This is a genomic window from Paenarthrobacter sp. NPDC092416, assembly GCF_044755025.1.
In the GTDB taxonomy this organism is placed as follows: domain Bacteria; phylum Actinomycetota; class Actinomycetes; order Actinomycetales; family Micrococcaceae; genus Arthrobacter.
Genome location: NZ_JBIVQG010000014.1, coordinates 1 through 113,791, shown reverse-complemented (window position 1 = coordinate 113,791; position 113,791 = coordinate 1). Strand labels below are relative to the sequence as shown.

The following is a 113,791-nucleotide window of genomic DNA, read 5'->3' as shown; positions in this document are numbered from 1 at the left end:
GGGCCATCAACGGAACGCTGAGCTGGGCTGTGAGGTAAGCCGCAAGGAACCACAGTGGCATGCCAGCGCCCGTTGCCATCAATTGGATCACTTGCGGATCGACACCGAGCAGCAGTGCGGCCCAGAGGCCTGCCCACATGAAAGCAAGCAGGACCATGGCCGGGCGAACCAGGCGCAGTAGCCTGAGCTGGGCGAAGTCGAAGCCGTTTCCGCCACGGGCTTTGAGGCGCCGCCATGACTGCAATCCTGTAATGCCTCCAAGCACAAAGAACAGCGGAACAATCATGAGTACCCAGACAACCGGCACGAACCAGCCCTGCTCCATAAGGGTATTTTCAGTTGCGACTTTCCCATCGCGTTGAAGCACAGGGCTGACCATCATGCAGTGCGCCGCGACCACCAGCAGCAGGCAGAAGAAACGGACAAGGTCCATCACGGAATCCCGCTGCACGGCCGTTCCCTGGCCGGCGGTTGTGTGCAGTTGCCTTGGACCTGCCACGGCTCTCCCTACAAATCTGCTGAGTCTGCCTGCTGACTCCATTGTCCGCCCGCGCTGCATTCAAACACAGTGGTGGCACGCGGAAACGGAACCGGGTCGCGCGGTCCCGGCTCCGTTTGAGGGACGCCTACATGAAGGCTGGCTGGGACAGCAGCCGGTCCCGCTGTTCCAGGTCCATGGCTGCCGCGCAGGCCGCTGCGGCCAGGCCGAAGGCGCTGTCAAGGACTGCCTTGTCCGCGCCCGCCGAAGCACCAAAGGCAGCAAACTCCGCGGTATGGTGGGCGGCCCCGCGAACCTCGTATCCGACCACCGGGTGGATGGATGGCACTACTTGCGAGACGTTGCCCATGTCCGTTGAGGCCACCGGATCAGCATTGAAGGCAACATCCCTCCCCTTGGCGCGCATCGCATCCTGGTAGGCCTGCGACAGGAACGCATCCTGGCGCAGTTCTGCATAATCGTTTCCCGTGGGGGTCACTTGCAGGGTGCAGCCGCTGGCGTGGGCACCGGCTTCGAGGCAGCGCCTCACCTTGTCCTGGATGACCCGCAGGTTTTCAAAGCTGGGCGCCCTCATTTCGACACTCGCCCGGGCACGCTCGGGGATGACGTTCACTGCACTTCCGCCTTCGGTCACGATCAGCGAAACAATCGATCCGACCGGCAGCTGCTGTCGCGCCAACGCAATGGCTGTCTGCGCGACTACCAACGCATCCAGGGCGTTAACCCCCTCGGCCGGAGCAGCCGCCGCATGTGCAGGCCGGCCCTCAAACAGCACATCCCACATGCACATGGCCAATGACGAGCCACCTACAACATCTGATGCGCCTGCATGGGCCATCATGGCCAGCGAGACGTCGTCCAGAAACCCTTCGTCGATGAGGTCCACCTTGCCGCCGGTGGTCTCTTCGGCGGGTGTGCCGAGGACCTTGACGGTGATTCCCAGGTCCGTCGCCACTGCCGCCAATGCCAGTGCGGCACCCACCGCGCTGGCGGCGTTCACGTTGTGCCCACAGGCATGGCCGATGTCCGGCAACGCGTCGTATTCAACACAGAGCGCCACCACGAGTTCGCCGTTGCCGTAGGTTGCGCTGAAGGCAGTGGACTGCTGCGGCTGGGGGCCATCGAAGCTGAAGCCCGCCGAGCGGAGGACCTTGCTGACCCTTTTGACGGCGCGGAATTCCTGGCCGCCCAGTTCGGGGTCCGCGTGAATGGCATGGCTCAGGTCCAGCAATTCCCGCGTCCAGCGCCGCACTGCGCTGTCCAGCGTGGCGTGGATGTCCCCTTGGGATACGCGTACGACGGCGGGCCCTCTGGTCCCGCTGGTCAGTCCGGTCCTCATGCCGTCACTTCCGCGGGCTGCCGCTTCGGGTAGCCGGCGCTGGCGGCCGCCGCGATTAGTGCGGCAACGGCCAAGGCTCCCCAGATGGTGAACAATCCTGTTTCGGTGATGCGACCGGATTCCACAGAGGCGGATGACAGGAGTTTGACCACGGCCGCTCCCACGGCGATTCCTACGGACAATGCGAGCTCGTTGAGCCCGGCTGCGGTGGAGGTCTCTTCCACGGGGACACCCTCAACAGACAGTGACCGCGTTCCGGCCTGGTACATCCCCAAGCTCAGGTTGAACAGGGCAAAACCGGTGCAGTAACCGGCAAAGGAACCGTGGGCGAGCATCATTACCAGGAAACCGCCGGCCAGGAGCAACCCGGCAAATACCAGCGTGGCACGCTCGCCGAAAAGCTTGAGCGCACGCGCCGTCATCAGCGATGAGACCAGCGACAACACTGAGGCCAGGGCAAGGACTATGGCTATCATCAGCGGGCTCAGGCCGAATCCGTAGCCGGACTTCTCCGGGTTTGAGTGCAGGAAGATTCCGTTCGTGCCGAAGTAGCTGATCGAGGCGAAGCCAAAGAAGAACGTAGCAACCGAGATCGAGCGGATCCGCGGGTTGGCGAGCATCCGCAGGTCCATGAACCGCTTACCAGCGGCCGAGCCATAATCGCGTTTTGCCCAGTACCCCAGCAGGGCAAGGCCTGCCACGCCGGCCACGAGTGTGCGGACGTCGAACCAACCCCATTCAGGCCCCATGGAGAGTGCAACAACAAAGCCGATCAGACCCAGCGAACAGGCCAGAAGCGGCCGAAGGGCGATGCCCTCACGGGTGGGGACCCCGGCGTCGGGCAGTACAAAAGAACAGACCAAGGCCACTACCGCGAACGGAACCGCAACCCAGAAACCAAGGGTGGGATCGGTGACACCAACAATGCCGGCCAGCAGTCCCCCGGCGCCAACCATGATCATCAGCATGCCGATCATGACGCTCACTCCAGTGCGTGTATGGGCGGGGCTGGAGACGCGCAGGATGCCCATCATGAGCGGGATGAAACCCACCACGCACGTCAGCATGACCACGCCCAGGGTCACGGTCCACAACGATGGCCACAGTGCCATTTGCAGCACGCCAAGCGTCACAACACCAGTGGACCAGCGCAGAACCAGCCTGTAACCGTAGCTGTCGCCGAGCCTCGAAATGATCGGTGTGAGGACGGCGAAGCTGACATTGGAGATGAGGAAGATGCCGTTGATGGTGGGGTCGTCGATCTGGAAGACCGGGCCCAAGGCAGGCAGGATCGGGTTCAGGTACCCCTGGGTGACGCCGCTGAGAGATTCAATCAGTGCCATTGCCAGGATCATGCCTGCAATGGTCCTGCGCGTGGTGGCTGCCATCGCGGGAGGTGCTGTGTTGCTTGCCATGTGCTTCCTTGGGTGTTGTGCCGGTGGACTTCGGCGGATTCGCCGCTGGTGATGCGAGTCACAACGTTAGATCCGTCGTTTACACTGATGGGAATATTGTTCAAAACCCACTTGAGGCCGCTCATTTTGAAAGAAACAGCCATAATTTCCGAGTTGGACCTTGAAATCGTCAATGCCCTCCAGATCAATCCACGGGCCGAATGGAGCCGGGTTGCGGATGCGCTGGGGCTCTCCGGCCCCACCGTGGCGCGGCGCTGGCAGGCCCTGGCCGAGAGCCGGCTCGCATGGATAACGCCGTCGCCTGGACAGCGATATCTGAGCACCGGCTGGTCCGCCTTCATCCAGATGTCATCCGTTCCGGGCCAAAGCGAAGCCCTCATCCGGAAGTTGTGCGAGGAACCCGCATTCGGGACCGTATCCATGGTGACAGGGCCTCACGACATCTTCGTGGACTGCTTTGCATCGAGCCACGACGAGCTCATGGACATCGTCACGGGTTCCTTTCCGAAGCTCCCGGGCGTAACGCATCGCGAGGTTGTCTTCGTTACCAAGCTGTACCGGCAGGCCTCCGAGTGGCGCAGCGGAACGTTGGAACCGGCTCGCGCGCGGCTAGTTTCCACCGAATCCAAGCCGCTGCCGGCAGGGTTCTCCCCTGATCCGCTGGACGCTGCGTTGTTGGAGGAACTCGCCAAGGACGGCCGGGCCAGTTGGGCTGACCTGGGTGCCGTTTGTGGCGTTTCACCGCAAACCGCACGACGTCGGGTGGAGCGCTTCCTGGCCTCGGGTTACGTAACGCTGAGGTGCGACGCCTCCACCGCCGCCAACAGGGGGCTTCGGGAAGTGACGCTCATGCTCAACGTCCCCGCGCAGTACGTTGACGATGCAGGCCGCTTCTTCGCAGCCCAGACCAGCTGCCGGCTCACGGCGCAGGTCCTCGGCGCGCACAACCTGGTGGTCACCCTTTGGGTGCGGGACTATTTGGAAGCCCAGGCCTTCGAGCGGGAACTGGCGGAGCGGGCGCCGGGCAGTTCGGTGATCTCGCGCCAAGCGGTAGTCCGGACCTACAAGCGACTGGGCCACGTCCTCGACGAAGCCGGGCGCAGTCTTCACGTGGTGCCGCTGCCCTTGTGGAGGGAAACCTTGAACGAGGCCGGGACCGACTAGGCGCTGGCGGAGATTTCAGTAGACGCCCACGCAGCTTGGGGCTCGTAGGCGGTAATCGATAGCTCCGTTTTCTTGAGAAGCATCGCCAGTTGCTGGATCTCCTCAGGCGACAACCCGGCCAACATGGTGCGCTGCGTTTCCAGATGCTTCGAAATAACCTCGTCGATCAGCTCTTTGCCACGCTGAGTCATCTGGGCATAGACGACGCGGCGGTCCTCTCGCGACCGGACACGCTCAATGAGCTTCTGCTCTTCCATTCTGTCCAGCCTGAAGGTGATGCCACCGGTGGTCAGCATGGAGGAACTAGCCAACTCACCAGCCGTCTTCCGGTGCGGCGGGCCGGAGCGGCGCAGGTTGGCCAGCACATCGAACGATGCCAGCGTGAGCCCGTACTCCTCGTAATTCACGTCCAGCACGGCGCGCTGCTGGGCAACCACGCGCTGCAATCGCCCAAAAATACCGATGGTACTGGGGTCAAGGTCAGGCCGTTCGCGGCGCCAGTCCTGGATGACGGATTCAACGACGTCGGATTCAGCGTCTGGTGACATGGGGACCATCAGTATCCTCCTCGCTCGGTCTAAGCATCTTAACACTGGGTTTCCCAGCATGTTGGCCTCATCGGCTGTATTTCGCGCGAAATCCTTGTGGGCGCGCCAGCATTACCTTAGTATTGAGATAGTTAGGGTCGAGGGAATAAGTACCACTCCCACACGGCTCTACGCGCCCGCCACCAACAATCCGAAGTGAGGTCCAATCATGAGTAAAGCCATCGATGCAACGACAGCTGAACTCGAGGAGCTGATCGATTCGTCCATCGCCTCCCTTGAGAGTCGCATTGTCGATTTCGATACGCTCAAGTTCCAAACCAAGATGGGGGAAAAGTTCAGGCGCGGCCAAGTCCGTTACATAGGATCAGGGGCCACCGGCGACCACTCGGACGACAACAACATCCTTCAGGCAGAACACTTCACGTTCTCCAACATGGTGCTGCCCGCTGGTTGCGTAGGCCCCGAGCACACCCACCCGGACGTCGAAGAGGTCTTCTTTGTCCTCGAAGGACGGGTCGAGTTCAGCGTCCATGACGTAGAAGACGGCAACAAGATGGCAAGCCGCGAATTGGGCTACCGGGACTTGATCCGGGTTCCGGCCGGAGTTCCCAGGAGTTTGCGCACCATCGGTGACCAGGACGCCATCATCTGTGTGATCATCGGGGCCAAAAAGCCCGAGATTCCGTTCTATCCGCCCACGTCGGAGATGCATGGCGTGACGCGCTAGAGAGCTTCATCAGGGAACCCGGGTACCGACCGACATGGGCGGTACCCGGGTTTCGTGCTTCCACCCGCCCGTATGACGTTAGGCAGTCCCGCTCAAGAGAATGGCAGCCTGCTTCCGGGCGTCTGCATCATGGATCCGGCGAATCCGGGCCACGCCAAGATCGTGCTGATACAGATGCTCATCCTTGTCCGCGTCCGAGGCCAGCGCTTCCAACAATTCGCGGTCCTGCTCCAGGACAGCCCAGTGCTTCTCCTCAAGGGTGGTCTTGTACATGAAGCGCCAGACATCACGCTCCCAGTCCGATACAGTCCGGGTTCGCCAGTGGAAGACGGCCGAAGTGTTTGCATCAATGGGCGTTGACATTCCGACAATGCCGAAGGGCCCTCCAGGACCTGCCGAATCGGCGTAGGGGATTTCCAAGTCCACGTAATCCATGGATTCACGGCAGAATTCGACCCAGTCGAAGTTCTTGCCACGCTGGTCGGTCTTCTCAAAGAAGAAGCCACGATCGGTTTCGCGGATGCGGAAGCGGGCACTGGTATCACCGCCAGACATCGAGTGCGATTCACGGTGCAGGAACGCGCCATGCATCGGGTCAAGGACGTTGTCCATGTAGAAGCGCCACGGACTGTTCCATTCGGCGTAATTCGAAAACCAGGAAACCTCGGTGTTGGCCAGGCGATCGGGAAGTTTAAACGCCGTGACCTCTGAATCTTCGGTCAGCGGCACGAAGGCAAAAATCGTGTCTGCCTCTTCGGTGACGGCAAGCGAGGCCGTGACAGTCTTGCCCTCCAAAGCACAGCCGGGCATGCCCGGAACCGACACGACCGTACCGTGGCCGTCCACCTGAACGCCGTGGTACTTACAGGCCACGCGGTCACCCAGGTGTTGGCCCACGGATAGTGGGGCGCTGCGGTGCGGGCAGCGGTCTTCAAGCATTCGTATTTGACCCGTGGCATCGCGGAACAACAGCCAGTCCACGCCCAGCCGCTTGACTTTGACCATGTCCCCGGTGCGGACAAATCGGGAAGGGTAGATAGGGTACCAGCGGTCACGCAGCCCCATCGCCGCGAGTTCCGCCGCATCGAGCTGTCGGCGTGTACCCACCACGTATTTCTTCTTGCTCCTGCCGGCAGCCTTCGTTCCTGCCTCAGGTGTAGTTCCTGTCATGGCCTACTCTCCCAGTCGTCGCATCTCGGCCCGGAACCGGCGCTCATCCCACGGCTGGCCATCCGGGGCGTTCAGGCCCAGTGTGTTCAGACCGGTGATGATGGCCGGAAGCTCGTGGGTTCCGCTGGCAAAGATTTCCGTCAGCGCCCCGGCCAGCTTCTGCTCATAAGGACGGGGTGGACCCACTCGAGACTGGTTTGCTTCGAGATACTGCTCAGGCATTGGCTTCCTCCTGTGGTGAGCCGACGGCATGCAGGCCTTCGGCGATGTTCATGAATGACGTGGCCCACTCATTGAATGAGTCTGGTCGGGTGCGGTGTGCTGGCGCGTCGGCGTTGTCGAGGATGACGAAAACACCGTTGGCTATGCCGCCGGCAATGCTCTGAGGCTTCGAGATGTCGGTGTCGCTCCGCGGCGCCGCGGCGATAACGAGCGATGGCGCCCGCACCCGTCGGAGCATGTTTGCGTATCCGTCAACGGTGGTGTCCACTTCCGGATCGCCAAGGATGATGCTCTTGACCTGGTCGGGATGGGTGGCAGCCAGCACGATCGCGCCGTACGCTGCCGCGCCTGTCGCCACAATGTGCGCTGGCCCCGACGCGGACTCACGCAGCGCCAAGGAAGCTGCGTCCACCCACATCTCCAACTGGCCGCTAACGCCAGCGACGTCCATTGCCAGGCTGATGCGGGGTTCCCACACACGCGCCCCCAGGGCCTCTACCTGACGGGCAAACCACTCGTCGGCTCCTGCCCCGCCATGCAGGCACACCAGATCATGCTGTGGCATGACATCCCCGGGTTCGCGTCCGGGGGACGCGTCAATTCCCCTACTCGAATTCATCTACTCCCTGTTCCACTTTTCGTCCCGGAATATGCGTTGGGGGCACAAATGTTCCCGGCACGGGATCAAGTGCCGCGACATCGACCTCGATGAGTGCAGGCCCTCGAACCGCAAGGGCATCGGCCAAGGCCTGATCAAACGTCCCGGGACCGCGAACCCGCCAGAAGGGCAGTTGCAACGACTGTGCCACCAAGTCAAAGTCTGGCGTGTACAGGTTGACGCCGGCCTCGGCAAAGCCGTTGGCCTTCTGCATGTTTCGCAGCACGCCGTAGCCCGCATCATTGAAGACCAGCACCACGCACCACACTCCTGAGCCCCTCAGGGATGCCAGTTCACCCAAGTGGACAGCCAAGCCGCCGTCCCCGACCATAACCAGCGTGGGAACGTTGGGGCGGGCAATGGAGGCGCCAATGCCCATCGCCAGACCTTGGCCTATGCCGCCTCCGAGCGGGAAGATGTTGGTTTCTTGGGAGTACATTTCGAGCAGGCGGTTGCCCCACTGGCTGGAAGGAATGGTGACATCGCGTGCGATAACGGACTCCCGGTCCAGTCGCCGTCGAATGCTGTTGCAGATTTCGGCATAACCACCGATGTACTCGGTCAGCGCTGCCCGCACGCCCAGCCGCACGGCCCGGACCTGGTCTGCCCATCCGGGGTCCACGGAGTGGGTGGTCAGCTGGTTGCCGATCGCTTCCAAGATGGTACGGGAGTCTCCAACCAGGCCCAGATCGGCCGGATAGACCCGGCCCACGGTTGCTGGGTCCACATCCAACTGGATGTGCGGGGTGGGTAACTTGAGTGCGTAGTGCTGCGTCTCATTGGAACGGAAGTGCGTTCCAATGCTCAACAGCAGATCTGACTCCCGGATCAGCCGGGCGGCGCCCGGGCTGGAGGCGAAGTTGCCGATCACAAGATCGTCATCCTCCGGGACAACGCCGCGTCCGGAGTTGCTGGTCAGCAAGCCGGCACCCAGACGGTGCAGCAGATACGAAAGTCCACCTTCCGCGCCGGCGGCACCGCCGCCGGCCCATATCAGCGGTCTCTTGGCACGCGAAAGGAGCCGTACCGACTTCGCCACAAGATCAGCGTCAAATCCGGGCAGGGGCTTGACTTGCGAGTAGATCGGACGCTGGTCCGCCGGCAGCGCCAAGTACTGCAGATCCGTGGGCCATTCGATGCTGGCGGGTGAGTGTGGAACTGAAGACAGGTGTGCGATTGCCTCCTCCAGATCGGCCTCCACATCTTTGGCATTGAATATGGTCCGCGCGTAGCCGGAAACTGCGTGGAGCATCTGGAGTTGGCGCGGCACCTCATGGATCACGCCCCGGGAGCCACCCATGAATTCGCTGTCGATTTGGCCGGTCACGTGCAGCACCCGGCTTCCCGCGGTGAGCGCCTCGATCATGGATCCGGCGGCATTGCCGGCTCCCGTGCCGGTGCTGGTGAGGGCAAGGCCGATTTTGCCCGAAGCACGGGCATAGGCGTCGGCGGCATTGACCGCCGCCGCCTCATGACGGACAGCAACAAAATTCAACTCGCGGTCCACGGCTTGGACGAGTGGCAGATTGTGGATGCTGATGACCCCGAAGGCGGTGTCCATGCCGTGCCTGCGCATGACGCGAACCAGAATGTCACCACCCGTTGGCTGCCTAGACATACCTGCCTACTCCCCCGCCGACGTCGATGGAAGCGCCGGTCGTGTAACCGCTCAGTGGCGACAACAGGCTGACGATATGGAAAGCCACTTCCTCGGCGGTGCCGAACCGGCCAAGTTTGATGCCGCGGTCCCTGGCGATTTCCGCACTCCAAGCCTCGTAGTCCAGCTCCGTGGCGGCGTTTTCGAAGCGCCTGCGCCACTGGCCTGTATCCACCAGCCCCAGCAGGACAGAGTTCACGCGGGTGCCATCTACGGCCAGTTCCTCCGCAATGGAATGAGTGAGATTCAGCAGTCCGGCACGGGCAGCAGAGGTAGCGGCCAAGCGCAGCTCCGGCTGCCGGGACAGGATAGCGTTCACATTGACTACCGAGCCATGTGCTGATGCAGCCAGCGCAGACCTTGCGGAACGGACCATGTTCAAAACGCCAAAGATCTTCAGGTTGAATTCGTCCATGAACTGTTGGTCGGTGGTTTCCTGGAGAGTGGCCATCAAGGAGCGACCAGCGTTGCAGACGAGCCCGTCAACAGCACCAAAGCTGTTCAGCGTGCCGGCGATGAACCTGTCGGTCGCCTGCTGGTCAGTGACGTCACAGGACGCCAGGTAGATCGAGCGTTTGTCAGCCCAAGCAAATTCATCGAAGGCGGCTGCCAGCCGGTCAGCATCGCGGGCGCAGGCTGCAACGCGGGCGCCTTCGCGGAGCAGGTAGCGGGCGGTGGCAAGTCCGACGCCGGAGCTCGCCCCGGTAATAACGACGGCGCGGTCCTTCAATTGCAGGTCCATGCGGGCCTCTCCCTCTTCAGTCGCATCGCTGTTCAGTGCCCCATGACAAAGCCGCCGTCAACCACGATGGTCTGGCCCGTGATGAACGCTGCGGCATCGGAAATCAGGAATTCGACAACACCGGAGACGTCCCCGGGCTCCTGGTCCCGGGCCAGCGCCCGGTTGTCCGCATAGAGCCTGTAGCGGGAGGCAGGTACTGACTCTGTGGCTTCCACACGGGTTAAGCCCGGCGCCACGGCGTTGACTCGAATTCCGGATGCGCCGGCATCGCGGGCCATGCTACGGGTCATTGCCAGAACCGCGCCCTTTGACCCGACGTAGTGGACAAGCCGCGGCGAACCGTAGAGGGCCGCATCGGATGCGATGTTGACGATCGAACCAGCCTGCTTTTGCGCCATTTGGGGATAGAGGTGTTTGCTGACGAGCCAGGTTCCGAATGCATTGACAGTCATCACCTGTTTGAAGAAGTCTTCGTCCAGTTCCCAGAACGTGTCTCCACCCACACCGTTGGCCATGGCGGCATTATTGACCAGCGCATCCGCGCCGCCGAGCATCTCGACCGCACGCGCGAGTGCCGCGACAGAGGCGCTGTCCGCAATATCGGTGACAACCGCCGTCGCGTCAAACCCCCGCCCCCGAAGCGTTGCAGCGGCGTTGTGGGCCAAGTCCGCATTCTTCTCGGCAATGACGACGCGGTCCCCGCAGGTTGCGAGCCGTTCGGCTATATCGAAGCCAAGTCCCCGGCCGGATCCAGTCACTACCACCAGGCGTGTCATGCGATTCTCTTCCAGGCGTCTAGGCACCGATTTTTTCTGAGGCAGAGGGTACCGGCACCGTGAAGTAGTCATCACGTCCGGGCACTACGAGCGACCGGTAGCCACTGTCCGGAATGCCGGCCATGGCGCCGCGGACTGCTGCGGTGGGCGGACCGGCGATCCCCCACTGATCGGACAGCTCCGGAGTCCTCTCCCACGTGCGGCAGAGCCAACTATCCTCGTCTACCTGGGCCACTTCCGAGGTGTACTCACAGACCAGCCCGGCAGGGTCGGTGAAGTAGGAGAAGGTGTTGTCGCCGGGACCGTGCCGGCCTGGACCCCATTGCGGAGCGATGTTGTGCCGCTTCAGGTTCCCGATGCCTCGCATGAAATGATCGATGCTCTGCATTTCGTAGGCAACGTGATTCACCGATGTCCACGGGGCCTGGTTGAACGCGATGACATGGTGCTCGCGGTTGCATCGGAGGAAGGCCATTTGATGCTCCGACCAGTCGGAGATCCGCATTCCCAGCACTTGCGTGTAGAAGGCCGTGGCGCGGTCAATATCAATGGTATTGAGCACCACATGGGCGATCTTGCGCGGAATGGCGCGTCGGCCGGCAGGCTCCTGGCTGACAACGGCATGGACGTTGGCCGACAATTCCACCAACCGGCCCTCCGGGTCGACGAGCTGCAGGCCGTAGCCGCCGGCAGCATCGTCCAAGGGGCCGGGTTCGCGGAAGAGCGGAATCCCCAATGCGACAAGGCTGCTTGCAGCACGATCCACATCCTGCGGAGTCGCGACGGCGAAGGAGACGCCGCCGAGGGCATTGTGCTCGCCCTTTTCCAGCTTCAGGATGTGGTGCTCCGAGCCGGTCCCACGGAGCCAGAACCTGTCCGTGTCTTCCTCCACAGTGGAAAGCCCCCAGACTTCCTGGTAGAAGTCCTTCGTTGGCAGGGAGTCGGGGACCTTCAGGGATACGGAGCGCAGTGATCGCAGATTACAGACTGGCTCAGATGCAAAGTAGTTCATGGGAAGAACCTTTAGTCGGGTGGTGGCTCGGATGGTGGATGTCCTAGAGATCCAAAATCAGTTCCGCGGACTTGCAGCGTGAGACGCAGACGAACATTGATTTATTCTCCGTCCGCTCGGCCGGGGTGAGCAGGAAGTCGCGGTGCTCAACTTCGCCCTTGATGACACGGGTTTCGCAGGTTCCGCATATGCCTTCGGCGCATGAGCTGGGGACGTCCACGCCGGCGTCGTTCAGGGCATCCAGCACGGACACATCCGGCGCCACCGGGATCCGCTGGCCGGTGCTCTGGCAAATGACGTCGAACCCGGCATTGGCCTGCTCTGGTCCCGGGAGAACGTCCGGCGCCTTGAACCGCTCGATCCTCAGCTGTGACTCGTCGTTCATAGCGCGCGCCACGGCTTGCATAAGCGTCTCTGGACCGCAGGCATAAACCAGCGCCTGGGCGGGCAACGCGCCGACTGCAGCGGCAAGGTCCGCGTAATTTCCCTGCGCTTCATCGCGGGCGTGGATAGTGATCCTGTCCTGAGGGAGCGTGGCGATTTCGGACAAGAAGGCCATGGTGGACCGGGACCGTCCTGTGTACAGAAGGGACCAGTCGGCACCGGCGGCCTGCAGGCGCCGCACCATGGAGATAATTGGCGTGATGCCGATTCCGCCTGCCACCAGCGCGTACTGTTCGGCGTCGTCGAGCGTGAAGTTGTTGCGCGGGCCCTCCACCTTGATGAGCGCTCCAACCGGCAACTGGTCATGGATCAACTTGCTGCCACCACGGGAATCGGACGTGCGCAGGACGGCCACGGTCCAGCTTGTGGAGTCTTCGGGGGCTGAACACAGTGAGTATTCGCGGGTCAGGCCATTGGGCAGGTGCAGGCTCAGGTGGGCTCCGGGAAGCCACTGCGGGAGCGCCTCACCGCCAGGGTCAACAAAAGTAACGCTGGCTATGCCGTCAGCTTCCCAGGTCTTTTGCTGAACCCTGAGATGACGCACCGCCGTCTCGATGGTTCCCTGCCCATTCTGGCGCCCCGGGCTGGCGACGGGTGGCGCAACGTCCGCATGCCCCAGATCGTCAGGGGCCAGCGGGCCACGGTTCTGAATCTCGACACTCATCAGGACTCAATGACGCCGGTGCGCGATTGCTTCGATTTCCACTGTTGCCCCATAGGGCAATGCGGCGACCTCAACAAAGGAGCGCGCCGGGCGGGGATCGTCGAAAAGCAACTCGTATTGGCTGTTCGCCTCATCCCGCAACGTCACGTCCGTCACGAAGTAGGTGGTTTTGATGACGTCCCGCAGGGTCATGCCGACCGTCCCAAGACGCTCCGAGAGCCGCGCCACTGCGGCTTCCAGAGCTTCCATGCGACCGGCCACAGCAGTACCGCTTTCGTCCACCGACAATGCGCCGGAAACAAAGCCAAATCCCCCGGCCGCGTAGGCGGGGCTGTAGGGGTGAGCGCTCATTTACTTACCTTTCGACGTGCAAATTTTGGATGGCGACTGGACCGGTTACTGCCGGCAGCCTTGGGAAGGGGTACGCCTGAAGGATCGACGGAAGGAGTCAACGCAAGATTCGCGCTCCAAGATCTACCCTCAATCGAGGCGCTAACGCCGCTACGCCGCGGTGCGCTCCCCGACCTGCCGTCCGTACTCATCTTCAGCTTCCGTCCAACTCGTTCAATGACTTACGCATCCGCTGCGAGCTGGTTCTCGGCCCGGCTTCCGGTCAGCATTGTGATCTACGCCATAGTCAAAGAATATCAGTAATAAGATGCTTTAGGTCAAGACTTTTATTCTGCTGGGCTTCGGCCGCCGCCGGGGTTACCGTCGCAGCCCGCCAGCTTGTGCCCGACGGGAAAACGGACGTCTTACGTGCAGATCACGTCGCGGCTGCGTGCGAGTGGCTGACGGCGGGCAGGCTCCCCCGGCAATGCACTTCGGTGGATGGGATCAGTAGTTTGGCTCAGAGGCAGGCCCGAGGACCGCCCCTTGGCAGCGATCACCTCCGACATGATCGAAACCGCCGTTTCCGCGGCTGTCCCAGCCGAAAGATCCAATCCAATCGGGGATCGGAGCGATGCCAAGGTATCGGCGGTATGGCCCAAGCTCATGAGCCTGTCCCGGCGGTCACGGGCCGTTCGGCGCGAGCCCATGGCGCCTATGTAGTCGAATCCGTGCCTCAGCGCGACATCGAGGACCGGAATATCGAACTTGGCATCATGCGTCAGCACGCAGATGACGGAATCCCGGGCAAGTTTTCCTTGGGCGATTTCCTGCCGCAGGTAACGGTCGGGCTGATCAACCACAATCTCGTGCGCGGCAGGGATCCGTTGGGCTGTCGCAAAGACAGCCCGGGCATCGCAGACAGTGACGTGAAAGCCAAGAAATGACCCTAGATGGGCGAGGGAGGCGGAGAAATCGATGGCCCCGAAGATCACCAACCGTCGGGGTGGGCGGTAGACATCGATCAGCAGCGACACGAACGCTTCGGTATCGGTCGACGGCAGGGTCACCGGCAGCGTAGTTTCTGAAGCAATGGCTTTCTGCACCGCGTCCCTGGCGGCGCCCACACTGGCCGGCGAAACGACCCCGCCGTCGAACAGCTTGCTGACGTCCGCATCCTGCAGCACGAGTTCCGATCGGCCAACAAGGTCAGGTGGTCCGTCGAAAACAGTGACCATGGCGCACGGCAAATTTTCTCTCAAGGCCTGCTGCAGTGCGACGAAATCCGGGCACGAGGCCGGTGCGTACGGTTGGATGAAAATCTCAATAGTGCCACCGCACGTCAGTCCGATGCTCAGACCGTCGTCGTCTGTAATGCCAAAGCGATGGAGCTCGGGCACGCCGGTGGCCAGGACGTCGGCCGCAGACTCCAGCACACTTGCCTCTACGCACCCACCCGAAACAGAACCGGTGGGCGTGCCGTCGTCACTGATCACCATGGACGTTCCCACAGCCCGCGGCGCAGAGCCTTCTGTGCGGACCACGGTAGCCAATGCCATCCGGTGGTCGCCCTGCATCGCCTGTTCCAGCACCTCCATGACGTCCCGCATTCCCGTCAGCCCTGCTGCTTGCGGTCTTGCGCGGCGCACAGAGCGTTGTAGACACGTTCCGGCGTCATCGGCAATGTAGTGAGCTGGGCCCCGGTAGCGTCGGCGATGGCTTGGGCAATCGCCGGAGCAATCGGCAGCATGCCACCCTCGCCCATGCCTTTGGCCCCGAACGGCCCCGCGCCATGGCCCTGCTCCTGGGTAATGGAGGAAAACCTCCGTGGGAGGTCCTCGGCCAGCGGCACACGATAAAGGAGCGCCTCACCGTTCAGCAGCTCACCGCCGTCGTACCGCAATTCCTCAAAGAGGGCTTGCGCCAGTCCGAAGACCGCCGCCCCCTCATCTTGACCGCGGCAGCCCAGCTTGTTCACCACCTTGCCGGCGTCACCGCTGACCACCAGCTGCAACAGCTCCACTTTTCCGGTTTCCGGGTCGACGGCCACTTCGGCGGCGGCCCAGCCAATCTCCCAGAACACGCATGGTGCCTCCAGCGGTGCACGGGGAGAGGAACGGACCTTGAAGTATCCGTCAGCTGTGAACTCGAAACCCGTTCCGCCAAAACTGTGCATGACAAGCGGCGAAAGCTCATGGATTCTGTCGTCAGCGTCAATGATTTGCCAGTTGACCAGGCGGATCGATTCGCGGTCCACCTCCAAGTGCTCGGCTGCGAAATCCAACACGGAAGACCTGACGCGTTCTGCGGCCTGGAGGACTGCCTGTCCCATGACTGCGACGCCGGAGGACGCATTCGTCCCCTGGTCAAACGGGGTGTTGTCGGTATCAATCGGCGCATACCTCACCCGCTGCGGATCACAGGCAAGCACCTCCGCGACAATTTGGCAGAGGGCCGAGTGTCCTCCTTGTCCCATCTCCGTCAGCCCGCAATTCAGAACAACATCACCCTTGGCAGTCACCTTGACCCGCGCTTGAGCGGGTTTGTTGACTCCCCCGCCATCTTTCAGGCCGATCGCAACACCCATGCCGCGGTTACCGGAACGGTCGCGGTTCCGGTAACCGATTGCATCCGCTACGAGATTCAGGCCCAGTTTGAGGTCCGAATCGATGGGCGTTTCCCCGGGAACGAAATCCTCGCCCAGCTCCTTCATGTTCTTAAGACGAAGCTCAAACGGATCCAAGCCCAGCCGATCGGCAATAAGGTCCACTTGACGCTCGCTGGCCCAGGTAGCCTGGGTTGCGCCGAAACCACGGAATGCACCGGCCGGCACCGTGTTGGTGATGACCGATTGACAGACTGAATCGATCCGTTTCCAACGGTAGGCTCCCGGCATCCGGTATCCAGCCTTTTCGGCAACGAGTGGGCTGGCGTCCGCATAAGCGCCGCCGTTGAGCAGCACGCGTGACTGGCGCGCGACAAACTCCCCGTCTGCCTTCACCCCGGACTTCACCGTGAGGATGGCGTCATGCTGGCTCAATGTCAGGAATACTTCCTCTGTTGCCATGCTGTAGCGAACCGGTCGACCACCGGACAGTTGTGAGAGCCGAATGGCAATCGCTTCGGTTTTGGGACCATTCTTGGCGCCAAACCCCCCGCCCAACAGCGGCACGTTCACGCGGATGCGGTTCTCAGCCAGTCCGAAAATCCTCGCCAGTTCCTGGCGCATCGGGAACGGACTTTGCGTGGAGGTCCACACCTCGATTTCCTCGGCCGTGGCCTCGGCAACTGTCGCAAACGGCTCCAGGTGCATGTGATTCATACGGGAGAAGGTAAAAGTGTCCTCGAAAATGTGGTCGCATTCGGACCAGATACTTTCCGGTCCCGTTTGGTATCGGAATTCATAGCTCACATTGTGGCCACTGAGAGCCGCCCCCGAGGCACCATCGCCGTAGCTGGGGAAGGCCGCGAACGGCGCTTCGGGAAATATCAGCGGAGCAGACGGATCCATTGCTGTTTGTGGGTCGAAGACAGCCCGGAGTGGTTCGTAGGTGACTCGAATCAGATCCAAAGCTGCGAAGGCCGTGCGTTCATCCACGGCTGCGACCGCCGCGACGACGTCGCCGACGTAGCGGACCGCGTCGGTAGCCACAATTGGTTGATCTTTGACGAATGTTCCGTAGTAGTTCAGTCCCTGAATATCGTCGCGCGTGACGACGGCGGCGACTCCTTTGAGCGATCGCGCCGCCGACGCATCGATGGACAGGATCCGGGCGTGCGCATGCGGGCTGCGCAACACCTTGGCATGGAGCATTCCAGGCCTTTCGATGTCCACGGTGTAGACGGCGCGGCCGGTGACTTTTGCTGTGGCGTCGAGCCTGGGGAGGTTGCGTCCAACGATCGGTTCATCAGCGATTGCGTCGGGGGTGGACGGACTGACGGCTTGGGTCATCGGGACTCCTCACCAGGCTGCTCGTCCCGGGTCAATTCGGCTGCACGTTCCACGGATTCCAGAATCATCTCGTAGCCCGTACACCGGCAGGTGTTCGAACTTATCCATTCGCGGATCTCTTCCCGGCCCGGCTGCGGGTTGACCCTCAGCAGCCCCGTGGTCAGCATCAGCATGCCGGACGTGCAAAAGCCACATTGGAAGCCTCCGCACTCCCGGAATGCGCGCTGCTGGGCGCTCAGTGTGCCGTCTTGTGCGGCCAAACCCTCAACTGTTTCAACGCGGGTGCCATCAATATCGAAAGCAAACGTAGAGCAGGCCGCTACGGGAAGGTCATCCACCAGCACGGTGCAAGCGCCGCAGACGCTCCGCTCACATGAACTGCGAACGCCGCGTTTACCGAAGCTGTTTCGGAGCAGGTCCAGGACCGTGGTGCTCGTCGGGACCGCACGTTTTTCCAAGGTTCCGTTCAGCTCAAATTCAAGGTCAACAGTGAACTGTTCTTCGCCGGCGGCTCGGGGGTTTCGTGACTCGAGGCTCATGGTCGGGTCCTCATTTCTGTTGATTTCCGGCCGCACTGACAAGGAGGCGACGGCTGAGTACGCCTACCAAGTGGCGCCTGTAGTGGAGGGTTCCTGTGAAATCTCCGGCACTGTCCGGGAGCTGGGCCGCGAGCGCAGCGCCCACGGAGTCTGCATCCAACTCGGCAAGGGTAGCTACCTTGGCAGTGTGAGACAGCACGAAGGGCTGCCGATATTCACTCCCGCAGACAGCTGTGATGACGAGGCCCGACTCAGGATGCTCACGGACGGCGAGCGCCACGGTGGTCAGCGGGCGCATGGAGCGCTCGTAGCCGAACGACAGCAGGTTGCCGGTGTCTACGGTCGCAGCGGTCAGAATGCCGGGAATCGCGGCGTCGGAATCCCACAGGGATGGCACGGACAGTGTCGCGACGTGATCACTGCCCTGGAAAAGCATCTGCGCATTCAGAGACGAGAGAATGATGGGTAGCTCGTACCGGAAGCGGCGTGCCAGGAGGTTGCCCCCGAGAGTACCGCGGTAGCGGATTCGAACGGTGGCGATTGACCCCCAGGCCGCTGCCAGCGCGGGCAGTGACGAACGGATTTCAGGGCTCGTGCTGCCGCCGTGGTGCGTAACCATGGAGCCGATTCGCAAGACCCCGTCCTCGTGGGAGACGAAGCGCAGTTCCTCGACGTGCTGCAGGGAGATCAGGACTTCCGGTTCACACCCCTCGCGAAACTGAGCCACAAGATCCGAGCAGCCTGCAGCAATCACGGCCTCCGGATGCTGATGAGTGAGAGCCACCGCTTCCGCCAAGGATGTTGGCCGATACAGGGCAAATGGTGGCAGGGCGGACTGGTTCTGGGCGATCAGCCCTGCCCCCAATTTTTGGGCACGCAATAGTCGGCCTTTCCTTCGCTGTGACTGGTCGCGGAGTCCGCTGCACGGGCCGTGCCATGGAAACGAACCCGTTCAGCTCTCCCGCTAATCAACACAAAGTGTCTGAATCCTAAGTTTCATGAGTGTGTCATGCACCGGCCCCACCCGAACAGCATGCTGGGCGACCACAGTCTGGCCGCCCAGCATGCGCCGGATCAGGCATTAGGCCGGACGGTCGCCCCTGAGCGTCACACGGTGCATGAGCCTGTAGTGCGGGTGGTAGTCGCCCACAGCATAGTGTTGCGTCGATCGGTTATCCCAGATCACCAGGGAGTTCGGCTCCCACCGGAACCGGACTTGGTATTCCGGGGTCTTGGCGAGGCTTGTAAGCATGGTCCGCAGCGAATCACTCAGTTGGGTGGGAACTCCCGAGATGCGGGACGTGAACAACTCGTTGACGTAGACCAGTTTGCGGCCCGTCTCCGGATGCTTGCGCACGACCGGGTGGGTCATGGGTGGATACTTGCGGCGGGTTTCCTCGTACCGTGCCTCGCCATCCTCACCTTGGCGGACCACTCCCGTGAGTTCCTTTTCCCAGTCATGCACCGCTTCAAGCCCGTCGATGACGTTCTTTATCGATTCCGGCAGCGCATCGTACGCCGCCGTCATGCTGGCCCACAGCGTATCGCCGCCACAAGGCGGGATTTGCTGGGCGTGGAGGCAAGTAGCCGAGTTCGGAGTCGCCTGCCATGTCAGATCGGAGTGCCAGACGTCGGTTCCCGCAGCACGCCCACGGGACTCCAGCACCTCAATGTGCGGGTTTCCGGGGAGTGACGGGAAGAACGCACTGACTTCCTGGGGGTCACCAAACACCTTGGCGAATCGGATCTGATCATCCGGGCCGATGCGTTGATCGCGAAGAAACAATACCTCGTATTGCAGGAAGGCCGTGCGTAGTTCGTCCTGGCACTCAGGCGTGATCTCTTCGCGAAGATCCAACCCGTGGATAAAGGCACCGATGGTAGGCGTTGCCTGTTCCACGGTGAATGTTTTGAACTGGGACTCATTGCTGCTCATAGTGGTTCCTTTCTCGTAAACCGTCTATCTCTTGCCTGAGGTTGTGGGGGTCGTCCCGTGGGGCGCGCCATCCTCCACCGCATGGGTACGGCCATCGTTTTGCGACGCTTTTCTCCGATTCATCCTTCCGAGCAGAAGGACACACACAATCGACACCGCTCCGGCGACAAAGACGTACAGCGACGTAGAGGTCGAGGAGTTCGTTGCGGTGAGTAACAACCCTGCGATGAGGGGCGCTATGGCACTGCCGAAGAGGTTCCCGAGCGTGGTGGCCAGTGAAAGCCCGCTGTAGCGGACTCGCGCGTCAAAGGCATCGGAGAAGTATGCGGGCTGAAGGGCCCACGGGATGTACACGGCTATGGTTGCGACGACATAGCAGACGGCGATCATGCCATAAACGCCCGAACCGAGTGCCCAGTAGAGGGGGAAGGCCACCGCGCCAATGAGCGCAAGGCCTACCAAATAGATCCGTTGACGGCCGAACCTGTCCGCGAGCAGACCGGCGATGGGAGTGACCACGAATCCAACTGCGGAGGTGACAATCACCAGAATCAGCATGGAATTTTGAGTAAAACCTCCGTCCTTCTGCGTGTAAACAAAGTTGTACACAGTGAGGAGGTAGAAGAAGATCCCGGGCGACAGACTTGCGCCCGCTACAAGCAGGACCTGCTTCGGGTGCGTACGAAGAACCTCGACGATCGGGATGCGCACGACGGCGTGGGCATCCTTGACCCGAGCGAACTCCGGACTCTCGGCAACCCGGGCCCGGATGATGAGGCCAGTGATCACAAGGACCGCACTGAGCAGGAACGGAACACGCCAGCCCCAGGCCAGGAAGTCGTCGGCCGGCATGGCATCCAGCGGAATATAGACGGTCATGGCCAGGATCAGGCCAACAGCCACACCCGCTTGCGGCCAACTGCCGAAGAATCCACGGCGGCCTTCCGGAGAGTGTTCCGTGGCCATGAGGACGGCGCCACCCCATTCCCCGCCGAGTGCGAATCCTTGCGTCAGGCGCAGTGTTACCAGCAGCGCCGGGGCGAAGAAGCCGATACTGGCATACGTCGGCAGCAGACCGATCAATACGGTGGCGACGCCCATGATCAGGATCGTCACAACCATCATCGGTTTACGGCCGATCCTGTCACCAAAGTGGCCGAACACGACGGCCCCGACGGGTCGAGCGACGAAACCGGCGGCGAACGTCGAAAAAGCAAGCAAAGTTCCGGTCGCGGGATCGAAGCCGGGGAAGAAGTGTTGAGAGAAAACGAGCACCGCAGCGGTGCTGTAGATAAAGAAGTCGTACCACTCGATGGTTGTGCCGATGATGCTCGCTAAGGCGACCTGCCGTGGCGAACCTGCGCCCACTGGTCGTGCGACTGCACCACTCATATTGTGCCTCCCGGCTAATTGGCAAACGTAGGGTCACGCGGCGCGTGAACCTTGGCGGATCATGATGCGCTGGCCAGCTGATTTCTGAAAAGTTCTGTAGGGGACGTCCAGATACTTCAGTAGTAATTATCTTATCGCTGAGATTGTTTGTGCGCAAGGTCACATCTGATGCGATTTTTGGGTATCCGCATGGGGAGCACCTGGCTCTGGAGGGTACGCCGAATCACCGGCAACAACGCGGGGTCACTTGGGGCCCATGTTGAGTGTTCAAAGGGGCCGCAAGTGACCCCGCGTTGCTTTAAAGGACAGCCAGCAGGCCAAGCACGACGGCGAGCAGCGGCGTCGTGCCTTGGAGAACAGCGGCGCGGAGGTACTTTTTGCCGCTCGCGGCGAGGACAAGTGCCGCCAGGAGCATGGAACCACAGCAGCTGAAGACAAGGGTCCACCCCACCTGCGGGGCGCCCATGGCCACTGCGATGATGCCTGTCAATGCGCCGACGGCCAGGAAGAGGTTGTAGAAACCCTGGTTGTAAGCAAGCGGCTTAGTGGTTTCGGCGTCAGCCTGCGAGGTGAGGCTAAACCGTTTCCACGTAGCTGGCTTGGTCCACGTGATGGACTCCATGATGAAGATGTAGACGTGCAGCAACGCCGCAATCAGGGCGAAAATCAGGGAGGCCAGGATCATGGTCTGATCCTAGCCTCCCCATGATCTCGCGCAGGTGTCAGGAGCCGGGCAACTCCAGCGTGGCGCCGGCAGTCAGGCAGACACGAGCGTCTGGGCGTCCTCGGTTACCCTCCTTGATGGATGTTGAATCACCGTAAATGCCAAGGCCACGCTGATCAGGACTATCGCCGGGACAAGCATCGCGCACCACAAACCGATCTGCAGCAGGAGAGCGCCGCACACGGCACCCAGGAACATGGACGCGACGGCCGCAAACCTGCGCATGGTGGCCGCCGTCGTGGCGCCGCCCCAAAAGCGCCCGGCTTCGCTGAACAGCAGGGACAGCGTGGACGTAATAACTACGGTGGAAACGTCGGGGACGCCAACTCTGCGAGCCACAAGGGCTTGGAAACCCATCAGGATCCCGATTGCGAGGGTCACGGCGTGGATAAGGAAATCGTTGATCGGGAGGAATGCCAGCACACCCGTGACCGCCAGCATTCCACATGCCGCAGTCCAGAAAACCGGAACCAGCGACGCGTCGCGTCCGCCAGCATAGGGAACGCGCCGCAGGATCAACCCGAGAACCCAGGAACCAGCTGCGAAACCCCCGAGTGCTGACAATGGCCCCAGAAGTGGAGCGTGTTCCGACCCCGCGATGGAGAGGCCGATCAGGATGACGTTTCCGGTCATGTTTGCTCCGAAGACACGGTCCATCCCCAGATAGGTTGCGGCATCCAGGGTCCCGGTGCCGAAACTCAGGGCGATCATGAGCCAGAACGATAGGCGTGGATGAAGCACGCGCCTACTTCCCGTCGCTCGTCGGGCCCTGCGACGCATCCGACAGTCCATCGGAGCGCGGATCAGAACCAACAGCGAAGGCGCCTGGCACTTCTGCCTGCCGAACCACCTGGAGGTGCCCTGCGGCGTCGTCCAATGCTTCCAGCTCTTTCGTGTGGAAGCCGGCGTCGAGAAGGCTCAGGAGGGTCGCCGTCGAGACCCCTCGCTCCACCGAAATCGTGGTGGCGTCGTCGGGCGCGGCAGCTCCTGCTTCCATCTGTCCGACGATCCAACGTGGTCGGGCCGTTGCCTCGTCCGGAGACATACCCAAGGCAAGGTTCAGGGCCAAGTGCGTATGGACCTGAGGTTGGGCCCGCCCTCCCATGGTGCCGTGAGCCCCGATGAGTTGACTGTCCCGACGGACGAGCACCGGCATCAGGGTGTGGGCTGGCTTCCGTCCCGGGGCGAGCTCATTCGCGGCACCAGGCGTGAGGCTGAAGGATGCCCCGCGGTTATGCAGCAGAACGCCCGTTCCCGGATCCAGCACACAGGATCCGAAAGCATGGAAGGCGCTTTGGATGAGGGAGACCCAGTTGCCGTCGGAGTCGGCGGTGACGATCGCTACTGTGTCACCGGTTCGCCGGCCGTATGCGCGGCCGTGGGAAGCAACAGATTCCTTGCCTGCGATGGCGCCGAGGGCCAATGCCTCGGCAGACTTCGCGGACAGCAGTCCAGCGACGGGGATTTCGGTGTGTTCCGGGTCGCCCAGGTAGCGGTCGCGGTCCTTCGCGGCAGCCGCCAGCACGGAGGCCACAATGCCGGCCTCGGCGCCATCCGGGTCAGGAATGTGGCCAAGTTCCTGGGCTACAACGTTGAGAGCGGCCAAACCTTGAAGGAAGAAGGTGCCTTGGCTGTTGCCGGCCGCACTGAGGTATTCAGTGCCCGCGAACATCACTGAGACTGGCGTTTCGACCGTGGCCTCGTAGGCTGCGAAGTCATCCAAGGTGAGGTCGCCGCCTTGCCCGCGGAGGGTCTCCACGATGCTCCGTCCGACGGAACCGCGGTAAAACACGTCGGTCCCGTGCTCCGCAATGGCAGCGAGGGATTCTGCCAGACGATCCAGCTTCAGGGTCTCGCCTTCACGCAGGAGTGCTCCATCCCGGAAGAAGACCTCGCGGCATCCCGGGTCTTGGACCAGGAGATGCTCTTCCCGAATGAGGTCCCGGGCGACCCCGGGAGCCACTGGCACTCCGGCTGCGGCGGCTGAAGCCGCGGGAAGGAGCGCGCCGGAAAGAGGCAACAGGCCCCAGGTCTCAGCGAGAACCTGCCAGGCGCCAAGGAGCCCGGGCACGGTGACGCTTTTGGCGCCGGATACAGGGACGAACCCGTCTGCCCCTGCGTAGTCGGCGGGGTTCAACAACTGGGCAGATCGTCCGCTGCCGTTGACCACTGTGACGTTCCCGTTGCGGGTTCCCACCATGGCGATGGCGTCACCGCCGATAGTGCATTGATTCGGATAGACCACCGTAAGCATTGCTGCTGCAGCGAGTGCTGCGTCCACGGCATTGCCGCCATTGGCGAATGCTGTATGGGCTGCGGCCGTCGCAGCTGAGTGTGGCGTTGCGGCCGCGCCGGTGAATTTCTGGCTCATGGCTTATTGTGCTTTCTGCTTAATGAATCCGGGTCCCAGGTGTCGATGCCGATGGCATTCGCAACCTCATGAATGTGCCCGGACATGGCCTCACGTGCGTCATCAGCCTGATGTCCACGGATGGCCTCGTAGATTTTCCGATGCGCAGCAACGGACTTTTCGATTCGTGTCATGGTCTGGTGCGCGGTCTCCCTGGAAGGCGCCATCCATTCGTTGGCGACATCGAGGAGCCTGACCAGCATGGGGTTCTGGGTGAGTTTGGCGACACCCGCGTGGAACTCGACGTCGAGCCTCACCAAGAGCTGCATGGACGGCTCGACCCGGCGGAGTTCCGCCTCGGCCAATTCCAGTGGATGGAGCAGTGCCCCCAATTCAGTGGCCCGCGCCCGAAGTGCGGCGCGCTCCGCCATGGGGGGTTCTATCACGGCGCGCAGATCCATGACTTCCCGAAGCATCCTTTGGGACGATTCCATCGATCCGAGCATCCCCGCGTGAAGTTCGGGACGGGTTTGTGCTTCGACGATGGTTCCACGGCCGGGTTTCCGGCTGATGAGCCCCCGAAGTTCGAGTTCACGCAGAGCTTCCCGCACTGATGTCCGCGATATTCCTGCAGTCTCTGCGAGCTCGCGTTCATTGGGAAGTTTGTCGCCCGCGCTGAGCTCACCGTTGGTGATCATGCGGATCAGCTTTTCGCTCAATTGCTCCGAAAGAGGACCGCTGGCTACTGAAATGCTGCTCAAGGACGACACGTCTAACCTCCGCTGAATTTGGTTCGACAAACCTACCAGCCGGTTGGGGCCGGCGAGTGCCTTACTCCAGGATTTCCACCGTTACCCAGTTTTCAAAGCAGCTGCCGCCAGCCAGGCTCATGACACCGATAGTGGCTCTTCCACCAAGGCCCACCTCGGGTCCGAACACCTCAACAAAGAGATCAGTGGCACCCGAGGACACCTTGTGGACCTCGGTGAAATCCATGGTGGACGTCACGAAGCACAGAGACCGGATGATCCCTTTGACCCGGTCCAGGGAACCCAGAGCCAGCCGGATTCCGCCGAGGCAGTTCAGTGCGGTCAAACGGGCGGCTTCGTAGCCTTCCTCCACAGTCAGGTTGGCACCAAGCCGCCCTGGGTAGCGGACAGTGCCGTCGCTTTTGTCCGGTGTGTGGCCACTCAGGTACAGGACGTTGCCCACAATATGGTGGGGCTTCATGCTCCCGTAGGTGTCGGCACCGTAGTAGCCGTCAACGGCGAAATCTGGAATCTCCAGACCCAATTCACGTACGCGGTCTTCATAGCTCGTAGCCAAAGTCTTGCTCCTAGTCTGTCCTGCCGCGCCACGGCAGTTAGTCCAATGGTCCAACCAAGTTGCTATGACACTAGTCACTCGGGAGGTCACCGTCAAGACAAAACTAAAAAATGAACGTTATTCATAAAAAACTGTTGACTTCGGTCTGAAGGTCGGACAAACTCCAGTTATGGGCGATTCGCCGCCGCCCTGCCAACCAAGTGATTACCCCCCCAACGGCCGGCCCCTGAACCGGCACATCACTTGCAAAGGAACCCGTTATGTCCACTCTGGACCGCTCACTGGACCCGCTCCACGTCAGCTATGCCGACGACCCCCGTGTTGTAAAGGAAGCCGCAACCGAGGACTACACCACCCACGTTGTTCCGCTTTCATGGCGCAGCAGCAAGAAGTCACTCTCCATGTCCTGGTACTCGTTGGTCAGCGGCATGTTCTATCTGGTCACCGCCGCAACACTGGCCGCAGTCGTCGGAACCGTGGACACGCTGATCGGCATTGTCCTGGCTTGCGTCGCGTTCGGCGCTCTTGGCTACATCTTCTCCGGCTACGCCGCCAAGACCGGCCTGACCGTCGCCCTCATATCGCAACGCCTGTTCGGTGCGTCGGGATCCATCGTGGCGCCGCTCATTCTGGCCGCAACGTCCATCTACTACGCGGTGTTCGAAAGCTCCATGATCGCCCATGCGTTCTCCGCCTCCATCGGCGGCCTGGATATCCGTGTTTGGTATGCGATCGCTGTCGCCATGAACCTTCCGCTGGTCATGGGTGGGATCCGGCGCTGGATGGACAAGTACAACGCAGCGCTGCTGCCCGTTTATTGGGGCGGCCTTATTCTGGTCATCATTCTTGCTGCTACGCGACTGGACACGTCCGCGTGGTTGGCCCATACGCCCCAGCAGGCTGCAAGTCTGGCTGCCCCAGGCTGGCTCTACGCCTTCTTCATTTACCTGGGCGTACTGGTTCTCATGATGTTCACCATGGACTTTGCCCGCTTCGGCAAACCCCGCGACACCAAGATCAACGGAATCGCGACGTTCGGGCCAGTGTTCTACGTCTTCGTCTACCTGGCCAACGGCCTGATTGGCATCTTCATCGCCTACGCCGCCGGTTTGGCCGGAGGTATTTCGTCCACCGCAATCGTGGACTTCATCATCACCCTTTTGGGCGGTTGGGGACTGTTCCTGGTGTGGGTGACCCAAGCCCGCATCAATACCGCGAACTTCTACGTCGCCTCAACCAACATGGAAGCACTCTGGACGCGCCTCTTCCGCACCAGGCTCCCGCGCGTTTGGGCCGTGCTGCTCTGCGGCGCCATCACCTACGTCTTCATGCTCACTGACGTCCTCAGTTACTTGCTTGTTGCGTTGGCATGGCAGGGCGCGTTCATTGCCTCCTGGGTCAGTATCATGCTGGTTCACATCATCTTCAGTACTGCCGGCGACAAGAACGGCTTGCCCGAATTCCGTCCGGGACGCCTGGCGCGGTTCACCTTGGGTGCTTGGGTCTGGATTGGAAGCTCAGTGCTGGGGGCGCTCTTCTACCAATTCGGTGGCACGTTCGGAGCCACCTGGTCAACACCGCTCACCTTCGCGCTTGGTGCCGTGCTGTACGCCGCGGCCTTCAAAGCACAATCGCGGACAGCCCTGCTCCGCCGGGCCAACGATCCCCGCGATGAGGTGGACGACATCTGGGAGGCCCGCATCCGCTGCCATGCGTGCGACCACAGCTACATCGCCGTCGAGATGGACCGGGACCCGAGTCACGCATCACAGGCAGCCATCTGCACTGCCTGCGCCGGGCTCAGCAAGAGCTACCTCGAGGCCTGCAGGACGGAGCACGCTCGCGGCGCCGTTGCAGCGGTCGATTCGCATCGGCAAACCGTCCAGTAAATTGCCGTAGGAAGGTCCGACGACGGCGGGACGTCCCGCCGTCGTCGACCTATGCCCGGGTGTCAGGCGCCGAGCAAAGCCAGCGTGGCACCAGCGAAAGTCGCCGCAGAGCCGTTCCAACGAGCCAACAGGCCCTGGAGGTTCTCGCCGTCAGCCCGGTGCGCCGCGGTTTCAGCCTCCAGCGTGGACAGGATTCCCGTCCGCAGCTCGGTGTTGAAGTTCACCTTGCCAACATTCATGGACGGAGCCTTCGCGAGCTGGTCGGCGGGGATGCCGGAGGCGCCGTGAAGCACCAGCGGGACCTCGGTGCGCGAAGCAACGTCCTGCAGCACATCCCAGCGGATGGTGGGCTCACCCTTGTACTTGCCGTGCACGTTCCCCACCGCAACTGCGAGCAGTTGTGCTCCGGTCCGCGCAACGAACTCGGCCACCTGCGCAGGATCAGTGAGACCGGCGACTGAAGTACCGGCGTCGTGCGCTGAATCTTCGGCGCCGAAAGCCTTGTCCTCGTCGCCCGCGAGGCCGCCAAGTTCCGCCTCGATCACGACGTCGGAGAAACCGTCGTCGTCCAGCGCCGCACGGACTTCGCGGACCAGGGCGATGTTGTCCTCAAACGCCAACGACGAACCATCGGCGAGGACCGCATCCGCACCGGCGGCCACGGACTCACGGATGACCAGCAGGTCAGAGGCGTGGTCGAGCTGGACCGAAACCGGGACGCTTGCGTCATCGGCCAACCCGCGCAGGGCTGCAATGAGGCGCAGCCCGTTCGGAGTGGACGCCGTCTTCGGCGCGACGAGCAGGATGACCCCGAGCCTGGCTTCCTCTGCCGCCGAAACGACAGCAAGCGCGGTGGTGAAGTCATAGCAAGTAAACGCTGGAACAGCGGAGCCGACGGCAAGAGCCGAGGTGACAAGCTGATCGAGTTTGGTGCGCATTAGTGGGCCAGGCCTCCCACCAGGATCCACGCCACGTAGGTCAGCGCGAAGCCGGCCAAGCCCAGGATGGTGGTGAGGACGGTCCAGGTCTTGAGGCCGTCGGAAACGGTGAGGCCGTAGTAGCGGACCACGGTCCAGAAGCCGGCGTCCGTCACGTGGGACAGGCCGAGCGAACCAAAGCCGATGGCGATGACAATCACGGCGATCTGGGCCGGCGAGTAGCCGCCTTCCATGACCGCAGAGGTGAGCAGGCCCGTCGTCGTGACGATTGCGACGGTGGCCGAACCCTGCGCGGCACGCAACGCCAAGGAGATGATGAAGCCGAGCACGATCACCGGCAGGCCCAGGCTGTCCAGCGTGTGGGACAGGGCGGCGCCGATTCCGGAGGTGCGCAGGACCTCACCGAACACGCCACCAGCTGCAACCACCATGAGGATGGACGCGATGGGAGGCAAGGCGCCTTCGAAGATCTCGCCGGTTTCCTTGAGGGACCAGTTGCGGCGGACCGCCAGCAGGAAGAAGGAGAGGGCCACGGCGACGAGGAGGGCGAAGAACGGATTGCCGATGAACGCAGCCACGCCGTACCAGTAGTTGTCCTTGGCGATGGTGAGCGTGCCAACCGTGCCGAGGAGGATCTGGACAATCGGAGCGGCGATCAGGAACATGATCAGTCCGGGACGCGGAGGGGCGATAGCGCGGGCGCCGGGACCGTCGTGGCCAACGTGGACCAAGGAATCGGAACCGAATTCATCCACCTGCGCCTTAACACCGGGGAGCAGTTCGTATTCTTTGCGGTTCATGATGCTGGCAACCCAGTAGGACAGGAAACCGAGCGGCACGCAGATGATCAGCGAGATCAGGGTGATGAGTCCAATGTCGGCGCCGAAGACGCCGGCACCTGCCACGATGCCCGGGTGCGGCGGGACGGCAACATGGATGGAGAGCATGATGCCGGCCATGGGCAGGCCGAACTTGATGGGGTGAACGTTGGCGATCTTCGCGAACGCGTAGACAATCGGGACGAGGACGATGACGCCGACCTCGAAGAACACGGGGATCGCCACGAGGAAGCCGACGGCAGTCAACGCAATGGCAACGCGCTTGGCGCCGAGCTTCTCAGTGAAGTGGGTGGCCAGCGACTGCACGCCGCCGGACACCTCAATCATGCGGCCAAGAATGGCTCCAAGGGCGATCAGCAATGCGACCTTGCCCATGGTGCTGCCGACGCCGGTGGACACCACGGTGAAGATGTCCTTGAGCGGGATCTGCGCGGCAACGCCCACCAGGATGCTGACGGCCAGAAGGGCTACAAAGGCCTGGATCTTGAAGCGGATGATCAGCACCAGCAGCAGGGCGATGCCAGCTGCGGCGATGGTCAGCAGAAGGGGTGTTCCCAGCTCCACTGCGGGCTTGATGGCGGGGGCATCGGCCGCCCGGACCATCAGCGTGTTGACGAGGGGGTTCATTGGGGGTGTCTCCTTTGACATACCAGTCTAGAGAAGACCGGCGGGAGGTGGCGACGACGGCGAAGGGGGGACCGCCGTCGTCGCGCGTTCTTATGGGGGTTGGGTTAGTTGGTGCGCTTGGTGGGCGCGACAACCTTGATGACGGCGGAATCGTCGGCGGCGGCGAGGCCCTGGGCCTGACCGAGAAGGTAGAGCTGCTCTGCAGCGGCAGCAACAGGTGCGGCGAGACCAGCGGCGCGGGTGGCCTTGCCCACGATGCCCATGTCTTTGACAAAGATGTCCAGGCGGCTGAGGACCTCTGCGCCTTCTTCGGAGTAAGCCTCCAGGATGCGGGGCCCGCGGTTGGACAGCATGAAGGAACCGGCAGCGCCGGCTTCCAGTGCGGCGAGCGTCTTGGCCTGGTCCAGTCCGAGGGCGTCGGCAAGGGCCATGGCCTCGGCAGCAGCGGCAATGTGCACGCCGCACAGCAGCTGGTTGACGGTCTTGAGTGCCTGGCCGTCGCCGGGCTTGTCGCCGACGATGCTCAGGGTGGAGGCCAGCAGCTCAAGCGCGGGGCGGGCCTTCTCGAGTGCCTCAGGCTCGGCACCAACGACGATGAGCAGATCGCCTTCACCGGCACGCTTCGGGCCGCCGGACAGAGGAGCGTCAACGAGCGCGACGCCGTATTCAGCAAGCTTTTCGACCGTAGCCGGAATGGCTTCGGTGCCGACGGTGCTGCCGAGGATCACGACGGCGCCCGGCTTCAGAACCGAGGCCACGCCGTTCTCACCGAAGAGGACATCGTTGAGCTGTTCGCCGTTGCGGACGGCCAGGAGCAGCGCGTCGGCGCCGTCAGAAGCTTCGCGGGCGGAGGCGAAGGTCTTGATGCCGGCTGCTGCGGCAAGCTCCAGGCGGGGCTCGGCGATGTCGAAGCCGTGGACTGTCAGTTCGGATGCGAGGCGGGTGGCCATGGGCAGGCCCATGGCGCCGAGCCCCAGGACTGTGACGGTGTAGTTGCTGCTGGTCATGGTGTTCTCCGATAAGTAGGGGCCACGCTTGCCGGGTTCCCTGGCCGAGCTTGCGAGGTTAGGGGGCAAGTGGGGATGGTTAGAAAGTGGAGCTGAGCTTGCGGGTGACCTGGGTCAGGGACTGGTCGTCGCCAACGTTGCCGGCGAAGACGATGTACGGGATGCCCTTCGCGGGACCGTCCACCGGTTCCCACAGCGAGACGATGCCCGGCAGCATGGGTCCGCGGACGATCGCGTGGCGGATTTCCAAGCCGTGCGCGGCGACGTCCGAGGATGTGATGCCGCCCTTGGCGATGACGAACCGCGGCGGGAAGGTCTTCAGGGTGCGGTTCACAACGGCAACGACGGCGGCCGAGACCGTGCGGGCGATCTTCAGGCTCGCCGCGGCGTCGTCGGTCTTGATGAGCAGGCGGCTGGTGTGGACGATGACATCGCCTTTGTGAAGGGCGTCGACGACGTCGGTCACCACGGTTCCGATGTACGCGTCGGCCTCATTTTCGCTCGTCAGGAGCTTCTCGACGTCGATCTCGACGATCCGTGCCGAGCTGTGTACTGCCGTGAGGTCGTTGAGCTGGCGGGTGGTGACTCCCACATGCGAGCCGACCACGATCAGGCCACCTGCTGTGGAGGGAGTGTTGCCGGCATAGGCCTCTGCTGAGGTCAGCGCGGTACGGATTTCCTGGCCGATGCGGCCACGAACGAACGGCGGGCCCACGCGGTAGAGGAGCTTCTTGCCACGTCGTTCGGATTCTTCGAGGCCCAGAGCCAGGGCGCGGAAGTCGTTCTCGGTGACGATGTCGGCCACGATCGGGGTGGAGTTGGTAGCCGATTCGATCGCGTCGGCGATTGCCTTGGCGGAAATGGCCGGGTCCTGCGCGGAGGCACCGGCGCGGATGATGTTCAGGTCCAGGACGATCACTTCGCCGGCCGGGAACCTGCCCTGCGACTTCTCCTCCACATACTTGGCCATCTCGGAGTTAGCGAAACCGAAGCTCGCGTCCTTGGCGAATTCCGTCTCCGCGACCGGGGTGAGGGAGCCGGCGTCGCCCCTCATGTAGTGGACACCTCCGATGGTGACGCGGCCGGCGTCGGGAAATGCCGGAACAATCACCACGCCGTCAGTGACCTCGCCGGTCTCAGCAGCCACGGTGGCGGCAATGACGTCAGGCTCGAGCGGGTAGTGGCCGCGGAGGGTCGAGTCGCTGCGGCTGACGAAGCCGAGCGTCACGTTGCCGGCGGCCGCCGCCAGTGCGTTGCGAACGATTTCCTCGTTGCGGGCTGCAGCTTCGGCAGGGTCCAGGCTACGCGTGTTCGTGAGGACGTAGACGGCAGGTTTGGTCTGGTTCTCACGGATGTGGGTGAAGGCCCAGGTGAAGTCCGCGACCTCCCAACGGGTGAGAACGGCGAGATCCGCAACGGACTGGGTTCCCGTGGGGTCGTCGTCGAGGACAACCAGAACGCGGGGGGACGTCGCCGAGGACGCCGCAACGGCGTCGGCAACCAACTGAGCAGGAATCTGGACTTCCGCCGGGAAAGCGGCCAGAACGTCGGCTTCAAGGGTCACTGTGCACTCCATCGTGGGAAATCTCTGCTGCGGTTTAGTGAATGTAAGATGTCAGACATCTAACATTTGAATGCTAGTGTGACACACGGCTCTTCACCGCGCAAGGTGCCGGTCGTCACTAGGCTGGGATCATGGCTGACACCGCGACTCCGCTCCCCTTTGTGGACGCCCGGACGCCCACGACTTCGGCTGGCAAGCAGGTCCCGGCAGTGCTGATCCACGGCTGGGCTTCGGGCTCGGTCTATTGGGAACCACTCGCCGATCGGCTGCTCGACGGCGGCCGGCCGGTCTGGATTGTTGACCTCCCGGGCTATCACCCGGGCGAGGAATTAGCGGCCGGCTTCGACTGGACACTGGACTCCGCAGCAGCGTCGGTTGCAGCAGCTCTTGAGGTACGAGGCGGCGGTCCCGTTCACCTCGTAGGGCACTCGATGGGCGGCAGTGTCTCGCTGACGCTTGCGGCTGCCCGCCCGGAATTGGTGGCCACAGTGACCCTGGTGGGGATGGTGCCGGCGCCACAAAACGAGGGATTCAAGAATCTGCTGCTGTCACAGCTTGAGCAGGGATATTTCGACGCCGACACCCGGGTTAAGATCATGACTGCTTGGTACGGGCCGCTGACCAAGGAAGACATGGGGCGGCTCAGCAAAGGGTTCACCGTACCGTTCGCGGTGCTGGCCGCCAGCGCCAAGGCGGCCATGACCGGCGTCGAACCTTCAGTGCCCGGCCGCGTCCACGCGCCCTTGCTGGTACTCGCCGGAACCGGGGACCGCGTGCGGTCCATCGATCAGATGGCGGCGTTCGTTGGCTCCGGTCCATTGAGGCAATTGACGGCGATTCCCGACGCCGGTCACACCGTGCACTGGGAGAGGCCCGATGAGTGCGCCGAGGCATTGCATGAATTTTGGCGAACAAGCTGGCCACCGCCAGCGTAAGATGTCTGACAACCATCCCGCCCCGGAGGAAGATCCGCGGGGCGTCGGGCGGCCTGGAAGTACGAGAAATGGGGATACATGGCACGCAAGTCGCTGGTCGGCGTCGTGGCTGATGAGCTGCTGGACCGGATCATCGCGGGTGAGTTTCCACCCGGAACGGTGGTCCCGGGTGAACTCGAGCTCAGCGCCAAGCACGAGGTGAGCCGCATGACGGTGCGTGAAGCCATGAAAACCCTCGAAGCGCAGCGGATCCTGAGCGTGGAACGTGGCCGCGGAACGTTCGTTAATCCGCTGAATCAATGGGCATCGCTGGAAGCCGTGCTGCGTGCCGCATCCGAAGGCACCAAGGACGCCGCTGCCGCCATCCAGCTGATCGAGCTCCGCCGGATGCTCGAAACCGGCGCGTGCGAACTCGCGGCGGAACGCATCTCCGACGACGAGCTGGTCAACCTCAAAGAGCACGTCGAAAAGATGCAGACCGCACACGAGGTCAACGACGTCGCTGCATTCGTGGAAGCCGACCTCGCGTTCCACGACGTAATCCTGCACGCCTCGGGCAACGTCTTTGTGGCCGTGCTGTTCGAACCACTGCACCGCGTCCTGGAGGCGCGCCGCACAGAAACATCGGCCTTCCCGGAAATCCAAAAGCACGCAATCGGCCATCACCGGAAGATCGCAGCCGCCCTGGAGTCCCGGAGCCCGAATGAAGCCCGGCTCGCGATGGACGGCCACATGCAGCAGACCTTGGACGACCTGAAGACGTACGTCCTGGAGGCGTAGGCTCCCGCCACCGCAGGTCTACTATTGTGTATATAAGTGCACAATAGTAGACCAATAGAGGAATGATGCGGCTTCAGAATCCACTGACAACCATCAGCCCAACACTGGATATGGGCGTGCTGTACGTGTTGGCTCGCGCGGACGCCGACTTTACAGCGCCCAGCATCAGCAAGCTACTCCCGGAGCGCGCCTCTCTCGCGGGGGTTCGTAAAGCACTCGTGCGGCTAGTGGATCAGGGCATCGTTCTGGAGAGCGTTGCCGGACGGACGCATATCTACAGACTCAACCGCGGGCATCTTTTGGCCGAACCCGTCGAGGCCATGGCAGCCACCGCGGACAGGCTCGCGGAACGCATCCGCAGCGAAATCGAGTTGTGGAAATTCATGCCAATTGTCGTCACTATTTTCGGATCGGCAGCACGTAATGACACGCGGACTGATAGCGACATAGACATTTTCATTGCCCTTGGCAATGACGTCGAAGAGCTCGTGGCAGAAACAGCAATTGCCGAGCTGGCCACTAAAATGAGCGTCTGGACGGGGAACGACACACGTCCCCTGGTCTACCGGGAGGCAGAAATCGGACCTTGGCCAATCTTCGAATCCATCACCACGGAGGGCTTTACGGTCTACGGCGATAGCACTTGGCTGGATCGTGCCATACACTCCAGCGGGGTTTCGAAGTGAGAACGGCAAAGGGTGCCGAGGATATCCGCCAAGGCCGCTTGAACAAGGCCCTGCAATTCCCATCGAGTTGCGATGGATGCCCTGCAACTGGTTGATGAACACTATGAAGTGGCGGATGCCGTTGTGACGCTTTGCGTGCACGCTGGCATCGCTGCTTCCGACGCCATCTGCATTTCCCGCCTCGGCCAATACGCGAAAGGACAAGACCACAACGGCGCCGTTGCACTCCTAACGACCGCCGACGTCGCGTCCGGAAAGCACCTCACCGCCTTGCTGAGTATGAAGACACGAGCCGGATACGGGTACAACCCGGTAACAGCAGACCAACTCAAGAAGGCCGTCCGGGCAATGGACGCCTTGCTTGAACGGGCCAGGAGCTAGCGCCGCAGGCTCTCCGACGGCAGTTCGCCGAACTCTTTCAGGTACTGCGCCGAGAACCGCCCCTGATGCGTGAAGCCACACACCTCGGCAATAGCAGTAACACTCTGACTGCGCGGGTCCGCTTCGAGCAGCATTTCCCGGGCGCGGTCCAGGCGGATGCTCCGCAGCAACTCCAAGGGCGTCGCACCGGTTTCCGCGCGAAGGGCCGTCTGCAGGGTACGCACCGAAACCCCCAGGCATTCCGCGATGTCCGGCACGGAAAGCTCCTCAGCCGCGTGGCGCTCCAACAGCTCACGGCATTCGCGGACCAGTCGACTTTCAGATTCCGCGTCCGCTCCGCCCACAGCAGCAGCCGGTTCCATCGCCATCAATAGTCGCGACATCATGCTGTCCGCGAGCAGCCCTTGTACAAAGGCCGGGGCCGCGGATTGTGGCTGGCTCACCATATCGTCGTGAAGTTCGACGACGGACCTCAGGAAAGCGCGGCCCGCGGCACCTCCGAGATCCATCCCGTAGCCCAACTCAACAGCACTTTCGCCGTAGAGCTGCCGGGCTACCCGCGCCAACGCCAGCCGACGCACGTAGACGATCAGATGCGGGCTTCCACTGTCCCACGACATGGAGAATGGCCGGTCAATCGGCGGAACCGTCGCCAACCGCGGGCTGGATTCCACGGTGTTCGAACCCACTTGCATGGACGCATGCCCGGCGAGTGGGATCTGCACCAGATGGAAATCCTGAAGGCCCTCGGGTTCGATCCGGACATCCGCTCCATAGTCCAGGAACTCAATCCCAACATCGCCGCGGTGCAGGGAGCGCAGCTTCATATCAACCGACGCCGTGCGTGTCCGTGGCGCAAGTTCGTGGCTGCAGAACAGTTCCGCAATCTTCTGGTGGGCTTCATCAACGTCGGTTGTAGCCACCGTTGGCCGCCCGCGCAGTACGTCACGGGGAAGAATCCTCACCATCCGTCACCTGCTTCAAAGGGCATTTCGCTTATCGGATGATCCTCGCGCCAAGTGGATATTCCGGATTGCAGCGTCTGAATAGAGTCGCTTTTAAGACAAGTATGACGCAGCTCACAACACCATAACAGTGCCGGAAGCGAGGTGAGGAACAGTGAAGAACATCAAGCTCGTGCATGAACGTCGAGACGAATGGGAGCGGAACCATCCGAAGCCAGCTCCCCGGCCAACCAAGTGAAGCCGCCACCGCTCAACCCGAAAGGACATTCCATGATCTCCATAATTCAGCTCCTCGTTCAGCTGGTTGGCGGGAGGCACCCGGAATTCGCAGCCTGGGAGAGGGAGGCGGGGGCTTCGGACCTCCGCTTGACCTCGGCACCCTGGGTGGGCTGGCACGAAGAGGTGGACGACTCTTCGCATTTCGGATGATCCTCGCGCCAAGTGGATAGTCCGACGTGCCGCGACCGCCTAGAGTCACCTTCCAGAACAAAAATGACGAACGTCATATTTTCGTAACAACATCACACCCGCAATTGAAAGGCTTGGTCATGTCAGCTCTCGAAGGCAGAACCGCAATCGTCACCGGTGGAGCAACCAAGGTTGGCCAGGGCGTCGTCACGGCGTTGCGGGATGCCGGCGCCACGGTGGTGGTTGCGGACATAGACCCCGACGGCGGATCAGTCGCCGCCGCGCTCGGCCAAGGGATCCACTACTCCCACACAGACATCACCGACGACACCGCCGTGCACGCGCTCATCAACCAGACAGTGGCCAATCATGGAAGCTTGGACATCTTGGTGAACCTCGCATGCACCTACAAGGACGACGGCGCCAACTCCGGCCGGGAAGACTGGCTGGAGGCACTCAACGTCAACCTGGTCAGCGCCGTGGTGGCAAGCAACGCCGCCCGGCCGCACCTCAAAGCCTCCGGCCACGGCGCAATCGTCAACTTCACCTCCATTTCCAGCTCGATTGCCCAGACCGGCCGATGGCTCTACCCCGCCAGTAAAGCCGCACTGGTCCAGATCACGCGCAGCATGGCTGTTGATTTCGCAACGGACGGCATCCGAGTGAACTCCGTCAGCCCCGGCTGGGTGTGGAGCAACATCATGGACTCCCTCACCAACGGAAGCATCGAGAAGACGGATGCCGTTGCGGCTCCGTTCCATGCACTCGGGCGGGTCGGCCGCCCCAAGGAGGTTGGCGACGTCGTCGCTTTCCTCGCAGGTGACCAGGCCAGCTTCGTGACCGGCGCCGATTGGGCCGTCGACGGCGGTTACTCCGCCTTGGGCCCGGAACGCGCCGAAGAGACCATCCCGCTGCTCGCCGCCAACTAACACCAAGGTTCTGCAGATAGTTTCGAGAAGTACCTTCCACAGAAAGCAAGGGGAAAACACTATGACGCAACGCCACATCACCATCGTCGGCGCCGGCCAGTCCGGGCTCCAACTCGGCATCGGCCTGCTGGATGCCGGATTCCAGGTGACCACTATTTCCAACCGGACGCCGGAAGAGATCCAGGACGGCAAAGTCGCCTCCAGCCAGTGCATCTTCCACAACGCCTTGGAACACGAGAGGGCCCTGGGCCTGGATTTCTGGCCGGACGCTCCAACCGTGGACGGCATCTCCTTCACCGTCCCACACCCCGAGCTTCCGGGCGAAAAGGCCATCAGCTGGGCGTCCCGCCTGGACCATCACGCCAAATCCATCGACCAGCGCGTCAAGTTCCCGCGTTTCATGGAGGAGTTCACGGCCCGCGGCGGCGAGCTGATCTTTGAGGACGCCGGCGTGGCCGAGCTGGAGAAGTACACACAGAACTCGGACCTGGTGATCGTGGCTGCGGGCAAGGGCGAGATCGCGCAGCTGTTCACACGCGACGCCGAGCGAAGCACCTACGACGCACCGCAGCGCGCCTTGGCGTTGACCTATGTGAAGGGTTTGAAGCCGCGCGAAGAGTACTCGGCCGTCTCTTTCAACCTCATCCCGGGCGTGGGCGAATACTTTGTCTTCCCGGCGCTCACCACCACCGGCCCCTGCGAAATCATGGTCTTCGAGGGCGTGCCGGGCGGGCCAATGGACATATGGAAGGGCCTCTCGCCCGAGGAGCACCTGGAAACGTCCAAGAACATCCTGAAGACTTTCCTGCCGTGGGAAGCGGAGCGGGCCACCGACGTCGAACTGACGGACCCCAACGGCGTCCTCCAGGGCCGGTTCGCGCCGACCGTGCGCCACCCCATTGCCACGCTGCCGAGCGGCAGGCAAGTACTGGGCCTGGCCGACGTCGTGGTCTTGAACGATCCCATCACCGGCCAAGGTTCCAACAATGCCAGCAAGTGCGCGGCGTCGTACTTGCAGAGCATCGTCCAGCATGGCGGGCAGGCCTACGATCCAGAGTTCATGCAGGCAACGTTCGAACGCTATTGGGATTACGCCCAGCACGTTGCACACTGGACCAATGCCCTGCTGGCCCCTCCCCCGCCGCATGTCCTGGAACTCCTGGGGGCGGCCATCCAGGCACCCGAGATCGCGCATCGCTTCGCTAACGGCTTCAACCACCCGCCGGAATTCCAGGACTGGTTCATGTACCCGGACAAGGCGGCCGACTATCTGGCGAGCCTCAACACCGCCAAAATTTCGTAGCACACCCCTGCCATAAAGGAAGCTTGAAATGCGAAAAATTGCCATCATCGGGGCCGGTGAATCCGGCGCCCAACTGGCCTTGGGCCTTCAGCGCGAGGGCTACGCGGTCACGTTGTTCTCTGATCGGTCCGCAGCCCAGATCCGCACCGGCAAGGTCATGTCCAGCCAGTGCATGTTCGCCACCGCCCTGGACGCGGAGGCCCAGATGGGCGCCACGCTGACGGGACTTTACGGGTCCGGATCAGTGCCGGACATCAACGGAATCCGCGTGCGTGTGGAACGTGTTGCTGGCGTCATCGAGTGGGAGGCCCCGCTGGATGGACCGGCCCACTCCATCGACCAGCGCATCAAGAGCGCCCTGTGGATCGAGTCGTTCGTGTCCAATGGCGGTGACTTCCGGATCGAAAAGGTCACCGCGCGCATGCTCGAGGAACTCGCCCGCGACTATGAACTGGTCATCGTCAGCACCGGCAAGGGCGAGATCGGGCAGATCTTCCCGCGGGACAAGGCAAAGTCGCCGTTCGATCGTCCGCAACGGGTCCTGGCGCTGAATTACGTCACGCCCGCTGGCGGTGCGTCCGACGGCGGTACAGCCGACGGCGGCGACGGAACGGAACCACAGCAGGGCAACGCGATCCGCATGACCATGGCTCCCGGCGTCGGCGAGTTCTTTACGTTCCCCGGCCTGACGGTTTCCGGACCGTGCCGCATGATGGTGTTCGAAGGCGTGGTGGGCGGCCCCATGGACCGCTGGACCGACGTCGTGAGCCCCGAAGAGCAGCTCGAACGCTCCCTGGAGATCCTGCGCGAGCACTTCCCGCACGAGGCCGAGAACTTTGCCGGAGCCGAGCTGACGGACAGCGGCGCCACGCTCTTGGGACGCATCACGCCCACGGTGAGGTCCGCCGTCGGGGAGCTCGGAAACGGCAGGCTGGTGTTCGGCCTGGGTGACGCCGTAGTCCTCAACGATCCCCTGACCGGCCAAGGTTCCAACAACGCAACCTTGGCCGCCAAGTACTACCTCGATTCCATCCTTCGCCGCGGCCAGCAACCGTTCGACCGCGAGTGGATGGAGCGGACGTTTGACGAATTCTGGCGCGGTTGGGGCCAGTGGGCTGTTGCGTGGACCAACGATCTGTTGAAGCCGCGCCGCGAACACCAGGTGACACTGCTGAGCGAGGCCGCGGAGCATCCCGCGCTGGCAGCCAGTATCGTGGGCGGCTTCGATGATCCGCGGACGTCGTACCCCTGGTGGTTCGATCCGACGGCGGCTGCCGACTTCATGCAGGCGAGCAAGGAAGAAGACTCGGCAGTCTTTGACGTTCGCGATTTCCGGAGCGCGCTGGGGCAGTTCGCCACCGGTGTCACCGTGGTCACCACCGTCGCAGCTGACGGCCGGAAGGTAGGCCTGACCGCGAACTCGTTCACGTCAGTGTCCATGGAACCGCCATTGGTGCTGTGGTGCCCCAGCAAACGGGCTCCCAGCCTGGCGGACTTCGAGGACGCCACGCACTTCGCCATCAACATCCTGGCAAGCGACCAGCACGTGCTGTCCCGCCAGTTCGCGACGCCTTCCGCGGACAAATTCGCTGGAGCCGAGACCACCGACGGGATCGCCGGAGTCCCCCTGCTGAACGGCGCCGTGGCCACATTCCAGTGCCGCACGGTCTCGCGCCATGACGCCGGTGACCATGTCATCTACGTGGGCGAGGTTGAGAAATACAACAACGACGGCGGTGCTCCCCTGGTGTTCCACGGCGGCAAGTACCACGCGACAGCCAGCCACCCGGACTTCTGAGAATCCCTGAAAGGAGGGGCTTTGCATGGACTCAACTGATGTAGTGATCATCGGATCAGGAATCAACTCCCTGGTTGCAGCGGCGGAGCTTGCCTTGGACGGGAAGCGGGTGTGCCTGATCGAGCGATCCGAGCGGCTGGGTGGATTCATCCACTCTTCGGAGCGGACCCTGCCGGGCTTCATCCACGACACCTTCTCCTCGTGGCACCCACTCTTCGTTTCCGGTGGCGCCTACGGGAAGCTGGGCAAGGAACTCCATGCCCGCGGGCTGGAGTATTGCAACACCTCAGGCCCCGTCACCGCGAGCGTCGCCGCCGAACCAGCCAGCGGAGCCCACCGCGTGGTGATCGCCCATCGTGATTCCAGTGAGACGGCCAGGGCGTTCAAAGAACCGGGCGACCAGCAGGCCTACCTGGCGATGCTCGATGATCTTGGCCGCAACTCCGGGACCATTTTCGGGGCTTTCGGTGCGGAACTGCGTTCCTTCAGGGAGGTCGCGAAGATCGCCTTCGGCGCGGTTAGGCGAGGGCGCTGGGCCGGGACCGAGGCCTTCGTCAGGGACTCGGTGATGAGCGGCCGGAACTACGTGCGGAGCCGGTTCGACGGGTGGGAAGCAGACCAGCTCTGGTCACCGTGGCTCCTCCACGCGGGCCTCGGACCGGATCAGGCAACGGGCGGGGTCATGCTGCCCGTCATGGCCATGACCATGCACGGGTTTGGACTCCCGGTGGTAAAGGGCGGAGCATCCCGGTTTATCGCCGCGTTCGAGTCGCTGCTCAAGGATAACGGCGTCCGGGTCCTGCTCGGCACGGAGGTGGAGGAGGTCCTTGTTGGCTCCGGGTCGGTAACCGGAGTACGGACCTCGCAAGGCGTGGTGCCAGCGGGCACTGTGCTGGCGAACGTCTCTCCCCAAGCCCTCTACACCCGCCTCCTCAGCCAGCCGCCGTCGGGGCCTGCCGGTGCCGCAGCGAGATACCAGAATGGCCGCGGCGCCATGCAGATCCATCTTGCGTTGGACCGGCCCGTGGAGTGGCTCGATCCCCGTCTGAACCAAGTCCCCCTGATTCATCTGAGCAACGGTTCGGACAGCACGGGCATTGCGTGCGCCCACGCGGAAGCCGGGCTGCTCCCGATCGAACCAACGGTGGTGGTGGGTCAGCAGTGCGTCCTCGACCCATCGCGTGCTCCGCAGGGCAAGGCCACGTTGTGGCTGCAATTGCAGGAGGTTCCGTTTTCGCCGGTCGGCGATGCTGCCGGCGAATTGTCCGTTGAGGAAGGCTGGACGGAGGAGCTCAAGCAGGCCTACATGCAACGAATCCTGGCTCGGCTGGAGCAGTTCGCCCCGGGCACACGAGCAACGGTCCTCGCGTGGGACATCATCGCGCCCACGGACCTCGCCGCCGGGAACCCCAATGCAGTCAACGGCGACCCCTATGGCGGGTCGGCCGAGCTCTTCCAGAACCTCCTCTGGCGGCCGTTCCCGGAGGCCGCGGGCCACCAAACTGCCGTCAAGGGCCTGTGGCACATCGGCGCCTCCACGCACCCGGGTCCGGGACTCTCCGGAGGTTCAGGCCATCTGGTGGCTCAGAAACTGGCCGAAACCCCACGATTTTCCCGTATTCAAGCAGCACTGAAACCAAGCAAGCGATAGGAGAACAATGTCTGTTCTGGCCGGGCTCACTGCAGCCCTTTCGAATGGCTCGGTGGAGATCATCGATCTCACCACGCCCCTCAGCTCCGAAACCCCCATCCTGAACTTGCCGCAGCCATTCGCAAACACGGTGGGGCTGTCCGTGACCCCGGTGAGCAATTTCGACGACGCCGGGCCCGCTTGGGCGTGGAACGACGTCACTGTGGGCGAACATGCCGGCACGCACCTGGACGCTCCTGTCCACTGGATCACCGGCAAGGACGGCAAGTCGGTGGACCAGATCGAGCCGCATCGCCTGGTGGGCCCGGTTGCGGTGATAGATAAGACTTTAGAGGCCGCTGCCGACCCGGATTTCCTGTTGGAACCCGAGCACTTTGAGCAGTGGCAGGAGGAGCATGGCCTGTTCCCGGAGAACTGCTGGGTGATCTTCCGGACTGGGTGGGCGGCCCGGGGCGCTGATGCCGCGGCTTTCGTCAATGCCGACGACGCCGGTCCCCACACTCCCGGTGTCTCCTCAGCAGGTGCCAAGTGGCTTGCCGGGAACACCTCGATCAGCGGCTTCGGCGTGGAAACCGTGGGCATCGACGCCGGGCAGGCCGGGACCCTGGACCCGATGTTCCCGGTTCACTCGTTCCTGCTGGGCGCAGACAAGTACGGCGTGACGTCGCTGCGGAACGTCGACCGCCTCCCGGTTGTCGGCGCGACGCTCGTTGTGGCTCCCTTGCCGATCGTGGGCGGCACGGGCAGTCCCAGTCGGGTGTACGCGCTGGTGGAAAAGGCAGCGGTGGAGAAGGCATGAAGGAGCAAATAAGGGTTTCCACGCTCGTCGGCAGGACGCTGGCGAAGCTCGGCATCGGGCACGTCTTTGGGGTGGTGGGCAGCGGCAATTTCGATGTCACCAACACCCTCATGGCCCAAGGCATCCCGTACACAGCGGCACGGCACGAGGGCGGCGCGGCAACCATGGCCGACGCCTACACGCGCATGTCCGGCAAGGTGGGAGTGGTCACCACACACCAGGGCTGCGGGCTGAGCAACGCGATCACGGGCATTGGCGAGGCCGCCAAAAGCCGGACGCCGATGATCGTGTTGACGGCCGACACCCAAGCTGCCGCAACCAGGTCAAACTTCAAGATCGACCAGGATGCCCTTGCCCGCAGTGTCGGTGCCGTTGCGGAACGGATTCACTCTCCCGCAACAGCCATCGCGGACACCGTGCGAGCTTTCCGGACAGCCGTCAACGAACGGCGCACTGTGGTTCTCAGCTTGCCGCTGGATGTCCAAAGTGGCGCCGCGGCAGACGAGGTGGGTGCCGTCGTCGTGCCTCAACCGGCGAAGATCCGCCCGGACGCAGCCGCGGTCGAGAAGCTCGTGGCATTGATCGGCGCAGCGGAACGGCCCGTGTTCGTGGCAGGCCGCGGCGGACGCGGTGCCCGGGAGGAGATCCTGGCCCTGGCACGGCATGCGGGTGCTTTGGTGGCGACCTCCGCGGTGGCGAGCGGGCTGTTCAACGGCGACCCGCACAACCTCGGTATCTCGGGCGGTTTCTCATCCCCGCTGACGGCTGAGTTCATCAGCGGCGCAGACCTGATCGTGGGCTGGGGCTGCACGCTGAACATGTGGACCATGCGGCATGGACGGCTGATTTCACCCGGCACGAACGTGGTGCAGATCGACGTCGAAGACGCTTCGCTGGGCGCCAACCGGCCCATCAACCTCGGCGTGCTCGGCGACTCCGCGCTCACTGCCGCTGATACGTTGGAAGCACTGCGCGGACTGCAGCAAGAGCCGGCGGAGAAGTACCGCACGGAGGCCAACGCCTTGGCCATCAAGCAGGGCTCAAGGTGGCGGGACGTGGAGACGGAAGACCTGTCCACGGCCACATCAATTGACCCGCGTGTGCTCACCCGCGAACTCGACTCGATGCTCCCGTCCGAGAGAATCGTGGCCGTCGATTCCGGCAACTTCATGGGTTACCCCAGCCAGTACCTGGCCGTGCCCGACGAATTTGGGTTCTGCTTCACGCAGGCGTTCCAGGCCATCGGTCTGGGCCTGTACACGGCCATAGGCGCTGCGCTGGCCCAACCGCACAGACTGCCGGTCCTCGGCGCCGGTGACGGCGGCTTCCTCATGGGGATCAGCGAACTCGAGACAGCCGTCCGCCTCAAACTGCCGCTCGTCTGCATCGTCTACAACGACGCCGCCTACGGCGCAGAGGTGCACCACTTTGCCGAGCATCACACCGAAGCGGAGCTGGATAGTGTGGTCTTCCCGGACACTGACATCGCCGCCATAGCCCGCGGGTTCGGAGCTGAAGGCGTGACTGTCCGGACGGTAGCCGACCTCGCCGCCGTGCAGCCTTGGCTGGACTCGTACCGGGCCGGAACCCAAACCAAGCCACTGGTCATCGACGCCAAGATCGCCTCAGACGGAGGATCGTGGTGGCTGGCCGAGGCGTTCCAAGGCCACTAAGTGCCGGGACCCCCAACTGGGTCGCAGCAGTGCGCGTTTTGAGGGCTCAAAACGCGCACTGCTGCTACCTGCTTGGGTGAGTCTTAGTCGATCTCGGTGTTCACGATGTACACATCGCACGGAGCGCCGTGCGCCACGCTGTTCGCGATGCTGCCCAGGACACGGCCCAGGCCCTTCATGCGCTTGTTCCCCACCACGATCAGGTCGGCGTTGAACGTCTCGGCGTGGCTGATCAGGGCGTTTGCCGGCGTGCCACGGGCCGCGAAGTACTTGACGTTGCCACCCTCAACCGTCAGTTCCTCTGAAACCTTGCGGGCAACGTACTCAGCGGAGTCGGCCGAGGAGACCGTGATGCGGTCGCTGCCGGTGCCAAATTCCTCGATGCGGTCGTCGCTGAATCCGCTCACCACGTGCAGATCCGCTTTCATGGCGCTGGCCAGCCTCGCTGCTGCCTGTGCTGCCTTCTTCGCCGTCTCGCTGCTGTCAACGCCGACGACAATCACTTCAGTCATTGCTTCTCCTGGTTATGGGGTTCACTGGGTGGTGCTGCAAGAAATCTACACGCATTCATCATCTGCCGGGATGCCCGGTTTACGCGGGAACCGGCCTCTGGTCGCCCGGCGATCCGTGGGCTAGTCTGCAGGGACGGCCTGCCGCGCGGGCCAGCAATGCACTGAATCAGAGACGATGTTGAGGAGCACCCATGGCTGACCACACATATAGCGTTTCCGAACTTGTTGGAACCTCGTCCGAGGGAATCGACGACGCGATCAAGAACGGCATAGCCACCGCATCGCAGACCCTGCGCCACCTGGACTGGTTTGAGGTCAAGGAGATCCGCGGCCACCTGCAGGATGGCGCCGTGGCCGACTGGCAGGTCACCATCAAGCTCGGATTCCGTCTGGAGCGCTGACCACCCCTACGCGAGACGACAGTTAACACCGATGTTTCAGACAAGCATCGGTGTTAACTGTCGTCTCGGCGGGCGGGTTCGGGATCCTTGACCGGTGCGGCGGCAACCGCGCCAAAGCTGCTGAGCAGCGTCAAGGCGTCCGACGACGGCGAACCGGCCTTCGCCGAATACACCCGGAGTGCCTGGTCGGGGTCGTCCGGGAGGCTTAGCGTTTCAAAGTTCAGTTCCAGGTCCCCGACGATCGGGTGGTGTAGCCGGACAGTGCCTGCGGACCGCGTGGCTACCCTGTGCCCTGCCCACCATTGACGGAAATGCTCGCTATGCACGGCGAGTTCGCCCACCAGTTGGTTGGTTTGGGGATCGTTCGGGTGCCGGCCGACATCCATGCGCAGTGCGCCGACGGCTTCGGCAGCCACGGTTTTCCAATCCCTGAAGAGCGCCCCGGCGCCCGCGTCCAGGATGATCCAGCGTGTCAGGTTCCGCTCGGCCGGCGGCAATGACGGGAAATCGGTGAACAGCAAGTGCGCCATCCGGTTGCCGGCCAGAACGTCAGCTCGGCGGCCCAGCACCATGGCAGGGACGTCCCCGACGGCGTCGAGCAGTTGCCGCAAAGCAGGCCGCACCTTCTGCACCGGGCCGGGGTTGCCGGCGGAGCTGGCGCAGTGTTCCAGCAGGTCCATCATGTGGGCGTGCTCGCCGGCGTCCAGGCGCAGGGCGCGCGCCACAGAATCGAGCACGGCCTTGGAGGGATGGATGTTTCGGCCCTGCTCCAAGCGCGTGTAGTAATCGGTGCTTACCCCGGACAGCCGGGCAACTTCTTCACGACGAAGTCCGGGCACCCTGCGGGCGCCACCAGACTCTGGCGTACCGGCGTCGTCCGGAGACAGCCGGGCACGCATGACTTTGAGGAACTTGCCGAACTCGGCGCTTTGACCCATTCGTCCATTCTGCCGCCGGCATCGCACTAAAGGCCACCGCTCTGGGTAGGTCTGCCAGACCTAGGAAAAACAGGATCAGGCTTGGTTGCTGACTCTGCGGCAAAAACTGAATAGGCTCAGTACAGAGCCCTCCGAAAACGCTTTCTCGAAATCCTGGCTTAAGCCACGGATCCGAAAAGGATGGAGGCGCGCGTGCCACATCAACCACGAAGGAGCCCTTCATGCCAGAGCTGACACTGAACAACGGCGTCACCATTCCCCAGCTCGGATTCGGCGTTTTCCAAGTACCGCCGGGAGAAACCCAGCGCGTGGTGGAAGACGCACTCGAGGCGGGTTACCGCCACATCGACACCGCTGCGGCTTACCGCAACGAATCCGGTGTGGGGGCCGCCATCGCGGCATCCGGCATTCCCCGGGATGAACTTTTCATCACCACCAAACTCCGCAACGGCGAGCAGGGCCAGGCGCAGGACGCTTTCCAGCGGAGCCGCGAAGCGCTGGGCCTGGAGGTAGTGGACCTCTACCTGATCCACTGGCCGGTCCCGTCGCAGGGTCTCTACACGCAGGCTTGGAAGGAGCTGGAGAAACTTCACCAGGACCAGCAGATCCGGGCTATCGGCGTCTCCAACTTCCTGCCGGATCACGTGGACACCTTGTTGGCGGAAGCGGAAGTAGTGCCGGCGGTGAACCAGATCGAAATCCACCCCACCTTCCAGCAAAGTGACCTCGCCGCGAAGTGCCGTGAACTTGGCATCGCTGTGGAGGCCTACAGCCCGCTGGGCCAGGGCAAGGACCTGCACTCGGAGGTCGTGGCACTCATCGCCGCCGCCCATGAGGCTACCCCGGCGCAAGTGATCCTCGCCTGGCATCTTGCCCAGGGCACCATCGTCATCCCCAAGTCCGCGGACTCTGCGCGCATGCGCCAGAACCTGGCCGCCGCCGACATCAAGCTCAGCCCGTCGGAGCTTGACGCCATCACCGCACTGGAGGCTGGTGCCCGGAACGGTTCCGATCCCGCCGTCGCCGCTTTTACACAGTTCTAACCACACACAAAGGACAGCAATCATGCAGTACACGCACCTGGGCCGCTCTGGCCTGAAAGTTTCCCGTCTTTGCTTGGGCACCATGAACTTCGGGCCCCAGACCGACGAAGCAACAGCACACTCGATCATGGACTCCGCACTGGACTCCGGCATCAACTTCTTTGACACGGCCAACGTCTACGGCGGCACCGAACACCGCGGTTGGACGGAGGAGATCATTGGGCGTTGGTTCGCGAAGGGCGGCGAGCGCCGTGAGCGGACCGTCCTGGCCACCAAGCTTTATGGCACCATGACGGACCGGCCCAACGAGTCCAAGTTGTCTGCGCTCAACATCCGCCGTGCCTTGGATGCCAGCCTGAAGCGGCTCCAGACGGACTACATCGATATTTACCAGTTCCACCACATCGATCGCGATACACCGTGGGATGAGATCTGGCAGGCGATCGAGGTCGCGGTCCAGCAGGGCAAGATCCTGTACTCGGGCAGCAGCAACTTTGCGGGCTGGCACATCGCGCAGGCGCAGGAGGCCGCGCGAAGGCGCAATTACACAGGCTTGGTCAGCGAACAGTCCATCTACAACCTCTTCAAGCGGGAATTGGAGCTTGAGGTCATCCCGGCCGCTCAGCAGTACGGCCTCGGCCTGATCCCTTGGTCACCGCTTCAGGGCGGGTTGTTGGGCGGCGTGCTGAAGAAGGAAGATCAGGGCGTCCGCCGCACGGAAGGCCGCGCACTGGAGACGCTGCGTCAGCACGAGGACCAGATTCGCCAGTACGAGGATTTCGCCGATGAACTGGGTCACGCACCCGGTGACGTCGCCCTCGCTTGGTTGCTTCACCAGCCGGCGGTAACGGCGCCGATTGTCGGCCCGCGCACGCAGGAGCAGTTGGATGCGGCCATCCGCGCGCTGGATGTCACGTTGAACGACGACGCCCTCAAGCGGCTGGACGATATCTTCCCGGGACACCGCCCCGCGCCCGAAGATTACGCCTGGTGAGCAGCCTCGTTCCGGAAGCCGACACGGTAGCGCCACGCAACATCCTGTTCATTGGCGGTACCGGGGTCATCAGTGCGGCGGCGGCTGAACGCGCCGTCGCGCTGGGCCACCGGCTGACCATCCTCAACCGCGGACGGTCAGCCGGAAGGCCGGTTCCGGAAGGGGCAGAGGTTCTTCACGCGGACGTCCGGGACACCGAGGCAGTGCGGGAGGTACTTCACGGAAGGGAGTACGACGCCGTCGCGGACTTTATCTCTTTCACTCCTGACCAGGCGTTGGCTGGCTTGGAGTTGTTCCGAGGGCGGACGGGTCAGTACGTCTTCATCAGTTCCGCTTCGGCGTACCAGAAGCCGCCTGCGATGCTCCCCATCCGGGAGTCGACGCCGTTGAAGAACCCGTTCTGGCAATACTCGCGGGACAAGATCGCGTGCGAAGAACTGCTGTTCGAGGCTTACCGGGAAGAGGATTTCCCGGTGACAGTAGTGCGGCCGTCCCATACGTATGACCGGACCAAGATCGCGATGGTGGGCGGCTGGACGGATATCCACCGCATGCGTGCCGGGATGCCGGTGATGGTCCATGGCGACGGAACCTCGCTGTGGACGTTGACGCACAGCCGGGATTTCGCCAAGGCGTTCGTCGGCCTCTTGGGCAGACCGCAAGCCGTGGGCGAGAGTTACACCATTACCTCGGACGAGTTCCTGCCATGGGACCAGATCTACCGTTTGTTTGCGCGGGCTGCGGGCGTCCCGGAGCCCGAACTCTTTCATGTTTCCTCAGAGACCATCGCGGCCCACAGCCCTGAGCTCGGACCGAACCTGCTGGGGGACCGCTCCCACTCGGTGGTGTTCGACAATTCCAGGATCAAGGCACTGGTTCCGGGGTATCAGGCGACGATTCCCTTTGCCGATGGCGCCCGGGAGATCGTGGACTGGCACGATTCGCACCCTGGGCTACAGGTGGTGCAGGAGGACTTCATGGAACTGAGTGACCGCCTCCATGACTGGTCGCGTCGGCAATAGTTGGGAATTGTCGGCAAGAGTTGCCAAGCAGCGAGTAGCCAGCGTAGAACAACACCAAGACCCAAAGGAGAGCATTCCCATGGCACTTGCACCGCTCATCGAGCTCAACGACGGCCACAAGATCCCCCAACTCGGATTGGGCACGTGGCCCTTGGACGACACCCAGGTTGCCGAGGCCGTGGTGGAGGCGGTCAAGCATGGCTACCGGCACATCGATACCGCGGTGAAATACGGCAACGAAACTGGCGTGGGCAACGGCATCAAGGCCTGCGGGGTGGACCGTGAAGAACTGTTCATCACCACCAAGCTCGATGGCGGATTCCAAGGCTCAGGAAAGGCCGTTGCGGGACTGGACGGTTCCTTGGAGCGCTTGGGGTTGGACTACGTTGACTTGCTGTTGATCCACTGGCCCCTCCCCCGGCGCGACGAATTCGTCTCCACGTGGAAGACCTTCGAGGAACTTCAGGCCTCGGGCAAAGTCCGGTCGATCGGCGTCTCCAATTTCAAGCCTGCCCACCTGGACCGTCTGTTCGCCGAGACTGACGTTATCCCTGCGGTCAACCAGATCCAGGTCAGCCCCTCCATCCCGCGATCGGTGGCCCGGGCCTTCAACGAACAGCACGGCATCGTCACCGAGTCCTACAGCCCCTTGGGTGCCAGCAGCGACCTCCTCAATGCACCGGTGCTGGCTTCCATCGGCCGCAAATACGGCAAGACTCCAGGGCAAGTAGTACTGCGCTGGCACGTCCAGCAGGGCTTGGTAGCCATCCCCAAGACCTCTAACCCGCAGCGAATGCAGGAGAATCTGGACGTCTACAACTTCGAACTGACACATGATGACCTCCTCGCCCTCGAAACCCTCGACGCGGGACCCGACGCCGGCGTTGACTCCGACGTCCAAGGGCACTGAGCGTGGGAGAACTGATCTGGACCGGCTGTTACACCGCTGACAGGGACGGAAATGGGGACGGCATCGGCGTGCTCTCGGCAGGCGCCGACGGCAAACTGACCTCCCTGGGGCTGGCAGTGAAGGCGAATTCACCGTCGTTCCTTGCCGAGCATCCGAAAGTGCCGGTCGTTTACGCCGTGGCGGAGGAAGGCCGCAGCTTGCGGGCCTATCGCCGGACAGGTTCCACCGAGCTCGAGCCCTTCGGCGAACCGTGGCCCGCAGGCGAGGCCGCCTGCCATGTAGCGGTGGACCCACACGGCCGTTTCGTCGTGGTGACCTGCTGGGGCGACGGACAGGTCATTCTGTACGAACTGGATTCCGACGGCGGCATCACCTCGCGCATCAGCGCGGAAGCCGCCGTCGACCCTTATGACGCCGGACCCGGCGGAGAAGCGCGACCCAGCCGTGCGCACGCAAGCCTCATGCTGCCCGACGGCCGGGTGATGACCACGGACCTTGGGCATGACCTGCTGCGCGTCTGGCGCTTTGTGGCCGGTGAGGGCCTGGTCACTGACCACCTAGTAGTCCTGCCCAAGGATTCCGGCCCGAGGCACATGGCCCACCATGCCGGCGGGACCGTTTTTGTGGTGACTGAGTATTCCATCGAGGTGGCCGCCGTTCGGGCCAATCCGGACGGCATCTTTGAGCTCGCCGCAGTTGTTCAGGCAAGTGCCAACGGGGCGCTCGACGGCGACTCCGCGGCGGAGATCGGGCTCTCACCTGATGGGCGGCACGCCTACGTTGGGGTGCGTGGCTCCAACCGGATTTGTGTGTTGGGCGTCAATCACGACGGCTCGGCGTTGAAACCGTTGGCTGACATACCAAGCGGAGGCAACTGGCCGCGACACCATGTGGTTCGCGAAGGCTGGCTGCACGTAGCTCACGAACGGTCCAACGACGTCGTGACGTTCCGCCTGGACCCTGAAACGGGACTGCCGGACGAGCCCGTCAGCCACATGGAAACAGGTTCGCCAACGGCACTGATCGCAGCTCGTCGAGATGGCATTTGACGCCAATGTTCCGCTCAAACATTGGCGCTAAGTGCCATCTCGGCGGAGGGCCCTAAGCGGCCCAGACCTCAATTGAGTCGGTACCGCAAAGGAGCCTGCGACCAGCCGGTTCCAGGATTACCCACAGCAGTTCGTGGTGCGCGGAAACCTCGTCAACGCGGCCGGCGCCGGAGCCCCAACCAGCTTCGTAGATCCACACTTCCTCGCCAGAGGCGAGCTCGGACCATTGGGCTGCGGGGACGTGCCGGTATCCGGCCGGCCGCGTCAAGATGGTGCTTGTCATGCAGAGGCGCCGGCGGGCTGCAGCCGCCAGGTGGTCGGCACGCCGTTGTGGGCGGGAAGCACGTGGCCTTCTGGGAAGGCCTGCACGGAGTCCGGGTCTGAATCCGGGCTCCACATGCCCGACGCCGGGCAGTGGGAACCGGTAGGCATGACGCGGGTGGCACGTTCGCGCAGGAGGGCGATGCTCTTCATCGTTGAATTTCGTCCTTGTGTAGTGTGAAGCAGATCTCCTCAACCCTATGCAAGTCACAAAGGCTTCGTTATGGACAGATGCATAACGTTTTCGCATGAACCCATGCATGAGCACAGTGAAAAATCGCCGATTTTTGGGTGCTATCGCTGCAAACGCTTCCAGTTTTGGGCCTTTCCGCCACTGCGTCATCTCAAGAAATCCCTTAAATACTCTGGAATCACCCAACGCAAGCGCTTACAGTTGTGAGTTGCCACACAGCAGAGTCGCTTAGCGGAAGGTTCCATCGTGTTTTCTCGCAGCTATAGATCCGTTGTTCCCCATCCCCACCAATTCCCCAGCCAACGCGTGGCACCCGGCCGTGCCGTCGCCATCGTGCTCGCCACCGCAGTGTTGACGGCGTCGGCCATCCTGCCCGCGAGCGCCGTGAACGCCAGCATCAGCGCTGGCATCAGCGCCAAGAAGACTGCCCCGGATCCCGCCGCCGGGCATTCCGTGCGCGGCGGCATCAGCGACCAGAACTTCTACTTCGTCATGGCGGACCGGTTCAACAACGGCACCACGGCGAACGACGACGGCGGGCTGGGTTCGGACCCGATGGTCTCCGGCTTCGATCCCACCCGTAAGGGCTTCTTCAACGGCGGGGACCTCAAGGGGCTGCAGGATCGTTTGGGCTACATCCAAGGCCTGGGAACCAATGCCCTCTGGCTCACGCCGAGCTTCAAGAACAAGGCCGTCCAGGGCGGCGGGCAACTCGAGAACAGCTCTGCCGGCTATCACGGCTATTGGGTCACGGACTTCACACAGATCGACCCCCATTTGGGGACGAACGCGGAGCTGAAGACCCTCATCGACGCCGCGCATGCCCGCGGGATGAAGGTCTACTTCGACATCATCGCCAACCACACCGCTGACGTCATCCAGTATCAGGAGACCGCTTCCGCGCCTTACATTTCCAAGGCCACCGAACCCTACCGAAGCGCCACGGGCGAGGCCTTTGACGACCATGACTACGCCGGGACGCAGGACTTCCCCGCTTTGGACCCAGCGACGTCCTTCCCGTACACGCCGGTGGTTCCCGCGGCCGAGCAGGACGTCAAAGTGCCGGCGTGGCTCAACGACCCCACGCTCTATCACAACCGCGGCAACACCAACTTTGCCGGCGAGGACTCGCTGTATGGCGACTTCTTCGGCCTGGATGACCTGTTCACCGAGAACCCGCGAGTGGTCAACGGGATGGTGGACATCTACAAGGCGTGGATCCGCGACTTCGGCATTGACGGCTTCCGGATCGACACCATGAAGCACGTCAATGACGAGTTCTGGCAGCAGTTCGGGCCGGAGGTGCTCAGTTACGCCAAGGAGCAGGGCAAGGACGAGTTCTTCATGTTTGGCGAGGTGTTCGATACCTCCAAGAGCGTCACGTCCAAGTTCACCACCAAGGACCGGATGCAGGCCGTGCTGGACTTCGGGTTCCAGGGTGCCGCGCGTAGCTTCGCGTCCCAGGGCAGCAAGGCCACCGGTCTTGCCGACTTCTTCGGAGGTGACGACTGGTACACGGACGCCGATTCGAACGTCTACCAACTGCCCACGTTCCTGGGGAACCACGACATGGGCCGCATCGGCACATTCATCGCCCAGGACAATGCCGGGGCTTCCGATGCCGAACTCGTGGAGCGCGACCAACTTGCCCACGAGCTGATGTACTTCTCGCGCGGCAACCCGGTGATCTACTACGGCGACGAACAAGGCTTCACCGGGGCCGGTGGCGACCAGGATTCGCGGCAGTCGATGTTCGCCAGCCAGGTCCAGGAGTACCTCGACGACGACCTTCTGGGCACCGGAGCCACCCACGCCACGGACAACTTCGACACCCAGCACCCGCTCTACCGCAAGATCAGCCAGCTCGCGGCCCTCACCGCCAAGCACCCCACGTTGCGTGACGGCGCCCAGCAGAACCGCTACGCCGCCGATGGTGCCGGGATCTACGCTTTCTCCCGCATCGACGCGAGGGACCAGCGCGAATACATCGTGGCCTTGAACAACAGCGAGACCGCGCAAACCGCAGCCGTCCCCACGTTCGAAGCGAAGCAGCCCTTCGAGCTGGTCTATGGCGACGCCGCAGTTGAAGCCAAGACGGATGCACAGGCCAATCTCACGGTCACCGTTCCGCCGCTTTCTGCCGTGGTGTACCAAGCGAAAGGGCGACTCGCCACGTCCAAGGCTGCTCCCGCCGTCGTCCTCAAGAAGCCGGTCACCGCGGCTGGCGACGCTGACCGCGTAAAGGTGACGGCCGACGTCGACGGTAACTCGTTCTATGAGGTCACCTTCGAGGCACGTACCGCGGGTGGCGGGTGGCAGTCGATTGGCACGGACGACAATGCGCCCTACCAGGTGTTCCACGAGGTGTCTTCCTTGGATTCGGGCACATCGGTGGAGTACCGCGCCGTGGTGCTGGACAACGCAGGCCACACCTCCGCGAGTGAGTCGCGCACCGGTGTGGTGGGTGAGCCGACGCAGCCTGAAACGGTCACCGTGGCCGGCAGTCTCAACACTGAACTCGGCTGCACGGAGGACTGGCAGCCCTCGTGCGAACAGGCGCTGATGAGCTACGAGCCGACGCATCGGCTGTGGCAGTTGAATGTCCCGAACCTGCCCGCTGGAACGTACGAGTTCAAGGCCGCGCTCAACGGCACGTGGGACGAGAACTACGGTGTGGGCGGAGTCCTGGACGGCCCCAATATCGTGTTCCAGCACTCAGGTGGCGCCGTCACGTTCCTGTACGACCACGCCACCAACGTGATCAGCGCCGCCGTTGCGGGTCCGCAGCCTGCCGCCGTTTCCGTCCCGGGAAGCCTGAACTCCGAGCTCGGTTGCGCTGGCGACTGGATGCCTGATTGCGCGCAGGCCCAGCTGGCCCTGGATCCCGCGGACGGGATCTGGAAGCTCTCCGTGGTGGATTTGCCTGCAGGGAACTACGAGTTCAAGGCCGCCATCAACGGCTCCTGGGCTGAGAACTACGGCCTCGGCGGAGCTGGGAACGGCAGCAACATCACGCTGAACCACGACGGCGGACCGGTCACCTTCCGGTACGACTCCGCCAGCCACCTGGTCACCGCCCACTAACCCAAGTAGGTAGCAGCAGTGCGCGTTTTGAGCGCTCAAAACGCGCACTGCTGCTACACAGATGGGTTACTTGTAGCTCACACTCAGGAGCATGGCCTTCAGCTGTGAGTATTGTTCGCTACCCATCCAGGCTTTGGCGGCTTCTGGGGTGGCGAACGTGGGCTGCTTGTCGAGATCAAATTTCACGTATGCGATCATGAACCCGTTGGGCATCCTGATCTGGTTTGTGCCGGATGAAGTCTGCCCGGATTGAAGCTCGGAGGACAGCCGGATGTCCATGACGTAGACCGGAGGAGAGTCGGAACGCCCACTAGCCGTGGGCATCCCTCCGCTACCGGAGTTGTAGTCGATGTTCATGATGTAGTTCAAGGAGAACCCGAATTCCACCTGGTTCCCTGCTGTATCCGTTACTCCAGGAACCACGGCACGGTCCAGAACTGTCCGGTCCACCAGCCCGGCAGTACCGTCGCCGTAGAAACCGCTGCTCATAAAGGCAACCTCAGCGCCGGTGCTGTCCAGAATGGTGGCTCCGTCGGAAGGACCTTGTTCCGGGCGAACGGTCCAACCGGCGGGGTACCTGAACGAGACGTGCCCATCAGGGAACGTGAACGTCTGCGCTGTGGCAACCGGAACAGGCGGCGGCGCCACGGGTGCAGTGGTGATCGCAGCTGGTGCGGTGGGGGTCGGCACCTGGCTGGCGTCCGGCGTCGGAGTCGCAGTTGGCGTTGCAGTTGGCGAAGGCGTGACAGAGACGCTCGGAGTAGGTGTCGCCTCCGGCGTCGTCACAGTGACCGCCGGCGCAGGCGTGGAAGATACAGGACCGAAGTTGGCGGCCACGAGGACACCGGCAGTCACCGCCGCTGCTCCCAGAAGGAGTCCGCCGGCAATCCGTACCTTGCGGCTCCTGCGTCCTTCGAGTGACGCCACGCCCGCGGGCAAAGTGTCGCTGAAGACCCGCGGACCGGACAACATACGGCTTAGGGCCTCTGCCCCGTTGATCTCAGCCTCCGGATCGTTGTTCAGAGGGTCGATCGCGGAAATCTGGCTCTTGATCGGATCCATCTCAGACTCCCATCTTGTGTGTAGTCGTTTCGGCACCCGCAGGCAGCTGTTTCCGGAACGCCGCACGGGCACGGTGCAGCCTGACCTTGGCTGCGGCTTCACTGCACTTGAGCACTCGCGCAATCTCGGGACCGCCCAAGCCGTCCCAATACGCCAGCTGAAGGATGTCCCGATCCTGAACGCGCAGGCGGGCCATGGCATCCTGGACCACGACGTTCTCGGAGTCATCGCCGAAACGCTGCACCGCCGTCGTCCGCAGTTTTTCCTGCAGCGCCTGCTGCCGGTCGCGGCTCCGGTACGCGTTCCCCACGAGGTTGCGCGCAATGGTCAACAGGTAGGCGATATCCGGAAGCGACTCCTCCGCCCATTTTTGCCATACAACGCGGAAAACGTCGGCCGCGATTTCTTCGGCCATCTCCGCTGATTCGACCCGCCGGCGAACGAACCTGAAAACGGATGGATAGCTGTCTTTGTGAATGGCGATGAACGCCAGTTCGCGCTCGGAAAGCACGATTTCCCCCTGATAAGTAGTGTCCTGAACTGCAGGATATTTGTATAGTTTCCGGCCCGGGCCCAATGGTTACGCGCGGCGGAAAGTAATTTTGCTGGATCTTCCCCTTCCGCAGGGGCCTGTGGGGGCGCGGTCAGAGCCCTCGCCCTGCGAAGGGTCCAGCAGAAAATCGTCGCGTCCGGATATATTCGAGTCACCGAACCCCGAGCGAGAGCGTGGAAGAACCATGGTGGAAACAGGACCAGCGGCAGACTGGGCCCGAAAGCAGGTGGACCTGGGGCGTGTGCCGGTGGCGGTCCTGGGTGTGGCTTCCAGCAAAGGCATCGAGGATGTGGTGGCGTTCGGGACCGACGGCGGCAGGCAGGCAACGGCCGACGACCACTTTGCCCTGTTCTCCGTCTCGAAACCCATCAGCTCGCTGACCGTCATGCGGCAGGTTGAGCTGGGGAAACTTTCACTGGGCGCGTCGTTGACCGAAGCACTGACCGGCTTCGGCGCCGGTCGCACAGACACTGTGACCCTCGAACACCTGTTGAGTCACCGCGCCGGCATCACAGACCCGGCCCTCGACGGCGGCACCTCCCTCCGCGATGACCTCACCTCTGCGGGTCAGTCGTTTTATGCGGGAAGGTTGGTCCAGTACTCCAACATCGCCTTTGAGGGTGCTGCAGCCATGGCCGAGTGGGCCGACGGACGCCCGTTCGAGGAGCAACTCCTGTCCCTGACCGCGGACACAGGTGCCCAGGGCCTCACGTTCGACACAGCGTGCAACCCGCACGCTGTCCATCGCACCGACGAGGAGGGCCTCAACGTCCAGGGTATGTACCAAAAGAGGCATCCCGGAGCCGGACTCTTCGGCACAGCTGCGGACCTGCTCAACCTGGGCTCGGAGCTGCTTCGCAACTCAGGCAAGGCGGTGCAGCCGGCAACCCTCGCGGCCATGCGCCGGCTCCGCACCACGGGGCTTTCCCACATCACCACCCGGCCCGCTCCCCTGCGCCATACCGGCTTGGGCTTTCAGATGCCGGCCAACGAATCCGAGCTCCTGGCCAAGGGCATTTACGGCCACCCGGGGTGGTCGGGCACGGAATGGTGGATGTTCCCGGAACAGGACCGCTGTGTCGTGTTCCTGACGAACGTGCTGGACACCCCTGACCTTGGTGTGGACACGAACGAGCTCTTCAACGCTGTGGCGGTGTCCTAGACCGCCACGCGGACACGGCCCACACCAGCACGAACAGCCCCACGAGGATGAGGCCGGCATCGCCGAGGTCGATCCCGCCAAGCCAGGCAGTCAGCGGATCTTCAAGCCCAAACGCGGCATTAACGAATCCGCCCAGCGTGATCACTGAGATGAACAACGCCGAAACCGCCGAAATGCCGGTGATCACCGCATTGAAGCCGAGTTTGCGCTGCGGATTGTTGATGGCCGTCTTGTACATCTTCATCATGGCCACCCCATTGACGGAATCGCACAGAGTCATGGCCGCGGTGAACGCGAGAGGGAGGGCCATCAAGGCGAATGGCGAGACCCCGGCAAGTGACGCCGTGGTGGTGATGACCAACAGCCCTATGGTGGTGGCGGTGTCGAATCCCAGTCCGAACAGGAAGCCGATCACGTAGATGTTCCGTGGCCGCTCCACCTTGGCGAGCGGCTTTGCCAGCAGCCGGGCAACAAATCCTTTGGCTTCCAGGTCGTCCTCGCGAACCTCCCCGCCAGCCTGAACACTCCGGTACACCCGGGTGGCGCGAACAAAGGCGGAGCCGTTGAACAAGCCCATCGCCAGCAGGAACAGCCCGGACACGCCACTGCCAATCAAACCCAGGACCTTGTTGCCGGTGGTGCCGTCCTCCATGAACTGCCCGATCATCGTCGCGCCCGCCACCACCAACAAACCGGCCAGGATCACCACGGAACTGTGGCCCAGGCTGAACGCGAACCCCACACTGACCGGATCCTTGTGCTGCGCCACGAACTTGCGCGCTGAATTGTCGATCGCCGCGATGTGGTCCCAGTCGTAGCTGTGCTTGATGCCGGCAACATACGCGGTCACCACCAGGCCAAGCGCCAGCGGCTGCGCGGCGCCTGCCGATCCAAGAAGCAAGAGCACCACGGCGGCAGCGTGCAAAGCGGCCACCGCACCGAACGTGAACAGCAGCCTGGTCCGGAGGGGCAAATGCTCCCGCTGCCGGTACATCATGGCGAACTCGGCCAGCGCGGTCATTAATACTTCCTTAGGTCCAGGGGCGCCTGCCCGCTCCAGCGTGCGCGGAGAACGCCGGTGCAGGCTGCCAACAAGCGGTTAAGTTCTTCGGTGCTGTTCGACAACGCCCGCAGCACGAGTCCGGTGGTCCCGCCCACGCTGATGGTCAATGAAACACCCGTGAATGCGTCCAAGTCACGGGTCAACTGGTCCAACTCATCGGCAAGCTCCTGATCCACCCTCTGATCCACAACAATCAGGGACCCCAGATGGCTGAAACCCTCCATGAACCCCATGCCCGTGACATCGCCGAGCGGCGGCCGGATGAGGAGGTTGTCGAGCGCCAGCAATTGTGAACCGGTGCCGGTGACAACATGGATTTCGTTGCGGAGCCGAAGCTCTTCGTACTTGAAAGACGCGCCGTCCGGCGACCAGCCCGGTGTGATGACTTCGGCCATGACAAGGCTCGACGACGGGTGGAGACTGATGTGCGAATTCTGCCGGTAGCTGGCCTCCCGATAAGCAATGAGCTGGTCTGGCATCAGCTCCAACCGGGCGCCCTCCCCCAGCCGGATCGACATCCGCTGCTCAGCGAACGAGCCTGGGGTCCGGTAAATCTTGGTGGCAGACTGCGTCGTCAACAACAAATCAGCCCCGGCCTCGACCTCCACATCGATGAGGAACAGATCGGCCCCCAAATAAGCCCCGCCAGGATTGACCATGACGTAGCAAACCTGCCCGCTCTGATCCAAGTAATGCGGCCGCAACACTCTCAAAGCGCCTTCATGGAACTGCCGAGAAGCAACGGACCGCCCACCCCGCACGCTGATGCCCAACTCAAGTCGCCCCCGGGCACGGCCCCTTTCATCAGCGGGCACCGCCTCAGGAGAGATGAGAGAGGACGTGAGTGGGGTCATGATGCCAGGTCGAGCATCAGGACGTCGCGTCGGATCCAGTTCAGTACTGCGTCCAGCCCTTCGTCGGTTTTGAGGTTGGTGAAGCAGAAGGGTTTGTTGCCTCGGAATTCCTTGGAGTCACGCTCCATGATCGACAAGTCTGCGCCTACAAACGGTGCCAGGTCCGTTTTGTTGATGATGAAGAGGTCGGACTTGATCATGCCTTGGCCGGCTTTGCGGGGGATCTTTTCGCCTTGGGCAACGTCGATGATGTAGATCGAGAAGTCGACGAGTTCCGGGCTGAAGGTGGCCGAGAGGTTGTCGCCGCCGGATTCGACAAAGATCACCTGCAGATCCGGGTGGCGTTTCTTGAGCTCTTCGATGGCTGCAGTGTTCATTGAGGTGTCTTCGCGGATCGCGGTGTGCGGGCAGCCGCCGGTTTCGACGCCGATGATCCGGTCTTCGGGCAGGATGCCGTTGGCGGCCAGTATCTTGGCGTCTTCGATCGTGTAGATGTCGTTGGTGATGGCGGCCATGGAGATGTCGCCGCTCATGTGGCGCGTGATGCGCTCCACCAGCTGGGTCTTGCCGGCTCCAACGGGTCCGCCGACGCCGATTTTGATGGGTTCAGACATGTGTCCTCCTGAAGGGTTAGCTCATGAACATGCGGGCGCGTTGCCGCTCGTGCCGCATTTGTGAAATTTCAAGTCCGGGGCTCACGGCCCCAAAGTCGTCCCACCCGAGGCGGGGTACAACGTCGACGGCGGCAGCGACGGCGTCGTGCGCGGCCCGAAGTACCCGCTGCCCGGCGTTTTGGCCGAGCGGGATGGCGCGGACGGCGTTCTGGGTCAGCGAAGTGACCGTGGCAAACAAATAGGCAGAGAGTGCTTCTTCGAAGGGGACCTTCAGCGAGCGTGCGATGACGCCAAAAGCCAAAGGTTGATGCCCCAACGCCCCGCCCCCGCGAACCAACGCCCGGTAGGCATCCAACTCCTCGGACGGGAACACCTCAGCCCCGATCTCCAACAGGCGCCCACCCATCTTCACCGAAGCCTCCCGCACCTCCCGAGCCAACAACTGCCCGGAAAGAACAGAATCCAGCAGCCCCACGTCCACCGCCTCATACAAGAACCGCACAGCCAACCCATCGGAATAGGTCAACTGCTGGCCAATGAAGGCATGCAGCCAAGTGCTGAAGGTGATTTCATCACGCACAAGCCCGCGGTGGATGTAGGTCTCAAACCCCAAAGAATGAGCAAACGCCCCCGTAGGCAACGCAGAGTCGGTCAACTGCTGTAGAGCCAGCTGGTAGTTAGTGCGAATGCTCAGCATGGCGAAATGGCACCGGCATGACCCGTTCTTGCCTGTCGTAGGGGACGCCGACGTGCTTGAGGTAGTCCTCCACGGTGTGGTCGTACTGGCACACCATGACTTCGGCTGCATAGTCGGACGAGACGTCAAAGAATTGCGCCTGCAAATGCCGGTTGCCGAGCGAGTGTGCCACCACACCCATTTCGTGGATGCTCCGCGGCGCGATCACCAGGACGTCGGTGGGCAGCACGGAGATGACGATGAGGTTGGCGTCGTCGACGGCCAGGATGTCGCCGTCGCGCAGGTCGCCGGATCCGGCGGGGAGTCGGATGCCGAGTTCCTTGCCGTGGTCGGTGGTGACGCGTTGGATGCGTTTGACGAGGAGGGCGCTGGGGAGCACGACTTTTTCCTTGTGGTGGCCGGCGTAATCGGCGGCGTTGGGCAGTTCGTGCAGGTTGCCCAGGATCTTTTCGATGATCAAGTGGTCTCCTGAAATCTAGAAGAGGAAGTAGCGCTGCGCCATGGGCAGCACGTCCGAGGGTTCGCAGGTGGCTTCGACGCCGTCCACCGTCACCTTGTAGGTTTCGGGATCCACCACGATGTCCGGGGTTTCGCCGTTAAACTTCAGTTCCGCTTTGCTCAGCTGGCGAATGCCGGAGACTGGCCTGATGACGCGTTCGAGTCCGAGCTCTTCGGGAACCCCGGCCTGGATCGCGGCCTTGGACAGGAACGTGATGGACGTCTGTTGGAGTGCCTTCCCGTAGGTGGCGAACATGGGTCGCATGGTGCGCGGCTGCGGGGTGGGGATGGAGCCGTTGGAGTCGCCCATGAGTGCGTAGGCGATCTGGCCGCCCTTGATCACCAGCTCCGGCTTTACTCCGAAGAACGCCGGGTCCCAGAGAACGAGGTCTGCAAACTTCCCTGTTTCGACTGAGCCGATGGAGTCTGCCATGCCCTGCGCGATGGCCGGGTTGATGGTGTATTTGGCCACGTAGCGCTTGAGCCGGAAGTTGTCGGACTCCTCCGATCCATGGCGGGTTCCGGACGGGTCCTTGAGGACGCCACGCTGGCGTTTCATGGCGTCGGCAACCTGCCACGTGCGCGTGACTACTTCACCTACCCGGCCCATTGCCTGCGAGTCCGAGGACGTGATGGCGAAAACGCCGAGATCGTGAAGGACGTCCTCCGCAGCGATGGTTTCGGCTCGGATGCGCGAGTCTGCGAAGGCCACGTCTTCCGGGATGTCCGGGTTGAGGTGGTGGCAGACCATGAGCATGTCCAGGTGCTCTTCGATGGTGTTCTTCGTGTACGGCAGCGTGGGGTTGGTCGAGGCCGGGAGCACGTTGGGCAACCCTGCGATCTTGATGATGTCCGGCGCGTGCCCGCCACCGGCGCCTTCAGTGTGGAAGGTGTGGATGACACGGCCGTCGATCGCCTTGATGGTGTCCTCCACAAAGCCGCACTCGTTGAGCGTGTCGGTGTGGATGGCCACTTGGACGTCGTATTCGTCGGCGACGCGCAGGGACATGTCGATGGACGACGTCGTGGAGCCCCAGTCCTCATGGACTTTAAGCCCGACTGCACCTGCGCGGATCTGCTCCGCGAGGGGCTCGACGGCGGATGCGTGTCCCTTGCCGAAAATGCCGATGTTGATGGGGAGGCCTTCGGCGGCTTGGAGCATCCGGGAGATGTGCCACTTTCCGGGCGTAATCGTGGTGGCTTTGGTACCTTCTGCCGGTCCGGTGCCGCCGCCCACCATCGTGGTGACGCCGTTGCACAGAGCCGTGGGGACCTGCTCCGGGGAGATGTAATGGATGTGTGTATCGATGCCGCCGGCTGTGAGGATCTTCCGTTCACCGGCGATCATCTCGGTACTGGCGCCGATCACGATGTCCACGCCGTCGGTGATCTGGGGGTTGCCGGCCTTGCCGATCTTGAAGATGTGCCCATCCTTGAGGGCGACGTCGGCCTTATAGATACCCGTGTAGTCGAGGACGATCACGTTGGAAATGACCGTGTCGGGGACGTCCTCATCCCGTGTCACTTGGCCGTTCTGCCCCATGCCGTCGCGCACCACCTTGCCGCCGCCGAAGACCACTTCTTCGCCGTACACGGTGTAGTCGTTCTCAATTTCGAGGAACAACCCGGTGTCCGCCAGACGGATGGCATCGCCGGTGGTGGGACCGTAGAGCTCGGCGTACTGTCGGCGCGAAATCTCGAAGCTCACTGGTTGTCTCCTTCTACTGCGACGCTGGATCCTTCTGCTGCAACGCCCGGCCGAGCGACACCCGGGCGGCCAGTGCCTGGGTGACCGTCGCCGCCAAGGCCAGTACCGCCGTCGAGCGGGCCGTTCACGGCGTCGCTGAGTCCATAAACTTCACGGGATCCCGCGAGGTCGACCAGGTGGACAGTCTTGCTGTCGCCAGGTTCGAATCGCGCGGCAGTGCCGGCCGGGATGTCCAGGCGACGGCCGTAGGCGGCTTCGCGATCGAACTCCAGGCCGCGATTGGCCTCGGCAAAGTGGTAGTGCGAGCCGATCTGGATGGGACGGTCGCCGCGGTTCACAACCTCGACGGCGATCGCCTCGCGGCCGCTGTTGCAGACGATGGGCTCGGGGCGGAGCCTGTATTCACCGGGAATCATGGAGGGCTCCTATCGGATGGGGTCGTGGACGGTGACGAGTTTGGTGCCGTCCGGGAAAGTGGCTTCGATCTGGACGTCGTGGATCATCTCCGGCACGCCTTCCATCACGTCGTCGCGGCGCAGCAGCGTGGTTCCGTAGCTCATGAGTTCCGCGACTGTTTTGCCGTCTCTGGCGCCTTCGATGAGTTCATAGCTGATGATGGCCACGGCTTCGGGGAAGTTCAGCTTGAGCCCGCGCGCCTGCCTGCGTCTGGCGAGGTCGGCAGCCACCACGATCATGAGTTTTTCCTGCTCACGGGGCAAAAGATGCATCAGTTCTCCTTCAAATTCTTGGTGCTGCGCAGACGGACGTCAGATCACTCGAGGCTTGGGACAGCCGAGGACGTCGGGGCGCTACTACTCTTATAGCCCCAAACGTCTGACATTTCCAACCGAGCACAACACCGACCCCCGTGAACGGGTTGTGCTCAGCGTAGGCTCTGGAGGTTTCAGGGGCGTTTCCAGCTGGTTGACGGGCGCTCTAACTGGCTTGGCCGTCGGTCCGCTGTGTTGGGGGCTCGTGGGTCTGCTTGGCTGCCGTCCGATTGCCTCCTGATCTGCCACGCGGCGAAGCGCCGATACGGCATCCGGCTAAGCGCGGGCAGCGCGGGCATCACGGCGCGGTAGAACGCCGCGAATCGGTCCGGGACACCGCCAGACCGCCTCTGAGGGCAAAGATGCCCCACCACCAGCGGGCTGGCGTGGAGGAGTCCGTCGAACAACTGCACGGCTCCGAATGTGGCAGATTCCCGCGTGTGTGGGGAGGGTGCAGCGGCGCCGGGAGAATGCCAAAAAGCTCCGGCGCCGGACCGTCGTCGTTAGTTGTTTCGTCCCCGGGCCGCCACGTTCCAGCGATCCACCACAGCGCCGTCCCGCACCACTGTGACCTCGTCCACCAGGTTCATGGCCAGGCACACATGGTTGGGGATCACGCGCAGGCGTTGCCCCAGTTTGGGAAGCTCTTCCGAATCCGGCCAGACAACGGTGGCGTGGTGTTCGGACAGGGCGGTGATCCTGGCTTCGTGGAACTCCGGGAGCCGCCCGTAGCCGGTGGCCCAGTCCGGGCGGTCGCTGCCAAGGATCTTGCTGCCCGCATCGACCACCACGCGGCGCACGTTCCCGCCAGCAGCTTCGTGGCGGCTCACCACAGTTGCTGCTACGGTCAAGGCGATGTCGGCCCAGGTGCACCGCTCGAGTTCCAACTGTTGGGCGTCGCCGAAGACATAGACGCCGGGGCGGAGCTCTGTGGCCACGGTTTCGCTGGCCAGCAAGGCAGTGGGAGTGGAACCGCCGCTGATGGTCCGGACATCGAAACCAGCCTCCGAAAGGGCAGCGGCCGCCCGGCCCAAAGCGTCGTTCTCGTTGCGGGCGGCACCCGTTGGCATACCCGGTTTGTAGCTGTGTCCCGGGAACGTGAAAACGCCGGCCACGGAAAGCCCCGCGCTTGCCGCCGCCTGGGCCACTGCCACGACTTCTTCCGGCAGCACGCCGCTGCGGTGGTGTCCGCTGTCTACCTCGATCAGGACGTCGATTGTGCCGGCGTCAACGCCAAGGTGCTGCCCCATGGAAGTGGCGCTCTCCACCGAGTCCACGCCGACAGCGACGGCACACGTCTCGGCCAGCTTGCGCAGTCGGTCGGCATGGTGCGCCTCGACCCACAGTGGGTAGGCAATGAAGATATCGCTCGCGCCGCCCGCCGCGAAGACCTCGGCCTCGCCGATGGTGGCGACCGTCAGGCCTGTCGCTCCTGCTGCGAGCTGCCGGGCCGCGATCTCAAGAGTCTTGTGCGTCTTCACATGCGGCCGAAGCTTGAGTCCCCTGCTCAACATGCTGGATGCCATTCGCTCGATATTCCGGTCCAGAACATCAATGTCGATCATGATGGCGGGCGTAACGATTTCGGCGGGGACTGAGTGGTTCATCCTTAGACAGTAACGCCCTACGGCGCGGACTGCCTGACCCGCAGCGCGTACGCCGCTTCGGGCTGCCGCACGGCACGCACGCTGCCCTTTGATTCGATCCGATCGATGAGGAGTTCGACGGCGCGCTCCGCGATTTCCGCTCGACCCGGCGCGACAGTCGTCAGCGACGGCGAGGAGAACCGTGCCTCGTCGATGTCGTCGAACCCGGCCACCGCGATCTCGTCCGGGACCTTTTTGCCGCGGACCAAAAGCTCGTGCAGGGCGCCCAGCGCAACGGCGTCGTTCAGTCCGAAAACAGCATCGAATTCGACGCCGCTGTCGAGCAACCGCGCGATACCGTCTGCCCCGCCATCTCGTCGCCAATCGCACGCGAACACCAGCGCCGGGTCGTACGCCAGACCCGCGGCAGCGAGCGCAGCCCTGTACCCGCTCAGGCGGAGGCCGTTGCTTCCCGTGGTGTCGCCGTCGTGCGCGCCGAGAACGGCTATACGACGGCGGCCGCCTGACAGCAGGTGGGTGGTGACGGCGGCCGCGGCCTCGTGGTTCTTAATAAGGACCATGTCCAACCGCGGATCCTGCACGAATTCACCGAGGAGGACCAGCGGTTTGTTGCCGGCGGCGTCGATGATCTGGTCGGCGTCGAGGGCGAGCGGGATGAAGAGGAGCCCGTCGGTCAAGGTGCGGAATTGGCCTTGAAGTGCTGCACGTTCGTGGTGGGCCTCATTGCCGGACTGCTCCACCAGGACCCTGTATCCCCGGGCCCACGCGGCCTTCATGATGTCCGAAGCGAGCTCTGCGTAATAAGGGATGGAGAGGTCGGCCAGGACAAGGCCCAACATGCTCGTCTTGCCGGAGCGGAGGCTGCGGGCCGTCAGGTTCGCTTCATAGCCGAGCTCATCGATAGCGTCCAATACCCGTTGCTTGGTGGCCGGGCGGATGAACTCGTAGTTGTTGATGACGTTGGAGACCGTCTTCAACGAAACCCCGGCCGCGCGCGCGACGTCGTTCATGGTGACGGCCATGGGTTGTGCTCCTTCGATTCTGCTTGGGATACATCGTTGCAGATCGACCCCGGGAACCGTCACACGGCGAACATCCTCTTGCAACGCCCCGGCAACATGAATGCGAAAGGCTGGGTCCATGGACAGTGAAGCCAGCCGAGGGGAGCAGACATGACCACCGCAAACAGGGACCTCTTCCAAGCGCTCAAGGCGCACGCGAACTTGGCCAAGGCTTTCGGACCGCCGCCTGCAGTCGCGGCGGATACACACGCTTTCAAGCCCGGCGACTCCGTAGAGGCCTGGCACAACGGACGCCTCTATCACCGGGGCACCGTGCTCAAGGTCGTCGCGGGCACGGACGTCTTCTGGATCCAGGACGCGGAGACCGGGAGCCGACGATTGCTGGATATGGAGGCGCTGGAGATCGTCCCTGCCGAGGAGCCGATCAAGCCGGTTTCGGCAGCTTCGTCGTCGACGCTGCCGGCGACACTGCCGGCGACTTTGCCTGAGCCGCAGCACGCCACGGTCACGCCCATCTCCCCGTACCCGCTCTTCCACGACGGAACGCAGGCGATCGCGTAGCTCTGTGTCCCGGGGCCCCGAGCTACCAGCCGGGACCCCTTTCCCGCGGGCCCTACGACTCCCGCTGCTTCTTCGCGCCACACCCCGCCCACCGGACAATTCACCTCGGCACGCGGCGGTGAATTGTCCACGGGGAGGGGTTCCACGGTTGCGAACAACGAGAAAACCCCCGGAACCGTGTGATTCCGGGGGTTTTGGAGGGTGGGCCCTGTGGGGATCGAACCCACGACCCACGGATTAAAAGTCCGATGCTCTACCAACTGAGCTAAAGGCCCCTCCAGCTGTAGAAACAGCCATGAATACTGTACCGCAAGCTCAGCCGCCCCAAAGAACGCAACGAGCCCCGCGGCGTCATGACCTTCTTTGAGCGAACGGACGACGACGACGCGCGGCGGCAGCGGCGTGTCGGCGCCGGCCACGGCGGCAAACAAGGTCAGGAAGCAACGCCCCCAACACAAACCAGCACAAACCCAGCCCGAGCAACCGTTACTCGACCCCACCTGAGCACAGGAGTAGCGTGGGGGCATGAGCGAACAGCCAGCACCACGCGCATACGGCGGAGCTAACCGGCACCACAAGCCCAAGCCCTTCGCGCCGATCGATTTCGAGCCGTTCGCCGGCGGCGCAGACCCCGCCCGCGTCTCCGAGGCTGCTCACCTTGCGGCCCAAGCCCTCGTCAAGCGGGGCCGCGACAGCGATGACCCCAAAGTCACGCGTCGCCTGGTGAAACTGGCCGACGAGCAGGGCCTGGAAGCCATCGCTGAAATGTGGGCCGAGAGCCCCGCCCGATCCCTTCCCGGCGCGCTGTGGCGGCTGTATGCGCTTCGCGCCGCGACAATCCAGAACCCTGAGCGCATCTCCGTGTACTTCAAGGCCGGGCGCGATACCGCCCAGGTTGCCAACGTTGTTGCCGGCGCAGCCGAGCCGCCGGGCGCCGACGAGATGAAGAGCATGGCGGACGCCATTCTGTCCGGCGCCTTCGACGGCGATTTCGACGTCGCGCTCGAACGTTCCGCAGCGTTCTGCCGCGTCGTTGCGCTCGGCCAGGCAACCTTGGCCGACGGAGCAGACCACAGCAACGAGGGCCATGCCAGCAAACTGACCCGCAACTCTCATCAGCTGGTCAAGACCGCCGAAGACCTTGAGCACGCGGCCAACGCATGGCGCTTGGGCGAGCTGGACTAGGCGACCACCAGGCAGGAAAGCGAGCGAAAGCTACCCACGTCAGGCCCGGACTGTCAATGTTGACTTAGACCCACTGACGTAGAAAACTAAAACTGGTGTCGAACCGCGAAACCCCCGGGCTTCAACATATAGCCGCTTCGAGCGGCCTACCGCCGAGAGGCGTATCCGGTTCGGCACCATTTTCATGCCCGGATACCCACCCGGCCTGAAAGCCCGGGGCAGGCCGCCCCGAGTGTGGCCGGAACTACGTCGCCCCGCTTCGCAGCCGCCGCCGTCCACCCGGTAAAGTTGGGACCGAAACGGGAAGCGTCAAGTCAAGCTGCCCGCCGCCCATCCGTCCCCAGCCCGGAAGCGACATGAAGCTGCGCCTTTTCCCCCAGGAACCTGCCGGGCTGATCCTGCTTGCGCAGATGGCCGGTGTCATTGTTGCCGCTACCGGAACCCTCTCCGAAATCCTGGGCGCACAGGCAAGCGAGCATGGACGGCTTACCGAAGAATTGCACGAGCACGAGTCCAAATCCCTGGACCTTCATTTCGCGCTCCTGACGCACATGCGCACCAGCTTCGTGAACCCGCTCCCCCGCGAGGACATGTACGCCTTGTCGCGCCACCTCAATGAGGCCATGGAGAAACTGGACGCCGCTGGCGAGCTCGTTGCTCTCTACAAACTGGAACGCTTGCCCAAACGCGCGGCCGATCAGCTGGAAATCATTAGCCGCCAGGCCGAACTCACCGTCGATGCCATGCGGAAACTCGAGAATCTCGACGAACTTGAGGACTACTGGATCGAAGTACTCCGACTCGCCAAGCGGGCTGAACGGACGCATCGCATCTGGGTGGCCGAGTTGCTCAAGGACATGAAGTCAGCGCAGTACGCGCGGCATCGGGACATCGCCAACCAGCTCGTGGATGTCACAAAGGACATGCGGAAGATCGCCACCCAGGTAGGCAGCATTATCGTCAAGGAATCGTGAGGTGACGGTAGCAATCCTGGTACTCGTGGTCGGTTTGGCCGCGGGTTTCGCGTTTCTTAACGGCTTCCGCGATGTCTCCAACGCCGTCGCACTTTCCACCCGGACCCGTGCCCTGACGGCTTCGATCGCAGTGCTCCTGGCCGCCATTTTCAACTTCGTCGGCGCGATGCTCAGCGGCACGTTCGTGCTCGCTTTTACGCAGTCGTGGATCACCATCCCGCACGGGACAAGCGGTCTGACCATGCTGGCTTCGGCCCTCGCGAGCTCCATCCTGTGGGGCGTCTACGCTTGGTGGCGCGGCATCCCCCTGTCGTCCACCAACTCGCTGGTGGGTGGCCTGATCGGTGCCGGCTCGGCGAGCGTGCTGGTGGGTGGCAACGCAGTGGGCGGGATGGACAACGTGCTCCTGACTCAAGTGGCGCTACCGCTGGTCCTCTCCCCGGTGATTGCGTTCGTGGGCGCGTACCTCTTGGTTTGGCCTGTCACATGGTTGGCCCGGTACACCCAGCCGGACGTCGTGAACAGCCGGTTCCGCCGCGCCCAAGCGGTTTCGACGGCGGCTGTTGCGTTCGGCCACGGCCTTCAGGACGGTCAGCGCACTGCGGGCGTACTGGTGCTTGCTTTGGTGGCAGCGGGGATGACAACGGGTGGGAACGTCCCTTTCTGGGTGCTCCTGCTGACGGCGATCATGCTGACGGCGGGCACCATGTTTGGCGGCTGGCGCATCTCGCACACGTTGGGCCACAAGCTCATACGGGTGGATCCGCTCCGTGGTTTCGTAGCGCAAACGCTGACGTCCGTGATGCTCTTCATCGGTGCTATCGGCCTGCACCTGCCGCTGTCCACCACGCACACACTGACGACGTCGGTCCTCGGGGCGGGCACCAACCAACGGTTCCCTTCCACTAACCGTCGCCTGGTGCGGCGGATCCTGTTGTTCTGGCTGGTCACCCCTGTGGTCACCGCCGCCGTGGCTTTCGTCCTTGAACTGGCTTTCTCGCCGCTCGCGGAACTCCAACCCAACTAAGTAGCAGCAGAGCGCGTTTTGACGGCTCAAAACGCGCACAATTGCGACCTGGTTGGGCACAAAAAAGCGACGGCGGCCGTACCCCCAAGGCAACGGCCGCCGTCGTGGTAACCGGCTCCCCCCAAAGAAGCCGGAGCCTGTAAATCCTTATCCGAAGCGGCCGGAGACGTAGTCTTCGGTGGCCTTCTGGGAAGGGTTGTTGAAGATGGTGGTGGTGTCCGCGAACTCGATGAGCTTGCCGGGCTTGCCGGTGCCTGCAATGTTGAAGAACGCGGTCTTGTCGGAAACGCGGGCGGCCTGCTGCATGTTGTGGGTCACGATCACCACGGTGTACTGGTCCTTGAGCTCGTTGATGAGGTCTTCGACAGCCAGGGTTGAGATGGGGTCCAGAGCGGAGCAGGGCTCGTCCATGAGGATCACCTGGGGTTCAACAGCAATGGCCCGGGCGATGCAGAGGCGCTGCTGCTGGCCGCCGGAGAGCCCGGAGCCGGGCTTGTCGAGGCGATCCTTGACCTCGTTCCACAGGTTGGCGCCCAGAAGGGACTTCTCCACGAGAGCATCGGCCGCGCCCTTGGAGATCTTCTTGTTGTTCAACTTCACGCCGGCCAGCACGTTGTCCCGGATGGACATGGTGGGGAACGGGTTGGGGCGCTGGAAAACCATGCCGATCTGGGTGCGCACGGTCACGGGGTCAACGCCGGCGCCGTAGAGGTTGTCGCCGTCCAGCAGGACTTCGCCTTCCACGCGGGCGCCGGGAAGGACCTCGTGCATGCGGTTCAGCGTGCGGAGGAAGGTGGACTTACCACAGCCGGACGGGCCGATGAAGGCAGTCACGGACTTGGCTTCAATGTTGATGTTGACGTCCTCGACGGCCAGGAAGCTGCCGTAGTAGACATTCAAGTCTTTGACGTCGATGCGCTTGGACATGGTGTTCCTTATTCCTTGGGGGGTTTGGAAGTTTGTAGCGGCGCCTACGAAGAGGCTACCGACCCGTTTTCGGTGCGAACAGACGGGCAATGAGGCGGGCTCCGAGGTTCAGGAGCATCACCAGGATGATCAGCACCAGAGCGGCGCCCCAGGCCCGCTGGTCCGAGGGACCAGGATTGGACGGCGACGTCGGGTTGAGGATCTGCGTGTAGATGAACGTGGGCAGTGAGGCCATCCAGCCGCCGAACACGTTGTTGTTGATGGTGGTGGCGAAGCCGGCGGTTACCAGGATCGGCGCGGTCTCGCCGATAACGCGGGCGATCGCCAAGGTGACGCCGGACGCAATGCCGGAGATCGCCGTCGGGATAACCACCTTGACGATGGTGCGCCATTTACGCACGCCGAGCGCGTATGCGGCCTCGCGAAGCTCATTCGGGACGATCTTGAGCATTTCCTCGCTGGAGCGGACCACCACAGGGATCATCAGGACGGAAAGCGCGACGGCGGCTACCGCACCGGTCTTGGTGCCGGGGCCGACGACTGCGAAGAAGAACGCCGCCGCGAAAAGGCCGGCCACGATGGACGGAATGCCGGTCATCACATCCACGAAGAACGTGATGGCGCGGGCCAGCGTCCGGTCGTTGCCATACTCCACCAGGTAGATGGCCGTGAGCAGACCAACCGGTACCGAAATGACGGTGGCCAGGAGGGTAATTTGGATGGTGCCAAGCAGTGCGTGGTAGATGCCACCCAGTACCTTGCCGCCCTCTTCGACCGCCTTGTTGTCGAATGCGCCGGTGACGCCGTTCATGGACGTGTTGAGGAAGCCGGGTGTGATCAGGCCGGGGATGCCGTTGACCAGCACGGTCCAGATGACGGAGATCAGCGGCAGGAGCGCGATCAGGAAGGCGCCGACGATCAGGCAGGTGGCCAGTTTGTCCTTGGCCTTGCGGGCCCCCTCAACCGAGGCGCTCCACGCGGTGAGGCCAACAGTGAACAGGATGGCTGAGACGAGGCCCCAGCCGAAGGCGTTGAAGCCGATGAGCGCCAGGATGGCGGCACCAACAATCAGTGCAACTGCCAGGACGATGTAGGGCGCGAACTTGGGCAGTTGGCCCTTGGTGAGCGCGGAGCGCTTGCGGACTACGGTGGCGGTCATTTAGTTGGCTCCCGAGAATTCTTTGTGCTTGGTGATGATCCAGCGGGCAATCATGTTCACGCCAAGGGTGATCACGAACAGCACCAGGCCGGCGGCGATCAACGTGTTGACCTTGACGCCGCTTGCTTCCGGGAAGTTCAGGGCAATTTCGGCGGCGATCGTCTGGTTGCCGGACTGGATCAGGCTCGCGGTCAGCACACCGGAGGAGAGCACCAGCGCTACAGCCATGGTCTCGCCGAGCGCACGTCCCAGGCCCAGCATTACGGCACTGACAATGCCCGGGCGACCGAACGGCAGCACGGCCATGCGGATCATTTCCCAGCGGGTGGCGCCGAGGGCAAGCGCTGCTTCCTCGTGCAGCTTGGGGGTCTGCAGGAAGATTTCGCGGGACAGGGACGTGATGATGGGCAGGACCATGACGGACAGGACGATGCCGGCGGTCAGGATGGTCTTGCCGGTGGCCGATGCCGGACCTTGGAAGATCGGCAGCCAGCCCATGTTGTTGGCCAGCCAGTCGTAGGCGGGGGAAATTTCCTTGGCCAGGAACGCGGCACCCCAGGCGCCGTACACAACCGACGGAATGGCGGCGAGCAGGTCCACAACGTAGCCAAGCCCCGAAGCCAGGCGGCGCGGAGCGTAGTGGGAGATGAACAGTGCCACGCCGATAGCCACGGGGGTGGCGATAACGAGGGCGATCACAGCGGCAATCAGGGTACCGACGACGATCGGGGCGATGTAGGCGAAGAAGCCGTGGCCGCCCTGGATGTTCTCAGGCGGGGCCACGAGCGCAGGAATCGACTGCACTACAAGGAACAGGGCGACTCCGAAGAGAACCGCCAGAATCAGGCACCCTGCGGCCATTGCGGCCCCGGAGAAAACCTTGTCCCCGGCGCGACCGGCGCCTTGGGAGGTTGTCAGGGAGTTGGTGGTCACTTCACGATCCTTCAGTCTCTGTGAACTGGTCTTACATGGCTAAGTTCCCTGCCCCGCCGGATGGCTCTTTAGCCACTCCGCACGGGACAGGGAACTTCAGTGTTCAGCCGGGTTCAGGCAACCCGCCAGCGAAGTCTTAGGCCTTGGCCTTGATGGTTTCGATGGCGGCCTTGGCCTTGTCCTGCAGCGTCTTGGAGAGCGGTGCGGACTTTGCGGCGTCAGCAGCGGCGGTCTGACCGGCGTCGGAGACTACATAGGTTTCGAAAGCCTTGACCAGGTCAGCAACTTCCTTGGTTTCGTAGGTGGTGCAGACCACGTGGTAGGAAACCAGGACCACCGGGTATGCGCCTGAAACTGTGGTCTTGCGGTCCAGCTTGATGGCGACATCGTTGGCAGCGCGGCCGTCAACGGCCTTGCCGGCTTCAACAGCCTTGGCAGCAGCGTCGGCGGAGATCTTGACGAATTCCTCGCCGACCTTGATGGACGCGGTGCCCAGCGTGCCGGAAACTGCGGAGTCATCAGCGTAGGTCACGGCACCGGGGGTGTCGGTGACGGTCTTGACGACGCCGGAGGTGCCCTTGGCGTTCTCACCCTTCAGGCTGGCGGGCCAAACGCCGGCAGCCTTGTCGGTCCAAACCTCGGGAGCAGCAGCTGCCAGGTAGTCGGTGAAGTTGGTGGTGGTGCCGGAGTCGTCGGAGCGGTTCACCGGGGTGACCTTGAGGTCCGGCAGGGTGACACCGGCGTTCAGGGCTGCGATTGCGGGGTCATTCCAGTTGGCAATTTCGCCACGGAAGATCTTGGCGACCGTTGCGGCGTCAAGCTTCAGGTCCTTGATGTCAGGAAGGTTGAAGGCGACCGCGATCGGGGAGATGTAGACCGGGATGTTGATGGCGCCATCGGCACCGCACTTGGCCTTGGAGCTCTCAAGCTCCTCGTCCTTCAGGTAAGCGTCGGAGCCGGCGAACTGTGCCGAGCCGTCGATGATGGCCTTGCGGCCTGCGCCGGAACCGTCCGGGGAGTACTGCACGGTTGCGCCCTGGTTGGCGGAGGCGAATCCGGCCTTCCACGCGTCCATGGCTGCGCCGGTGGAGGAGGCGCCGATGCCGGTCAGCGTGCCGGTGACCTTGGTGCCCGATGCTGCCGACTGCGTGCCAGCCGGGGTGCCCGTAGCGTTGTCGGAACCGCAAGCGGTGAGCGCGAGTGCGCCTGCTGCGATGACCGCGATTGCCGCCTTGCGGCCGAAGTGAGTTGCCTTCACTTGGATGTGCCCCTTCCAGGGATTCTCTGATGCGAACCGAACGGAGATTTCGGCGTGCGTGAGCTATGGACCTTTTGTGCCTTTACTGAAGGTAAGTAGCGCAGGTAACGGGACCTGCTGTTGAAGGTGAACGGAAAGTGAACGACGGCGGACCATTGGGTTATGTGGCGCGTCGCACCTTGAGCCGCACCACGGTTGCCGTCTTTGGGGGTGTCCAGCCAAATAGACTGGAAGGCATGGCTGCCGCGAAGGGATTTTCCGCAAGCAAGAGATTCCTGCGTGCCCGAGTCCGCACCGGGCTGGTCCGCAGCCGAAACTCACTGGTTCCTGCCATCCAGATGACAGTGTGCGCCGTGGGTGCCTACGCCTTCGCCGAATTTGTCCTGGGTCATCAGGGCCCCCTCTTTGCAGCAACGTCATCGCTGATCGCACTTGGGTTCTCCCGCGATCCCCGTTTACGCCGCGTCATTGAGGTCGGCCTGGGCTGCACACTCGGCATTGTGGTTGGCGACCTGCTGCTCCACTGGCTGGGCGCCGGGATCCTGCAGGCCGCCGTCGTTCTTCTCTTCTCGATCCTCCTGGCCAGGTTCCTGGACAGCGGCACCATTTTCACCACCCAACTGGGGCTGCAGTCCCTGCTGGTGGTGTTGCTTCCTGCTCCGGCCGGAGGGCCGTTTACGCGAAGTTTGGATGCGGTGATCGGTGGAGTGTTCGCCCTCCTGGTCACCGTTCTGGTGCCGAAGGATCCGCGACGGGAGCCCAGGAAGGACATCGAGAAGATCCTCCATGAGCTTGCCGAGGTGCTGCGTGAGTGTGCCAAGGCGTTGGTGGACAGTGACTCGACCGCTGCGTGGCACGCCCTGATCCGGGGGCGCAACTGCCAACCTCTGGTGGACCGGATGCGGCAGACCCTGCGGGCGTCGGGCGAAGTGGCGACTTTGGCTCCTGCCCACCGGAGGCACCGCGACGAACTGGCCAGCCTGGAACATTCGTTGGAGTACATCGACCTGGCACTGCGTAACAGCCGGGTTTTCGCGCGCCGCCTGACGAGTGCCATCAACCACGCCGCTTTGTCCGACGAAGCGATCGACAGCATCTCCGAGGTCCTGCAGGAAACTGCGGCTGCCATCGACGAGCTCACCATCGGCCTGTCCGAACAAAGCGAAGGCGCCCGCCGCGTCCATTTACGGCACGCGCGCAACGAACTCAGCATGATCGCGTCCCGGCTGCACCCCAAGATGCTCGACGTTCAGAAGCTGGAGGGCGAGACCGTGGTCATGCTGTTCAGGCCGCTCATGGTTGACCTGCTGGAGGCGAGCGGGCTGGATTCCGACGAAGCACGCGCAGTTCTGCCGCCTCTGTAGTTCGCGTTTCACACCCATCCCACGGCCTGGCATGGGTGAGCCCTGCCATCTCGCGGGCCTTCCCAGCGAAGTCCCATTCACGTTTGGCAGGATAGTCGGATGATCCCTGCCCTTACTTCGCGCCTCCGGGCAGCGCCCGCGCTGCGTTTCCGGCAGCGGCCGCTGTTTCTGGGGGCTGCCGTGCTGCTGGTCGCCGGCGATGCCATCTTCTGGCTCATGTTCGCGGCCGTGCTGTCCGACTCCGGATTGGCCGCCCTGGACGGAACCGTCCACAGCCTCATGGTCGATTCGCGCGGCCCAGTCCTCACCGGCCTCCTGACGGCTGTAACCACCGTGACGGCGCCGACCTGGATGTCCGTGATTGGCGTGACAGTGGCGGTCATGTGGGCAGTATGGAAGAAGGAACTGTGGCGCCCGGCCGTACTCATGGGCGCCATGGTGCTGGCCGTTGTGTTGTCCACGGTCGTCAAGCATGACGTCGGGCGCTCCCGCCCGCCGTCGTCCGATTTCCTGCTCGGCCCCGACGACGCCTTGTCTTTTCCCTCCGGACACGTTCTGGGGGCGGTCGTCTTCGTTTTTGTCCTCGCCTATCTGCTCCTCTCCCGTTCGGGAACGCGCACGACGTCGGTATTCGGCTTTATGGGGGCCCTGGTCTTCACATTGCTGGTCGCCTACAGCCGCCTGTACCTCGGGTACCACTGGCTCACTGATGTGGTTGCCTCCTTGGGCTTGGCCATTGGAATCACCGGGGTGGCGGTGTTCGTAGACGCTGCCAAGCATGGGACACCCCGCCGAGACGGCAGTTAACCCCCATGTTGCTCGAGAACATCGGGGTTAAGTGCCAACTCGACCCCGTGTGGCCTAATACTGTCGGCGCCCCCGACTAACGTTGAACCCATGGCTTCCAAGACCTCCCGCGCATCCAAGACTCCCGCTTACAAGTGCGCCGAATGCGGCTGGACAGCCATCAAGTGGGTGGGCCGCTGCGGCGAGTGCCAGGCGTGGGGAACCGTAGAAGAGTACGGCGCCACGGTAGCCCGTACGACGGCGGCCGCTACCGTTCTGGAGCCGGCCCGCCGAATTGCCGAGATTGACGGAACTACTGCCGCTTTCCTGCCAACAGGCGTGGACGAGCTCGACCGCGTCCTGGGTGGAGGACTCGTGCCCGGCGCCGTCATCCTGCTCGCTGGGGAGCCCGGCGTCGGGAAGTCCACGCTGCTTTTGGACGTCGCGGCAAAGTTCGCGCGGACCGGGCAGGATGTCTTGTACATCACCGGCGAGGAGTCCGCGGCGCAGGTGAAGCTGCGCGCGGAGCGGATCGACGCCGTCGCCCATACCCTCTATCTGTCGGCGGAGACTGATCTGGGACAAGCGCTTGGACAAGTAGAGAAGCTGGAACCCAAGCTGCTCATAGTCGACTCCGTGCAGACGCTGAGCAGTGCCGATGTCGAGGGCAGCGCCGGCGGCGTCTCCCAGGTGCGCGAGGTTGCCGCGTCCATCATTTCTGCGGCCAAACGGCGCAACATGACCACGCTGCTGGTAGGGCACGTGACCAAGGAAGGCACCATCGCAGGGCCGCGGTTGCTGGAACACCTGGTGGATGTTGTATGCCAGTTCGAAGGCGAGCGCCACTCCCGGCTCCGGCTGCTTCGGGCCGTCAAAAACCGCTATGGCGCTACCGACGACGTCGGATGTTTCGACCTGAATGAGGCGGGCATTGAGGGACTGGCTGATCCCAGCGGCCTGTTCGTTTCGCGCACGCGGGAGCCCGTTTCGGGGACCTGCATCACGGTGACCATGGAGGGTCGCAGACCGCTGCTGGCTGAAGTTCAATCACTTCTTGCCGAGAGCGCCAATTCGCAACCACGCCGTGCCACCAGCGGGCTCGAGAGTTCCCGTGTGGCCATGCTGCTCGCGGTGCTTCAGCAGCGTGCTGGTTGCATGCTGCACAAAGACGATTCGTATGTGGCGACCGTGGGCGGCGTGAAGCTCACCGAGCCGGCTACCGATCTCGCGGTTGCATTGGCTGTGGCTTCTGCCAAGTCCCGTAAGGCTCTCCCCCAGCGGCTCATTGCCTTCGGCGAGGTCGGTCTGGCAGGCGAGGTCCGCCCTGTTCCGGGAATCAACCAGCGAATCCAGGAAGCCCACCGGCTCGGCTTCACCCACGCGATTGTTCCGGCGAGCCCCGCCGGTGCGGGCGTGATCCCGGACGGCTTCTCGGTTAGGGAAGTCGGCCATTTGGCCGAGGCACTCGAACTCCTGATCACCTAGCCCGGGCGAAGGATCGCAGAGCCGGTCCCGGAGTGTCGAATGCCTTCTGGGCTGCGGCTTCGGCAAGGATTGGACCCATGACCAAGAGAACTGTGCTTATTGGGGGACGCTTTTTCTTTGGCCTTTTGATCCTGGTGGCGGTGGGAACGCAGCTAACGGTTCATTTGGGCATGGGCTACAACCCCGTGAACTTCTTTAGCTACTTCACCAACCTGTCCAACCTCTTTGCTGCCGTGGTGCTTCTCATCAGCGGCTACCGGGTCCTCATCCGCAAACGACCCAGCGAAATCGACGACGTCACTCGAGGCTCAGCCACCATCGCCATGGCCGTGGTGGGAATCGTCTTTGGCGCGCTCCTGGCCGGTGAGGACCTTGGCGCGCTGCTGCCGTGGGTGAACTTCGTGGTGCACTACCTGGCTCCGGTCGTGATGGTGGTGGACTGGCTCTTCCAGCCTCCGCGGGCCACTCTCAAGCTGGGCCACATCTGGTACTGGCTGATCTACCCCATCCTCTATCTGGTCTACAGCCTGGTCCGTGGTGGAATCGTCAACTGGTACCCGTACTGGTTCATCGACCCCGCACGCGCCGGCGGCTGGGGAGGCGTCATCGTCTTTGCCCTCGCGATCTCAGTTGGCTTCCTCGTGGTGAGCCTGGCGATGCTGTGGCTCGGGAACAAGCTGAAGCGGCAGGTGGATTACTAGGCGCTCTTCCTCGAGACCGGACGCGTGTCCGGCGACGCTCCGAACCTGCGGATGAGCTCACCACTGGCTGACCTGAGCTCCGGCAGCTCCTTCCTCAGCCCTCCAAGGATCAGGACCGTATCGGCCGTGGTGGCAGCCGAGTCTTTTGACATGAGTCCGTCCGCGCGGAGGTTGATCAGCGACTCGACCAACCGGAACGCGGTATCGCCGAGGCCTGGATCGGCGTCTGCGCCGGAGGCCGCAGTCACGTCACGCCCCAGGTCTTCGTAGATATTCCGGAGCTCTTTTCGCGCTGCCATAAAAGGTTCGAAGATCTCCGCCCGCGCCTCTGGAAGGTGGTAAAGCACCCCGAGGTTCCACCGGGAGCTGCAAAGCTGCGAGCCGTCGAACAGCACCACGGCATGCAATCGCGCCGCGGCGGCAGCCAGACCCGTCGCGGCTGCTTCGGAGTCATCGTGCACCGCCCTCGCGAACGCCAGACTGGTGGATACGGTCCCGCCAAGGAGCTCGCCCAAGATCTCGTCCTTGGTTGAGAAGTGGTGATACAGCGATGATTGCCGGATTCCGACGGCGTCAGCAATGGCCCGCGTGGACGTGTTCGCGAATCCCTGGCCCGTGAAAAGCTCGGCTGCCGCGTCCAGAATTTCGTCTCGGGCAGTGGCTCCCGGGCGTACCGCTTGCTGCTTGCGGGGGCGTCCCGGTCCGACTGTAGTCACCCCTTCATTCTTGCATCGCGTCAGGAGCAAAGAGGCCCTTAACGGCTTGCTGCCGCGCCCGTGAGCTTTCCTTTACGTCCTTGAAATGCGCGGTAACCAAGGCTTTACATCGGTGAAACGTCGCGGGGACACCGCGCTGGAAAACTATCAATTGACCGTTATTCCGGCCTGGTAGTCATAAACCTTTCCGGCTGGTCCCACATCCCGTTCCAGACACGGAGAAACCCGATGACTTCCACCCTTTCGACGGCGGCTCACCGCACCGATGAAGCAGACCTGACGGCACTTGGCTACCAGCCAACACTGCACCGCAAGCTGGGCCGCTACGCGTCGTTCGCCGCAGGTTTTTCGTTCGTCTCCATCCTCACCACCATCTTTCAGCTCTTCGCATTCGGCTACTCCTTCGCGGGCCCGGCGTTCTTCTGGACCTGGCCCGTCGTACTGATCGGGCAGCTCCTTGTGGCACTGAACTTCGCTGAACTAGCGGCCAGGTACCCGCTTTCCGGCGCTGTCTATCAGTGGGCGCGCCGCATGGGCGGCGAAGTAGTGGGCTGGTTCGCCGGATGGTTCATGGCAATCGCCCAAGTGATCACCGCTGCTGCCGCCGCCATCGCGCTTCAGGTGGTACTTCCCCAGTTGTGGGAGGGATTCCAACTGGTAGGCGGTGATCCAGCGCTGACTTCCCCGTCAGGGGCAGCCAATGCAGTCATCCTCGGCGCCGCCCTTCTGGTGCTCACTACCGTGATCAATTGCCTGGGCGTGAAGCTCATGTCCCACGTCAACTCCATCGGCGTCACCTGCGAAATTGTGGGCGTCGCCGCAGTCATCCTCGCCTTGTTTTCGGCGGCACAGCGCGGCCCTGGGGTGGTGGCAGACGTCAGCGTCGTCACAACCTCGGACCTTGGTGCCGTGGGCGCGTTCCTGGTCTCCGGCCTGATGGCCGCCTACGTCATGGTGGGATTCAACTCCGCCGGCGAACTGTCGGAGGAGACCAAAAACCCACGCAAGACGGCTCCGCGCACCATCCTCTCGGCCTTGATCATCTCGGGCATTGGCGGCGGGCTCATGATCATCGCGGCCCTGATGGCAGCGCCAAGCCTCGACGACGGCAGGCTCGCCACCGAGGGACTGCCCTACGTGCTGACAGCAGTTCTTGGCACGTTCTGGGGCAAGGTTCTGCTGGTGGACGTGGCCATCGCCATCTTTGTCTGCACCCTGGCCATCCAGACGGCCGGTTCACGGCTGGTGTTCTCCATGGCCCGCGATGGCAAGCTTCCTGCCTCGGCCATGCTCGCGAAAGTCCACCCTCAGCGCGGCACGCCGATGTGGCCCTCCATCGTGATCGGCGCTCTGGCCGTGGGCATCCTCGCCATCAACATCGGGAACTCCGCACTCTTCACCACCCTTTGCAGCGTCTGCATCGTGATGGTGTACCTGGCGTACCTGATGGTGACCGTCCCCCAGCTGCTCAGCCGTTTGCGGGGGGACTGGGACCGGGCGGGCCAGACCATGCCTGCAGGACTGTTCTCGCTGGGCGCGTGGGGCCTCCCCGTCAACATCCTGGCCGTGCTCTACGGCGCGGTGATGGTCATCAACCTTTCGTGGCCCCGCCCAGAGGTGTACGACCCCTCCGGCGACCACGGGATCCTGCTCTTCTCCGCCCCCATCATGGTGGGCGCTGTCCTCCTCCTGGGCATTTGGGTCCGGCGGAACAAAGCCGCGAAGGCCCCGGAATCCGCCCACACGGGCAGCTAGCACCGACACCTGACCGGCTTCCGTACGAATACAGAAATGAATGCCATGACTGAGACTCTCCAAAATGCCCCCGGTACTGCCACTACGGCTGGCGCCAAGCTGCACGCGCGCGCCCAACATGGACGCACCTCCGACACCATGATTCACGTCCCGCCGGCCTCAGCGCCCGCACGTTTGACGGAGGCCCTCTCCCAGGAGGCAAGGAACTCGTTGACTTGGGCGGAAACGCTCGCCTCCGGCCGCTACACCCATCTGGCGCTGGCCCGGGGGACGCGGATCAGGATCACCGACCTCGACGGCGACGCTTGCGTTCACGCCGTCATCATCCGAAGCGGATCCCAGCACGAGCGGCTCAACGTGGCGGACACCGTCAAGGTCCCCTGGCAGGCGTATATGACCACGGGCCACCCCTTGCTGTCAGACGCCGGCCGGCTCATGGCAACCGTGGTGGCCGACTCCTCCGGGAAGCACGATGCCCTCGCGGGCACCACCCATCTGGCGGGCAACACGGCCAAGTACGGTGCCGGATCGGCCCACAGCATCTCACCGGCCGGCCGTGAACTGCTCACTCTTGGTGGCATGAAGCACGGCATCAGCCAAAGGCAACTGCCGCCGTCGGTGTCGTTCTTCAAGGGAGTCACTGTGGACGGGGACGGCCGTTTCCGGTTCGTCGGCAGCGCCGGCGCCGGAGCCGCCGTCGAACTTCTTCTCCACATGGACGTGGTGTTGGTACTGGCCAACACCGCCCATCCGCTGGACCCGCGTCCGGAGTTCGCCGGCAGCGCCGCTGACATTGTCGCGTGGCGGGCTCCGCAGGATCTCCAGGCACTCGTAGACGGAACTCTCAACGTGGATCTTGGCCCTGAGGGGCGTCTCGCTCTCCAGAACACCGAACTCGACTACAACGCAAGGACCTCCGCATGACCGCCATTGCAGCTACCAGCCCCGCCCTGATCCCCGGCCACGTAGTACTGGACGAGTTCGTGGAAGCCCGGGGACCGTGGTCCGCTGTTGTCGCGGCCGGCGACGTCCTCACGATTGTTGACCTCGATGGCAACCAGGCCGTGGACTGCATTCTTTACGCAGCGAAGGACACGGGCACGCGTTACTCGGCCGCCGTGACCATCGCGACCCAGGGCTCGATCTTCCTCACTACCGGTTCCGTCCTCCGCGCCGACGGCGGCCAGGAGCTCATGACCGTGGTGGCGGACGAAATCGGTGTCCATGACACCATCGGCGGCGCCTGCTCCCAGGAGTCGAACACACTGCGCTACGGCCAGCACACGCACCAACAGCACGCCTGCGTTGAGAACTTCCTCATCGAAGGTGCCAAGTGGGATCTCGGCAAGAAGGACCTCGTGTCCAACATCAACTGGTTCATGAACGTGCCAGTGGATCCTGACGGCGCCCTTGGCATCGTGGACGGGCTGTCCGCGCCGGGCAAGCGCGTGGCACTCCGCGCTGAAGTGGACACGCTGGTGTTGGTTTCCAATTGCCCCCAGATCAACAACCCCTGCAACGGCTTCAACCCAACGCCCGTGCGCATGATCGTCACACGTCCGGAGGCCCGCGCATGAACCGTTTCGATACCCTCCTGGTTGCCAACCGCGGCGAGATCGCCTGCCGCATCATTGAATCTGCCCGCAAAATGGGGCTGCGCACCATCGCCGTTTTCTCCGAAGCGGACCGCGGGGCCAAGCATGTGAAGCTCGCGGACGAGGCCGTCTTGCTGGGGCCGGCTCCCGCGAAGGAGTCCTATCTGCGGGTTGACGCGATCCTCAGTGCGGCGGCTGCCACCGACGCCGGCGCCATTCACCCTGGTTACGGATTCCTGTCCGAGGACGCCGCCTTCGCGGAAGCAGTTGAGGCAGCGGGCCTCGTCTTTGTGGGTCCTACCCCGGACCAGCTCCGGATTTTCGGTACCAAGCACACAGCCCGGGATGCCGCGCAACGTGCCGGGGTTCCCATGATCGCGGGATCCGGCCTTCTTGAGGACCTGGATGAAGCAGTAGCAGCGGCTGAAACCATCGGCTACCCACTCATGCTCAAGGCAACAGGCGGCGGGGGTGGCATCGGTATGGCCGTCTGCCGCGACGAAACCGAACTCCGGGACAACTACTCCCGGGTCGCCCGGCTGGCCAGTTCCAGCTTCGGGACTGCCGGTGTCTTCGCAGAGCGCTACATCGAACATGCCCGCCACGTCGAAGTTCAGGTCTTCGGCGATGGTGCGGGCCGTGTGGTGAGCCTTGGCGACCGCGATTGCTCGCTGCAACGCCGCCACCAAAAAGTGGTCGAAGAAGCCCCTGCACCGGATCTCCCTGATGCTTTGCGGGAGGAACTGCACCGGAGTTCCCGTGCGCTGTGCGCATCCGTGGGCTACCGTTCGGCGGGCACAGTGGAGTTCGTCTACGACCCCGTCCGCAAGGAGGCTTCCTTCCTGGAAGTCAACGCACGTCTGCAAGTGGAGCACCCGGTCACCGAGGCCATCACAGGCGTGGACTTGGTGGAGTGGATGCTGAACCTCGCCCAGCAGGAGCAAGTACTCCTGGGCGTGCCGGACAGTGTTCCCGTCTCAGGCCATGCTGTGGAAGCCCGCATCTACGCAGAAGACCCGGCCCGGAATTTCCAACCCAGCGCCGGAACGGTCACCAACGCACACTACCCGGCCTCCGACGTCGTACGTGTTGACGCCTGGGTGGAGACCGGCAGCGAAGTGTCCACCAGCTACGATCCCCTGCTGGGCAAGGTCATTACGTCGGCAGCTACCCGCGATGCTGCCTTCGACGGCTTGGCCTCGGCTCTGGCAGAGACGCGCATCGACGGCATCGAGACCAACCTTGGCATGCTGCGAGCCGTGGCCGGGATGGATGTGGTGCGCGCCGCAGCCCATTCCACCGGAACCCTGAATGCCGTGGGCGACCCTGAACCGCGCATCACCGTTGAACGGCCCGGCCTCCAGACCAGCGTGCAGGATTGGCCCGGACGGACCGGCCTGTGGCAGATTGGCGTGCCCCCCAGCGGCCCCATGGATGACCTGTCGTTTCGGCTGGGTAACACCGCGCTGGGCAATCCCGAGGGCGCACCAGGCCTGGAATTCACCATGTCCGGCCCGGCGCTCCGTTTCACCCACGCAACAACAGTGTGCGTCACCGGCGCGGACGTCACAGTGACCATCAACGGCAACCCTGCAACCACGTGGGAGCCCATCACAGTCCCTGCGAACGGTCTTTTGGATGTCGGATCGGCAGAGGGAACCGGGCTGAGGGGTTACGTCCTGTTCGAAGGTGGGATTGATGTTCCCCAGTACCTCGGCAGTGCGTCGACCTTCACTTTGGGCCAGTTCGGTGGCCACGGCGGCCGGGTTCTGCGGGCCGGCGATGTGCTCCGCACGGCCACCGGGCACTTGCCTGAGACCGTGCCCGGCCCTGTTCCCGCGGAGAGCCGCCCTGCCCTCACCTCTGAATGGCAGCTCAACGTGCTGGAAGGACCGCATGGTGCTCCCGAATTCTTCCAACGGGAAGACATTGAGGAACTCTATGCCGCCGAGTACGAGGTCCACTTCAACTCGGCGCGAACCGGCGTCAGACTGATCGGCCCCAAGCCGCGCTGGGCACGCAATGATGGCGGCGAGGCCGGCCTGCACCCTTCCAACATCCACGACACCGCCTATTCAGTGGGTGCCTTGGACTTCACCGGAGATACGCCGATCCTCCTGGGCCCCGACGGCCCGAGTTTGGGCGGGTTCGTCTGCCCCGTCACCGTAGTCACCGGCGAGCGCTGGAAGCTTGGGCAGCTGCGGCCCGGCGACAAGGTCCGCTTTGTGCCCATCCGATCCGTCGAGGCGCCTTCCATTAGGGAACTCGGCGCCGCGAGGCAGCTGATACTGCCGGGTGGCCGCGGTTTCAGTACCGGCACGGCATCCGCCCGCGCCGGATTGCTTCGCGGAGATGGCGACGACGGTGTGCTGGGCCGTGTGCCCGAAGGCGACGGACGGCCTGCTGTCACCTATCGTCGCTCCGGTGATGACAATCTCCTGGTGGAGTACGGCGACATGGTGCTGGACCTTGGCCTCCGTGCCCGTGTCCACGCTTTGCATCAGGAACTTGAGCGGCTCCGCATCCCGGGCATCGTGGATCTGACCCCGGGCATCCGTTCGCTGCAGATCAAGGCGGATCCGTCGGTCCTTCCCACCTCAAAGCTGCTGGGCCTGGTGCGCGAAGTCGACGCCGTCCTTCCCGCAAGCTCGGAGTTGGTAGTGCCAAGCCGGGCTGTCCGTCTCCCGTTGTCCTGGGACGACCCCGCAACCCGTGATGCAATCGAGCGCTACATGGCCGGTGTCCGCGACGACGCTCCGTGGTGCCCGTGGAACATCGAGTTCATCCGCAGGATCAATGGCCTGGACTCCGTCAACGATGTCTTCGATACAGTCTTCAACGCGGAGTACCTCGTGCTGGGACTGGGCGATGTGTACCTCGGAGCACCGGTAGCAACTCCCTTGGATCCGCGGCACCGGCTGGTCACCACCAAATACAACCCCGCCCGCACGTGGACACCTGAGAACGCCGTGGGCATCGGTGGTGCGTACATGTGCATTTACGGCATGGAAGGTCCCGGTGGATACCAGTTTGTTGGACGCACCACGCAGGTTTGGTCGCGTTACGCTGATTCTGCGCCGTTTGAGCCGGGCTCGCCGTGGTTGCTCCGGTTCTTTGACCGCATTTCCTGGTACCCCGTCAGCCCGGAGGAACTCCTTGACCTCCGCGCCGACATGGCCGCTGGCCGGGGCCGGGGTGTGGAGATTGAGGACGGGACGTTCTCGCTGGCTGAGCATGAGGAATTCCTGGAGCACAACAGCGTCTCGATTGCTGAGTTCCGCGAGACACAGTCCGCGGCTTTCGCCGCGGAGCGCCAGGCCTGGGAGGTAGCCGGCGAGTTTGACCGCGCGGAGCAGGCTGTTTCCTTGGCTCCACCTGCCGACGACGTGGTTGTGCCTGATGGCGGCAGCGTGGTGACCTCGCCCTTCGCGGCCAGCGTCTGGAAAGTTGACGTGGAACCGGGTGACGTGGTGGCAGCTGGCCAGTCTTTGGTTTCCCTTGAAGCGATGAAGATGGAAACGGTCATTCAGGCCCCTGTAGATGGCATAGTGCACCGCGTCCTGCCCTCGGCCGGCGCGCAGGTGGTGGCCGGTGAAGCTTTGGTGGTCCTTGAACCAATTGACGTCCGGGAACCTGCGTTTGCCCTGGAAGGGAGCGCATCATGACCGCCCTTAAGCGAGCCACGGTAGAACGCGTCCACGCGGCGCTCGAGGCGGTTGACGCCGTCGATCGTCCTGAAATCTGGATCCACTTGCGCGGGCGGGATGAACTGCTGGCCGAAGCGGCACGGATTGACGCCGCTGCGGCAGCCGGTGAGGACTTGCCGCTCGCCGGCCTCTTGCTCGCTGTGAAGAACAACGTGGATGTTGCCGGTTTGATCACGACGGCGGCGTGTCCCGGCTTTGGCGAGGAGCCTGCACAGGATGCGGTCCCGGTTGCCAAGCTTCGCGCTGCGGGCGCCTTGGTCCTGGGGGCCACCAACCTGGACCAGTTCGCCACTGGCCTGGTGGGAACCCGGAGCCCGTATGGTGCAGTGCGCGATTCGCGCCGTCCGGACCGGATCTCCGGCGGTTCGAGTTCCGGCTCCGCTGTAGCTGTGGCGCTTGGATTGGTAGACCTTGCCGTCGGGACGGACACGGCAGGTTCGGGCAGGATTCCCGCCGCGTTGCAGGGGATCGTGGGGATCAAGCCAACTCTGGGCGTGGTGTCCACCGTAGGTGTGGTTCCTGCCTGCCGTTCATGGGATACCGCCACGATCTTCGCCCGTGACCTGGCAACCGCCGAGCTCGCCATGGGCATCATGGCCGGGAACGGCCGCACCTGGCCCGCCGACGTCAAGGTCGCTGCACCGTCCACACCACGGGTGGCCTATCCCGCTGCCCTGCCGGCGCTCCCGGATGCGTGGGCGTCAGCGTTCCAGGCCCGGATTGAGCGGCTACGGTCAACGGGGGTAGTGGCCGAACCCGTTGAACTGGACGTCTTCCTCGAAGCAGCCAGGTTGCTGTACGACGGCGGATTGGTCGCCGAACGCTACGCTGCCGTGGGCCGCTTTGTCGACGCAGCACAGACCGGCGGGGTTTCCGCGACGCTCGATCCCACCGTGGCTGGCATCGTCGGCGCGGCAGGTACGGTACCCGCCCACCAATACGTCGCAGACACCGCATCCTTGGAGCATCTCAAACAGGAAGCGATGCTTCGGCTGGACGGCTTCGACGCACTGGTAGTGCCAACAGCACCGTTCCACCCAACCTTGGCGGAAGTCGCTGCCGATCCCGTGGGGGTCAATTCGCGAATGGGTACGTATACCAATTTCTGCAACCTCTTCGACCTCAGTGCTGTAGCCGTACCCGCGGGCACCGTAATCGACAGCGGCGGCATGTCCCAGTTCGGCCTGACGGTCGTGGCCCGCACTTTTGAGGACGGGGTCGCCGCGGACATTGCCCGACGGATCGAGCTCACGCCGGAGAAACCGAAACAGTTCGCCGCGGGAGCCGCAGCCAAGTCCACCGCACCCAGGTTGCCGTGGCCGATTGCCGCGGGAGCCGCCGTCGTTCCTTTAGTGGTGGTGGGGGCGCACCGGAAGGGCCAGCCGTTGGTGGCAGAACTCGAACGCCACGGAGCCTTCTGGGACGGCACCGTGACAACTGCCGCGCAATACCGGATGGTGGCCTTGGAGACCACACCGGCCAAGCCTGGCGTCATTCGATCTGCACGGGGTGCCGAACTCGTCGCGGAGAGGTGGTTGCTTTCGCCGGCAGCTCTGGGATCTTTCCTGGCGGAGCTGCCAGACCCTATGCTGCTGGGTTCCATCACGCTGGTCGACGGCAGCAAGGCAGTCGGATTCGCCTGCGACGCCGTGGCTGCGGCAGACGGACGGGACATCACTGAGTACCGCGATTGGATTAAATACCAAGAGGAGCATTCAGCTGCGCCGGGCGGCCAGGGGCTTTGGCGCGAGGCAGGTGGTGCTTTGCTGACCGGGCTTCGGCGCGGCCAGCACTAGCTGCAAGGTGGCCAATTGACGGAAATAAGGTTCCCCTCGATTGGCCACCAAAGCACTTTCCAGCCATCCCCGAACATAACGAAATGACCCACTTTGGGGCTTGCTGGTGCGGTTAACGGTGCGTTGAAGCCATATCATTGTGCTTGTCGTCATCAGTGCATTTTTTGAAGTGCCCACGGATGCCGGATTCAGCTTGTCTGTGAGCCGTGGCTTGCACCTTCGAAGGGAAACCCTATGGCCCGGAGCCCGGAAGAATCGCTCAAGGCGACTCTGGCCAGAGTCGCACCCGGAACTCCGTTGCGCGACGGCTTGGAGCGCATCCTTCGAGGACGCACGGGAGCGCTGATCGTCCTGGGTTCGGACCGCACAATCGACTCCATCTGTTCGGGCGGGTTCGATATCGGCATCGAATTCTCCCCCACCCGCCTCCGTGAGCTGGCCAAGATGGACGGCGCCATCATCTGCGACAAGGACGCCAGCAACATTGTCCGTGCGGCCGTACAGCTGGTCCCGGACGCCAGCATCGAAACCCAGGAATCCGGCACCAGGCACCGCACGGCCGAGCGCGTCGCAATCCAAACCGGCGTTCCGGTGATCTCCGTCAGCCAGTCCATGCAGATCATCGCGCTGTATGTGAACGGCCTGCGCCACGTGCTGGAGGGCTCCGAGAAGGTTCTCGCCCGGGCCAACCAGGCCCTTGCCACGCTGGAAAGGTACAGCGCCAGGCTGGACCAGGTCACCAGTTCCCTTTCTGCCCTTGAGATCGAGGCACTGGTTACGGTCAGGGATGTCGCAGTCACCCTGCAACGCCAGGAAATGGTGCGCCGCATTTCCGAGGAAATCGCCCAATACGTCCTGGAACTGGGTGAAGACGGCCGCTTGCTGTCGCTGCAGGTCGAGGAACTCACTATGGGACGAGGCCCCGGCAGTGACGTCATCATCCGCGACTACTCCGACTCCGATGCCACTCCCGAGGACATTGATGAAGCCGTCCAAGCACTCCTCAACCTTGGCCCGACGGAACTGATCGACCTCAGCAGGATCGCCCACATCATTGGTTTCCCCGGTGGAGTGGAGCAGCTGGATGCAGTGGTTCAGCCGCGCGGCTACCGCCTGTTGTCTGGCCTGAAGTCGGTACCCAAGGCCGTGGCGGACCGCTTGGTGGACTACTTCGGTGGACTCCAGAACCTTATGGCCGCAACCATCGACGACCTCATGACAGTGGACGGCATTGGCGACCAGCGCGCCCGCACGGTCCGCGAGGGCTTGAGCCGCATGGCCGAGGCCAGCTTGCTGGACCGCTTCCTCTAAAACCCGGCTGCCGCCGTCGGCCGCTGCCCGGAGTCGGCTAGTTCAGCTGGAAGACGGCTTTGGCGCTGGACTTGTTCCCCAGCCGAGCCACAAAAGTGTAATACGCGCCGCCTGCCCCCGGCTTCGCGTTGATTGCCGAGCAGCCCTCCAGGGTGCGGTTACGTTCCCAAGGGAAGTTCGCTGTCTCACTCTTGCCCGGGAGGATCGTCTTGACCAGGTCCTCGCTCGCGGCTTGGCAGTCCCTCGATGAGAAGATCCTGTCCGCCCCGCTCATCACCAGGTATTCCATCTGGGACGTGCCCACGTTGACCTGGCACGGCGCGGTTCCGCCGTTGGTGATGGTCATGGTGAGCAGCGGCTTTTCCTCGCCGCCATATGCAGGTTTGTCGGTGGCTGCAGCAACGGTCACCAGGTTCAGGTCGCACACCGGAGTCGGCGACGCGGAGGGCGTGGCTGGTCCGGCGGATGGCGTGCCCGCCTGCGTCGGCGCAGGCCCTTCAGTGGCCACACCGCTTGGCGAAGTAACAGCCGAAGGATCTGAATTCCCTGCGAGCGCACTGCTGATCGCCGCGAATCCGCCAACGAGCAACGCGATCACCACCAGCAGCGCACCGAAGACGAACAGCCGACGACGGCGGTACACGGCCGGGCTCGGACGCCGCCTCGGTGCGGGGCTTCCCGGGTGCCCGTTGCCGGCAGAGCTACGGGTAGCGCCTTTCGCCGGCGCTGATGTGCGCGCGGTCGACTGCTTTTTACCCTGATTGGCCATGTTTCTAGGCTAGGCGCGCCGCCGCCGGGGCGCCTCACCACCACGCCGCAGCGCACCAAACCGGCGCACTGTGACGTGCACCATGGACTGCGCACACGCCCGACAGTTGCCTGGATCCACTACAGTGGATGGCAGCATTCCAGCGGTCAGATGCCGGCCCGTTGACCCTCGATCCAAACCACCGGGAGATCTCACACATGACACTTCCCGGAACCGACGAACTGGCAAAACTGCATCACGCACTGGACGATTGGTTCGCAGAAACCGCCCGGGACTTGCCGTGGCGTGAACCAGATTGCAGCCCCTGGGGAATCCTGGTCAGCGAGGTCATGCTCCAGCAAACCCCGGTGGTCCGTGTTCTCCCGGTCTGGCTCGACTGGATGGAGCGGTGGCCCACCCCGGCGCACCTTGCCAACGAGCCCTCCGGCGAGGCCGTCCGTCATTGGGGCAGGCTCGGATACCCGCGCCGTGCCCTGCGTCTGCATGCGGCCGCCGTCGCCATCCGGGACAACCACAGCGGCGATGTTCCGGACGATTACCCCGAACTGCTGGGCCTCCCGGGAGTCGGAGGCTACACCGCTGCTGCCGTCGCGGCGTTTGCCTTCGGGAAGCGCGAAACGGTGGTGGACACCAACATCCGGCGTGTTCATGCGCGGCTGGTGTCAGGGCATGCCCTGCCGGCGCAAGCCTTGACGGCCGCCGAGATGCGACTGGCGGATGCACTCCTGCCTGATGACCGGCACCTGTCCGTGCGGTGGAACGCCTCGGTGATGGAACTCGGCGCCATTGTCTGCACGGCCCGCAGCCCCAAGTGCGCTGACTGTCCTGTCCGCTCGAGTTGCGCCTGGCTCGCGGCTGGTGAGCCGCCGCCGTCGTACACCCCAAAGGGGCAGGCCTGGCACGGCACAGACCGGCAGGTCCGCGGGGCCGTGATGGCGGTCCTGCGCGTAGCCGCCACTCCCATACCGCGCGAGATGTTCGAGCAGGCGCCAGCGGACCTCGGGTTCGCGCCGACAGACGTCGGGATTCCGCTTGCCGCGCTGCACCGGCTCAATTCAGCACCGGAGCAGCTCGAAAGGGCACTCACCGGACTGCTGCGTGACGGTTTGGCCGAGGTCCACGACGGCGGATTGCGGCTCCCAGCCTAAGCGGCAACCGGGTGTGGTGTCGGTTCGGCAACGAGCCCGTGGGGGCCGTAACGATGCGGGTGCCTTTTGCCCGGGACCCGGGTGCAGGAACGCAGGTGCGGCTTACGCTGAATTATGGGCAAGATCGGATTGGCTGTGACCCTTGCGGCGATGACCTCGCTGATTCCTGGTTGCTATCCGGAATCACCACCCCCGTGCCCGGCCATCGCGATGGCGCCCGTCGTCTCCCTGACGATCCCGGCAAGCTACGTGGACTCCGTGAAGTCCGTCCGTATGAAGGCCTGCCAGGACGGCACGTGCACCGAGGACGTGCTGGAGCTTTTCCCCGGAAGTGTTGCCATCGACCAAGGGTGCTCACCGGACGGCGTGTGCTCGGCGACATCCTCACCTGACGGCACCCTGCACGGCAGTCTCTTCCTGCCCACCCTGACCGAGTCACCCATCGACGCGACCGTTAGTGGCAGTGCGGCGGACGGAACCGCACTGCCAGTTCGCACGCTGACCTTCACGCCAAAGGGCGACTACCCTTACGGCGAGCACTGCGGGCGGTTCATCACGGCCAATCTGGTGCTTGATGCGCAGGGTTTGAGGCAGGGTTAGGGCGGATTGCCGCAGACGTGCCCGTACGGAGTCTTCCCGGTGGAGCAGCGCGGCTCGCAGCCTCCCCTATAGTGAGGACGTTGCCGGTTATCGAAGCCCGGACCTGAAGGCAGGAGTCGCATTGCTCGCTGGGAGCGTTCATCCCCACGTGTCAGCAGCGGTCCGGCTCCTCGATCCGTCAGGCGAGCGGTACTCCGCCGTGACGCCGGAGGCCGACAACAGCGAGTACGGGGCCGCTGCGGCCCGCACCGGGCAGTCGCTGGTCCGCTTCCGCGTCGGCAAGCTGACGCCAACGAAGGTTGGACTGTTCGTTGCCGTATGGCGGCGGGCGGTCGATGGCTCCACAGAGCCGTTCCCGGCGGAAGACGACACTGAGACCCTGGTGATCATTGTCAGCGAAGGTTCCCGGTTAGGTCACTTTGTCTTTCCGAAGTCGGCACTGGTCACGCACGGCATCGTGTCGGTTGACGGCAGGGGCGGGAAACGCGGCTTCAGGGTGTATCCCCCATGGTCTGCCACTGCAAACCGCCAAGCGAAACAGTCCCAGCAATGGCAGTGCGAGTACTTTGTTGATGTGGGCTGCGAGCTCCCTGAAAGGGAGGTCTCAGGCTTTGAATGACCGCCGGTACGTGCTCGGCGTAAATCCCAGGTGTTTCTGAAAGTCGTTGGTGAGGTGTGCGTGATCGGCGTAGCCAAGTTCCGCAGCGATACCCGCCAGGTCAACGCCTGGGTCTGAACGAACCAGCTCGGCGGCGTCCTGCAGCCGTCGGCGCCTGATGAGCACGGACGGGCTGAGGCCGATGTACTTTTTCGCCACACGCTGCAACGTTCTGGGCGAGACTGCGAGCCTCTCGCCCACCTCCTCGATGACTGAGACGTCAGGACCCGAGACCACCTCCATGAGGCGGTTCGCCAGCAAAGCCTCCTCGGACGGAGCAGGGCCCAAAGAAGCCAACCACGCCACAAAGGCGTCCACTGCCCGTTCCCGGCGAGCGCCGCCGTCGGACGCGTTGTCGCCGTCGGACGCGTTCATGGCGGCCGAGACGGAAAGGTGCAGTTCCGCCAATGGCAAGGCCGCCTCGGTGTCTCGCAGGCTGGCCGGATTCTCAGTGAAGAACGGTACGGCCGCTGGAAGCAGCAGTGCGCCGACAGCCCAACCCCGGCCGGTCAGGTCGCGATGCGCGGCACGCGTCGTGGGGCCGGAGAACACCACATTGGTAGTCTGCACCACCAAGTTGGACGCGGGGTACGAGATAAGGTGCTGGCGGGAGGTGCGCCCGGGCTCGATGTCCCACTCGGGGATCCAAAACCACTGCACCAGGTTCGAGACCGATGCCGGCGTCGCAACTCTGTGAAATGTAGGAAGCCTGGCCGGGTACAGGATGCCCTTGAACGAACTGTCCACGCGATGCTCCCCAACCTGTCGCGAATCTCCAAGCGCCGGCGGATGCCGGCCACGTAGCGTCAAGACCATGACAGATACTACAAGTACCCCATCGACCACAGCTGCGCACGGCGAGCACACCACCCGCGGAGTCCCGCATGGGCTGACGAGCCTCACGCCTTTCCTGGCAGTCGCCTCTGCCAAGGAAGCCATCGAGTTCTACCGGGACGTTTTCAGCGCCCGCGTCATCAGCTCCACCGAGTTCGGCGGGATGGTGGTCCATGCAGAACTCGACTTCGGGAACGGCCACCTCCAGCTCGGCGAACCCAACCCCGAATATCATCTGGTTCCTGCACCGAAGGGCGACGACGATTGCTATTCACTCGGCCTCTACTGCACAGATGCCGACAGCCTCGTCCAAAAAGCCGAACAGGCCGGCGCAACCATCCGGGAGCCGCTGGCCACCTTTGTTTCAGGTGACCGCTACGCCAGCATCCGGGACCCGTTTGGGGTGCGCTGGTCCATCATGACCCGCGTTGAAGACCTCTCGGAGGAGGAAAGCAACCGTCGCGTCGAGGAGTGGGCGGCGCAGCAGGGCTAAAGCCCGCCGCGGCCGGACCCAGCCGCGGAACCGTCGAGGACCAGCCGCGAAATCTACGACAAACAGAGGCAGAAGGGGTGGCCGGCCGGGTCGAGGAACACCCGGAACGTGGTACCGGGCTGATGCTCGGCCTTGGTGGCCCCGAGACCCACCGCCACCTCTTCGCCCTTGTCAAGGTCCTCCACCACCATGTCCAAGTGCATTTGCTGGGGGACGGTTTGGTCAGGCCATTCCGGCGCCCGGTAGCCTTCAACTTGTTGGAAGGAGATGCAGTTGCTGCGGTCCTCGGGACGGATATCCACCCAGTCGCCTTGGTCAGTCACTTCCCAGCCGAGCAACTCGGCATAGAAGGTTGCCAGGGCTGCGGGATCGGGGCAATCGATGACCAGTCCGGGAAATCGTGCGATTGCCATGGCGCTACACCTCGTCTGCCGTTTTGCTGAGTCGGGCGATTGCGCGTTTCGTACCGCGCTGGGTGAGGACATGCACCACAGCACCAACATCTGCAGAGACCACGGCGAAGACGAGCACACCCCCCAGGGAGTCGTTGAGATCAGTCCCGTCCTTGGGCGCCGGCTTCCCCGTCTTTTTCTCCCAGATACCCTCAAGCGTCTTGTTGGCCAGCACTCCGGCGCCAAGACTGACGGCCAGGCCGAACAATTTCACCAGTACATTCACGGAGACTCCTTCACTAGGCGGGCAACTCCATCCGGAAGCCGCATTGGCATTTCAACACCTTGATCCTCAGGTGCACGGCAGGCAGTTCGCCCCTGGCATCACTGGAAGGGATCCGCACATGCACACTCCTTAAGGCCATGCGCGAGAACGACATCAGCTCGCCGCAGTGAATGTATTTGCCACCAAACTGCACCACGCCGGCAAGTGTCCCGGTTCTGTTGAGTACGGCCGCAACCTCGTGGAACGCCGCGGTGTGGGTGTAAAACGTCTGGCACCGCGTGCACACGTAGTCCACACCGACCCTTAGTTCTCCCGAATGCGGTTCCAGCGATTCGATCGATTCGATGGCCAGATGGGCACTGGACCGGCACGGCCCGCACCACACGTGTCCGCGGGCGCCGGGCTGGCGGTTGGCTGCCAACGGATTGGACGTTGTAGTCAACGGATGCCTCCTTGATCGGATCGTCTTCCATTAACACCACTAATCAGGTTGCTTAGCAACCGCTCACATCTCGCCGAACCCGTCAGCCACCAACCGCCCCACGTAATCCACGGCCTTGGCCGCATCCCTGCCCCGCGCCTCCACATGAAGGGTGGCGCCCTGCCCGGCAGCCAATGCCATGAGGGCCATCATGGATGTGCCTTCGACGTCGTTGACGGTCACCTCCGCGTCCAAACCGGACAAGCCCCCAGCGATCTTCGCGGCCGGCCTCGCGTGGATTCCCATGGGGTTGACGAGCTCGAAATCGCCCACGGCGTCCGGACCTTGGATGCCCGTCTCGGCTGAACCATCGGCGAGGACCGGCCCGGCCACAAGGCCGCCGCCGCGGACCGCTTCGGCAGCCTTGCGGACGTCGTCAGCGCCGGCACCACCTTGGGCGGCAACGGCGGCTGCCACGAGTCCCTCCACCAGCGGGGCATCAGCGAGGAGCACCGCGGAAGGATCACTGGAAAACTCCACCGCCGACTCGGCAGTCATCACTGCGGACCCGAGGTCCGTGAGCACCACGACGCCGTCGCCACCGGCGTCTACCAATGACTGCTCGACGGCGGAAAGCACCTTCTCGAGGCTTGTTCCAATCCGGTGGTCGTCCGTACCCCCGGCGGCCACGAGATCTACGTCGGGAGCCATCTGGGCAGCAAGTTCCACGGCACCCTCGGCGATCTTGCTGCTGTGGGAGACCACGACGATTCCAACCGTCATGCGGCGCCGTTCCCGGCAGGGCCAGCAGTGCCCGCGGCGCCGTTCCCGGCAGGGCCAGCAGTGCCAGCAGCAGTGCCCGCGGCGCCGGCAGCATCTGTCGGGCTTGCAGACCTGGCGGCCGTCGCGGCTGCCCGCAGAAGAAGTGCCGTGGAGGCTGCGCCCGGGTCCCTATGGCCCGCGCTGCGTTCACCGAGATAGCTGGCACGTCCTTTCCGCGCCACCAACGGATCCGTGGCCACCGCACCGGCTTCGGCAGCCTCCGCGGCTGCTTCGAGAACAGCGAGGACGTCCCCACTCCCGGCGGCTCCTTGGGCGGCGTCCACAGCAGGTGTCCAGGCGTCCACCATGGTCTTGTCTCCGGGCTCGGCTTTTCCGCGGGCCACAACTCCGTCCCTGGCAGCCGCCAGCGCGGCGGCGAGCCCGTCGGCGTCGATCTCGGCAGTATCTCCCAAGGACGTGCCGGCACGGAGGTAGGCAGTTCCATAGAGAGGCCCGGCTGCGCCGCCCACCTTGGACATCAAGGCCATCGCAGTGGCTTTCAGTGCAGCACCGGCTGTCTCGGGCGGCGACTCTTCAAGCTTTTGAAGCACGGCCTGGAATCCGCGGTCCATGTTCTCGCCATGGTCGGAATCGCCGATCGGCCTGTCGAGTTCAATAAGCTCAATACGATGCTCCGACATTGCCTTGGCCGAAAGCCGCAACCATTCCAAGGCCCAATCGACGCCCAGACCCACGCTCACACTCCCCAACGCAGGGCGGCGGTGTGGACGGGCGCATCCCAGAGTGTGGTCAGCTCGTCGTCGAGGCGCAACACGGAAATGGAGCAGCCCTGCATTTCGAGGGATGTCACGTAGTTCCCCACCAGCGACCGTTCCACGCTGGCCCCGCGCTCGGCGAGGACTTGGGCGGCGCGGCGATACACGATGTACAGCTCACTTTGCGGCGTGCCGCCCATGCCGTTGACGAACAACAGGACCTTGTCGCCAGACACGAGCGCAAGATCCTCAAGGACTGGGTCAAGAAGACGGTCGGTAATCGCGTCGGCGTTCTCCATGGCAATACGGTGTCTGCCGGGTTCGCCGTGGATACCGATGCCGATCTCGATTTCGTCATCGGCAAGTTCGAAGCTCGGGGTCCCGGCGTGCGGAACCGTGCAACCGGACAGGGCCACACCCATGGTGCGGACGTTGGCGACAACGCGTTCGGCAATGGCCGTCACCGCGTCCAAGTCATCGCCGCGCTCAGCTGCGGCGCCCGCAATCTTCTCCACCAGGACAGTTCCACCAACGCCTCGGCGCCCGGCTGTGTAGAGCGAGTCCTCCACGGCCACGTCATCGTTGACCAGCACCGATCGCACGGCCACGCCTTCGGCCTGCGCCATTTCGGCAGCGGTTTCGAAGTTCAGGACGTCGCCGGTGTAGTTCTTGACGATATGTACGACGCCGGCACCGGAGTCCACGGCGACTGTCGCCGGAATGATCTGGTCAGGTGTGGGCGAGGTGAAAACGGCGCCGGGCACAGCGGCGTCGAGCATTCCGAGGCCGACGAAGCCTGCGTGGAGTGGTTCGTGGCCGCTGCCACCGCCGGAAACCAAGGCGACTTTTCCCGCCACCGGCGCGCCCTTTCGGACCACGAATTTAGGCTCCGGATGGACGTCCACGATGTCGGCATGCGCCATACCGAAACCTTCTACGGACTCGTCCACCACAGCGCGGGGATCATTGATGAGCTTTTTCATGTGATGCTCCTGAGCGTGCGGGGCTGGTGATTTGACCCTACTACCGGCCCCCGGCCGCAGGGTAGGCCTTCCGCGCCTCGAGACGGTCCTTAAATGAAGGTAGGGACGGTCATCGCTGGCCGCCCCTACCGAATGCATCAGGCTTCGCGTTGCGGAGGTGCCGCTCTGTCGACAGGAGCCGGGCCTGCCGCCGACTCGTCGTGGGCGTGGAAATCCGGCCAAAACGCGGAGTAGAGATCCGGGTTCGAGTGTCCCACCAGGGGCCACGACGAATCATGGACCTCTGGTCCATGTGGGATGTCGATCTGGAAGGCCGAGAAGTCAGGGAACGTCACACGGTTGTACATTCTTCAGCCCTCAGTTGCTCAGCACGGCGTCGCCGCCGGCGGTAACCACGTCATCGAGCAGCACAGACTGATCAATGACAGGTAAGCCCACAACATGCCCGAAGCTGAACATGTTGTTCGGATCGAGCTCAGCCTTCGCCCTCCGGAGCCGCTCCCTCACGGCTGGGCCCCAGGCGCGTTCCCGGTCCTCCGCATCCACAATGTGGCCGTGCAGGTTCACGAACGTGCCGCCATTGGAGGCGTCGCGCAGGTCCTGGCGAACGGCGTCGAATACCACCGGCAGCAGCTCCGCAACAGGCGGCACTGCCATGCCGGCCATGAAGAAGCTGAACGCGGCGTCACGGGCGCCCACACAATCCTCGCCGTCCGCACTCCTGGCCAGCGCGCCGCCGAGCAGCCGGATTTCGGCCATCAACACAGGACTCTCGACGCCGGGACCAAAGTGCCGCAGAAGAGCTTCGGCGGCCTGCTGGTCAAGTCGGTCCAGCAGAAATCCGTGCTCCCGGACCGGCACAGGTTGATCCGGATCCTGGTGGATCGTGTCGAGCTGGGTGGACTGCAACGGCCCACTCCCATCCACCATGAAGGGCGCACTGCCACGCATTGGCTCAAGGAGGTCCGATGCAACCGCGGCATCGCCTTGGTAGGCATACCGCACGTGGACCACGAACTTGCCCCGCAGCGGCTCCGGCACAATGTCCATGTCCGGCAACCGAAGGAAAGCCATCGACGCCGATGCCTCAGCTGGCAGCGACGGCGCCCAATCACTGAACTGCTTCAGCACGGTGGCGGCGTGCTCGCCGTCGAAGTACAGACCGCCAGCGTAAAGGTCCTCCCCCGGGAAGAGGTGGAATTCCATGGCCGTGACAATGCCGAGGTTGCCTTTTCCGCCGCGCAGAAGGAAGAAGAGTTCGGGCTCATCCTCTCTGGTGACCCGGTGGAGCGTGCCGTCGGCTGTCACAAGCTCGAACGCAATGACGTGATCCGATGCGAAGCCGTATTTGCGGCCCAGGATCGGCAGGCCGCCGCCCAGCGTGTACCCCACAACGCCGACGTCGGTGGTGGAACCGCACAAACCCATCAATCCGAAGGTTGCAGCCAGGTCCACCACAGCCTTCCATTGGACCCCCGCGCCGACGCGGGCCGTCTTTTCCAGGGGGTCGATGCTGAGTTCAAGCATGCGGCGGGTGCTGATGAGCAGGCCGCCCTGGATTGCGTTGGTGGCGCCGTGACCGGTGGACTGGACAGCAACAGGCATTCCCTGCTCAGCTGCCCACCGTACTGCCGCCGAGACGTCCTCCGCATCGAGGGCGCCAAAGGCGAGATCAGGCTGGTGTTGTGTGGACAAATTGAAAGCCGCTACTTCAGGGGCAAATCCTGGATCGGCTGGCGTGAACACGGGACCGCGCACACTGAGTTGGAGTTCTGAAATACGTGAAAAGGACGCGTGGGACTGCATGATCTTCTCTCGATTGACCGATGTGGTGGAAGCTTCCCCAGCAAGCCTCAATCAGTTTATCCATCAACTTTAGATAAGAGAAGAGAGATTAAATCACGCATAATCCAGGCAGGCTTGAGCGCTGTTCCCGGAAACTCCGAGAAGGGAAGTTAGAGGTTCTTGATCATGCGCGTGTTGCCCAAGGTGTTGGGCTTCACGCGTGCCAAATCCAGGAATTCGGCCACGCCTTCGTCATGCGAGCGCAGCAATTCGGAGTAAACCTGCGGATCCACAGCCGACTGGTCGGCCATGACTTCAAAGCCATGGCGCTTGAAGAAGTCCACCTCAAAGGTCAGGCAGAAGACCCGGTCCACACCGAGCGCCCGGGCGTCCTCGAGGAGCTTCTCCACCAGGACGTGCCCCACTCCCCGGCCGCGCCACGAGTCCGCGGCGGCCAGGGTGCGAATCTCGGCCAGGTCCTCCCACATGACGTGCAAAGCGCCGCAGCCAATGACCTCACCGTCGTCGGACTCGGCGATCCGGAATTCCTGCAGGCTTTCGTAGTACGCCACAGTTTCCTTGGCCATGAGAATCCGCTGGTCCGCCAGCGGAGCCACCAGCCTCTTGATCGCCGCCACGTCACTGGTACGGGCAGGGCGAAGGCTGAAGGTCGAATTCACTCCCCTATCCTAACGAGGCAAAGAGCTGCTGGATGCCCCGTCCCCCGCGCATGACGAAAGGCCAACACCGAGGTCTGTGACCGGGTCATTTGCGTAGCGTGCGTCCAAGCGACGGAGGAGCGGGCCCGCGGCACATGGTCCCGGTCGCAGACCGGGACCAGCCCCACTAAAGTCCGAGCGAATCAGGCAGGGCCACATCCTCGCCCAGCACCTGCTTTGCCAGGAAGTGCTCTACCACCCCGTACCAAACCTTGACGTGCTGCGGCTGCAGGATCCAGTGGTTCTCGTCCGGGAAGTACAGGAACCTGTGCGGGCTTTGGCCGTTGTCATCGGCAGGCAGCTGCGACGAGGACAGCAACTCGTACCAGAGCCGCAGGCCTTCGCCGATCGGCACACGGTAGTCCTTGTCGCCGTGGATCACCAGCATGGGCGTCTTGATGTTGCCCACGTTCTTGTGCGGCGAGTTGTCCATGGCCATCTCGGCCGTCATTTCCTTCAGCCAGTACTGCGCAGCGTCCGTGGTGGGGCCGAATTGGTCCAGCGCCCACAGGCTCGCGTGGGTCACGATCGCCTTGAAGCGGTCGGTCTGGCCGGCCACCCAGTTGGCCATGTACCCGCCGAAGGAACCGCCCATGGCCGCTGTCCGAGACTCGTCGATGTCCGGCCGCTCCACCACCGCATCGGCAATGGACATGAGGTCCGCGAACGGCTTCTTGCCCCATTCGCCCCACCCGCGCTGGATGAACTCCTGCCCGTAACCCGTGGACAGCGCCGGGTCCGGCAGCAGCACGGCATAGCCCTTGGCAACCAGCAGCCACGGGTTCCAACGCCACGTCCACGCATTCCATGAGCCGAGAGGCCCGCCATGAATCCAGAGCAGCAATGCTGCCGGCTTTTCGGCCGAGGCATTCTCGGGCAGGGCAAGGTACGCGGGCACTCGCGAGCCGTCTTCGGCCGTCGCCTCCACCCGCTCCAGCCGCCCTTTGAACACAGGACGCTCCGCGGGCGCCGGCAGCCGGACGACGTCGCCGGTGGCGAGGTCGATCCGCACGGCTTCCGCTGGGAACTCGTAGGAGCTGCGCAGCGCATACGCCGTGGTTCCGTCAGGTGAAACCACGACGTCGGTGTACGCCGCAGCGTCCTTCGTCACCTGAGTGGCGGTTCCGTCAGCCACGTCTACCCGGAAAACCGGCGACGCGCCGTCGTCGTCAGCTGTTACCAGGACTGCACTGCCGTCCGGGAGCCAAGCCACCGGCGTTGCCCAGCGATCCCATTGATGCGCGAGCGGTTCAAGGTCCATGGTCTCGCCGCCGGAGACGTTCAGGAGGTGCAGCTTGACCTGCGGCGCCTGCGTTGGCGTGGTGTCGCTCTCGCTCTGCACCACAAGCGTGCCATTGTCCGGACTGACCGGACCAGGGAAGTAGCTCATGCCTTCGCGGTCCAACAGCACCTTTACCGCGCCCGTGGCGACGTCGACGGCGGCCAGAACCTCGCGACTGTCCGCCTTCGCGAGCGCCTTGCTCAGGCTCGTGTAGATCGTCTTGCCGTCCGGGCTCACCACACTTTTGGCCTCCCGCAACGAGCCCCCGACGCCGGCTGTCAGGTTGCGAAGTTTCAGCGGCGCGGAGTAGTCCACGGTTGAAGGCTTGCCGGGCTCCGCGGCTTCGCCTTGCTCAACGGCGAACAGCCGCGGCTCTGCCGGACCAAGATCAGCGTCCCAGTAGCGGACGGGGTAGCCGGAATGCAGGATGGCGGAGACCTTGTTGTCCTTGCGGGCCTTGCGGCGCTCCGCGTCATTGTCCTCGTCGGTGGAGCCGGCCAGGACCTCGGCGTTAACGAAGGCAGCGTCTGCATCTTTCGCAGTCATCACGGAACTGATGCCGCCCGCTCGGGACAGCACCACACGAGCTTCTCCCCCGCTCGCCGGGAGCAGCCACAGCGCGTTTACGGGATCGGCATCGGGACTGTCAGGATCAGGGCGTGCGGAGGTGAAATAGAGGTCGCCACTGGCGGCAAAGGCGGCGCCGGCTTCACCCTTGGAGCTACGGGTGATGCGGCGCGCGGGGCGTTGGCCCGTCGGGTCGATTTCCCAGAGTGCAGTTGCGAACTCTGTTCCTTTGCCGTTCAGCGTCGAAACGGTGGTTACCAGTCGCTTGCCGTCGGGGCTCAGCGTGAGACCACCTACCCGCGGGATGGACAGGTAGTGATCGATGTCGTGGAAAGGGGTTTCGGGTTGTGTGCTCGGGGTGTGAGTGTCATTCGAATCCATGCTCTGATTCAACACGGAATGTGCATTGGATCACAGGGTGGTTCACTCACAGTGAAACAGTACTTTCAGATATTGCCACCCAACGAGGCATCCACACAGCCATGAGACACAAAGTGTCCACGAGGTCATGAGAGATGACGAGCCCGCAATGGGACATGTGCTGTCCCCTTATTGGGGGTAAACGAAAGCCCCGCCCACTCCTTGCGGAATAGGCGGGGCTTTCGGCGTCGTTACTGTGTGGACTTTCCTTAGGCGGTCGGAGCGATCTCCGGGATGCGGGGCTTGGCGTTGCCGGCGAACGTGAACTTGGCGTCGTCACCCTCGCCATCCACGTCAACCACAACGATGTCCCCGGAGTGCAGCTCGCCGAACAGGATCTTCTCGGACAGCTGGTCTTCGATCTCGCGCTGGATGGTGCGGCGCAGCGGCCGTGCACCCATGGCGGGATCGTAACCACGCGTGGCCAGGAGGACCTTGGCGGCCGTGGTGAGCTCGATGCCCATGTCCTTGTCCTTGAGGCGGCGCTCCAGGCGGGTGACGAACATGTCCACGATCTCGATGATCTCGTCCTGCGTCAGCTGCGGGAACACCACGACGTCGTCAACACGGTTGAGGAACTCGGGGCGGAAGTGCTGCTTGAGCTCTTCCGTGACCCGTGCACGCATCCGGTTGTAGCCGGTCTGGGTGTCCGTACCGGACTGGAAGCCCGTAGCCACGCTCTTGGAGATGTCGCGGGTACCAAGGTTGGTGGTCATGATGATCACGGTGTTCTTGAAGTCCACCACGCGGCCCTGGGAGTCGGTCAGGCGGCCGTCTTCCAGGATCTGCAGCAGCGAGTTGAAGAGGTCCGCGTGGGCTTTCTCAACTTCGTCGAACAGCACCACGGAGAATGGACGCCTGCGGACCTTCTCGGTCAGCTGGCCGCCTTCTTCGTAGCCGACGTAGCCCGGAGGTGCACCGAAGAGACGCGAAACCGTGTGCTTCTCGGAGTACTCGGACATGTCCAGCGTGATGAGGGCATCCTCTTCACCGAACAGGAATTCGGCGAGCGCCTTGGCAAGCTCGGTCTTGCCGACACCCGTGGGGCCGGCGAAAATGAACGAACCACCGGGACGCTTGGGGTCCTTCAGGCCTGCACGCGTGCGGCGAATGGCCTGCGACAGGGCCTTGATGGCCTCGTCCTGGCCTACGACGCGCTTGTGCAGCTCGTCTTCCATCTTGAGCAGGCGCGAGGACTCTTCCTCGGTGAGCTTGAAGACCGGGATGCCGGTGGAGTTCGCGAGAACTTCGGCGATCAGGTCTTCATCAACCTCGGAGATGTCATCCATGCCGCCGGACTTCCAATTGCGTTCCTTCTCGGAGCGTTCGGCAATGAGCTTCTGCTCCTTGTCGCGCAACGATGCGGCGCCTTCGAAGTCCTGGGCGTCGATGGCGGATTCCTTCTCCATCTTCACTTCAGCAATGCGCTCGTCCATGGCCTTGAGCTCCGGCGGAGCGGTCATGCGGCGGATGCGCAGGCGTGCGCCTGCTTCATCGATGAGGTCGATCGCCTTGTCCGGCAGGAAGCGGTCCGAAATGTAGCGTTCGGCCAGCTGCGCGGCAGAGGCGAGGGCGCCGTCGGTGATCGTGACGCGGTGGTGCGCCTCGTAGCGGTCGCGCAGACCCTTGAGGATCTCGATCGCGTGAGCGACTGAAGGCTCCTTGACCTGGATCGGCTGGAAGCGGCGCTCAAGCGCGGCATCCTTTTCGATGTGCTTGCGGTACTCATCCAGGGTGGTTGCACCAATGGTCTGGAGTTCACCACGGGCAAGCATCGGCTTCAGGATGGATGCGGCGTCGATTGCACCTTCAGCAGCACCTGCACCCACGAGCGTGTGGATCTCGTCGATGAACAGGATGATGTCGCCGCGGGTGCGGATTTCCTTGAGGACCTTCTTCAGGCGCTCTTCGAAGTCACCGCGGTAGCGGGAACCTGCCACCAGTGAACCAAGGTCAAGCGTGTACAGCTGCTTGTCCTTGATGGTCTCGGGGACGTCGCCGCGGACGATTGCCTGGGCAAGGCCCTCGACGACGGCGGTCTTGCCGACGCCGGGCTCGCCGATCAGGACGGGGTTGTTCTTGGTGCGGCGGGAGAGAACCTGCATGACGCGTTCCATCTCCTGCTCGCGGCCGATCACAGGATCAAGCTTGTTCTCGCGGGCAGCCTGGGTGAGGTTGCGTCCAAACTGGTCCAGGACCACGGAGCCTGCAGGCGTACCTTCCGGCTGCCCTTGGCCGGAACCCGAACCAGCGGATTCCTTGCCCTGGTAACCGGACAGGAGCTGGATAACCTGCTGGCGCACACGGTTCAGGTCCGCGCCGAGCTTGACGAGCACCTGGGCGGCAACGCCTTCACCCTCACGGATGAGGCCGAGCAGGATGTGCTCAGTACCGATGTAGTTGTGACCGAGCTGAAGTGCTTCGCGAAGCGAAAGCTCAAGTACCTTCTTGGCGCGCGGCGTGAAGGGGATGTGCCCGGACGGAGCCTGCTGGCCCTGACCGATGATCTCCTGCACCTGCTCGCGGACGCCATCGAGCGAAATGCTCAGGGACTCAAGCGCCTTTGCGGCAACTCCTTCACCCTCGTGGATCAGACCCAAGAGGATGTGCTCGGTACCGATGTAATTGTGGTTGAGCATCCGTGCCTCTTCTTGGGCAAGGACAACCACGCGACGGGCACGGTCCGTAAATCTCTCAAACATTTCGCCACACTCCTAGCTACGACGTACTTTGATGCTACGTGCCGACGGGCGACTTTAGGAGCGTGTTCGCCACAGGGGAAACCGGATGACGTCGAGCGCTGCCGCCAACGCCCCCGGGGGCGCCCTCCTTGCGTGGCTCACGTCCTGCCAAATAGCAGTTTCGGTGCCGCTTAAGCCGCACCGGAACCTAAAAGAGAACTTAATCACGCTCGTCGCGCCGGGATTCACAGGAAATTCCCACTCACTGCGAGGTCGCTGAAGCCAAGAATCACTGCTTAAAAGACCAATGCCCCGGCAGTGACTGCCGGGGCATTGACGAGGTGAATCAGGAATTGGCCTTCTGGTAGGCTTCCTGAATTTCGGCCTGAATGCGGCCACGGCTGTTTACCGTGTAGCCGTTGTCGCGGGCCCATTGGCGAATCTGCGCAGAATCCTGGTTCCGTACAGCCGTTGCACGTCCCCGTGTAGCGCGGCCGGAAGAAGTCTTCCTTGCTTTGGCAACGTAGGGCTCCATGGCCTGGCGCAGTGCTGCTGCATTGGCCGTGGACAGGTCCATCTCGTAGCTCACGCCGTCCAGGCCGAATCGGACAGTTTCGTCCGCAGCCCCTTCATCCAGGTCATCGACGAGGATGATTTTTACTTTCTGTGCCATGAGTAGCCTCTCTTTTGGAGGGTTGGATATTCAGAAAATGCGCGAGTTCCTTTGTTGATTATCGTTCACGGCGAGCGCGCGCGTCAAAGGCACAATTGGATTCGCGGTAAGTGCAAGCCAATAAAGCGGCTATTTAGCCGCCGGGCCTTCGGGGGCAGGTCCCGAATTTCGGGAATTTGCCTCTGCCTGGGCCCGGGCTTCAGCCTGACGTTCCGATTTGTCCGCGTTGAAGATGGACTTCATGGCAAACCAGAAGATCAGGCCCACCACGACGGATGGTGCCAGGACTGCGATGTACTCCATGATCAGTGTCCTTCAGGCTTCAGGAGGGGGAAGAGGATGGTTTCGCGGATGCCGGCGCCCGTAAAGAGCATCACCAAGCGGTCAATTCCCAGGCCGATGCCGCCCATCGGCGGTGCACCGTATTCAAGGGCGCGAAGGAAGTCCTCGTCGAGCTGCATGGCTTCGACATCGCCGGCGGCGGAACGCCGTGACTGCTCCGTGAGGCGTTCACGCTGGATAACGGGGTCAATGAGTTCGGAGAATGCAGTACCGCGCTCCATGCCACCGATGATCAGGTCCCATGCTTCGATGAGACGTCCGTCTTCGCGGTGCGGGCGGGCCAGCGGCTGCGCGGACGGCGGGTAGTCGTAAACGAACGTCGGGTTCAGCAGCGTCGGCTCCACGATCTCGCCGAAGAGCTCAACCACGATCTTCTCGGCGTCCCACTTGGGGTCCACTTTGACCTCGTGCTTGGCAGCAAGCGCCAGCAGATCCTCAACCGACGTATCCGGCGTGACCTCCACACCCACAGCCTCGGAAAGCCCCGGGTACACCGAGACCCAGGCCCATTCGCCGTCGAGGTTGATCTCGCCGGCGTCCGTCTGGATGGTGCGCGTCCCTACGACGTCCGCCACGTTCAGGATGATTTCCTTCATGCGCTCGGCCATGACGAACTGGTCCGCCCAGGCTTCGTAGCACTCAAGGGTGGTGAATTCGGGGCTGTGCGTGGAGTCGACGCCTTCGTTGCGGAAAACGCGGCCCATGTCGTAGACGCGGTCGATCCCGCCCACAACGGCACGCTTCAGGAAGAGCTCGGTAGCGATCCGGAGGGTCATCTTCTGGTCGAACGCATTCATGTGCGTCTCGAACGGCCGCGCAGTGGCACCGCCGTGCACCAGCTGGAGGATGGGAGTTTCGACCTCGACGTAGCCGTGACGGTCCAGGGTGTCGCGGACCGAGCGGGTGATCGCGGCGCGCTTGTAGACCATCTCACGCGCTTCATCGCGGACCATAAGGTCAACGTAGCGCTGGCGCACACGCGTTTCCTCGTTCAGTTCAGCATGCAAAACCGGGAGCGGACGCAACGCCTTGGAAGCCATGGACCAGGAATCAGCCATGACGGAAAGCTCGCCGCGGCGCGAAGAAATGACTTCACCTTTGATGAACACGTGGTCGCCAAGGTCAACCAGCGCCTTCCAATCGGCGAGCGCTTCCTCGCCGACGTTGGCCAGGCTCAGCATTGCCTGGAGCCGTACGCCCTTGCCATCCACGCCACCTTCCTGGAGCGTGGCGAAGCACAGCTTGCCGGTGTTGCGCACAAAAACCACGCGGCCAGTGACGCCGACGACGTCTCCGGTCGTCTCGTCAGCTTCCAGATGCGCGTACTTCTCGCGGATCTCACTCAGGGAATGGGTCCGCTCAACGCCCACGGGGTATGCCTCCGCGCCGCGCTCGATCAGCTTGGTGCGCTTGTCCATACGGATGCGCATCTGCTCGCTGGCGTCGATGGGCTCTGCGGAGGTGTTCTGGGCGGGGGTGTTTGCGGAAGTCACAATTCCTAAGTTTACCGTTGTTTCCCTACCATTCGGTGCGGCCTCTTCAGGCCACCCGCCATGCGTCCGGACATAGACTCAGGCTGTGGAAACGTGGACGGTTGAGACGGACGACGGCGGCGGGCAGCTTGAGGTGCATACCTTCCGTCCGGCGGCGGAAGCCTCGATTCCCGGCTCGAAGGCGGCCACGGAACCATCCGGCGTCGTGATTGTCCACGGCACCCTGGTGACCGATTCCCTGTACTGGCCGTTCGCGCGAAACCTGAGCACCCTGCTGGGGCGGCCGGTGCACTGTTATAACAGGCGCGGCAGGGGCCGTTCTGCGCCGCAACCGGCCGACTATTCTGCGGAGACGGAAACTTCGGACCTGCTCGCCGTCATGGCGGGCACCGGTTCGGTGGACGTGGTGGCCCACAGTTTTGGCGGTTTTGTGAGCCTCCAGGCGGCGCGCGACGGACAGATCCGGCGACTCGTCACCTACGATGCCGCGGTGTCCCTCTCCGGCAACCTCCATGAACGCTGGCGACCCGAACTTGAAGCGGCCGTGACCGCCGGTCAGCTGGATCATGCATGGGCGCACCTCGTGCAGGGCCTGGCTACGGCCGGGCCAATCTCCTACCTGCCGCTCAGTGCCTTGCGGGTACTGAGCATCTTGTCCGCCCGGACCCGGCTGGGTTTCGAGATGCGCGGCCTGCTGCCAACGGCTGTCCCGGAGATGCGAGCGGTCCTCCAGGCCGACGCGCACCTCCACGACTTCGCTGCCGTTACAACCCCAACGCTCATGCTCAGCGGCGGCTGGAGTCCGCGCTATTTTGCCGAAACCGGCCGGACGCTGGCTGCCGCCATCCCCGCGATCGAGTTCTCCATTGTGCCTTTGCAGTTCCATGAAGGTCCGCTTCGGCCCGGGAAACGCCTGGCCGTGAGGATCGCCGGGTTCTTGTCGGAGGAGACGCCGGCCGGCCGCGCGCACCTAGGATGAAGCGGTGAGAGAACGGACTATTCCAACGCACGACGGCGGCAAGCTCGCCTTGTACAGCTACGGCACGGAGGACGCACCTGGCGAGCGCCGCGTGCTCCTCATCGGCGGCGCGTTCCTCACAGCACTCATCTATCGGCCGTTTTCGATTGCCTTGGCGAAGGGCTTGGGCGATGGTTGGGCTGTGGATGTCTACGACCGCCGGGGACGCGGGAACTCCACGGAGCAGCCCGCTGACTATTCGATGGCCACGGAAATCGCGGATGTCCGGACCATCATGACGGCGTCCGGCGCCAGGAACATCCTGGGCCACAGCCTGGGCGGCTCCGTCGCCCTCAACGCCGCGCAGGAGTTCGCCGGAACCTCGTATGAGCCGGACAAGCTCGCGGTCTACGACGCCGCAGTGAACATCGACGGCAGCGTGGACACCTCCTGGCTGACGGGCTTTGCGGACTCGGTCGACCAAGGCAATGTGGGCATGGCCCTTGCCAGGATGAAACGCGGCATGGAACCCGGGACGGCTCTGGCCAAGGTCCCGGAGCCGGTTCTTGCGGGGCTGATGGCGATCGTCTCGCACACCAAGATCAACAAGCTGTTCAGGGAGCTCATGCCCACAGGGGTTGGTGAGCTAAAGGCCGCTTACGACGAAGCAGAATCAGCACGCGACTTTTCCGTCCTGCCCGCCAGCACCCGTTTCATGGTGGGAAAGAAGAGCCCCCAGTACTACAAAGTGACGGCCACGCGATTGCACGCAGCCGTTCCCGGGAGCACGTTGGAAGTCTCACCCAAGGGCAACCACGGCTCGGTCCCGGCAGCCGTCCGGGAACTCGTTTCGGACATTTCCGACTACTTTAAGGGCTGACTTTTTCCGTGTCGCCACTGTGCAGGGTCGCCGCTTTGCGGGTCGGCATGCTGCGAGCTATCAGGTGGCTCGGTTAGGCTCAAGTCATGACGCGCGAGATCATCACTACAGCCGACGGCGGATCGCTCGAAGTACTCACCACGGGCGGTGACCTTGCGGCGGCCGGTTCCGGCGTCGTCGTCGTTCCCGCCTCCATGGTGACCGCCAATGACTACACGCGTTTCGCGCAGAAGCTGAGCGAATCCCTGGGCCGTCCGGTCCACACGTTTAACCGTCGCGGGCGGGGTGAATCGTCGCCGCAGGCCGAGGACTACACGCTGGAAGCCGACATCCGGGACCTCGACGCCGTCATGAAGCACACCTCCAGCACTGACGTGTTCGGGCACAGCTTCGGCGGCGCCGTTGCCCTGCATGCCGCACGGACGCTACCCGTTGAGCGTCTCGCGGTCTACGACCCCGCAGTGTCCGTGAACCACAGCGTCAAGGCCGATTGGGCGCCCGACTATGAACGCGCGACGGCGGCGGGAGACTATGACCGTGGCCTCGCAGTCCTGATCAAGGGCGTGGAAACCGGCGGCGCTTTCGCGCGCATGCCGCTCTCGATGCTGACATTGGCCAACAAGCTGACCGCGGGAACCCCGATGGGCAAGCAAATGCGTGATCTCATGCAGTGCGGTGTTCGGGAGATCAAGGCCGTCATCGCCGCTGATATGCCGGCCGAGCCGTTCCTGGAACTGCCGCTGGAAACGCTGATCGTGGTGGGCGAGAAGAGCCCTGCGTACTTCGGTGTCGCCTGCGGCCAGATCCACGACGTCCTCTCCGGCTCGAGCTACACCATCCTGCCCGGCTTCGGCCACGACGGACCCAACAAGGCACCGGACAAGCTGATCTCGGAGTTGTCGGAGTTCTTCTCGGGCTAGCTTGGGCTTTGGTGTTGGCCTTCTTGAGTTGGCTGGTTAGCCGAGTTGCAGCGCAACAATGCCGGCGACCGCTACGGTGGTCAGGCCAAGTCGCACCCGGCTGAAACGCTCCTTGAAGAACACCGCACCTATGATGCCCGCCAGCAGCACGCTCGTCTCGCGAAGTGCAGATACCAACGCCAACGGTGCAAGGCTCTGCGCCCAGACCACAATCCCATAGGCAACCAGAGAAACCAGGCCGCCCAGAAGTCCGGGCTTCCAATGGCGTGCCACTCGCCGTGCGAACCCTATGCGTTCCGGCGCCAGCCGCCAGCACACCACGGGAATCAGCAGGCCTTGGAGCAGGAACAGCCACGAAACGTAGGCCATGGGCATGCCGGACAACCGAACACCGACACCGTCCACCAGCGTGTACGCCGCGATGGACACGCCCGTCAGGACGGCGAACATGGTCCCCTTTCGACTGCCGGTTGGGGCAGTTGGCCGGCCGCCCATCAGTATGCCGCCCGTCAGTGTGCCGCCCGTCAGGGCAAGGCTGAGCAGCGAACCTGCGACGACGGCGACACCCGCCAACTGCAACACGCTCAGCTTCTCTGCCAGGAAAGTCGTGGCCACTGCCGTGACGAGCAGGACGGCTAAGCCACGCGCCAACGGATAGACCTGTGAGAAGTCACCGTGTTTGTAGGACGTCGTGAGCAGAATGAGGTAGCAGGTCTGCAAGCCGGCTGACGCGAGGACGTACGGCCATGAAGCCTGGAACGGCATCCCAAAAACAAACGCTCCTGCAACCCCCGAAATCAGGTAGGCGACGGCAATCATCGTGGAGGAGGCAAGCCGGTCCGGGATGGCTTTGACCAGGGCATTCCAGGCGCTGTGCAGCACTGCCGCGAACAACACCACCGCAGTCACGGTCAGAGTCAACGAGGAGTCACCGGGCTCAGCCGCGAAACCTGCCCGGCACCCTGCCGCCCACCCAGCCGCGCCTCCTGCAGTTCCACCGGTCGCCCACCCTGCAGGGCTTCGTATCGTGATCCGAACGGAACGCCATCGGTCTCTTGGGTTTGGATGCCGAAGGTCTGAAGTACTTGGGCGGCGATGTCTGCGTGGCAGAGTGCGCCGATGTCTTGCGGAACGTCAGGGCCGCTCGATGCGATCCATGCCGTGCGTTCCTGCTCGCTGTCGCCCCCGTGCCCGCCGACATCAACGTGGCCGTGATCCGTCACAACGATCACGGTCCAATCTTCTTCGCGTCGGGTGGGCCTCGCCTCAATTGCTTGCAGCAGCCTTCCGAGCCGCGCGTCGCAGCGTTCGATCGCTGCATGATAGCCAGACCCCGTGCCGTGGTTGTGCGCCTCGACGTCCGCCTCTCCGAAGTAGACGAAAGAAGCCGCCAAGTCCTCCATCGTCAACCGCTCAACTGCATAATCCGCAACGGCATCGTCGGCACGGACCCAACTGTCGGCGTCGTTCGCTTCCTCGGGGTCAGGCATCGGAACCCAACCGCGGGAGGAGAAAATGGGGCCGCACTCCACGTCCTTGGCCAGGGGGTGCCAACTGGCGGCGACCATGGTTTGAAGCTCCGGGCGGGCGCTGCGAAGACGGGCGGTGAAGTCCGGGAATGCATCGAGCTCCACGGGGTGGCTGCTGTTGCCTGTGACCATATGACGGTCGGCGTACACGCCTGTAGCCACGGTGGACCAAACCGGGCCGGAGATCGTTGCGTTCTTCTCGTGAACACGGACTGGGACCAGAACTCCTGCCTCGGCAATCCGGTCCAACGAAGGGGTGGGCGTGTTCACAAGCGAGTCGTAGCGAACTCCGTCGATACCGACGATCAGGACATGGGCCTTCTTCACAGCCTCGACGGTAGTTGGAGTGAAGAAGTAAACATAGGAACAGCCATGAATATCTATAGAACACTTAGACCATGCCTATGAATCTCACCCATTTGCGCGCATTCCATCACGTTGCCACCTACGGAAGCTTTGTGGCGGCCTCCACAGCGGCAGGCGTCAGCCAGCCAACTCTGTCGGAACAGGTGCGCCTGCTGGAACAGCGTCACGGAGTGCTGCTCCTCCAACGGGCAGGCCGCTCCGTTGAACTCACGGCGTTGGGAAGAAAACTCTTCACGGTAACGGCCAAGCTATTCGGTGCTGAGCTCGAAGCAGAAGCAGTGCTTGCCAAAGCGCGCCACGTGATGCTGGGCGAACTGCGGTTTGGAACCGATGCCCCCATCAACGCCGTGGGCCTCCTGGCTGCCTTCCGAGGGCGCAATCCTGGCGTCGGCATTCAGCTGGTAAGCGGAAACTCCGCGGACATCCGGAAACGCGTTCTTGCCGGGACAGTGGACGTCGGAATCATCGCGGACGAAACGCCGCACCCGGAGCTGACAACGCGGATCCTTGGCACGCAAGACCTCGTTGCGTTTGTCAGGCACGACCATGAGATGGCCGATGCCAAGACCATCCGGCTCCGTGATCTGATCAGCCAGCCACTGGTCATTCGAGAGATCGGCTCGGTGACGCGCCGATCCATTGAGCAGGCCCTCACGGTCGCCCGCCTGCAGCCAACCGAAATTTTGGAGACTGACAGCCGGGAAGCCGTTCATGCAGCAGTGATTGCAGGCCTGGGGGTTGGGGTCGTCGCCGAGGACGAATTCAATGACGATCCCCGGCTGGTCCTGCTCGACTTCGCCGATCCCATTCCGCCGATCACGGAGTACCTGGTGTACCGGACGGAGAACCAGCTCAGCCACGTCGTGGAGGCGGTGTTGGGGTGTGTTGGTGGTTAAATGCGAGAAGCCCCGGTGGTGGGCCGGGGCTTGGGGTGTTTGGTGGTTAATGTGGGAGACCCCCCAACCGTGTGGTTGGGGGG

General features: G+C 63.2%; 110 protein-coding genes, 1 tRNA gene and 2 pseudogenes (1 of these 113 cut by a window edge). 44 read left to right on the top strand and 69 right to left on the bottom strand.

The genetic code is table 11. The features are described 5' to 3' along the window. The 3 genes from ACIQC5_RS20800 to ACIQC5_RS20790 form a co-directional block, all read right to left on the bottom strand. Positions 1-433, bottom strand: partial view of an acyltransferase gene (locus ACIQC5_RS20800; RefSeq protein WP_400286842.1) — the 5' portion only. The gene continues 863 nt to the left of window position 1, outside the view; only the first 433 of its 1,296 coding nucleotides appear in the window; the start codon lies at positions 431-433; the stop codon falls past the left edge of the window. A 193-nt stretch (positions 434-626) separates the two neighbouring features. Continuing rightward, positions 627-1,838, bottom strand: coding sequence for an amidohydrolase (locus ACIQC5_RS20795; RefSeq protein ID WP_400286837.1), 1,212 nt, complete (start codon positions 1,836-1,838; stop codon positions 627-629). After that, positions 1,835-3,253, bottom strand: a complete 1,419-nt coding sequence (locus ACIQC5_RS20790) for an MFS transporter (RefSeq protein WP_400286835.1) — start codon at positions 3,251-3,253, stop codon at positions 1,835-1,837. Before ACIQC5_RS20790 ends, ACIQC5_RS20795 begins: the two co-directional genes overlap by 4 nt. A 126-nt stretch (positions 3,254-3,379) precedes the next feature. On the opposite strand from ACIQC5_RS20790, the gene ACIQC5_RS20785 reads away from it, so the two are divergent. Then, complete coding sequence (locus ACIQC5_RS20785) at positions 3,380-4,417, top strand: Lrp/AsnC family transcriptional regulator (RefSeq protein WP_400286832.1); 1,038 nt, start codon at positions 3,380-3,382, stop codon at positions 4,415-4,417. Here ACIQC5_RS20785 and ACIQC5_RS20780 read toward each other — a convergent pair. Continuing rightward, on the bottom strand, positions 4,414-4,974 hold the full coding sequence (locus ACIQC5_RS20780; protein WP_400286829.1) for a MarR family winged helix-turn-helix transcriptional regulator: 561 nt from the start codon (positions 4,972-4,974) through the stop codon (positions 4,414-4,416). The two genes, ACIQC5_RS20785 and ACIQC5_RS20780, sit on opposite strands and share 4 nt — an antisense overlap. A 199-nt stretch (positions 4,975-5,173) precedes the next feature. Here ACIQC5_RS20780 and ACIQC5_RS20775 point away from each other — a divergent pair, with 199 nt between their 5' ends. Further along, on the top strand, positions 5,174-5,692 hold the full coding sequence (locus tag ACIQC5_RS20775; RefSeq protein ID WP_400286827.1) for a cupin domain-containing protein: 519 nt from the start codon (positions 5,174-5,176) through the stop codon (positions 5,690-5,692). A 78-nt stretch (positions 5,693-5,770) separates the two neighbouring features. Here the strand turns inward: ACIQC5_RS20775 and ACIQC5_RS20770 are convergent, their stop codons facing one another. From ACIQC5_RS20770 to ACIQC5_RS20675, 20 genes are all read right to left on the bottom strand, one after another. Beyond that, positions 5,771-6,862: a Rieske 2Fe-2S domain-containing protein gene (locus ACIQC5_RS20770; RefSeq protein WP_400286824.1), complete on the bottom strand. Its 1,092-nt coding sequence runs from the start codon at positions 6,860-6,862 to the stop codon at positions 5,771-5,773. 3 nt (positions 6,863-6,865) lie between these two features. Continuing rightward, positions 6,866-7,084 carry a recombinase-like helix-turn-helix domain-containing protein gene (locus tag ACIQC5_RS20765; RefSeq protein WP_400286821.1) on the bottom strand — a complete coding sequence of 73 codons (219 nt, stop codon included), beginning with the start codon at positions 7,082-7,084 and terminating at the stop codon, positions 6,866-6,868. Next, complete coding sequence (locus ACIQC5_RS20760; RefSeq protein WP_400286818.1) at positions 7,077-7,649, bottom strand: alpha/beta fold hydrolase; 573 nt, start codon at positions 7,647-7,649, stop codon at positions 7,077-7,079. The genes ACIQC5_RS20765 and ACIQC5_RS20760 overlap by 8 nt, the downstream gene beginning before the upstream one ends. A 40-nt stretch (positions 7,650-7,689) precedes the next feature. Further along, positions 7,690-9,360 carry a thiamine pyrophosphate-binding protein gene (locus ACIQC5_RS20755; RefSeq protein WP_400286815.1) on the bottom strand — a complete coding sequence of 557 codons (1,671 nt, stop codon included), beginning with the start codon at positions 9,358-9,360 and terminating at the stop codon, positions 7,690-7,692. Next, on the bottom strand, positions 9,353-10,141 hold the full coding sequence (locus tag ACIQC5_RS20750; protein WP_400286813.1) for an SDR family oxidoreductase: 789 nt from the start codon (positions 10,139-10,141) through the stop codon (positions 9,353-9,355). Before ACIQC5_RS20750 ends, ACIQC5_RS20755 begins: the two co-directional genes overlap by 8 nt. A 32-nt stretch (positions 10,142-10,173) precedes the next feature. Further along, positions 10,174-10,917 (bottom strand): SDR family oxidoreductase, encoded by a 744-nt coding sequence (locus tag ACIQC5_RS20745; RefSeq protein WP_400286810.1) that lies wholly within the window; start codon positions 10,915-10,917, stop codon positions 10,174-10,176. A gap of 19 nt (positions 10,918-10,936) precedes the next feature. Further along, on the bottom strand, positions 10,937-11,929 hold the full coding sequence (locus ACIQC5_RS20740; RefSeq protein WP_400286807.1) for a VOC family protein: 993 nt from the start codon (positions 11,927-11,929) through the stop codon (positions 10,937-10,939). A 43-nt stretch (positions 11,930-11,972) separates the two neighbouring features. Further along, complete coding sequence (locus ACIQC5_RS20735) at positions 11,973-13,037, bottom strand: PDR/VanB family oxidoreductase (protein ID WP_400286805.1); 1,065 nt, start codon at positions 13,035-13,037, stop codon at positions 11,973-11,975. Positions 13,038-13,043: 6 nt separating this feature from the next. Then, positions 13,044-13,388, bottom strand: a complete 345-nt coding sequence (locus ACIQC5_RS20730) for a RidA family protein (RefSeq protein WP_400286802.1) — start codon at positions 13,386-13,388, stop codon at positions 13,044-13,046. A 404-nt stretch (positions 13,389-13,792) separates the two neighbouring features. Then, positions 13,793-14,977 carry an XdhC family protein gene (locus ACIQC5_RS20725; protein ID WP_400286800.1) on the bottom strand — a complete coding sequence of 395 codons (1,185 nt, stop codon included), beginning with the start codon at positions 14,975-14,977 and terminating at the stop codon, positions 13,793-13,795. A gap of 5 nt (positions 14,978-14,982) precedes the next feature. After that, entirely contained in the window at positions 14,983-17,319 is a 2,337-nt protein-coding gene (locus tag ACIQC5_RS20720) for a xanthine dehydrogenase family protein molybdopterin-binding subunit (protein ID WP_400286797.1), read from the bottom strand. Beyond that, positions 17,316-17,858 (bottom strand): (2Fe-2S)-binding protein, encoded by a 543-nt coding sequence (locus tag ACIQC5_RS20715; RefSeq protein ID WP_400286794.1) that lies wholly within the window; start codon positions 17,856-17,858, stop codon positions 17,316-17,318. Before ACIQC5_RS20715 ends, ACIQC5_RS20720 begins: the two co-directional genes overlap by 4 nt. A gap of 10 nt (positions 17,859-17,868) precedes the next feature. After that, positions 17,869-18,738 carry an FAD binding domain-containing protein gene (locus tag ACIQC5_RS20710; protein WP_400286791.1) on the bottom strand — a complete coding sequence of 290 codons (870 nt, stop codon included), beginning with the start codon at positions 18,736-18,738 and terminating at the stop codon, positions 17,869-17,871. A gap of 201 nt (positions 18,739-18,939) precedes the next feature. Next, positions 18,940-19,794 carry a TauD/TfdA dioxygenase family protein gene (locus ACIQC5_RS20705; RefSeq protein WP_400286788.1) on the bottom strand — a complete coding sequence of 285 codons (855 nt, stop codon included), beginning with the start codon at positions 19,792-19,794 and terminating at the stop codon, positions 18,940-18,942. Between the two features lie 24 nt (positions 19,795-19,818). After that, complete coding sequence (locus ACIQC5_RS20700) at positions 19,819-21,186, bottom strand: MFS transporter (protein ID WP_400286785.1); 1,368 nt, start codon at positions 21,184-21,186, stop codon at positions 19,819-19,821. A 298-nt stretch (positions 21,187-21,484) separates the two neighbouring features. Beyond that, a complete protein-coding gene (locus tag ACIQC5_RS20695) occupies positions 21,485-21,871 on the bottom strand; it encodes a DUF1304 domain-containing protein (RefSeq protein WP_400286782.1) in 387 nt (128 codons plus the stop codon). Between the two features lie 72 nt (positions 21,872-21,943). Beyond that, complete coding sequence (locus ACIQC5_RS20690) at positions 21,944-22,651, bottom strand: YoaK family protein (protein ID WP_400286779.1); 708 nt, start codon at positions 22,649-22,651, stop codon at positions 21,944-21,946. Positions 22,652-22,655: 4 nt separating this feature from the next. Next, positions 22,656-24,281, bottom strand: coding sequence for a gamma-glutamyltransferase family protein (locus ACIQC5_RS20685; RefSeq protein WP_400286776.1), 1,626 nt, complete (start codon positions 24,279-24,281; stop codon positions 22,656-22,658). After that, entirely contained in the window at positions 24,278-25,021 is a 744-nt protein-coding gene (locus ACIQC5_RS20680) for a FadR/GntR family transcriptional regulator (protein WP_400286773.1), read from the bottom strand. The genes ACIQC5_RS20685 and ACIQC5_RS20680 overlap by 4 nt, the downstream gene beginning before the upstream one ends. 70 nt (positions 25,022-25,091) lie before the next feature. After that, positions 25,092-25,586 carry a RidA family protein gene (locus ACIQC5_RS20675; RefSeq protein ID WP_400286770.1) on the bottom strand — a complete coding sequence of 165 codons (495 nt, stop codon included), beginning with the start codon at positions 25,584-25,586 and terminating at the stop codon, positions 25,092-25,094. Between the two features lie 260 nt (positions 25,587-25,846). Between ACIQC5_RS20675 and ACIQC5_RS20670 the strand changes: the two genes are divergently transcribed. Then, positions 25,847-27,475: a purine-cytosine permease family protein gene (locus ACIQC5_RS20670; protein WP_400286767.1), complete on the top strand. Its 1,629-nt coding sequence runs from the start codon at positions 25,847-25,849 to the stop codon at positions 27,473-27,475. Between the two features lie 62 nt (positions 27,476-27,537). Here the strand turns inward: ACIQC5_RS20670 and ACIQC5_RS20665 are convergent, their stop codons facing one another. The 4 genes from ACIQC5_RS20665 to ACIQC5_RS20650 all read right to left on the bottom strand — a co-directional run bounded on the left by ACIQC5_RS20665 (position 27,538) and on the right by ACIQC5_RS20650 (position 32,450). Further along, positions 27,538-28,413, bottom strand: a complete 876-nt coding sequence (locus ACIQC5_RS20665) for a class II fructose-bisphosphate aldolase (RefSeq protein WP_400286764.1) — start codon at positions 28,411-28,413, stop codon at positions 27,538-27,540. Beyond that, complete coding sequence (locus ACIQC5_RS20660) at positions 28,413-29,879, bottom strand: GntP family transporter (RefSeq protein ID WP_400286761.1); 1,467 nt, start codon at positions 29,877-29,879, stop codon at positions 28,413-28,415. Before ACIQC5_RS20660 ends, ACIQC5_RS20665 begins: the two co-directional genes overlap by 1 nt. Before the next feature lie 104 nt (positions 29,880-29,983). Next, positions 29,984-30,886, bottom strand: coding sequence for an NAD(P)-dependent oxidoreductase (locus tag ACIQC5_RS20655; RefSeq protein WP_400286758.1), 903 nt, complete (start codon positions 30,884-30,886; stop codon positions 29,984-29,986). A 79-nt stretch (positions 30,887-30,965) separates the two neighbouring features. Further along, positions 30,966-32,450 (bottom strand): four-carbon acid sugar kinase family protein, encoded by a 1,485-nt coding sequence (locus tag ACIQC5_RS20650; protein WP_400286754.1) that lies wholly within the window; start codon positions 32,448-32,450, stop codon positions 30,966-30,968. 131 nt (positions 32,451-32,581) lie between these two features. Between ACIQC5_RS20650 and ACIQC5_RS20645 the strand changes: the two genes are divergently transcribed. From ACIQC5_RS20645 to ACIQC5_RS20630, 4 genes are all read left to right on the top strand, one after another. After that, positions 32,582-33,385, top strand: coding sequence for an alpha/beta fold hydrolase (locus ACIQC5_RS20645; RefSeq protein ID WP_400286752.1), 804 nt, complete (start codon positions 32,582-32,584; stop codon positions 33,383-33,385). 78 nt (positions 33,386-33,463) lie between these two features. Then, positions 33,464-34,165: a FadR/GntR family transcriptional regulator gene (locus ACIQC5_RS20640; protein WP_400286749.1), complete on the top strand. Its 702-nt coding sequence runs from the start codon at positions 33,464-33,466 to the stop codon at positions 34,163-34,165. Between the two features lie 62 nt (positions 34,166-34,227). Next, positions 34,228-34,851, top strand: a complete 624-nt coding sequence (locus ACIQC5_RS20635) for a nucleotidyltransferase domain-containing protein (RefSeq protein WP_400286746.1) — start codon at positions 34,228-34,230, stop codon at positions 34,849-34,851. Positions 34,852-34,923: 72 nt separating this feature from the next. After that, on the top strand, positions 34,924-35,232 hold the full coding sequence (locus tag ACIQC5_RS20630) for a hypothetical protein (RefSeq protein WP_400286744.1): 309 nt from the start codon (positions 34,924-34,926) through the stop codon (positions 35,230-35,232). On the opposite strand, the gene ACIQC5_RS20625 is transcribed toward ACIQC5_RS20630, so the two are convergent. After that, positions 35,229-36,155 (bottom strand): AraC family transcriptional regulator, encoded by a 927-nt coding sequence (locus tag ACIQC5_RS20625; protein ID WP_400286742.1) that lies wholly within the window; start codon positions 36,153-36,155, stop codon positions 35,229-35,231. The genes ACIQC5_RS20630 and ACIQC5_RS20625 overlap by 4 nt on opposite strands. A 312-nt stretch (positions 36,156-36,467) precedes the next feature. On the opposite strand from ACIQC5_RS20625, the gene ACIQC5_RS20620 reads away from it, so the two are divergent. The 7 genes from ACIQC5_RS20620 to ACIQC5_RS20590 all read left to right on the top strand — a co-directional run bounded on the left by ACIQC5_RS20620 (position 36,468) and on the right by ACIQC5_RS20590 (position 44,758). Further along, positions 36,468-36,626 (top strand): hypothetical protein, encoded by a 159-nt coding sequence (locus ACIQC5_RS20620; protein WP_400286739.1) that lies wholly within the window; start codon positions 36,468-36,470, stop codon positions 36,624-36,626. Between the two features lie 119 nt (positions 36,627-36,745). After that, on the top strand, positions 36,746-37,534 hold the full coding sequence (locus ACIQC5_RS20615; protein WP_400286737.1) for an SDR family oxidoreductase: 789 nt from the start codon (positions 36,746-36,748) through the stop codon (positions 37,532-37,534). A 61-nt stretch (positions 37,535-37,595) separates the two neighbouring features. Continuing rightward, on the top strand, positions 37,596-38,837 hold the full coding sequence (locus ACIQC5_RS20610; RefSeq protein WP_400286734.1) for a styrene monooxygenase/indole monooxygenase family protein: 1,242 nt from the start codon (positions 37,596-37,598) through the stop codon (positions 38,835-38,837). A gap of 28 nt (positions 38,838-38,865) precedes the next feature. After that, entirely contained in the window at positions 38,866-40,635 is a 1,770-nt protein-coding gene (locus ACIQC5_RS20605; protein ID WP_400286732.1) for a flavin reductase, read from the top strand. Positions 40,636-40,660: 25 nt separating this feature from the next. After that, positions 40,661-42,286, top strand: coding sequence for a phytoene desaturase family protein (locus tag ACIQC5_RS20600; protein ID WP_400286730.1), 1,626 nt, complete (start codon positions 40,661-40,663; stop codon positions 42,284-42,286). Between the two features lie 7 nt (positions 42,287-42,293). Beyond that, complete coding sequence (locus ACIQC5_RS20595; protein WP_400286728.1) at positions 42,294-43,085, top strand: cyclase family protein; 792 nt, start codon at positions 42,294-42,296, stop codon at positions 43,083-43,085. Continuing rightward, positions 43,082-44,758 (top strand): thiamine pyrophosphate-binding protein, encoded by a 1,677-nt coding sequence (locus ACIQC5_RS20590; RefSeq protein ID WP_400286726.1) that lies wholly within the window; start codon positions 43,082-43,084, stop codon positions 44,756-44,758. The genes ACIQC5_RS20595 and ACIQC5_RS20590 overlap by 4 nt, the downstream gene beginning before the upstream one ends. A gap of 83 nt (positions 44,759-44,841) precedes the next feature. Here ACIQC5_RS20590 and ACIQC5_RS20585 read toward each other — a convergent pair whose 3' ends face one another. After that, on the bottom strand, positions 44,842-45,270 hold the full coding sequence (locus tag ACIQC5_RS20585) for a universal stress protein (RefSeq protein WP_400286723.1): 429 nt from the start codon (positions 45,268-45,270) through the stop codon (positions 44,842-44,844). A 191-nt stretch (positions 45,271-45,461) separates the two neighbouring features. Between ACIQC5_RS20585 and ACIQC5_RS20580 the strand changes: the two genes are divergently transcribed. Next, positions 45,462-45,671: a dodecin gene (locus ACIQC5_RS20580; protein WP_400286721.1), complete on the top strand. Its 210-nt coding sequence runs from the start codon at positions 45,462-45,464 to the stop codon at positions 45,669-45,671. 53 nt (positions 45,672-45,724) lie between these two features. Here ACIQC5_RS20580 and ACIQC5_RS20575 read toward each other — a convergent pair whose 3' ends face one another. Next, a complete protein-coding gene (locus ACIQC5_RS20575; protein ID WP_400286718.1) occupies positions 45,725-46,609 on the bottom strand; it encodes a helix-turn-helix transcriptional regulator in 885 nt (294 codons plus the stop codon). Between the two features lie 221 nt (positions 46,610-46,830). Between ACIQC5_RS20575 and ACIQC5_RS20570 the strand changes: the two genes are divergently transcribed. The 5 genes from ACIQC5_RS20570 (at position 46,831) to ACIQC5_RS20550 (ending at position 51,627) form a co-directional block, all read left to right on the top strand. Then, complete coding sequence (locus tag ACIQC5_RS20570; protein ID WP_400286715.1) at positions 46,831-47,652, top strand: aldo/keto reductase; 822 nt, start codon at positions 46,831-46,833, stop codon at positions 47,650-47,652. A gap of 22 nt (positions 47,653-47,674) precedes the next feature. Then, on the top strand, positions 47,675-48,646 hold the full coding sequence (locus tag ACIQC5_RS20565; RefSeq protein WP_400286712.1) for an aldo/keto reductase: 972 nt from the start codon (positions 47,675-47,677) through the stop codon (positions 48,644-48,646). Beyond that, positions 48,643-49,668: an NAD-dependent epimerase/dehydratase family protein gene (locus ACIQC5_RS20560; RefSeq protein WP_400286709.1), complete on the top strand. Its 1,026-nt coding sequence runs from the start codon at positions 48,643-48,645 to the stop codon at positions 49,666-49,668. The genes ACIQC5_RS20565 and ACIQC5_RS20560 overlap by 4 nt, the downstream gene beginning before the upstream one ends. 79 nt (positions 49,669-49,747) lie before the next feature. Next, the gene (locus ACIQC5_RS20555) at positions 49,748-50,578 is read left to right on the top strand and encodes an aldo/keto reductase (RefSeq protein ID WP_400286706.1); all 831 of its coding nucleotides are present in this window, start codon (positions 49,748-49,750) and stop codon (positions 50,576-50,578) included. A 2-nt stretch (positions 50,579-50,580) separates the two neighbouring features. Continuing rightward, positions 50,581-51,627: a lactonase family protein gene (locus ACIQC5_RS20550; protein WP_400286704.1), complete on the top strand. Its 1,047-nt coding sequence runs from the start codon at positions 50,581-50,583 to the stop codon at positions 51,625-51,627. Between the two features lie 52 nt (positions 51,628-51,679). On the opposite strand, the gene ACIQC5_RS20545 is transcribed toward ACIQC5_RS20550, so the two are convergent. Together ACIQC5_RS20545 and ACIQC5_RS20540 are read right to left on the bottom strand one after the other, a co-directional pair. Further along, positions 51,680-51,910 (bottom strand): hypothetical protein, encoded by a 231-nt coding sequence (locus ACIQC5_RS20545; protein WP_400286701.1) that lies wholly within the window; start codon positions 51,908-51,910, stop codon positions 51,680-51,682. After that, positions 51,907-52,101, bottom strand: coding sequence for a hypothetical protein (locus ACIQC5_RS20540; protein ID WP_400286699.1), 195 nt, complete (start codon positions 52,099-52,101; stop codon positions 51,907-51,909). The genes ACIQC5_RS20545 and ACIQC5_RS20540 overlap by 4 nt, the downstream gene beginning before the upstream one ends. Positions 52,102-52,387: 286 nt before the next feature. Between ACIQC5_RS20540 and ACIQC5_RS20535 the strand changes: the two genes are divergently transcribed. Next, positions 52,388-55,225 (top strand): alpha-amylase family glycosyl hydrolase, encoded by a 2,838-nt coding sequence (locus tag ACIQC5_RS20535; RefSeq protein WP_400286697.1) that lies wholly within the window; start codon positions 52,388-52,390, stop codon positions 55,223-55,225. A 66-nt stretch (positions 55,226-55,291) separates the two neighbouring features. Here ACIQC5_RS20535 and ACIQC5_RS20530 read toward each other — a convergent pair whose 3' ends face one another. Together ACIQC5_RS20530 and ACIQC5_RS20525 are read right to left on the bottom strand one after the other, a co-directional pair. Continuing rightward, positions 55,292-56,287 carry a hypothetical protein gene (locus ACIQC5_RS20530; RefSeq protein ID WP_400286695.1) on the bottom strand — a complete coding sequence of 332 codons (996 nt, stop codon included), beginning with the start codon at positions 56,285-56,287 and terminating at the stop codon, positions 55,292-55,294. A gap of 1 nt (position 56,288) precedes the next feature. Then, positions 56,289-56,798, bottom strand: a complete 510-nt coding sequence (locus ACIQC5_RS20525; RefSeq protein WP_400286693.1) for an RNA polymerase sigma factor — start codon at positions 56,796-56,798, stop codon at positions 56,289-56,291. Between the two features lie 226 nt (positions 56,799-57,024). On the opposite strand from ACIQC5_RS20525, the gene ACIQC5_RS20520 reads away from it, so the two are divergent. Next, on the top strand, positions 57,025-58,002 hold the full coding sequence (locus ACIQC5_RS20520; RefSeq protein WP_400286691.1) for a serine hydrolase domain-containing protein: 978 nt from the start codon (positions 57,025-57,027) through the stop codon (positions 58,000-58,002). Here ACIQC5_RS20520 and ACIQC5_RS20515 read toward each other — a convergent pair. The 10 genes from ACIQC5_RS20515 to ACIQC5_RS20470 all read right to left on the bottom strand — a co-directional run bounded on the left by ACIQC5_RS20515 (position 57,980) and on the right by ACIQC5_RS20470 (position 66,835). Continuing rightward, positions 57,980-59,023 carry a HoxN/HupN/NixA family nickel/cobalt transporter gene (locus ACIQC5_RS20515; RefSeq protein ID WP_400286689.1) on the bottom strand — a complete coding sequence of 348 codons (1,044 nt, stop codon included), beginning with the start codon at positions 59,021-59,023 and terminating at the stop codon, positions 57,980-57,982. The genes ACIQC5_RS20520 and ACIQC5_RS20515 overlap by 23 nt on opposite strands. After that, positions 59,023-59,919: an urease accessory protein UreD gene (locus tag ACIQC5_RS20510; protein WP_400286687.1), complete on the bottom strand. Its 897-nt coding sequence runs from the start codon at positions 59,917-59,919 to the stop codon at positions 59,023-59,025. The genes ACIQC5_RS20515 and ACIQC5_RS20510 overlap by 1 nt, the downstream gene beginning before the upstream one ends. Then, positions 59,916-60,533 carry an urease accessory protein UreG gene (gene ureG / locus ACIQC5_RS20505; protein WP_400286685.1) on the bottom strand — a complete coding sequence of 206 codons (618 nt, stop codon included), beginning with the start codon at positions 60,531-60,533 and terminating at the stop codon, positions 59,916-59,918. The genes ACIQC5_RS20510 and ureG overlap by 4 nt, the downstream gene beginning before the upstream one ends. Positions 60,534-60,549: 16 nt before the next feature. Continuing rightward, complete coding sequence (locus ACIQC5_RS20500) at positions 60,550-61,230, bottom strand: urease accessory protein UreF (RefSeq protein WP_400286683.1); 681 nt, start codon at positions 61,228-61,230, stop codon at positions 60,550-60,552. After that, positions 61,211-61,690 carry an urease accessory protein UreE gene (ureE, locus tag ACIQC5_RS20495; RefSeq protein ID WP_400286681.1) on the bottom strand — a complete coding sequence of 160 codons (480 nt, stop codon included), beginning with the start codon at positions 61,688-61,690 and terminating at the stop codon, positions 61,211-61,213. Before ureE ends, ACIQC5_RS20500 begins: the two co-directional genes overlap by 20 nt. Before the next feature lie 15 nt (positions 61,691-61,705). Beyond that, complete coding sequence (gene ureC / locus ACIQC5_RS20490) at positions 61,706-63,436, bottom strand: urease subunit alpha (RefSeq protein WP_400286679.1); 1,731 nt, start codon at positions 63,434-63,436, stop codon at positions 61,706-61,708. Then, complete coding sequence (locus ACIQC5_RS20485) at positions 63,433-63,852, bottom strand: urease subunit beta (RefSeq protein WP_400286677.1); 420 nt, start codon at positions 63,850-63,852, stop codon at positions 63,433-63,435. The genes ureC and ACIQC5_RS20485 overlap by 4 nt, the downstream gene beginning before the upstream one ends. 9 nt (positions 63,853-63,861) lie before the next feature. Next, the gene (locus ACIQC5_RS20480) at positions 63,862-64,164 is read right to left on the bottom strand and encodes an urease subunit gamma (RefSeq protein WP_400286675.1); all 303 of its coding nucleotides are present in this window, start codon (positions 64,162-64,164) and stop codon (positions 63,862-63,864) included. A gap of 545 nt (positions 64,165-64,709) precedes the next feature. Then, positions 64,710-65,813 carry a D-TA family PLP-dependent enzyme gene (locus ACIQC5_RS20475; RefSeq protein WP_400286673.1) on the bottom strand — a complete coding sequence of 368 codons (1,104 nt, stop codon included), beginning with the start codon at positions 65,811-65,813 and terminating at the stop codon, positions 64,710-64,712. A gap of 17 nt (positions 65,814-65,830) precedes the next feature. Then, positions 65,831-66,835: a LacI family DNA-binding transcriptional regulator gene (locus ACIQC5_RS20470; RefSeq protein ID WP_400286671.1), complete on the bottom strand. Its 1,005-nt coding sequence runs from the start codon at positions 66,833-66,835 to the stop codon at positions 65,831-65,833. Positions 66,836-66,985: 150 nt separating this feature from the next. Between ACIQC5_RS20470 and ACIQC5_RS20465 the strand changes: the two genes are divergently transcribed. After that, on the top strand, positions 66,986-67,396 hold the full coding sequence (locus ACIQC5_RS20465) for a hypothetical protein (RefSeq protein ID WP_400286669.1): 411 nt from the start codon (positions 66,986-66,988) through the stop codon (positions 67,394-67,396). Between the two features lie 202 nt (positions 67,397-67,598). On the opposite strand, the gene ACIQC5_RS20460 is transcribed toward ACIQC5_RS20465, so the two are convergent. After that, positions 67,599-67,671: transfer RNA gene (locus tag ACIQC5_RS20460), tRNA-Lys, on the bottom strand. Positions 67,672-67,921: 250 nt separating this feature from the next. On the opposite strand from ACIQC5_RS20460, the gene ACIQC5_RS20455 reads away from it, so the two are divergent. The 3 genes from ACIQC5_RS20455 to ACIQC5_RS20445 all read left to right on the top strand — a co-directional run bounded on the left by ACIQC5_RS20455 (position 67,922) and on the right by ACIQC5_RS20445 (position 70,582). After that, entirely contained in the window at positions 67,922-68,581 is a 660-nt protein-coding gene (locus ACIQC5_RS20455; protein ID WP_400286667.1) for a hypothetical protein, read from the top strand. 356 nt (positions 68,582-68,937) lie between these two features. Then, a complete protein-coding gene (locus tag ACIQC5_RS20450; RefSeq protein ID WP_400286665.1) occupies positions 68,938-69,555 on the top strand; it encodes a DUF47 domain-containing protein in 618 nt (205 codons plus the stop codon). Position 69,556: 1 nt separating this feature from the next. Then, positions 69,557-70,582: an anion permease gene (locus tag ACIQC5_RS20445; protein WP_400286663.1), complete on the top strand. Its 1,026-nt coding sequence runs from the start codon at positions 69,557-69,559 to the stop codon at positions 70,580-70,582. Positions 70,583-70,729: 147 nt separating this feature from the next. On the opposite strand, the gene pstB is transcribed toward ACIQC5_RS20445, so the two are convergent. The 4 genes from pstB to pstS all read right to left on the bottom strand — a co-directional run bounded on the left by pstB (position 70,730) and on the right by pstS (position 74,859). Continuing rightward, positions 70,730-71,509 (bottom strand): phosphate ABC transporter ATP-binding protein PstB, encoded by a 780-nt coding sequence (gene pstB / locus ACIQC5_RS20440; RefSeq protein WP_400286661.1) that lies wholly within the window; start codon positions 71,507-71,509, stop codon positions 70,730-70,732. 55 nt (positions 71,510-71,564) lie between these two features. Beyond that, the gene (pstA, locus tag ACIQC5_RS20435; protein ID WP_400286659.1) at positions 71,565-72,668 is read right to left on the bottom strand and encodes a phosphate ABC transporter permease PstA; all 1,104 of its coding nucleotides are present in this window, start codon (positions 72,666-72,668) and stop codon (positions 71,565-71,567) included. Beyond that, positions 72,669-73,601 carry a phosphate ABC transporter permease subunit PstC gene (gene pstC, locus ACIQC5_RS20430; protein ID WP_400286657.1) on the bottom strand — a complete coding sequence of 311 codons (933 nt, stop codon included), beginning with the start codon at positions 73,599-73,601 and terminating at the stop codon, positions 72,669-72,671. 136 nt (positions 73,602-73,737) lie between these two features. Continuing rightward, positions 73,738-74,859 carry a phosphate ABC transporter substrate-binding protein PstS gene (pstS, locus tag ACIQC5_RS20425; protein ID WP_400286654.1) on the bottom strand — a complete coding sequence of 374 codons (1,122 nt, stop codon included), beginning with the start codon at positions 74,857-74,859 and terminating at the stop codon, positions 73,738-73,740. Positions 74,860-75,095: 236 nt separating this feature from the next. Here pstS and ACIQC5_RS20420 point away from each other — a divergent pair, with 236 nt between their 5' ends. The 4 genes from ACIQC5_RS20420 to ACIQC5_RS20405 all read left to right on the top strand — a co-directional run bounded on the left by ACIQC5_RS20420 (position 75,096) and on the right by ACIQC5_RS20405 (position 79,195). Then, positions 75,096-76,223: an aromatic acid exporter family protein gene (locus tag ACIQC5_RS20420; protein ID WP_400286651.1), complete on the top strand. Its 1,128-nt coding sequence runs from the start codon at positions 75,096-75,098 to the stop codon at positions 76,221-76,223. Positions 76,224-76,322: 99 nt separating this feature from the next. Beyond that, positions 76,323-77,030, top strand: a complete 708-nt coding sequence (locus ACIQC5_RS20415; RefSeq protein ID WP_400286648.1) for a phosphatase PAP2 family protein — start codon at positions 76,323-76,325, stop codon at positions 77,028-77,030. Between the two features lie 90 nt (positions 77,031-77,120). Then, complete coding sequence (radA, locus tag ACIQC5_RS20410) at positions 77,121-78,494, top strand: DNA repair protein RadA (protein WP_400286645.1); 1,374 nt, start codon at positions 77,121-77,123, stop codon at positions 78,492-78,494. Between the two features lie 77 nt (positions 78,495-78,571). Then, a complete protein-coding gene (locus ACIQC5_RS20405; RefSeq protein ID WP_400286642.1) occupies positions 78,572-79,195 on the top strand; it encodes a Pr6Pr family membrane protein in 624 nt (207 codons plus the stop codon). On the opposite strand, the gene ACIQC5_RS20400 is transcribed toward ACIQC5_RS20405, so the two are convergent. Then, positions 79,192-79,911, bottom strand: coding sequence for a TetR/AcrR family transcriptional regulator (locus ACIQC5_RS20400; protein ID WP_400286639.1), 720 nt, complete (start codon positions 79,909-79,911; stop codon positions 79,192-79,194). The genes ACIQC5_RS20405 and ACIQC5_RS20400 overlap by 4 nt on opposite strands. Positions 79,912-80,139: 228 nt before the next feature. Between ACIQC5_RS20400 and ACIQC5_RS20395 the strand changes: the two genes are divergently transcribed. The 6 genes from ACIQC5_RS20395 (at position 80,140) to disA (ending at position 90,075) form a co-directional block, all read left to right on the top strand. Then, entirely contained in the window at positions 80,140-81,666 is a 1,527-nt protein-coding gene (locus ACIQC5_RS20395) for an amino acid permease (RefSeq protein WP_400286636.1), read from the top strand. A 45-nt stretch (positions 81,667-81,711) separates the two neighbouring features. Then, positions 81,712-82,590 (top strand): urea amidolyase associated protein UAAP1, encoded by an 879-nt coding sequence (locus ACIQC5_RS20390; protein WP_400286634.1) that lies wholly within the window; start codon positions 81,712-81,714, stop codon positions 82,588-82,590. Beyond that, a complete protein-coding gene (locus tag ACIQC5_RS20385) occupies positions 82,587-83,243 on the top strand; it encodes an urea amidolyase associated protein UAAP2 (RefSeq protein ID WP_400286631.1) in 657 nt (218 codons plus the stop codon). Before ACIQC5_RS20390 ends, ACIQC5_RS20385 begins: the two co-directional genes overlap by 4 nt. Beyond that, on the top strand, positions 83,240-86,926 hold the full coding sequence (uca, locus tag ACIQC5_RS20380; protein ID WP_400286629.1) for an urea carboxylase: 3,687 nt from the start codon (positions 83,240-83,242) through the stop codon (positions 86,924-86,926). Before ACIQC5_RS20385 ends, uca begins: the two co-directional genes overlap by 4 nt. Next, a complete protein-coding gene (atzF, locus tag ACIQC5_RS20375) occupies positions 86,923-88,764 on the top strand; it encodes an allophanate hydrolase (protein WP_400286626.1) in 1,842 nt (613 codons plus the stop codon). Before uca ends, atzF begins: the two co-directional genes overlap by 4 nt. A 234-nt stretch (positions 88,765-88,998) precedes the next feature. Continuing rightward, positions 88,999-90,075: a DNA integrity scanning diadenylate cyclase DisA gene (gene disA / locus ACIQC5_RS20370; protein ID WP_400286623.1), complete on the top strand. Its 1,077-nt coding sequence runs from the start codon at positions 88,999-89,001 to the stop codon at positions 90,073-90,075. 37 nt (positions 90,076-90,112) lie between these two features. Here the strand turns inward: disA and ACIQC5_RS20365 are convergent, their stop codons facing one another. Further along, the gene (locus ACIQC5_RS20365; protein WP_400286620.1) at positions 90,113-90,844 is read right to left on the bottom strand and encodes a hypothetical protein; all 732 of its coding nucleotides are present in this window, start codon (positions 90,842-90,844) and stop codon (positions 90,113-90,115) included. A gap of 197 nt (positions 90,845-91,041) precedes the next feature. On the opposite strand from ACIQC5_RS20365, the gene ACIQC5_RS20360 reads away from it, so the two are divergent. The 3 genes from ACIQC5_RS20360 to ACIQC5_RS20350 all read left to right on the top strand — a co-directional run bounded on the left by ACIQC5_RS20360 (position 91,042) and on the right by ACIQC5_RS20350 (position 93,211). After that, positions 91,042-91,992, top strand: coding sequence for an A/G-specific adenine glycosylase (locus ACIQC5_RS20360; protein ID WP_400286617.1), 951 nt, complete (start codon positions 91,042-91,044; stop codon positions 91,990-91,992). A gap of 114 nt (positions 91,993-92,106) precedes the next feature. Further along, complete coding sequence (locus tag ACIQC5_RS20355; protein WP_400286614.1) at positions 92,107-92,592, top strand: hypothetical protein; 486 nt, start codon at positions 92,107-92,109, stop codon at positions 92,590-92,592. A gap of 148 nt (positions 92,593-92,740) precedes the next feature. Further along, positions 92,741-93,211, top strand: coding sequence for a MepB family protein (locus tag ACIQC5_RS20350; RefSeq protein WP_400286612.1), 471 nt, complete (start codon positions 92,741-92,743; stop codon positions 93,209-93,211). Here ACIQC5_RS20350 and ACIQC5_RS20345 read toward each other — a convergent pair. Next, positions 93,197-93,997, bottom strand: a complete 801-nt coding sequence (locus ACIQC5_RS20345) for a helix-turn-helix domain-containing protein (RefSeq protein ID WP_400286610.1) — start codon at positions 93,995-93,997, stop codon at positions 93,197-93,199. The two genes, ACIQC5_RS20350 and ACIQC5_RS20345, sit on opposite strands and share 15 nt — an antisense overlap. A gap of 67 nt (positions 93,998-94,064) precedes the next feature. Between ACIQC5_RS20345 and ACIQC5_RS20340 the strand changes: the two genes are divergently transcribed. Continuing rightward, entirely contained in the window at positions 94,065-94,577 is a 513-nt protein-coding gene (locus tag ACIQC5_RS20340; RefSeq protein WP_400286607.1) for a VOC family protein, read from the top strand. Between the two features lie 53 nt (positions 94,578-94,630). Here ACIQC5_RS20340 and ACIQC5_RS20335 read toward each other — a convergent pair whose 3' ends face one another. From ACIQC5_RS20335 to lysS, 14 genes and pseudogenes are all read right to left on the bottom strand, one after another. Beyond that, positions 94,631-94,990 carry a VOC family protein gene (locus ACIQC5_RS20335; protein ID WP_400286605.1) on the bottom strand — a complete coding sequence of 120 codons (360 nt, stop codon included), beginning with the start codon at positions 94,988-94,990 and terminating at the stop codon, positions 94,631-94,633. 4 nt (positions 94,991-94,994) lie between these two features. Further along, positions 94,995-95,255, bottom strand: coding sequence for a DUF4235 domain-containing protein (locus ACIQC5_RS20330; RefSeq protein WP_400286602.1), 261 nt, complete (start codon positions 95,253-95,255; stop codon positions 94,995-94,997). A gap of 13 nt (positions 95,256-95,268) precedes the next feature. After that, positions 95,269-95,697: a hypothetical protein gene (locus tag ACIQC5_RS20325; RefSeq protein ID WP_400286599.1), complete on the bottom strand. Its 429-nt coding sequence runs from the start codon at positions 95,695-95,697 to the stop codon at positions 95,269-95,271. Between the two features lie 63 nt (positions 95,698-95,760). After that, complete coding sequence (dhaM, locus tag ACIQC5_RS20320; RefSeq protein WP_400286596.1) at positions 95,761-96,459, bottom strand: dihydroxyacetone kinase phosphoryl donor subunit DhaM; 699 nt, start codon at positions 96,457-96,459, stop codon at positions 95,761-95,763. Positions 96,460-96,572: 113 nt separating this feature from the next. Then, a pseudogene (dhaL, locus tag ACIQC5_RS20315) lies at positions 96,573-97,193 on the bottom strand (dihydroxyacetone kinase subunit DhaL); the annotation flags it as partial. A gap of 2 nt (positions 97,194-97,195) precedes the next feature. Further along, positions 97,196-98,197: a dihydroxyacetone kinase subunit DhaK gene (gene dhaK, locus ACIQC5_RS20310; RefSeq protein ID WP_400286593.1), complete on the bottom strand. Its 1,002-nt coding sequence runs from the start codon at positions 98,195-98,197 to the stop codon at positions 97,196-97,198. Between the two features lie 137 nt (positions 98,198-98,334). Further along, positions 98,335-98,532 (bottom strand): hypothetical protein, encoded by a 198-nt coding sequence (locus ACIQC5_RS20305; protein ID WP_400286591.1) that lies wholly within the window; start codon positions 98,530-98,532, stop codon positions 98,335-98,337. 955 nt (positions 98,533-99,487) lie between these two features. Continuing rightward, positions 99,488-100,003: pseudogene (locus ACIQC5_RS20300) on the bottom strand (FAD-binding oxidoreductase); the annotation flags it as partial. A gap of 149 nt (positions 100,004-100,152) precedes the next feature. After that, positions 100,153-100,662: an amino-acid N-acetyltransferase gene (locus ACIQC5_RS20295; protein WP_400286588.1), complete on the bottom strand. Its 510-nt coding sequence runs from the start codon at positions 100,660-100,662 to the stop codon at positions 100,153-100,155. 166 nt (positions 100,663-100,828) lie between these two features. Continuing rightward, entirely contained in the window at positions 100,829-102,931 is a 2,103-nt protein-coding gene (locus ACIQC5_RS20290) for a prolyl oligopeptidase family serine peptidase (protein WP_400286585.1), read from the bottom strand. 248 nt (positions 102,932-103,179) lie between these two features. Beyond that, positions 103,180-105,672: an ATP-dependent Clp protease ATP-binding subunit gene (locus tag ACIQC5_RS20285; RefSeq protein ID WP_400286583.1), complete on the bottom strand. Its 2,493-nt coding sequence runs from the start codon at positions 105,670-105,672 to the stop codon at positions 103,180-103,182. A gap of 325 nt (positions 105,673-105,997) precedes the next feature. Further along, positions 105,998-106,324 (bottom strand): Lsr2 family protein, encoded by a 327-nt coding sequence (locus tag ACIQC5_RS20280; RefSeq protein WP_400286580.1) that lies wholly within the window; start codon positions 106,322-106,324, stop codon positions 105,998-106,000. A 129-nt stretch (positions 106,325-106,453) separates the two neighbouring features. Continuing rightward, complete coding sequence (locus tag ACIQC5_RS20275; RefSeq protein WP_400286577.1) at positions 106,454-106,627, bottom strand: hypothetical protein; 174 nt, start codon at positions 106,625-106,627, stop codon at positions 106,454-106,456. A gap of 2 nt (positions 106,628-106,629) precedes the next feature. After that, positions 106,630-108,159, bottom strand: coding sequence for a lysine--tRNA ligase (lysS, locus tag ACIQC5_RS20270; RefSeq protein ID WP_400286574.1), 1,530 nt, complete (start codon positions 108,157-108,159; stop codon positions 106,630-106,632). A gap of 85 nt (positions 108,160-108,244) precedes the next feature. Between lysS and ACIQC5_RS20265 the strand changes: the two genes are divergently transcribed. From ACIQC5_RS20265 to ACIQC5_RS20255, 3 genes are all read left to right on the top strand, one after another. After that, positions 108,245-109,138, top strand: a complete 894-nt coding sequence (locus ACIQC5_RS20265) for an alpha/beta fold hydrolase (RefSeq protein WP_400286571.1) — start codon at positions 108,245-108,247, stop codon at positions 109,136-109,138. A gap of 4 nt (positions 109,139-109,142) precedes the next feature. Next, positions 109,143-109,997 (top strand): alpha/beta fold hydrolase, encoded by an 855-nt coding sequence (locus tag ACIQC5_RS20260; protein ID WP_400286568.1) that lies wholly within the window; start codon positions 109,143-109,145, stop codon positions 109,995-109,997. Positions 109,998-110,083: 86 nt separating this feature from the next. Further along, positions 110,084-110,917, top strand: a complete 834-nt coding sequence (locus ACIQC5_RS20255) for an alpha/beta fold hydrolase (RefSeq protein WP_400286565.1) — start codon at positions 110,084-110,086, stop codon at positions 110,915-110,917. A 36-nt stretch (positions 110,918-110,953) separates the two neighbouring features. Here ACIQC5_RS20255 and ACIQC5_RS20250 read toward each other — a convergent pair whose 3' ends face one another. Together ACIQC5_RS20250 and ACIQC5_RS20245 are read right to left on the bottom strand one after the other, a co-directional pair. Beyond that, positions 110,954-111,826, bottom strand: a complete 873-nt coding sequence (locus ACIQC5_RS20250) for an EamA family transporter (protein WP_400286563.1) — start codon at positions 111,824-111,826, stop codon at positions 110,954-110,956. Between the two features lie 8 nt (positions 111,827-111,834). Then, positions 111,835-112,773, bottom strand: coding sequence for an alkaline phosphatase family protein (locus ACIQC5_RS20245; RefSeq protein WP_400286561.1), 939 nt, complete (start codon positions 112,771-112,773; stop codon positions 111,835-111,837). A 71-nt stretch (positions 112,774-112,844) separates the two neighbouring features. Here ACIQC5_RS20245 and ACIQC5_RS20240 point away from each other — a divergent pair, with 71 nt between their 5' ends. Next, positions 112,845-113,708: a LysR substrate-binding domain-containing protein gene (locus ACIQC5_RS20240; protein ID WP_400286558.1), complete on the top strand. Its 864-nt coding sequence runs from the start codon at positions 112,845-112,847 to the stop codon at positions 113,706-113,708. Positions 113,709-113,791: the final 83 nt, after the last annotated feature.

Bases quoted from the DNA above. Each gene is read 5' to 3' on its own strand.
- ACIQC5_RS20500 (WP_400286683.1), bottom strand. From the start codon at position 61,230: ATGCTGAGCATTCGCACTAACTACCAGCTGGCTCTACAGCAGTTGACC.
- ACIQC5_RS20395 (WP_400286636.1), top strand. From the start codon at position 80,140: ATGACTTCCACCCTTTCGACGGCGGCTCACCGCACCGATGAAGCAGAC.
- ACIQC5_RS20465 (WP_400286669.1), top strand. From the start codon at position 66,986: ATGACCACCGCAAACAGGGACCTCTTCCAAGCGCTCAAGGCGCACGCG.
- ACIQC5_RS20755 (WP_400286815.1), bottom strand. From the start codon at position 9,360: ATGTCTAGGCAGCCAACGGGTGGTGACATTCTGGTTCGCGTCATGCGC.
- ACIQC5_RS20255 (WP_400286565.1), top strand. From the start codon at position 110,084: ATGACGCGCGAGATCATCACTACAGCCGACGGCGGATCGCTCGAAGTA.
- ACIQC5_RS20760 (WP_400286818.1), bottom strand. From the start codon at position 7,649: ATGCCACAGCATGATCTGGTGTGCCTGCATGGCGGGGCAGGAGCCGAC.
- ACIQC5_RS20485 (WP_400286677.1), bottom strand. From the start codon at position 63,852: ATGATTCCCGGTGAATACAGGCTCCGCCCCGAGCCCATCGTCTGCAAC.
- ACIQC5_RS20240 (WP_400286558.1), top strand. From the start codon at position 112,845: ATGCCTATGAATCTCACCCATTTGCGCGCATTCCATCACGTTGCCACC.
- ACIQC5_RS20565 (WP_400286712.1), top strand. From the start codon at position 47,675: ATGCAGTACACGCACCTGGGCCGCTCTGGCCTGAAAGTTTCCCGTCTT.
- ACIQC5_RS20405 (WP_400286642.1), top strand. From the start codon at position 78,572: ATGACCAAGAGAACTGTGCTTATTGGGGGACGCTTTTTCTTTGGCCTT.
- ACIQC5_RS20615 (WP_400286737.1), top strand. From the start codon at position 36,746: ATGTCAGCTCTCGAAGGCAGAACCGCAATCGTCACCGGTGGAGCAACC.
- ACIQC5_RS20335 (WP_400286605.1), bottom strand. From the start codon at position 94,990: ATGGCAATCGCACGATTTCCCGGACTGGTCATCGATTGCCCCGATCCC.
- ACIQC5_RS20750 (WP_400286813.1), bottom strand. From the start codon at position 10,141: ATGGACCTGCAATTGAAGGACCGCGCCGTCGTTATTACCGGGGCGAGC.
- ACIQC5_RS20770 (WP_400286824.1), bottom strand. From the start codon at position 6,862: ATGACAGGAACTACACCTGAGGCAGGAACGAAGGCTGCCGGCAGGAGC.
- uca (WP_400286629.1), top strand. From the start codon at position 83,240: ATGAACCGTTTCGATACCCTCCTGGTTGCCAACCGCGGCGAGATCGCC.
- ACIQC5_RS20610 (WP_400286734.1), top strand. From the start codon at position 37,596: ATGACGCAACGCCACATCACCATCGTCGGCGCCGGCCAGTCCGGGCTC.
- ACIQC5_RS20605 (WP_400286732.1), top strand. From the start codon at position 38,866: ATGCGAAAAATTGCCATCATCGGGGCCGGTGAATCCGGCGCCCAACTG.
- ACIQC5_RS20595 (WP_400286728.1), top strand. From the start codon at position 42,294: ATGTCTGTTCTGGCCGGGCTCACTGCAGCCCTTTCGAATGGCTCGGTG.
- ACIQC5_RS20385 (WP_400286631.1), top strand. From the start codon at position 82,587: ATGACCGCCATTGCAGCTACCAGCCCCGCCCTGATCCCCGGCCACGTA.
- ureG (WP_400286685.1), bottom strand. From the start codon at position 60,533: ATGTCTGAACCCATCAAAATCGGCGTCGGCGGACCCGTTGGAGCCGGC.
- ACIQC5_RS20420 (WP_400286651.1), top strand. From the start codon at position 75,096: ATGGCTGCCGCGAAGGGATTTTCCGCAAGCAAGAGATTCCTGCGTGCC.
- ACIQC5_RS20725 (WP_400286800.1), bottom strand. From the start codon at position 14,977: ATGCGGGACGTCATGGAGGTGCTGGAACAGGCGATGCAGGGCGACCAC.
- ACIQC5_RS20540 (WP_400286699.1), bottom strand. From the start codon at position 52,101: ATGAAGAGCATCGCCCTCCTGCGCGAACGTGCCACCCGCGTCATGCCT.
- ACIQC5_RS20795 (WP_400286837.1), bottom strand. From the start codon at position 1,838: ATGAGGACCGGACTGACCAGCGGGACCAGAGGGCCCGCCGTCGTACGC.
- ACIQC5_RS20660 (WP_400286761.1), bottom strand. From the start codon at position 29,879: ATGAACCCCCTCGTCAACACGCTGATGGTCCGGGCGGCCGATGCCCCC.
- ACIQC5_RS20720 (WP_400286797.1), bottom strand. From the start codon at position 17,319: ATGACCCAAGCCGTCAGTCCGTCCACCCCCGACGCAATCGCTGATGAA.
- ACIQC5_RS20635 (WP_400286746.1), top strand. From the start codon at position 34,228: ATGATGCGGCTTCAGAATCCACTGACAACCATCAGCCCAACACTGGAT.
- ACIQC5_RS20365 (WP_400286620.1), bottom strand. From the start codon at position 90,844: ATGGCCAATCAGGGTAAAAAGCAGTCGACCGCGCGCACATCAGCGCCG.
- ACIQC5_RS20285 (WP_400286583.1), bottom strand. From the start codon at position 105,672: ATGTTTGAGAGATTTACGGACCGTGCCCGTCGCGTGGTTGTCCTTGCC.
- ACIQC5_RS20545 (WP_400286701.1), bottom strand. From the start codon at position 51,910: ATGACAAGCACCATCTTGACGCGGCCGGCCGGATACCGGCACGTCCCC.
- dhaM (WP_400286596.1), bottom strand. From the start codon at position 96,459: ATGACGGTTGGAATCGTCGTGGTCTCCCACAGCAGCAAGATCGCCGAG.
- ACIQC5_RS20630 (WP_400286744.1), top strand. From the start codon at position 34,924: ATGGATGCCCTGCAACTGGTTGATGAACACTATGAAGTGGCGGATGCC.
- ACIQC5_RS20415 (WP_400286648.1), top strand. From the start codon at position 76,323: ATGATCCCTGCCCTTACTTCGCGCCTCCGGGCAGCGCCCGCGCTGCGT.
- ACIQC5_RS20705 (WP_400286788.1), bottom strand. From the start codon at position 19,794: ATGAGCAGCAATGAGTCCCAGTTCAAAACATTCACCGTGGAACAGGCA.
- ACIQC5_RS20275 (WP_400286577.1), bottom strand. From the start codon at position 106,627: ATGGAGTACATCGCAGTCCTGGCACCATCCGTCGTGGTGGGCCTGATC.
- ACIQC5_RS20280 (WP_400286580.1), bottom strand. From the start codon at position 106,324: ATGGCACAGAAAGTAAAAATCATCCTCGTCGATGACCTGGATGAAGGG.
- ACIQC5_RS20765 (WP_400286821.1), bottom strand. From the start codon at position 7,084: ATGCCTGAGCAGTATCTCGAAGCAAACCAGTCTCGAGTGGGTCCACCC.
- ACIQC5_RS20590 (WP_400286726.1), top strand. From the start codon at position 43,082: ATGAAGGAGCAAATAAGGGTTTCCACGCTCGTCGGCAGGACGCTGGCG.
- ACIQC5_RS20655 (WP_400286758.1), bottom strand. From the start codon at position 30,886: ATGACCAGCAGCAACTACACCGTCACAGTCCTGGGGCTCGGCGCCATG.
- pstB (WP_400286661.1), bottom strand. From the start codon at position 71,509: ATGTCCAAGCGCATCGACGTCAAAGACTTGAATGTCTACTACGGCAGC.
- ACIQC5_RS20450 (WP_400286665.1), top strand. From the start codon at position 68,938: ATGAAGCTGCGCCTTTTCCCCCAGGAACCTGCCGGGCTGATCCTGCTT.
- ACIQC5_RS20570 (WP_400286715.1), top strand. From the start codon at position 46,831: ATGCCAGAGCTGACACTGAACAACGGCGTCACCATTCCCCAGCTCGGA.
- ACIQC5_RS20790 (WP_400286835.1), bottom strand. From the start codon at position 3,253: ATGGCAAGCAACACAGCACCTCCCGCGATGGCAGCCACCACGCGCAGG.
- ACIQC5_RS20715 (WP_400286794.1), bottom strand. From the start codon at position 17,858: ATGAGCCTCGAGTCACGAAACCCCCGAGCCGCCGGCGAAGAACAGTTC.
- ACIQC5_RS20340 (WP_400286607.1), top strand. From the start codon at position 94,065: ATGACAGATACTACAAGTACCCCATCGACCACAGCTGCGCACGGCGAG.
- ACIQC5_RS20555 (WP_400286706.1), top strand. From the start codon at position 49,748: ATGGCACTTGCACCGCTCATCGAGCTCAACGACGGCCACAAGATCCCC.
- ACIQC5_RS20355 (WP_400286614.1), top strand. From the start codon at position 92,107: ATGGGCAAGATCGGATTGGCTGTGACCCTTGCGGCGATGACCTCGCTG.
- ACIQC5_RS20510 (WP_400286687.1), bottom strand. From the start codon at position 59,919: ATGACCCCACTCACGTCCTCTCTCATCTCTCCTGAGGCGGTGCCCGCT.
- ACIQC5_RS20520 (WP_400286691.1), top strand. From the start codon at position 57,025: ATGGTGGAAACAGGACCAGCGGCAGACTGGGCCCGAAAGCAGGTGGAC.
- ACIQC5_RS20585 (WP_400286723.1), bottom strand. From the start codon at position 45,270: ATGACTGAAGTGATTGTCGTCGGCGTTGACAGCAGCGAGACGGCGAAG.
- ACIQC5_RS20665 (WP_400286764.1), bottom strand. From the start codon at position 28,413: ATGCGCACCAAACTCGATCAGCTTGTCACCTCGGCTCTTGCCGTCGGC.
- ACIQC5_RS20740 (WP_400286807.1), bottom strand. From the start codon at position 11,929: ATGAACTACTTTGCATCTGAGCCAGTCTGTAATCTGCGATCACTGCGC.
- ACIQC5_RS20515 (WP_400286689.1), bottom strand. From the start codon at position 59,023: ATGACCGCGCTGGCCGAGTTCGCCATGATGTACCGGCAGCGGGAGCAT.
- ACIQC5_RS20480 (WP_400286675.1), bottom strand. From the start codon at position 64,164: ATGCATCTTTTGCCCCGTGAGCAGGAAAAACTCATGATCGTGGTGGCT.
- ACIQC5_RS20470 (WP_400286671.1), bottom strand. From the start codon at position 66,835: ATGGCCGTCACCATGAACGACGTCGCGCGCGCGGCCGGGGTTTCGTTG.
- ACIQC5_RS20745 (WP_400286810.1), bottom strand. From the start codon at position 10,917: ATGACACGCCTGGTGGTAGTGACTGGATCCGGCCGGGGACTTGGCTTC.
- radA (WP_400286645.1), top strand. From the start codon at position 77,121: ATGGCTTCCAAGACCTCCCGCGCATCCAAGACTCCCGCTTACAAGTGC.
- ACIQC5_RS20575 (WP_400286718.1), bottom strand. From the start codon at position 46,609: ATGGGTCAAAGCGCCGAGTTCGGCAAGTTCCTCAAAGTCATGCGTGCC.
- dhaK (WP_400286593.1), bottom strand. From the start codon at position 98,197: ATGAAAAAGCTCATCAATGATCCCCGCGCTGTGGTGGACGAGTCCGTA.
- ACIQC5_RS20580 (WP_400286721.1), top strand. From the start codon at position 45,462: ATGGCTGACCACACATATAGCGTTTCCGAACTTGTTGGAACCTCGTCC.
- ACIQC5_RS20670 (WP_400286767.1), top strand. From the start codon at position 25,847: ATGTCCACTCTGGACCGCTCACTGGACCCGCTCCACGTCAGCTATGCC.
- ACIQC5_RS20775 (WP_400286827.1), top strand. From the start codon at position 5,174: ATGAGTAAAGCCATCGATGCAACGACAGCTGAACTCGAGGAGCTGATC.
- ACIQC5_RS20600 (WP_400286730.1), top strand. From the start codon at position 40,661: ATGGACTCAACTGATGTAGTGATCATCGGATCAGGAATCAACTCCCTG.
- ACIQC5_RS20735 (WP_400286805.1), bottom strand. From the start codon at position 13,037: ATGAGTGTCGAGATTCAGAACCGTGGCCCGCTGGCCCCTGACGATCTG.
- ACIQC5_RS20730 (WP_400286802.1), bottom strand. From the start codon at position 13,388: ATGAGCGCTCACCCCTACAGCCCCGCCTACGCGGCCGGGGGATTTGGC.
- ACIQC5_RS20290 (WP_400286585.1), bottom strand. From the start codon at position 102,931: ATGGATTCGAATGACACTCACACCCCGAGCACACAACCCGAAACCCCT.
- ACIQC5_RS20455 (WP_400286667.1), top strand. From the start codon at position 67,922: ATGAGCGAACAGCCAGCACCACGCGCATACGGCGGAGCTAACCGGCAC.
- ACIQC5_RS20530 (WP_400286695.1), bottom strand. From the start codon at position 56,287: ATGGATCCGATCAAGAGCCAGATTTCCGCGATCGACCCTCTGAACAAC.
- ACIQC5_RS20780 (WP_400286829.1), bottom strand. From the start codon at position 4,974: ATGGTCCCCATGTCACCAGACGCTGAATCCGACGTCGTTGAATCCGTC.
- pstA (WP_400286659.1), bottom strand. From the start codon at position 72,668: ATGACCGCCACCGTAGTCCGCAAGCGCTCCGCGCTCACCAAGGGCCAA.
- disA (WP_400286623.1), top strand. From the start codon at position 88,999: ATGGCCCGGAGCCCGGAAGAATCGCTCAAGGCGACTCTGGCCAGAGTC.
- atzF (WP_400286626.1), top strand. From the start codon at position 86,923: ATGACCGCCCTTAAGCGAGCCACGGTAGAACGCGTCCACGCGGCGCTC.
- ACIQC5_RS20700 (WP_400286785.1), bottom strand. From the start codon at position 21,186: ATGAGTGGTGCAGTCGCACGACCAGTGGGCGCAGGTTCGCCACGGCAG.
- ACIQC5_RS20360 (WP_400286617.1), top strand. From the start codon at position 91,042: ATGACACTTCCCGGAACCGACGAACTGGCAAAACTGCATCACGCACTG.
- ACIQC5_RS20640 (WP_400286749.1), top strand. From the start codon at position 33,464: ATGGCACGCAAGTCGCTGGTCGGCGTCGTGGCTGATGAGCTGCTGGAC.
- ACIQC5_RS20620 (WP_400286739.1), top strand. From the start codon at position 36,468: ATGATCTCCATAATTCAGCTCCTCGTTCAGCTGGTTGGCGGGAGGCAC.
- ACIQC5_RS20645 (WP_400286752.1), top strand. From the start codon at position 32,582: ATGGCTGACACCGCGACTCCGCTCCCCTTTGTGGACGCCCGGACGCCC.
- ACIQC5_RS20695 (WP_400286782.1), bottom strand. From the start codon at position 21,871: ATGATCCTGGCCTCCCTGATTTTCGCCCTGATTGCGGCGTTGCTGCAC.
- ACIQC5_RS20475 (WP_400286673.1), bottom strand. From the start codon at position 65,813: ATGAACCACTCAGTCCCCGCCGAAATCGTTACGCCCGCCATCATGATC.
- ACIQC5_RS20685 (WP_400286776.1), bottom strand. From the start codon at position 24,281: ATGAGCCAGAAATTCACCGGCGCGGCCGCAACGCCACACTCAGCTGCG.
- ACIQC5_RS20390 (WP_400286634.1), top strand. From the start codon at position 81,712: ATGACTGAGACTCTCCAAAATGCCCCCGGTACTGCCACTACGGCTGGC.